The organism is Pseudoalteromonas sp. P1-25 (assembly GCF_001401805.1).
Classification (GTDB): domain Bacteria; phylum Pseudomonadota; class Gammaproteobacteria; order Enterobacterales; family Alteromonadaceae; genus Pseudoalteromonas.
Map to the genome: position 1 here is coordinate 56424 of NZ_LKDW01000008.1, position 90291 is coordinate 146714.

74 protein-coding genes, 1 tRNA gene and 1 riboswitch (1 of these 76 cut by a window edge) are annotated in these 90291 nt (G+C 42.1%); of the genes, 47 read left to right on the plus strand and 28 right to left on the minus strand.

Annotated features, from left to right (window positions below):
• The 3 genes from AN393_RS07265 to AN393_RS07275 all read right to left on the minus strand — a co-directional run.
• A protein-coding gene (locus tag AN393_RS07265) for a CBM9 family sugar-binding protein (protein WP_055017724.1) crosses the window boundary here: on the minus strand, positions 1 to 136 show its start. 596 nt of this gene lie to the left of the window's left edge; 136 of the gene's 732 nt are visible here — the first part of the coding sequence; it begins with the start codon at positions 134 to 136; its stop codon lies off the left edge, out of view.
• Positions 137 to 199: 63 nt separating this feature from the next.
• Complete coding sequence (locus tag AN393_RS07270; RefSeq protein ID WP_055017725.1) at positions 200 to 1291, minus strand: MBL fold metallo-hydrolase; 1092 nt, start codon at positions 1289 to 1291, stop codon at positions 200 to 202.
• A gap of 126 nt (positions 1292 to 1417) precedes the next feature.
• On the minus strand, positions 1418 to 2074 hold the full coding sequence (locus AN393_RS07275) for a DUF2959 domain-containing protein (RefSeq protein WP_055017726.1): 657 nt from the start codon (positions 2072 to 2074) through the stop codon (positions 1418 to 1420).
• A gap of 85 nt (positions 2075 to 2159) precedes the next feature.
• Between AN393_RS07275 and AN393_RS07280 the strand changes: the two genes are divergently transcribed.
• Positions 2160 to 3062: a virulence factor BrkB family protein gene (locus AN393_RS07280; protein ID WP_055015640.1), complete on the plus strand. Its 903-nt coding sequence runs from the start codon at positions 2160 to 2162 to the stop codon at positions 3060 to 3062.
• Complete coding sequence (gene dtd, locus AN393_RS07285; protein ID WP_055017727.1) at positions 3063 to 3500, plus strand: D-aminoacyl-tRNA deacylase; 438 nt, start codon at positions 3063 to 3065, stop codon at positions 3498 to 3500. It begins immediately after the preceding gene.
• Here dtd and AN393_RS07290 read toward each other — a convergent pair.
• On the minus strand, positions 3497 to 4198 hold the full coding sequence (locus AN393_RS07290) for a spermidine synthase (RefSeq protein WP_055017728.1): 702 nt from the start codon (positions 4196 to 4198) through the stop codon (positions 3497 to 3499). The two genes, dtd and AN393_RS07290, sit on opposite strands and share 4 nt — an antisense overlap.
• 431 nt (positions 4199 to 4629) lie before the next feature.
• On the opposite strand from AN393_RS07290, the gene AN393_RS07295 reads away from it, so the two are divergent.
• Positions 4630 to 5523 carry a bifunctional GNAT family N-acetyltransferase/hotdog fold thioesterase gene (locus AN393_RS07295; RefSeq protein WP_024032005.1) on the plus strand — a complete coding sequence of 298 codons (894 nt, stop codon included), beginning with the start codon at positions 4630 to 4632 and terminating at the stop codon, positions 5521 to 5523.
• A 72-nt stretch (positions 5524 to 5595) separates the two neighbouring features.
• Here the strand turns inward: AN393_RS07295 and AN393_RS07300 are convergent, their stop codons facing one another.
• The 5 genes from AN393_RS07300 to dapA form a co-directional block, all read right to left on the minus strand.
• Complete coding sequence (locus AN393_RS07300; RefSeq protein ID WP_055017729.1) at positions 5596 to 6630, minus strand: phospholipase A; 1035 nt, start codon at positions 6628 to 6630, stop codon at positions 5596 to 5598.
• Positions 6631 to 6838: 208 nt separating this feature from the next.
• Positions 6839 to 7960 carry a succinylglutamate desuccinylase/aspartoacylase family protein gene (locus AN393_RS07305; RefSeq protein WP_055015636.1) on the minus strand — a complete coding sequence of 374 codons (1122 nt, stop codon included), beginning with the start codon at positions 7958 to 7960 and terminating at the stop codon, positions 6839 to 6841.
• Between the two features lie 5 nt (positions 7961 to 7965).
• Positions 7966 to 9171, minus strand: coding sequence for a PLP-dependent decarboxylase (locus tag AN393_RS07310; RefSeq protein WP_055017730.1), 1206 nt, complete (start codon positions 9169 to 9171; stop codon positions 7966 to 7968).
• Positions 9171 to 9911 carry a 2,3,4,5-tetrahydropyridine-2,6-dicarboxylate N-succinyltransferase gene (locus AN393_RS07315; RefSeq protein ID WP_055017731.1) on the minus strand — a complete coding sequence of 247 codons (741 nt, stop codon included), beginning with the start codon at positions 9909 to 9911 and terminating at the stop codon, positions 9171 to 9173. Before AN393_RS07315 ends, AN393_RS07310 begins: the two co-directional genes overlap by 1 nt.
• Positions 9912 to 9926: 15 nt before the next feature.
• Positions 9927 to 10811 (minus strand): 4-hydroxy-tetrahydrodipicolinate synthase, encoded by an 885-nt coding sequence (gene dapA, locus AN393_RS07320; RefSeq protein ID WP_055015633.1) that lies wholly within the window; start codon positions 10809 to 10811, stop codon positions 9927 to 9929.
• A 128-nt stretch (positions 10812 to 10939) separates the two neighbouring features.
• A riboswitch (Lysine riboswitch) is annotated at positions 10940 to 11136 on the minus strand.
• Between the two features lie 194 nt (positions 11137 to 11330).
• Between dapA and AN393_RS07325 the strand changes: the two genes are divergently transcribed.
• The 6 genes from AN393_RS07325 (at position 11331) to AN393_RS07350 (ending at position 19819) form a co-directional block, all read left to right on the plus strand.
• Positions 11331 to 12035, plus strand: a complete 705-nt coding sequence (locus tag AN393_RS07325) for a DNA-3-methyladenine glycosylase I (RefSeq protein WP_055015632.1) — start codon at positions 11331 to 11333, stop codon at positions 12033 to 12035.
• Positions 12036 to 12037: 2 nt separating this feature from the next.
• Positions 12038 to 13444 (plus strand): YdiU family protein, encoded by a 1407-nt coding sequence (locus AN393_RS07330; protein ID WP_055017732.1) that lies wholly within the window; start codon positions 12038 to 12040, stop codon positions 13442 to 13444.
• A 334-nt stretch (positions 13445 to 13778) separates the two neighbouring features.
• Positions 13779 to 14837, plus strand: coding sequence for an OmpA family protein (locus AN393_RS07335; RefSeq protein WP_055017733.1), 1059 nt, complete (start codon positions 13779 to 13781; stop codon positions 14835 to 14837).
• 308 nt (positions 14838 to 15145) lie between these two features.
• Positions 15146 to 17743, plus strand: a complete 2598-nt coding sequence (gene acnB / locus AN393_RS07340; protein WP_055017734.1) for a bifunctional aconitate hydratase 2/2-methylisocitrate dehydratase — start codon at positions 15146 to 15148, stop codon at positions 17741 to 17743.
• Positions 17744 to 17941: 198 nt separating this feature from the next.
• On the plus strand, positions 17942 to 18574 hold the full coding sequence (locus AN393_RS07345) for a 2OG-Fe dioxygenase family protein (protein ID WP_055015628.1): 633 nt from the start codon (positions 17942 to 17944) through the stop codon (positions 18572 to 18574).
• Positions 18575 to 18583: 9 nt separating this feature from the next.
• Positions 18584 to 19819 (plus strand): cysteine desulfurase-like protein, encoded by a 1236-nt coding sequence (locus tag AN393_RS07350; RefSeq protein WP_055015627.1) that lies wholly within the window; start codon positions 18584 to 18586, stop codon positions 19817 to 19819.
• 75 nt (positions 19820 to 19894) lie between these two features.
• On the opposite strand, the gene AN393_RS07355 is transcribed toward AN393_RS07350, so the two are convergent.
• Complete coding sequence (locus AN393_RS07355; protein WP_055015626.1) at positions 19895 to 20599, minus strand: 2OG-Fe(II) oxygenase; 705 nt, start codon at positions 20597 to 20599, stop codon at positions 19895 to 19897.
• Between the two features lie 36 nt (positions 20600 to 20635).
• Here AN393_RS07355 and AN393_RS07360 point away from each other — a divergent pair, with 36 nt between their 5' ends.
• The 7 genes from AN393_RS07360 (at position 20636) to AN393_RS07390 (ending at position 31718) form a co-directional block, all read left to right on the plus strand.
• Positions 20636 to 21025, plus strand: coding sequence for a thioesterase family protein (locus AN393_RS07360; protein ID WP_055017735.1), 390 nt, complete (start codon positions 20636 to 20638; stop codon positions 21023 to 21025).
• Positions 21026 to 21207: 182 nt separating this feature from the next.
• On the plus strand, positions 21208 to 22188 hold the full coding sequence (locus AN393_RS07365) for an aldose epimerase family protein (RefSeq protein WP_055017736.1): 981 nt from the start codon (positions 21208 to 21210) through the stop codon (positions 22186 to 22188).
• Between the two features lie 186 nt (positions 22189 to 22374).
• Positions 22375 to 25119 (plus strand): TonB-dependent receptor, encoded by a 2745-nt coding sequence (locus AN393_RS07370; RefSeq protein WP_055015623.1) that lies wholly within the window; start codon positions 22375 to 22377, stop codon positions 25117 to 25119.
• A gap of 173 nt (positions 25120 to 25292) precedes the next feature.
• Positions 25293 to 26819: a tryptophan halogenase family protein gene (locus tag AN393_RS07375; protein WP_055015622.1), complete on the plus strand. Its 1527-nt coding sequence runs from the start codon at positions 25293 to 25295 to the stop codon at positions 26817 to 26819.
• Between the two features lie 12 nt (positions 26820 to 26831).
• On the plus strand, positions 26832 to 27593 hold the full coding sequence (locus AN393_RS07380) for a SapC family protein (protein WP_055017737.1): 762 nt from the start codon (positions 26832 to 26834) through the stop codon (positions 27591 to 27593).
• Positions 27594 to 27674: 81 nt separating this feature from the next.
• A complete protein-coding gene (locus AN393_RS07385) occupies positions 27675 to 29153 on the plus strand; it encodes an SLC5 family protein (RefSeq protein ID WP_055015620.1) in 1479 nt (492 codons plus the stop codon).
• 432 nt (positions 29154 to 29585) lie between these two features.
• Positions 29586 to 31718 (plus strand): alpha-galactosidase, encoded by a 2133-nt coding sequence (locus AN393_RS07390; protein WP_055017738.1) that lies wholly within the window; start codon positions 29586 to 29588, stop codon positions 31716 to 31718.
• A 53-nt stretch (positions 31719 to 31771) separates the two neighbouring features.
• Here the strand turns inward: AN393_RS07390 and AN393_RS07395 are convergent, their stop codons facing one another.
• Positions 31772 to 32473: a FadR/GntR family transcriptional regulator gene (locus AN393_RS07395; protein WP_055015618.1), complete on the minus strand. Its 702-nt coding sequence runs from the start codon at positions 32471 to 32473 to the stop codon at positions 31772 to 31774.
• A gap of 177 nt (positions 32474 to 32650) precedes the next feature.
• Between AN393_RS07395 and AN393_RS07400 the strand changes: the two genes are divergently transcribed.
• Together AN393_RS07400 and AN393_RS07405 are read left to right on the plus strand one after the other, a co-directional pair.
• The gene (locus AN393_RS07400; RefSeq protein ID WP_055015617.1) at positions 32651 to 33409 is read left to right on the plus strand and encodes an SDR family NAD(P)-dependent oxidoreductase; all 759 of its coding nucleotides are present in this window, start codon (positions 32651 to 32653) and stop codon (positions 33407 to 33409) included.
• 1 nt (position 33410) lies between these two features.
• Positions 33411 to 34361 (plus strand): 2-dehydro-3-deoxygalactonokinase, encoded by a 951-nt coding sequence (locus AN393_RS07405; RefSeq protein ID WP_055015616.1) that lies wholly within the window; start codon positions 33411 to 33413, stop codon positions 34359 to 34361.
• An 87-nt stretch (positions 34362 to 34448) separates the two neighbouring features.
• Here AN393_RS07405 and glpD read toward each other — a convergent pair whose 3' ends face one another.
• The 7 genes from glpD to galE form a co-directional block, all read right to left on the minus strand.
• Positions 34449 to 35954, minus strand: a complete 1506-nt coding sequence (glpD, locus tag AN393_RS07410) for a glycerol-3-phosphate dehydrogenase (protein WP_055017739.1) — start codon at positions 35952 to 35954, stop codon at positions 34449 to 34451.
• A 198-nt stretch (positions 35955 to 36152) separates the two neighbouring features.
• A complete protein-coding gene (gene glpK / locus AN393_RS07415; protein WP_055017740.1) occupies positions 36153 to 37655 on the minus strand; it encodes a glycerol kinase GlpK in 1503 nt (500 codons plus the stop codon).
• Positions 37656 to 37861: 206 nt separating this feature from the next.
• Complete coding sequence (locus tag AN393_RS07420) at positions 37862 to 39190, minus strand: dienelactone hydrolase family protein (RefSeq protein ID WP_055017741.1); 1329 nt, start codon at positions 39188 to 39190, stop codon at positions 37862 to 37864.
• A 31-nt stretch (positions 39191 to 39221) separates the two neighbouring features.
• On the minus strand, positions 39222 to 40223 hold the full coding sequence (locus AN393_RS07425; RefSeq protein ID WP_055015612.1) for a Gfo/Idh/MocA family protein: 1002 nt from the start codon (positions 40221 to 40223) through the stop codon (positions 39222 to 39224).
• A gap of 19 nt (positions 40224 to 40242) precedes the next feature.
• Positions 40243 to 41391, minus strand: a complete 1149-nt coding sequence (gene galK, locus AN393_RS07430) for a galactokinase (protein ID WP_055015611.1) — start codon at positions 41389 to 41391, stop codon at positions 40243 to 40245.
• Positions 41381 to 42445 (minus strand): UDP-glucose--hexose-1-phosphate uridylyltransferase, encoded by a 1065-nt coding sequence (locus AN393_RS07435; RefSeq protein ID WP_055015610.1) that lies wholly within the window; start codon positions 42443 to 42445, stop codon positions 41381 to 41383. The genes galK and AN393_RS07435 overlap by 11 nt, the downstream gene beginning before the upstream one ends.
• Position 42446: 1 nt before the next feature.
• Positions 42447 to 43460, minus strand: a complete 1014-nt coding sequence (gene galE / locus AN393_RS07440) for a UDP-glucose 4-epimerase GalE (RefSeq protein WP_055015609.1) — start codon at positions 43458 to 43460, stop codon at positions 42447 to 42449.
• A 303-nt stretch (positions 43461 to 43763) separates the two neighbouring features.
• Here galE and AN393_RS07445 point away from each other — a divergent pair, with 303 nt between their 5' ends.
• Positions 43764 to 44591 (plus strand): SDR family NAD(P)-dependent oxidoreductase, encoded by an 828-nt coding sequence (locus AN393_RS07445; protein ID WP_055015608.1) that lies wholly within the window; start codon positions 43764 to 43766, stop codon positions 44589 to 44591.
• A 142-nt stretch (positions 44592 to 44733) separates the two neighbouring features.
• Here AN393_RS07445 and AN393_RS07450 read toward each other — a convergent pair whose 3' ends face one another.
• Positions 44734 to 44973: a YdcH family protein gene (locus tag AN393_RS07450; RefSeq protein ID WP_055015607.1), complete on the minus strand. Its 240-nt coding sequence runs from the start codon at positions 44971 to 44973 to the stop codon at positions 44734 to 44736.
• A gap of 299 nt (positions 44974 to 45272) precedes the next feature.
• Between AN393_RS07450 and AN393_RS07455 the strand changes: the two genes are divergently transcribed.
• From AN393_RS07455 to speD, 10 genes are all read left to right on the plus strand, one after another.
• Complete coding sequence (locus AN393_RS07455; RefSeq protein WP_055015606.1) at positions 45273 to 46262, plus strand: zinc-dependent alcohol dehydrogenase family protein; 990 nt, start codon at positions 45273 to 45275, stop codon at positions 46260 to 46262.
• A 329-nt stretch (positions 46263 to 46591) separates the two neighbouring features.
• Entirely contained in the window at positions 46592 to 48865 is a 2274-nt protein-coding gene (locus AN393_RS07460) for a bifunctional diguanylate cyclase/phosphodiesterase (protein ID WP_055017742.1), read from the plus strand.
• 128 nt (positions 48866 to 48993) lie between these two features.
• Positions 48994 to 49575: an aminodeoxychorismate/anthranilate synthase component II gene (locus tag AN393_RS07465; protein WP_004588186.1), complete on the plus strand. Its 582-nt coding sequence runs from the start codon at positions 48994 to 48996 to the stop codon at positions 49573 to 49575.
• Positions 49576 to 49620: 45 nt separating this feature from the next.
• Positions 49621 to 50781 carry an HDOD domain-containing protein gene (locus AN393_RS07470; protein ID WP_055015603.1) on the plus strand — a complete coding sequence of 387 codons (1161 nt, stop codon included), beginning with the start codon at positions 49621 to 49623 and terminating at the stop codon, positions 50779 to 50781.
• 444 nt (positions 50782 to 51225) lie between these two features.
• Positions 51226 to 52431: an aspartate aminotransferase family protein gene (locus tag AN393_RS07475; protein ID WP_055017743.1), complete on the plus strand. Its 1206-nt coding sequence runs from the start codon at positions 51226 to 51228 to the stop codon at positions 52429 to 52431.
• A gap of 84 nt (positions 52432 to 52515) precedes the next feature.
• Positions 52516 to 53532, plus strand: coding sequence for an arginine N-succinyltransferase (astA, locus tag AN393_RS07480; RefSeq protein ID WP_055017744.1), 1017 nt, complete (start codon positions 52516 to 52518; stop codon positions 53530 to 53532).
• Positions 53533 to 53548: 16 nt separating this feature from the next.
• Positions 53549 to 55018, plus strand: a complete 1470-nt coding sequence (astD, locus tag AN393_RS07485; protein ID WP_055017745.1) for a succinylglutamate-semialdehyde dehydrogenase — start codon at positions 53549 to 53551, stop codon at positions 55016 to 55018.
• 140 nt (positions 55019 to 55158) lie between these two features.
• Complete coding sequence (locus tag AN393_RS07490) at positions 55159 to 55506, plus strand: DUF3802 family protein (RefSeq protein ID WP_055015599.1); 348 nt, start codon at positions 55159 to 55161, stop codon at positions 55504 to 55506.
• 150 nt (positions 55507 to 55656) lie between these two features.
• Entirely contained in the window at positions 55657 to 56070 is a 414-nt protein-coding gene (locus AN393_RS07495; RefSeq protein ID WP_004588192.1) for an OsmC family protein, read from the plus strand.
• Positions 56071 to 56158: 88 nt separating this feature from the next.
• Positions 56159 to 56971 carry an adenosylmethionine decarboxylase gene (speD, locus tag AN393_RS07500; protein WP_004588193.1) on the plus strand — a complete coding sequence of 271 codons (813 nt, stop codon included), beginning with the start codon at positions 56159 to 56161 and terminating at the stop codon, positions 56969 to 56971.
• An 81-nt stretch (positions 56972 to 57052) separates the two neighbouring features.
• Here the strand turns inward: speD and AN393_RS07505 are convergent, their stop codons facing one another.
• Complete coding sequence (locus tag AN393_RS07505) at positions 57053 to 58324, minus strand: aromatic amino acid transport family protein (RefSeq protein WP_055015598.1); 1272 nt, start codon at positions 58322 to 58324, stop codon at positions 57053 to 57055.
• Between the two features lie 122 nt (positions 58325 to 58446).
• Between AN393_RS07505 and AN393_RS20670 the strand changes: the two genes are divergently transcribed.
• From AN393_RS20670 to AN393_RS07515, 3 genes are all read left to right on the plus strand, one after another.
• The gene (locus AN393_RS20670; RefSeq protein ID WP_268796318.1) at positions 58447 to 58569 is read left to right on the plus strand and encodes a hypothetical protein; all 123 of its coding nucleotides are present in this window, start codon (positions 58447 to 58449) and stop codon (positions 58567 to 58569) included.
• Positions 58570 to 58753: 184 nt separating this feature from the next.
• Positions 58754 to 59551, plus strand: coding sequence for an alpha/beta fold hydrolase (locus AN393_RS07510; RefSeq protein ID WP_055017753.1), 798 nt, complete (start codon positions 58754 to 58756; stop codon positions 59549 to 59551).
• A gap of 90 nt (positions 59552 to 59641) precedes the next feature.
• Entirely contained in the window at positions 59642 to 60124 is a 483-nt protein-coding gene (locus AN393_RS07515; protein ID WP_055017746.1) for a hypothetical protein, read from the plus strand.
• A gap of 114 nt (positions 60125 to 60238) precedes the next feature.
• Here the strand turns inward: AN393_RS07515 and cysQ are convergent, their stop codons facing one another.
• From cysQ to cysG, 6 genes are read right to left on the minus strand one after another with little or no spacing between them, the layout of a single operon-like run.
• The gene (gene cysQ / locus AN393_RS07520; RefSeq protein ID WP_055017747.1) at positions 60239 to 61009 is read right to left on the minus strand and encodes a 3'(2'),5'-bisphosphate nucleotidase CysQ; all 771 of its coding nucleotides are present in this window, start codon (positions 61007 to 61009) and stop codon (positions 60239 to 60241) included.
• 5 nt (positions 61010 to 61014) lie between these two features.
• Positions 61015 to 61611, minus strand: coding sequence for an adenylyl-sulfate kinase (gene cysC / locus AN393_RS07525; protein WP_055015595.1), 597 nt, complete (start codon positions 61609 to 61611; stop codon positions 61015 to 61017).
• Between the two features lie 33 nt (positions 61612 to 61644).
• Entirely contained in the window at positions 61645 to 63369 is a 1725-nt protein-coding gene (locus tag AN393_RS07530) for an SLC13 family permease (protein ID WP_055017748.1), read from the minus strand.
• A 31-nt stretch (positions 63370 to 63400) separates the two neighbouring features.
• Positions 63401 to 64825: a sulfate adenylyltransferase subunit CysN gene (gene cysN / locus AN393_RS07535; protein WP_055017749.1), complete on the minus strand. Its 1425-nt coding sequence runs from the start codon at positions 64823 to 64825 to the stop codon at positions 63401 to 63403.
• Positions 64825 to 65724: a sulfate adenylyltransferase subunit CysD gene (cysD, locus tag AN393_RS07540; RefSeq protein ID WP_055015593.1), complete on the minus strand. Its 900-nt coding sequence runs from the start codon at positions 65722 to 65724 to the stop codon at positions 64825 to 64827. The genes cysN and cysD overlap by 1 nt, the downstream gene beginning before the upstream one ends.
• A 48-nt stretch (positions 65725 to 65772) precedes the next feature.
• Positions 65773 to 67200, minus strand: coding sequence for a siroheme synthase CysG (cysG, locus tag AN393_RS07545; protein WP_055017750.1), 1428 nt, complete (start codon positions 67198 to 67200; stop codon positions 65773 to 65775).
• A gap of 281 nt (positions 67201 to 67481) precedes the next feature.
• Between cysG and deoC the strand changes: the two genes are divergently transcribed.
• Together deoC and AN393_RS07555 are read left to right on the plus strand one after the other, a co-directional pair.
• Positions 67482 to 68225 (plus strand): deoxyribose-phosphate aldolase, encoded by a 744-nt coding sequence (gene deoC, locus AN393_RS07550; RefSeq protein WP_055017751.1) that lies wholly within the window; start codon positions 67482 to 67484, stop codon positions 68223 to 68225.
• A 13-nt stretch (positions 68226 to 68238) separates the two neighbouring features.
• On the plus strand, positions 68239 to 69087 hold the full coding sequence (locus AN393_RS07555) for an SPFH domain-containing protein (protein ID WP_200909028.1): 849 nt from the start codon (positions 68239 to 68241) through the stop codon (positions 69085 to 69087).
• 47 nt (positions 69088 to 69134) lie between these two features.
• On the opposite strand, the gene AN393_RS07560 is transcribed toward AN393_RS07555, so the two are convergent.
• Together AN393_RS07560 and AN393_RS07565 are read right to left on the minus strand one after the other, a co-directional pair.
• Positions 69135 to 70268, minus strand: a complete 1134-nt coding sequence (locus AN393_RS07560) for a CsgG/HfaB family protein (RefSeq protein WP_055015589.1) — start codon at positions 70266 to 70268, stop codon at positions 69135 to 69137.
• A gap of 114 nt (positions 70269 to 70382) precedes the next feature.
• A complete protein-coding gene (locus AN393_RS07565; protein WP_055015588.1) occupies positions 70383 to 74369 on the minus strand; it encodes a hybrid sensor histidine kinase/response regulator transcription factor in 3987 nt (1328 codons plus the stop codon).
• 164 nt (positions 74370 to 74533) lie between these two features.
• On the opposite strand from AN393_RS07565, the gene AN393_RS07570 reads away from it, so the two are divergent.
• The 13 genes from AN393_RS07570 to AN393_RS07630 all read left to right on the plus strand — a co-directional run.
• Positions 74534 to 74610 (plus strand) — tRNA-Trp (locus tag AN393_RS07570).
• Positions 74611 to 74742: 132 nt separating this feature from the next.
• Positions 74743 to 75120 carry a preprotein translocase subunit SecE gene (gene secE / locus AN393_RS07575; protein ID WP_004588203.1) on the plus strand — a complete coding sequence of 126 codons (378 nt, stop codon included), beginning with the start codon at positions 74743 to 74745 and terminating at the stop codon, positions 75118 to 75120.
• Between the two features lie 4 nt (positions 75121 to 75124).
• Entirely contained in the window at positions 75125 to 75682 is a 558-nt protein-coding gene (nusG, locus tag AN393_RS07580) for a transcription termination/antitermination protein NusG (RefSeq protein ID WP_024032045.1), read from the plus strand.
• 213 nt (positions 75683 to 75895) lie between these two features.
• Positions 75896 to 76324, plus strand: coding sequence for a 50S ribosomal protein L11 (rplK, locus tag AN393_RS07585; RefSeq protein ID WP_004588205.1), 429 nt, complete (start codon positions 75896 to 75898; stop codon positions 76322 to 76324).
• A gap of 3 nt (positions 76325 to 76327) precedes the next feature.
• Positions 76328 to 77032, plus strand: a complete 705-nt coding sequence (gene rplA / locus AN393_RS07590; RefSeq protein WP_055015587.1) for a 50S ribosomal protein L1 — start codon at positions 76328 to 76330, stop codon at positions 77030 to 77032.
• A 321-nt stretch (positions 77033 to 77353) separates the two neighbouring features.
• Positions 77354 to 77848, plus strand: coding sequence for a 50S ribosomal protein L10 (gene rplJ, locus AN393_RS07595; protein ID WP_055015586.1), 495 nt, complete (start codon positions 77354 to 77356; stop codon positions 77846 to 77848).
• Between the two features lie 76 nt (positions 77849 to 77924).
• Positions 77925 to 78287: a 50S ribosomal protein L7/L12 gene (gene rplL, locus AN393_RS07600; protein WP_004588208.1), complete on the plus strand. Its 363-nt coding sequence runs from the start codon at positions 77925 to 77927 to the stop codon at positions 78285 to 78287.
• Positions 78288 to 78559: 272 nt separating this feature from the next.
• The gene (rpoB, locus tag AN393_RS07605) at positions 78560 to 82585 is read left to right on the plus strand and encodes a DNA-directed RNA polymerase subunit beta (RefSeq protein WP_055015585.1); all 4026 of its coding nucleotides are present in this window, start codon (positions 78560 to 78562) and stop codon (positions 82583 to 82585) included.
• A gap of 104 nt (positions 82586 to 82689) precedes the next feature.
• A complete protein-coding gene (gene rpoC / locus AN393_RS07610; RefSeq protein ID WP_055015584.1) occupies positions 82690 to 86862 on the plus strand; it encodes a DNA-directed RNA polymerase subunit beta' in 4173 nt (1390 codons plus the stop codon).
• Positions 86863 to 87055: 193 nt separating this feature from the next.
• Positions 87056 to 87430: a 30S ribosomal protein S12 gene (rpsL, locus tag AN393_RS07615; RefSeq protein WP_002958885.1), complete on the plus strand. Its 375-nt coding sequence runs from the start codon at positions 87056 to 87058 to the stop codon at positions 87428 to 87430.
• Between the two features lie 97 nt (positions 87431 to 87527).
• The gene (rpsG, locus tag AN393_RS07620) at positions 87528 to 87998 is read left to right on the plus strand and encodes a 30S ribosomal protein S7 (protein WP_004588211.1); all 471 of its coding nucleotides are present in this window, start codon (positions 87528 to 87530) and stop codon (positions 87996 to 87998) included.
• 27 nt (positions 87999 to 88025) lie between these two features.
• Positions 88026 to 90140 (plus strand): elongation factor G, encoded by a 2115-nt coding sequence (gene fusA / locus AN393_RS07625; RefSeq protein WP_055015583.1) that lies wholly within the window; start codon positions 88026 to 88028, stop codon positions 90138 to 90140.
• A 62-nt stretch (positions 90141 to 90202) separates the two neighbouring features.
• The coding region (locus AN393_RS07630; protein WP_233997923.1) for a GTP-binding protein at positions 90203 to 90291 on the plus strand (89 nt) is incomplete at its 3' end.

The following is a 90291-nucleotide window of genomic DNA, read 5'->3' on the forward strand; positions in this document are numbered from 1 at the left end:
TATCATGCCACGTTGCTTTATCCCATGCGCTTTCAGACACGCCATCAATAGTAATTGGGGTTGATGTGTGTGCTACATCAATGGCCATTACTGGGGCGCTTAATAAACAGCTTAAAGCTAATGCGTGTTTTTTCATTAATTTCTCAATGTTAATATGTATTTAGGTATAACAATCATCCTAAAACAGTTCAGCAATGAGTTACAGTGAAATACTTTCGCCTTCGTTTAAAATATATAAGGGTGTGGTTGAAGCCATTTTATTGTGCATATGTAGCAATCTTAACAATGCTGAATGGCTTGTCCGGTCGCCCATTTTCCAACTTGAGTTACCATAACCCCACGGTATCATTACTTTGCAGTTAAGATCTTGCGACGCGTTCAGTGCATCCTCTGGTGTGGTGTGTACATAACGATACCATTTAGGGTTCTCTTCACTGTAATACGAGGCTATGGGCAATAGGCATATGTCTATATCACCATATTTTTGCTGAATGTCTTTAAAGTGCTTTGAATAACCGGTGTCGCCTGCAAAAAATAAGGTATTGCCGTTTTGCTCAAGCAACCAGCCATTCCATAGGTCTTTATCGTTATCTTCGTAAATAAAGGGCACCAATACGCGGCTACTAAAGTGGTGCGCTGGTAGGGCATGAATCGTTAAATCATCAAGCTGGGTTTTTGCATACCAGGCCATTTCGCTAATGTTATACCCACCAGTAGGGAAGTTGTCGGCCATACCTAATGGCGTTAAGTAGCGAGGTTTATTACCAAGCTCTTCTATATCGGCTTTATTAAAGTGATCGTAATGAATATGCGAGTACATCACTGCACTTAAGTTTTTAAGCTCGTTTTGTGTAAGCCAATCGCCGGGTTGCCTGTAAAACCCTGAGGCTAACCTAAAGGCTAAATCAACAGGTGAGTCGAACTGCTCTTTTACAGGGTCAAATAGCACGTATTGTCCGTTAGGTGTGCGGATCATAAACCCAGCGTGTCCTAGCCAGCGTACGGTAAAGCCCGTATTTAAATTAATTGGCTTTTGCGCAGCAATAAATTGGCAATCTTCAGCGTTTTGTTTGCATTGTAATTTAGGGCTTGGTGGGTAGCAGTCGGTTTCGCAGGTGGTGGGGTAGATTTTTTTGCCAGGGTAGAGGTTATAAAAGCGTCCTTTTCGCTCGCCTGTTTGATGCTGCGGGGTGAGCGTGTTTTCTCCTGCAATCACCTCAATGCGATTGGCGGTTTCGCAAGCGCTAAGTAATCCACAAATAAATACAAGGCTGGTGGTTTTTAGTTTCATTGTTGTTTTCTATTATTATTTTTATAAAAGTATAGCAACATCGGTGAATTGAAGAATGCTTCAAAGGTAACAAAACGTAACAAAAAAGCCTGCATTATGCAGGCTTTGTCAGGCAAATTTAAACACTTAGCCTGCGTTATTCATTTGTTCTATAAACTTGTTTGAATCAGCAATTGATTTATTCATGTCGTTCATCAGCACTTGAATATCACGTTTTAAATTAGTGAACTCGCCTTTAATGGCGGCAACCGCTTGTGCGTTTAAGTTATGCTTTAAGTACAGTACGTTATCTTGTAAAGAGGATAGCACAGGCTCCATTTTGCTCTCTGCACTGCGCATAGAACGCAGTAACTGGCTAAATTGGCGTTGTGTAGCCGCTAGCTTTTTACTGCTTTCGCGTTTAAGCGACGCGCTTTTGTATTGCTCAAGCTCATCGCTCCATTCGTCAAATAAAGCTTCTGCTACATCTTCTACTTTATTAATATTGCTCGACACTTCATTAGCGGCTGCTAAGCTCGACTCATAATCGTCGTTAAGTTGATTGTAGGCATCTTGTAACTCGCCGCCATCAAAATTAATTAAAGTTGTTAGGCGCTCAAGTGCTGATTGAAATTCTTCTTGCGACTCTTCTTGTGAATCTTTGGTTTCTTCTACGCGGTCAATAAGAATGTCGCGCTTATGTACACCTACTTTTTCCATTGCAGAATAATAGGCCGATTGACAGCCCGATAAAGTAAGCGTAATGGCCAGTACCGAGACGCTAAGTAATGTTTGTTTTTTCATTTGGATCCCTATTTACCAGTAAGTGCTGTAAATTATGGTGCTGATTGTTATGATAATCAAAATTAGATTAGCACAAGTCAATTGTATGAATGATAAGCTCTCCCTTTATAAACAGCAAGCTATCTCCTTTTTAAGGCAACAGCCAGGCTGGTGGATGCAGTACGTTAACCGTTGTATAGACGATCAAATTACAGTTAATGCAGGGTACCTTGCCTATGTTACTTTGCTTTCTTTAGTACCGTTAATTGCGGTAGGCGTGGCAATATTTTCGGCCTTTCCGGGATTTGAGTCCACTCGCATAGCCATAGAAAGCTTTTTGTTTACCAATTTTGTACCTACTTCATCTGATGTTATTAAAGAGCACATTAGCTCCTTTGCTGGCAATGCTAACCAAATGACCGCTGTGGGTATTGGCTTTCTAGCGGCGATTGCGCTGCTGCTTATACGTAATGTTGATGCTACGCTGAATCGCATTTGGCGAATTAAGAAAAAGCGCCCCATGATGATCTCTTTTGCTGTTTACTGGATGGTATTAAGCTTAGGCCCGGTACTATTAGGGGCAAGTATTGGTGTTACGTCGTACATTGTATCGTTAGTGTCGTTTGCCGATCAGGGCATTCCTGGATTTAGTGGTTTTTTGTTAAAATTGGTACCTTATGGCTTTTCAATGGTTGGCTTTTTAATGCTATACACCTTAGTGCCAAATACACCTGTATCTATTAGAGCTGCGTTACCTGGGGCGCTTTTTGCCGCTGTATTATTTGAGCTGACTAAAAAGGGATTTGCGCTTTATATAAGTCACTTCCCTTCTTACGAAGTTATTTACGGCGCCGTAGCCACTATTCCTATTTTATTTGTGTGGGTGTATTTGTCGTGGGTGGTGGTGTTATTAGGGGCCGAATTTACCGCCTGTATTAGCCCTAACCATGTACCACAAACACCAGAAATTGATATAGATGATGAGCTAAAAACCGAGGAAACTAATTAAATGCAAGGGTTAATACAGCGTGTAAAACACGCAAAAGTAGAAGTTGATAACCAAGTTATCGGTCAAATAGAGCAAGGTATATTATTGTTACTCGGTGTTGAAAAACCAGATGATGAGCAAACCGCAGATAAGCTATTGCACAAGGTTAGTAACTACCGAATATTTAACGATGAAAACGACAAAATGAATTTAAGCCTAAAAGACATAGGTGGTGAGTTACTCGTGGTGTCGCAATTTACGTTAGCGGCGGATACTAAAAAAGGTATGCGTCCAAGCTTTTCATCAGCAGCCACACCTAGCCAAGCTAACGCGCTTTACGAGTACTTTGTAAAGCAAGCTAAAGCGCAGGGAGTTCGCGTTGCAACGGGAGAGTTTGGTGCCGATATGCAAGTGAGCTCGTGTAACGATGGGCCTGTTACGTTTAACTTATCGGTTTAATTACCAGCTTTAGTAACAATAATAATATGATTCACAAAGCCCGCAATTTTATTCGGGCTTACTTTTACGCCAAACACATTAAATAGTAATTGCTGTAACTGAATTAACTGCGACTCATGTTGCGACAAAAAGTTTATAAATAGCGTGCCACCTGCGTTTAGCGCATCGTATATTTTTTGATAAAAAGCGCGTTCAAACAAAAATCGTGGTGCATCTATTTGGCTAAATAAATCAAGAATAATCCAGTCATAGTTATGTGCTTTGCTAAGTACATTTTGCGCGTCATCACACTGCACGTCACTTTGGCTTTTAAGAGCGAAAAAATCTGTATAGCAGGCAATTATATCTGCATTTTTTTCAACTGATGTTACGTGTGCCTGCGGGTAAGTGTATTGTAAGTAATTACGTATAGCGCCACCGCCAAGGCCAAGTTCTAACATATGATTTGGTGGTGCTAAGGTTTGCCACTGCTTAGCTAAATAGGTTAAATGTGGAAATAGTAAGCGCTGTGGATTGTTAAGCGCTATCACCGATTGCAATGTATCGTTAATTAGCAGCCAGCGAAGCTGCCCGGATTGGCGAACCTGTATGTGATCGCCTGCATATTTATGCCAGTAAACTAGTTGCCCAATATCTTGGCTGTGGCTAATAAAGTGGCTACTCACTACACCCGTTGAAGGGTTTATAAAATCGCTCATAACATTAAGGGCCTGTTGACCTTTCAGGATTAAAGTTTGTTCAATCTAGGGGCGATTTAATCGCGGCGCGAGATTTGTTACCTAGTGGGCTAGGTAACTGCTCCTGCGTTACTCTACTGGCTTACACCCATGTAGGCAACAAAGAGTAAATTTCCCCTAGGCAGAACTCTTCGCTCAGTGCATGTTCAATCTCTAAAGGCCCAGCATAAACTAGTTGATGCGATGGGTAAAACAGTTATTTTTTCGCTTGCTTACCAAAGTCGTATTGGCAGTGTTTAAAAGATGGAGTATGGTATTTGCCATAATAATTCCAACCAACTTAATCTTTAATTTTCTAATGTAAAAACCAATGTGCAGGTTAAAGAGTTATTCAGTTGGATTACATGCCGTAGCCTTTATTTTTTATTTACGGCAAAACAACAGGAGTATATATGTTTCAAGTAACTACACCGCAGAGCAGCGAAGACTGGCAAGCATACTATCAATTACGTTGGGAAGTACTACGTGCGCCTTGGAATGAGCCTCGTGGCTCTGAACAAGATGATATGGAACAAGACTCAGAGCATCGCTTTATAAAAAATAACAACGGTGATGTGCTTGGTGTGGCCCGTTTACACTTTAACAACCATGAGCAAGCGCAAGTACGTTATATGGCCGTAGCCGAAGGTAACCGTAACCAGCATATTGGTAGCCGTTTATTACACGAGCTTGAAAAAATAGCATGGACCCAAAACGCAGGCGAATTAGTGTTATTTGCTCGCGAGCGTGCGCTTGAGTTTTATAAGCGCCACGGCTATGAGCTAAAAGAAAAAGCCCATTTAGCGTATGGCGATGTTCAACATTTCAAAATGATTAAGCAAAAGCCTAGTGAGCCGGGTTGGTTTCGCCACCCTGATTGGACGCAAGTACTGCAAAATATTTGGCGTGAATCAATCCCAATTAGTGATGCAATGGGTATAAAAGTAGAAAGCTACACAGATTGGCAGTTTACAACGCGTGCAGATTTAGACGCTAACTTAAACTTACACAACACTATGTTTGCAGGCTCTATATACAGCTTAGCAACCTTAACAGGTTGGGGCGCAACGTACTTAGCGCTTAAAGAGGCAGGGCTTGAGGGTAATATTGTATTAGCCGATGCCACTATAAAATACTTAAAACCACTTAATACCGACCCACGCGGTTGTGTTGATGTGCAAACCTGTAAAGGTAAGCTAAGTGAGCTGGAAACAACAGGCAAAGCAAGCTACGTAGTACCTGTTACTATATTTGATGGCAGCGATGTTGTTGCAGAGTTTGAAGGGGTGTTTGCCGTTAAAAAATAACGAGTAACGCTTTAATAAAAATGCCAAGCACTTTATAAAAGGGCTTGGCTTTTTTTATGGTGTATTAATAAATTAAAGTAAATCGGTAAGTAATATACCCACGCCAACACGCTCAATATCGGCGTTGTAATCAATCAGGCTTTCGCCGTAACCGTTAAAGTACTGGGCGTAACCACGTAAACGACCCCAAAGCGGGAATGACCAATCTAACTGAATTGCACCACGGTTATCTGAATTTAAATTATTACGTGTCATAAAGCTAAACTCATGATCATGATAGCGGTAGGCACCGCTAAATTCAAAGTAACCCATGTATTTGTAAATATCAGGATTGTCGTCGCCATCGGCTTCTAATATATTGTCTTTTTCATCCTCGGCAATGCGATACCAAGGTTTGAAACTAAATACAAAGCCTTCGTTTTCCCAAATGAAATTGGCATAAACTCGGTTCCATGAACGAGAGTTTGGCTGGCTGCGGCCATTAGATTGGTGCGAAATACCCAGCGCTATGGCCATTTCGTCGCCCCAAAGTACGTTTTCTTGGTCTAGGTAATTTACCCAGAAAATTTCTGGCTCATAGTTGGTTTCACGAAACGGAGAAGAAATCTCTGAGTTATAAATCTGCCAATACGACTGCAAAGTAAAGCCAAAAAAGATGGCTTGGTCGTCATCTGAAAAGTCATCATATAATGGAACCTTTATAGAAAGCTGGTATTTAGCCTCTAGGTTATCAAGTGGCTCGCCATCTTGCTCATCGGTTAGTTCGTCAAAGCCATCAAACGGGCGATCGTTAGGGTGCGATACATACGACAAAGGTAAAATGTAATTACGTTTATGTGGTGTAATTACATTTCGGTTTTTTTTACTTACTTCTTCGCGCGCTTTGCGTTTATCCAGCGCAGTAAGTTGCTTTTCTTCTTCAAGTGATGAGCATTTTTCACGAAGTTCATAGAGCGTTTGTTTTCCATCACCGCCAATTACCTCATTTAAAATACACTGTTTAACCAATTCAATATCGTTATCTTGTTCGTTTTCTTGTACCTCTTCTTGGGCAAAAGAGGGTGTGCTAAGTAAAGCCGTAACTACTATCCAATAACGCCAGCTCATTGTTTTTCCTTTGAGAGTAGGGGAGATTTATAAATTATAACGTGTTTTTACATATGTAACGGTGAACTTTCACTGAATTTACACTTAATTAGTTACTTTACGTTTACAGTGTTATCACAGATCAAAAAAAGCGGCATATAGCCGCTTATAGAGTAAGTTAGTTAACTTACTCTCACGCAATGAGAAGGGGGAGTTATAGCGCGATGCGTTATAACTCAAATACGTTAGTAAAAAACTTATAAAGCTCTGTGCCTTGGTTTACGCTTGCCGAGGCAAAATGCAAAATAGCGACAGCATCGCAATCAAGGCTTAGCGTTTGTAATGGTTGCTCACTCAAGTAGCGCTCCATTCGTAATACATGTGCAATGGGCTCACCTGCTTTAATATGCCCACCTAGAGGGGCTACATATTCAACCATGCCGCCAATAGGGGCATAATAAGCAAAGTAGTCATCTAAATGGCACGCATAACGGGTCATCTGCTTAGGTTGATGCGCTGCATCTACCAATACATTTTTATGGTTCAAATAGCTTAAAATGCTGTTTGCATCGTTGAGTGCTTCTTGTAAATCTATTTTTTCTTGGCTACCAAGTTCTACTGTAAAGGCTTCAACCTGTACATTGAAGTCCCTATCTTGCGCACTCAGTGCATCACTTAGGTGCCACCAGGGGCAAAAACTGGCTTCATCCATTGCACCATCAAAGTCGCTTGGAATAAGCAGCACATGTTCAATATTAAAATAGCGAGCACTGTCGGTTGCATAGGTTGGACAGTACAGGTGCTTACTTGAAATAGGCCCCGTGTGTAAATCAAGGACTATGTCGGCTTGGTGCGCAAGTTTTTGTAGGTTAAGCGCAATGCGTTTACCGGTATTAAGTAAATAAGCTGGGCCGTTGAGTTTTGTGTCTATTTCATCAACCAAAGCCTGTTTAAAATGATTTTTTAAAGCTGCATCGTCGTAGTGGCTATGATCTTTGGCAAACTGAGTCACTAAATCACTATTGTAGTGATACATGCGGTTCCAGTTAGTGCCAGTAATTGGGTCGAATCGCCCAAGGGTAAACTCCCCTGATTTTTGATTACAACCAATAGGATTAGCGTAAGGCACTAAGGTAATGTCGCCTTTTAAATTGAGTTGTTTTAATTGCTCTAACAGCTGAAAAATAACCGCGTTACCTTGTACCTCGGCGCCGTGCATATTTGCTTGAATATACACGCTTGGCCCGCTGCCATCACCTTTTAAGCGATACACAGGAATGGTGAGCGGTAAGCCGTTTGCCACTTCTCCAACTACTATGTTTTCTTGGCTGATGGGGGTTGTTATGCTCATATTTATTACCTTAGGTAGTGGCTAGCATCTTCAGCTTGGCGTACACACGTGAGCTCGCCATTTTGTAATACGTATTCTGCAGCTAGCTCATGGCATAAAAAAAAGGGCATGCTTTCGGTAAAACCATAGGCGCCACATTGGCTAAACACCAGCCAGTCTTGCTCGTTTAAATCGCTTGGTAGGGTATGCTCGCCCAAGCAATCAAGGGCAGTACATAATGGGCCATATAAGCTCATTGCTTGTTCGGGCGCCGTTGATTCGCGTAGTAGCGCTGCAGGAAAGTCTTGGCTTGTAACTGCTGGGCGTAATAAGTGGTTAATACCACCGGTTAAAATAACTTGCTGTTGCCCGTAGTTTTGTTTGCACTCAACAACGGGGTTAGCGTAATGACCGCATTCGCCTACAGCATAGCGGCCAAGCTCCATCCAAAGCTCGTCTACACCTGCGCCTTTTTTAATTTTTGCCAGTGCGGTGATTAATTCATTCCACTCAAGTGTTGCATCGTTTGGTATGTAAGGAATACCTAAACCGCCGCCTAAGTCTAAAATTTTCAGGTTTACATTTAGGTTACTGGCAAGGGCTGTAAGCGGTGCAATCATTTGCGACCACAGCTCGCTTAGCTTTTGCGTGCTAAGCATGTTGCCCCACTGGAAAATATGTAGGCCATCAAAGCTTAGGGCTGGGTAATCGCCAGTATTGAGTGCTTGCCATTCATCGCAGCCAAGCCCAAACGGAGTTAGGCTGTCACCCCCTAGTGGATTTTTTTCACCTTCAGGCCAGCGTAGTTGCACACGCAATAAAACTTGCAACTGCGTATTTTGCAGCTGCGCTTGTTGGTTTAACCAATGTACTTGATTGAGGCTTTCGGCAACAAATATACGTACGCCGCGCTCAATAAAGTGTTTAATTTGTTTAGGGCTCTTTGCAGGCCCTGTGTTGAGCACGCGCTGCGAACTAATACCTTGTGCAAGGACTTGTTCAAGCTCACCTTTACTTGCTACGTCAAAGTTAAATCCGGCGTTGTCTAGGCATTGAATAACCTTAGAGAGCGGGTTCGCTTTTACTGCATACCAAAGCTTTACATCGGTTTGCGCAACTAAACGCGCAAGGTGTGCGTTTAGTTTATCTAAGTCGTAAACGAAAAAAGGGGTATCAAGTTGCTGTGTAAGCGTATTAACAGCGTTTTTGATTGGCGTGCTCAAAAAGCTCATTATCGTAAAACCTCTTCTAGCAATAATGATGCATCGCTTTGCTCGTCGCGGTATTTAACAATTAACGCACACGACATGCTTAGGTCTTGCTCACGAGCCCATTCGTTAGACGCTGGGCGAGAGCCTGGTATTACAATTGCGTATTCTGGAATTGGCTCGCCTTTTTCAAGCTGGCGCTCGTTTACGCAGTCGTATACTGGAATGGTTGCTGATAAGCGCACACCTGGTGCAAGTACCGCGCCTTTTTTAACCACTACACCTTCTACTATCACGCAGCCTGCGCCAATAAACGCATCGTCTTCAACCACGACTGGGCTAGCACCGATTGGCTCTAACACACCACCAAGTTGAACAGCTGCACTTAAATGTACATTTTTACCCACTTGTGCACACGAGCCCACTAATGCGTGGCTATCAACCATAGTGCCTTCGTCGATGTATGCGCCAATATTTACGTACGCTGGTGGCATAATAATCGTGCCTTTAGCTACGTATGCACCACGGCGAACACTGGTGCCACCTGGTACCATACGCACGCCATCTTCAGTGCTAAATTCTTGTGGTGCAAGGTTATGCTTATCTACAAAGCCACCTGCAAACTCAGTGTTAGTGCCATTTTTAAAGGCTTCTAAAATGCCTTGTTTTACTTTTACGTTAGCTTCCCATTGGCCGCTTTCGTTTTGTGATGCTGCGCGTACTGCGCCCGATTCTAAATTATTTAGTAGTTCTAACCAGCTCATTATAAAAACCTGTGTTTAATGCCAAGATAAAATGGTGTCGTTTGCAGTGGTAATGCAATCGGTTTGCGTTAACTCAAGATGCGTTAAAGGTGGACGCAACAGTGGGCTATTTAAACGCCCTTGCTGGTGCATTAGCACTTTAACGGGAATAGGGTTTGCTACAGCAAATAGGCTATTGATAGCCCGGGTCCACTGAGCAAATAAATTGGGGTGTTGACCGCTTAGGCTGCGCCTTACAAACTCGTGTGTTTGCAAGGGCCATGCATTGGCCGCAACCGAAACCAAGCCTTTTGCACCTGCTTGGGCAAAGTAGGGCATAAGTGCATCGTCGCCACTGTATAGCGCTAAATTAGGCGCGGCTTGACGGTATGCTTCGAATTGGGTGATGTTGCCACTGGCTTCTTTTAACGCCCACAAGTTTGGGTGCGCTTTTAAGTTTTCAATGGTTTCGATAGGAATGCTTACACCGCTGCGCCCAGGTACGTTGTACAACATACACGGATGCGCGCTTTCGCTTAATAAGCTTTCGTACCAATGTGTTTGACCTACAGCACCTGGTTTAGCATAAAGCGGCGAGCCTAGTAAGTAACTGTGAATAGGTAGCTGATTACAATAGCTAACCCATTCTTTTTGTTGGGCTAAATTGCTACCGCCTACAGCAACCATAAGCGGTACACTGGGCTTTAATTGGCACACGTGCTCAACAATGCCTTGCTGCTCTTTAAGCGTAAGGGCTAAGCCTTCACCTGTACTACCAAGCAGTAAAATACCGTTTTGTGCCGCTTCTTGTTCGCTAACAAGTGTTGTGAGCGTGTCGTAGTCAACATTACCTTGTTGATCAAACGGCGTAACAAGCGCTGTCCACAGTGCGTAGTCGTCTAAATTGAAGTTGTGAATCATCTCTTACGAACCTATAAGGTGTTCGAGATATTAAGGAGGCTGTATGATGTGAGCCGCATTAACGTCGTTCGAACAGTATTCGAAGAGCGAATGGGCTTAAAATAATAGGGCGCACGGCCTTATTATTTAAGACCAGAAGCTCTCCACCAAACTAATAAGCTGCTTTAAAACAGCTATTGGTGACAGTCGCTAGGATTCAACCTAGTCGCCCGAAGTAATTGCCTCGCAAAAGCGTTTACCTCTCGGCGGTATTCCCCTCACATATGCTCACTGGAGTTTGCGCTCCTAACATACGCTACCTGAATAACGCACCTCTTCTAGCCCTTTGTATTTTGTTTAACCGCAAAAGGTTTAACAAAATACAATTTAAATAGGGTAATTGCGACGATTAAAACATTTTAGCCGTCTAGGTGTCAAGTTGCAGGATACAGATTAGTTCATCGAAAATGTGGGTGGTTACGTATTGGCTGCTTTTCTCGTAAACTAACCCTATGAGCAGTGATGAGGTATTTAATAAGTATGGAAAAATTTAGCGATATTTATAAGCGAGCTGTAGAGCGAAAAGGCTCTGAAAAAATGCTTAAGTTATTAATCGCAAAACCCTTATCTAAAAAAGCATTAAGCGCATTAAGTGACGACGATTGGCTTGAAGAATTTACCCGAAAAGTATTTCAAAGCGGGTTTTACTGGTCGGTAATAAACAGTAAATGGCCGGGTTTTAGAGAGGTTTTTTGGCAGTTTAGTGTTGATAAATTACTTATGATGCCGCCCGATATGCTTGAGCAAAAAGCAACGGATGAGCGCATTATTCGTAATTATAAAAAGGTAAAAACAATTCCTGAAAATGCCTACATGATCCACGAAATAGCTCAGCAACATGGCAGTTTTAGCAAGTTTGTAGCTAACTGGCCAAACGATGACATTATTGGTTTATGGGCATATTTAAAAAAACACGGCGCACGTTTGGGTGGAAATACTGGCCCGTATGCCTTAAGAGCGCTTGGTAAAGATACTTTTTTACTTTCGCGAGATGTAGAAAGCTACCTAAGAGCGCACAAAATTATCGATGGCGGCCTGCAAACTAAAAAATCCCTCACTGCCGCACAAGCGTTTTTTAACGAAATGCAAAAGCAAAGTGGTTTGAGCCTGCAAGAACTTAGCTTAATTGTGGCTTACAGCGTGGGCGACAATCGCGTAGGCATAAGCCAACAAACAGAGGATTAACCATGAAACTAGTGCCAAGATACGCAGACATAGCAGATAACTTCGCAATAGAGGACAGTCCATCAAGCGTTGCAGCCGCGCAATTGCTTTTATGGAATGAAGCGTTAGCACAGCAGTTTAATATAGATGTTGAGCCTGCGCTGCGCGCTAGTACTTTTGCTGGTAACGAGCCACAACCGGTAAGTGCTGTAGCGCTTGGCTATTCTGGGCACCAGTTTGGGCACTTTTCGCCGCGCTTGGGTGATGGGCGAGCGCACTTACTGGGTGCTATCAGCGATGATAAAAGTCAGCTGTGGGATATTCAGCTAAAAGGCTCAGGGGCCACTCCTTTTTCAAGAGGAGGCGATGGACGATGTGCACTAGGTCCCGCTATTCGTGAGTATATCATGAGCGAAGCTATGCATGGGTTAGGAATTAAAACTACGCGGTGTTTGGCTGTTGTTGGCACAGGCGAAGCCGTTTATCGTAATCCACCGCAACCAGGCGCAATTGTGACTCGCTTAGCAAGTAGTCATATTCGCGTTGGCTCGTTTCAGTATTTAGCAACCCAAGGTGATGTAGAGGGATTAAAAAAACTAGCTGATGCAGCCATTGAACGCCATTACCCAAGTATTCAGTCAACAGGCGCACAGCGTTATTTAGACTTTTTAGCAGCCGTTATAAATAGTCAGCTAGCACTGGTTATTAGCTGGATGCGAGTGGGGTTTATTCATGGCGTTATGAACACTGACAACACACTTGTAAGCGGCGAAACTATCGACTACGGCCCGTGCGCAATGATGAATACATTTGATTTTGATACCGTGTTTAGCTCAATTGATAAGCAAGGTCGCTATGCCTATGGTAATCAGCCAAATATTGTAAGTTGGAACTGCGCGCGTTTAGCCGAGAGCCTAATACCGCTGATAGATGAAGATGACGAACAAGCTGTAAGTTTAATGACGCCGCTAATTAATCAGTTTTCTACGTTATTTAACGAGCAATATAATCAAATGTGGGCACAAAAATTAGGCTTAGCAGGTTATCACGAAGACGATGTGGAGCTTGTAAGTAAGTTATTATTGTTATTCCAAGAGCATAAGCTCGATTATACCAATACCTTTGATGCCCTTACCGAGTCACTAAATGGTGGCAAAGTGCCAGATGAATTAACGCAATGGGCCCAGTTATGGCAAAAAAGGTGTGATGAAAACAGCTACAACCTAATGAGAGCGGCCAACCCAAGGGTTATTCCACGTAATCACATCGTCGAAGAAATCCTTGCACAATATAATCAATACGGCGAGAGCGATCTGCTAAGCGACTTCTTAACGGTGATGAGTAAGCCCTATGATAAAACAGCTAATTTAGCCCGCTTTCAAGAGACAGGTAAAGATGACAAGGGCTATCAAACTTTTTGCGGTACTTAAGTATTGTAATTAATTGTAAGTTTTTGATTATAAATAGTCATTTTTAAATAATGCAGTGTACAATGATTGAGCAGTTAGGCGCTCAGTGGTATTGTGCGCATTCACAAACAGTAACTATTAATAAATTACCCTAATTTATTAATTGCAGATTAGGTAAAAATTTTTACTTAACCTACAATTGGTGGTTGGAATGCCTGTAGATCGTTGAAAAAATTTATAAACTTTATTTTTCGTTAAGTATCGATTAACAAAAGCTCGGGTAGTGTGTACAAAACTGGTTGAGCTAGTATTGATTAGCTACAATTTTCTAAGTTGTTAAAATGGGAAGAAAACAATGAAATTAAAATCACTTACAATTGCAATTGCGTTAGCTGCAACTAGCGCGTCTACATTCGCTGCTGATAAAGAAGAAGGTTTCTACATTGGTGCATTTGGTGACTACTATGATGCGTCATGGGAAAACATGCGCGCTCAAGCTGGTCTTGACGTAAACGAGTCAACTGGTTGGGGTGTAGAAGCAGGTTACCGTTTCAGCGATTACTGGAGCGCACGCCTTGAGTATGCAGATATGGACTTTAACGCGTTCGATAAAGCTGCGGGCAATCGTAATAATATCGACGGCGAGCGTTACGGTATTGATGCACTTTACCACCTTGACGGCGGTCCTTTCTACGGTCTATTCGGTATTAAAGAAATGGACGTAGTAGATGACAACACATTCTTAAACGCAGGTGTTGGTTACCAACACTTTATTACTGATGGCTTTTTCGTAAACGCTGAAACTGCGGTATATCAAGGTCTTGATAAAGGTTACACAGATGTAGGCGCTAAAATTGGTATTAACTACTTATTTGGCCAAAACTCTATGCCTGCACAGCCGGTAGAACCAGCACCTACCACAGTGGTAGAGGTTCCTGTTGAACCTAAAGACAGCGATAACGATAACATCTTAGACAAAGATGATAAGTGTCCTAATACGCCAATGACAGACGCTGTTGATGGCGATGGCTGTACTTTATACGAAGACCGTGAAGTAACAACTAGCTTATTAGTTACTTTCCCACATGATTCTGCACAAGTTGGTCAACGTTACTTTGACGACATCGCATCAGTATCTGAGTTTTTAAAAGAGCACGAAGATACAACTGTACTACTTGAAGGCCACGCGTCAGCGGTAGGTAATGCAAACTACAACAAGATGCTTTCTAAAAAGCGTGCTGATGATGTAGCACAAGAGCTAATTAAAGATGGTATTGCTGAAGATCGCATTACAACTGTTGGTCTAGGTGAAGAACGTCTTAAAAATACAGCTAACACGAAAGAAGCCCACGCTGAAAACCGTCGTGTAGAAGCACATGTAAAATCTATTGAACGTGTAAAAGTTAAGCGTTAATAGTTACTTACTTTATTTTAAAAACCCAGCTTAGTGCTGGGTTTTTTTATGCCTTTAAAACAGCATATGCAATATTAATCAGATTAAACAAGAATGATTATTACTTAACAAACATTCACGAAAATAGAATTTGCGCTCACCACTATTCATAATATTTATAGTCGGTATAATCAGTTGCTTAGCTGGATGGATTTTCATCTATACATAAAAGCTTTATAATCCCGCGTTAGAATACTATAAGTATTGGGTTACTTTTTTTGCGCATGAGGCGCTACCGAATACTTTCACGTCACCAAGAGGGCAATATTGTGCTACAAGAATATCGTAAACACGTAGAAGAACGTGCCGCGTTAGGTATCGTACCAGCGCCATTAGATGCTCAGCAAACGGCTGATCTTATTGAACTAATTAAAAACCCGCCAGCGGGCGAAGAAGAGTTCATCTTAGATTTACTCGTCAACCGTGTACCACCAGGTGTTGATGATGCAGCATACATCAAAGCAGGCTTTTTAGCGGCAGTTGCTAAAGGCGAAGCACAATCTCCATTAGTATCTAAAGAAAAAGCAGCAGAACTATTAGGTACAATGCTAGGTGGTTACAACATCGCCCCAATGATTGAGCTACTTGATGACGAAACACTTGCGCCTATCGCTGTAAAAGGTCTATCAAACACATTATTAATGTTTGATGCATTTTATGACGTAGAAGAAAAAGCAAAAGCAGGTAATGAGCATGCTAAAAAGATTATCCAATCTTGGGCAGATGCAGAATGGTTTACTAACAAGCCAGCCGTTGCTGAAAAAATCTCTGTTACAGTATTTAAAGTAACGGGTGAAACAAATACAGATGATTTATCACCTGCACCAGATGCATGGTCACGTCCAGATATTCCGCTTCATGCTTTAGCTATGCTGAAAAATGAGCGCGACGGTATTAACCCTGAAAAACCAGGTGAAGTTGGTCCAATTTCACAGTTAGAAGAGTTAAAAGCGAAAGGTTTACCGCTTGCATACGTAGGTGACGTTGTAGGTACGGGTTCTTCTCGTAAATCGGCAACCAACTCTGTGCTTTGGTTTATGGGCGATGACATCCCATACGTACCTAATAAGCGCGTGGGTGGTGTATGTTTAGGTAACAAAATTGCGCCTATCTTCTTCAACACAATGGAAGATTCGGGTGCGTTACCAATTGAGTTAAATGTTGATGAGTTCAACATGGGTGATCAAATTGATATTTACCCATACGAAGGTGTAGTTAAGCGTCACGGTACTGATGACGTTATCTCTACTTTTGAACTTAAATCAGACGTTATTTTAGATGAAGTACGTGCCGGCGGCCGTATTCCTCTAATCATTGGTCGTGGTCTAACAGACAAAGCACGTACCTCTTTAGGTTTAGGTGCGACTGACGTATTTAAAGTACCAGCAGTAACAGAAGTGTCTGATAAAGGCTTTACACTAGCACAAAAAATGGTTGGTAAAGCATGTAACGTAGCAGGTATTCGCCCTGGCCAATACTGTGAGCCAAAAATGACCACTGTAGGTTCGCAAGATACTACAGGTCCTATGACACGTGATGAGCTTAAAGACTTAGCATGTTTAGGTTTCTCTGCAGATTTAACAATGCAGTCATTCTGTCATACCTCTGCTTACCCTAAACCAATTGACGTAAACACTCACCATACGCTTCCTGATTTCATCATGAACCGTGGCGGTGTTTCACTTCGCCCTGGCGACGGTGTAATTCACTCTTGGTTAAACCGTATGTTATTACCAGATACTGTAGGTACCGGTGGTGACTCACATACACGTTTCCCATTAGGTATTTCGTTCCCAGCGGGTTCAGGCGCAGTAGCGTTCGCAGCAGCAACAGGTGTTATGCCACTTGACATGCCTGAGTCTATTTTGGTTCGCTTTAAAGGTGAAATGCAGCCAGGTATCACTTTACGTGACCTAGTACACGCAATCCCTTACTACGGTATTAAGCAAGGCTTATTAACAGTAGAGAAAAAAGGTAAAATCAACGAATTCTCTGGTCGCGTACTAGAAATTGAAGGTGTTGAGCACTTAACTGTTGAGCAAGCGTTTGAATTATCAGATGCATCAGCAGAGCGTTCAGCTGCAGGTTGTACTGTTAAGCTTTCTAAAGAGTCTATCAGCGAATACCTTGAGTCTAACATTGTTATGCTTAAGTGGATGATCTCTGAAGGTTACGGCGATGTACGTACAATCGAGCGTCGTATTACAGCAATGCAAGAGTGGTTAGCAAACCCAGAACTTATGGAAGCTGATGCTGATGCAGAGTACAAGCACGTTGTAGAAATCGACCTAGCAGAAATTAAAGAGCCAATCCTTTGTGCTCCAAATGACCCAGATGATGCGCGTTTACTTTCTGATGTTACTGGCGAGAAAATCGACGAAGTATTCATCGGTTCTTGTATGACTAACATTGGTCACTTCCGTGCTGCGGGTAAATTACTAGATGGCTTTACTGGTCGTATCCCAACTCAACTTTGGGTAGCTCCACCAACGAAGATGGATAAAGACCAACTCACTGACGAAGGTTACTACGGTATCTTTGGTCGTGTTGGTGCGCGTATCGAAACGCCAGGGTGTTCACTGTGTATGGGTAACCAAGCACGTGTTGCTGATAAAGCAACGGTTGTTTCTACCTCAACACGTAACTTCCCTAACCGTCTAGGTACAGGCGCAAATGTATTCTTAGCATCAGCCGAACTTGCTGCTGTTGCGGCAATCTTAGGTAAATTACCTACACCTGCTGAGTACCAAGAATACGCAGAGAAAATCAATGCAACGGCTGCAGATACATATCGTTACTTGAACTTCCACCGTATGCCTCAGTACACTAAAAAAGCAGACAACGTAATTATTCAGCAAGCTGTATAATTTAAATCTGTTTTAAAAAAACCCGCTTAGGCGGGTTTTTTATTGGTTGAAATAAAATTGAATATTTCATGCTGTAATGAGTTTTAATTGAATTAAATATAACCATTACCCACTTTTTATATAAATAATAAAGCAAACATTCCTTTCTATATGCATTAAAATCTCTTTTAATATTCTCATTATTTTAAGCGAGATTTTATGACTGCATTAAACAACCAGAATTTACTGCAACTACGTTTTATTAACCAAGCAAATATTGATTTGGTTAAGCCTTCTTTTGATAACCTACCTGCGAATCCATATGCAGATGGTGAATTTCGTAAGCGTCGTTACTCGGTAATTAAATTTCAAAATGGTGAGCTAAAACTACAAGCTGCCAAAGCATTTGTTCAAGACGATTCTATCAATACCTTTCAGGGTAATGTTGAGCGTACTTATGAAAACTTAGAGCAAAGCTTACTTGAGTCAGAGGGTATGAAAAGCATTGTAAGTGAGTTTTGTGAGCTTACCGGCATTGATGAAGGCCGTGATATTGAAATACATCAATTTAGAATGCTTGCTATTGATAGCGATACGCCAGCGGCACCTGAAGGCGTGCACCAAGATGGCTTTGACCATGTTTGTGTGTGTGGTGTTTCTCACGAAAACCTAGAAGGCGGTGAGCTGTTAGTATACGAACACAAGCAAGCCGAACCGTGTTTTAAAATGGAAATTAAAGACGGCATGTTTGCACTAATAAACGACCGTCAAGTTTGGCACAATGCAACGCCAATGAACAAAGTAGATGCAAGCAAGCCAGGTTACCTGGATTGTTTTGTACTTACCTCTTAAGGAGTGCTCATGAACATAGCGCAATTACGTGAGCAGTTTCCTGCATTAATACAAACTGTTGATGGTAAATCGCCAATATTTTTAGATGGTCCAGGTGGCTCTCAAGTACCTCAGTCTGTTCTAAATGCAATGACTGCTTATTTAGGGCATTACAACTCAAACTTAGGTGGTGCGTTTTTTTCAAGTGATAAAACCGTTGAGTTAATGGCCAATGCGCGCCAAGCAGCGGCCGACTTACTGAATGCGCCAAGTGCACAAAATATAGTGTTTGGCCCTAACATGACCAGCCTTACCTTTAGCTTTAGTCGCGCTATTTCACGTGATTGGCAAGCCGGTGATGAGATTATTGTGACTAACGCTGATCACTTCTCAAATGTATCGTCTTGGCAGCAAGCAGCGCAAGATAAAGGCGTTAAAGTTCAAACAGCTTTAATTAACGAGACTGATTGCAGCTTAGATATGGCGCAGTTTGCAAGCTTATTAAACAGCAATACTAAACTGGTTGCGGTAACTTACGCTTCAAATACCACAGGTTCTATTAACGATATAAAACGTATTATAGAGCTTGCTCATGCTGTAGGCGCATTAGTGTACGTTGATGCCGTGCATTATGCACCGCATGAGCTTGTTGACGTGCAGGCCCTAGGTTGCGACTTCTTGGCCTGTTCAGCGTATAAGTTTTTTGGCCCTCACTTAGGTATGGTGTACGGTAAAACACAGCATCTTGAAGGTTTTACGCCTTACAAAGTAGAACCAGCTAAAGATGTAGCACCAGGCAGATGGGAAACAGGCACGCAAAGCTTTGAAGCGTTAGCTGGTTTTATTGCCGCTGTTGATTACATTGCTGCAATTAGCGAACTTGACGACAGCCACACACGCCGTGAAAAGTTAACTGCGGCGTTTGCTAAAACAAAGCAGCACGAAATGGCGCTGAGTGAGTACTTTTTAACGCGTTTAGTAAATTACCCGCGTATTAAGCTATTTGGCATTGATGACCTTGAGCGCTTAAACGAACGTACGCCTACATTTGCTTTAACCTTTGAAGGGTTAGAGCCGCGTGAGGTGTCTGAGTTTTTAGGCAAACAGCATATTTGTGTGTGGGATGGTAACTTTTATGCACAAGGCTTATGTCAGCAATTAGGCGTGCTTGATAAAGGCGGTGTAGTGCGCATTGGTTGTATGCATTATAACACTACCGAAGAGCTAGATAAGTTATTTGATTTATTTGATGAGTTATTGGGCTAAAGCCTTATCCAGCAAGTATTTTAAAAGCCATAAGTAAAAACCTTATGGCTTTTTTATTGGTTGATCACTTAGGAGCTAGCTCTTAGGTGTACCGTATATGTACTCTGCACGATTAAATAGCACCCATGACGTTAATATATATTTATCGTTCGAAACCGGCTTATTACCTCGATGGGTGTGCGTAAAGTAGCCAGGGGCAATGACCATAGTGCCTTTTTTAGGCGCAATTTTACGTTTTTGATAATAAAACTCTGTTTCGCCACCTTCCTCTACATCGTTTAAATAAAACATAAATAATAATACACGGTGCAGCGCTTCATTATGTTGTAGTTGTGGATACACTTCACTATGCCAGTAAGGGTAGCCGCCTTTATTTATTTCGTACTTTTGCGCCTGAATGTTTCCAAGTCTAAATATTTGCTGTACCAGAACAGAGAGTTGGGGTTTGCCCACTTCGTCAAAGTTATCCTGTGTTAAATCCACCACATCCCCCGTTTTTGGGTGGTAAACTTTTAAGCCAAATGCGCCAATTAACATAAAAAAGTGGGCTTCTACATAGTTAAAAACATGCTGTGCAGTGGTTTGCTGAATATGCTTTAATTGTTGTGCGTATTCTGGGTAAGCGTTTAGTTGTAGGTCGTGGCTGTCTTTCTTTTTTAAGTCCACACCACCAGAAGTTACACCTTGTTTTACATGCGGGCTGTTAGAAAATGTGGTAATAAAATTATCGCAAAAATCATCGCTTAACGCGTTATCAATAACGTGGATAAAGTCCGTCATGATTTACCTTTTTATTTAGTTATTATTTGGATTTTTATGTTTATTGAAAAAGTGATGCCGCGCTTTAGCGAAACAGATGCACTCGGACATATTAACAATACCGTACTACCAGTATGGTTTGAAGCCGCACGTGTCCCTATTTTTAAATTTTTTACTCCCGATCTAAACCCACACGACTGGAAACTGATCATCGCTAAAATAGAAGCATCGTTTGTAGGGGAGTTATTTTATGGTCACGAAGTCACTGTCAAAACCTCTGTAGAGAATATAGGAAATAGCTCCTTTACCATTAAGCAAGAGGCGTGGCAGCAAGGTAAATGCTGTGTTGTGGGTAAAACGGTATTAGTGCGTTATAACTTTAAAAACAAAGCTAAGCAAAATTTAAGTGAGGCAGAAGTCGCAGCACTTGACGAGCACCTAATTTAACTAGGTGTATGTACTCCACGCAACGAGGAGCGGTTATGTAAACCACAAGCGACAGCTGTAAATTTTTATAGCTGTTTTTTTAACGTAATTTGATTGAGTTACGCTCCTTACTTATATACTATTTATATTATATATTGTTGCACCGCTATAACAGGTACTGTTGAGCAGGTAGTTTATGGAGAATGAATGTGGCATCTACAACTGGCAATAAACCGTTAGAGGTGATAACGCTTAGCGATGGTAAAAGCTTAACTGCAGAAATATTGCCATTTGGCGCTATTATCAAAAGCATAAAGTTTAATAACCAAGAGATGACGCTCGCAGTGAGCGACCCACAGTATTATTTAGAAAACCCATTTTATTTAGGTGCAACAGTCGGGCGCTACGCAAATCGTATTGAAAACGCACATTTTGTATTATCAGGCACAGAGTACCAACTTAAAGCAAATAATGGCCCAAATAGCTTACATGGCGGCGAAAAAGGCTTTAATAAAGTACTGTGGCAAGTCACTAAACAAAACAGTAATGAAGTGGAGCTTTATTATTGCTCGGCAGATGGTGAAGAAGGCTTTCCTGGTCAATTACACGTTTGGCAAACCATAACCGCTTGTAACGGTGAGCTTATACTTTCTTATAAAGCCAAAACCGATAAAGAAACCCTCGTTAACTTTACTAACCACTGCTATTTTAATCTTGAAGGCAGCGAGAGCATTAACGATCACCTGCTGCAAATAAATACCGCAACCTATTTACCTATCGATAGTAACAGTATACCGCTTGCCCATCATGAAGATGGTTCGGGCAGTTGTTTTGATTTTACCAACCCTAAGCGCATTGGCGATGCACTGTGTGCACACCATGCGCAACTTAATGCCGGCAGTGGCTTTGATCATTGCTATATTTTTAGTGATGACAGCCGCTTAAAAACTATGGCTATATTAACCTCGCCACACACGGGCGTTAATTTAACCCTTAAAAGTACCCAACCTGGTATGCAGCTTTATACAGCAAATTTTGTAGGCTCCCCGTTTAAAGCCCGCCAGGCCGTATGCTTAGAGGCACAAAACTGGCCTAACGCCGCAAATAGAAGTGATTTTCCTAAAGCTAATTTATTACCAAATGAAGAATATTCTCAGCAAATAATTTTTTCATTTACACAATAACGTACTAATTCCACTGTTAAATTAAAGAAAACAAAAAGAAAAATACACGTAACAAAAAGATAGCCATAATTAAGGAAAAGGTTGCACTTTTCCTCAATTTAAAGTATTTATATTATAAATAGTATTTGAAGCTATACACACCGCACAACAACAAAATGACTACACACAATCAGGAGTTTTTAAAAAATGATAATTAACAATAAGTTATCGTTCAACAAGAAAACCGCACTCAGTATTGCTATTACAGGCATATTGGCAAGCGGTAACGTTGCAGCTCAAGGCGCTGAAGGCGACACACCGACAGTAGATAAAGATGTTGAGGTTATCGCAGTAACGGGTATTCGCAGCAGCTTACGTTCATCAATGTTAGATAAAAAAGCATCTAATGTTGTAACCGATGGGATTAAAGCAGAAGATCTTGGTAAATTTCCTGATTTAAACGTCGCAGAGTCTTTGCAACGTATCACAGGTGTAGCCATTGACCGTAGTGGTGGTGAAGGGCAAGCAGTAACCATTCGTGGTTTTGGTCCACAATTTAATACGGTCCTTGTAAATGGTCGTCAAATTGCAACAGACAGCGCGGGTCGTGAATTTAACTTTGATGTATTAGCAGCAGATCAAATCACCGGTGCAGATATTTATAAAAGTAACAGTGCAACGCTTCAAGAAGGTGGCATTGGGGGGACGGTTAACGTAACCACAGCCCGTCCATTCGATTTTGGTGGCTTACACGTAATTGGTTCAGTAAAAGGTATGTACGAAAGCCTTTCTGAAGAAGTATCTCCATCGGCTTCATTTTTAGTAAGTAATACGTTTAACGACGACAAGCTTGGTGTGCTTTTTGCCATCACTAACCAACAACGTAAGCTGCAAAACAACCAAATTTTAACGGCGGGTTGGCGTGGTGGACAAACAATTTCAAACCCACAAGATGGCGTGTTATACGACAATGCATACATCCCACGTAACTGGGACCAAGTTGTAGATGAGCAAGACCGCGAACGTACCAATGCAAGCTTAGTATTACAATATGCACCGTCTGATGATATTACTATTACCGTAGATGGTTTAATTTCAAAATTTGAAGTGGACTCATCAGTGCGCGATTTAGCGTCTTGGTTTGAACCAGACCGCGTCGGTAGCGCAACAATCGACCCAGAAACGGGCACCTTACTTACCTTTACGCAAGAAGTAGGTTTAGGTAACGCCAGTGGCAACCCAGCAACCGACTTTGTATCGCACACACGTAACTCGCGTGATGTAACTAACAAAGCGTTTGGCGTTAACGTTGACTGGCAAGTAAACGAGTCATTAAAAGCAAAATTTGACGTGTCTCGCTCAACAGCTGAAAACGACCGTGCAGGTAACGACCGCTTTAACGTAGTGGGTATTATTAACAGCTACAGCTTTGATGGCACCGGTAGCGTTCCTACCGTACAGCATGATGGCTTTGAAAATGGCTCGCTGCCAGATGCAAGCCTTGCGCGTCTTCACTACAACGAAATTGGTAACCAGTTTACTGATGAAGATGAAATTACCGAAATTAAAGCCGATTTTGAGTACGTACCAGATAAAGGCCCAGTTGATCGCATTAACTTTGGTGCATATCGTCAAGAACGTGAAAAATCAAGCTTCCAAATTTTTGGTAGCCAATGTCAATTTTGTGGTTACGGCACTGAAGCACCACTTGATGAAATTGATTTTGAAGCGTATTCAGCAAGTAACTACTTCCCAGGTTTGATCGATACATTTTATAGCTACGACGGCGACAAAATGCTTGATTACCTAGCTGATCAGGGTTTCCCTGTTGAGCCAACACTACAAAATAACCGTTACACAATTAACGAAGATATCACTAGCCTTTACATGGACTTTACCATTGGTTTTGACCTAGCTGATATGCCAGTAACAGTTAACATGGGTGCACGTTACTCAGAAACAGATATTGAAGTAGCTGCTGTACAAAGTTTTATCAGTGATGTTATTCCTACCTCTGATGCCACTTTATTCCAAAATGTATTTGGCCCGGCAACAGACATTAAAGAAGGGACAAGTTACTCAAACTTACTTCCGTCGTTTAACGTTAAGCTTGAACTGCAAGACAACATGATTTTACGCTTTGCAGCGTACGACAGTATTACTCGTCCTACTATGTCACAGTTATCACCTGCGACCACGTTTAACGAGCCTCGTCGTCAAAACTTAACAGCAAGTGGTGGTAACCCAGCTCTTAAGCCGTTCCAGTCTGAAAACTGGGATATCTCTTACGAGTGGTATTACAACGATGCTAACTTATTTAGCTTTGCCGTATTTAGTAAAGAAGTGGATGACTTTATTGTTACCCTAACCGGCGACGAAACATACGACATGACTGACCGTACAGGCCCTGATTTTGCGTGTACAACCTGTACTGACCAAACCGATGCCGAGCTTAACGGTAGCTCAGAAGTTTACACTGTGAGCCGCCCGCAAAATGGTGAGTCTGCAACGGTAACGGGTTACGAAATCGGTGTAACTCATATGTTTGAAAACGGCTTTGGTTTTATTGCTAATGCCACAGTAGTAGATAGCGACATTAGTGTTGGCTCTGATACTTCACAAACATTTGCCCTTGAAGGCTTAGGTGATTCGCAAAACTTAGTATTGTTTTACGAGCAAGATAATTGGCAGGCACGTGTTGCATTTAACAACCGTGAAGGCTTTTTACGCTTAGTTGATAACGGCTTTAACGGCGAACCAGTGAACGTAGAAACGTACGGTCAATGGGATATTAGTGCAAGCTACGACATCAACGAAAACTTCACTATTTTTGCCGAAGGCATCAACATTACTGAAGAAGAGCTAGTGCAAACGGGCCGTTTTGCTAATCAAATCTACTCTGTAGAAGATAATGGCTCACGTTACGCGTTTGGTATTCGCGGTACGTTTTAATTGATAGCAGAGGCAGCGATAGCCTCTTAGTTTTCATTGCAGTGCATAATAAGTACTGTTACTAATAAAGTTAGTAGCTAATTTGCACAAAATGAGACTAATTTAAACAAATGCCCGAAAGGGCATTTGTTGTCTAATCGGTTATCAATAAAGTACTCAAAGAGTAGTCCGTTATGAATAAAGCAATAAAAACAATCGCCGTAATTGGTGGCGGTACAGCAGGATGGCTGAGCGCTGCAATTATCGCTTCGTATCACCAAGGTAATAAGGGTGATGGCTTAAAAGTGATGTTGGTAGAATCATCTGATATTCCAACAATTGGTGTAGGTGAAGGTACCTGGCCCACGATGAAAAACACGCTTCAGCAAATTGGTTTGCGAGAAGTGGACGTATTTAAAGCCTGTAATGCCACCTTTAAACAAGGCGGAAAATTTGTAAACTGGACACATGGCAACAACGATTTTTACTACCATCCCTTTACGGTACCGCTAGGCTACGGCCGTATAGATTTAGCCCCCTATTTAGATAATGTTGAAAACTTTGCCCAGCAAACTAATTTTCAGCACGATATTTGCGAAGCAAACTTAGCGCCAAGAGGCATTGCACAAGGTGAGTATCAAGCTAATTGTAATTATGCATATCATTTAGATGCCGGTGCCTTTGCGGAACTATTAAAGCAACATTGTAAGAGCAAACTAGGCATTGAGCATATTATTGGCACCGTTGAACAGGTAAAGCTTGATGAAAGCGGGGCTATAAACACCCTTACCTTAAAAGATCAAACCCGCACCATAAACGCCGATTTATACATAGATTGCACGGGTTTTTCATCGCTGTTATTAGGCCAAGCCCTTAACGTGCCATTTAAAAAAATGGACCACGTATTATTTAACGACAGCGCCCTAGCTATGCAAGTCCCCTATGAAGAAGGCGATGAGTCACTGGCAAGTCATACCATTGCCACCGCACAAAATGCTGGGTGGATTTGGGATATAGGCCTAACGCATCGCCGTGGTGTAGGGCATGTATATTCAAGCAAGTTTTTATCAGATGAAGAAGCCGAACAAAACTTACGTAACTATTTAGGTGATGCCGCTAAAGGTTTAACCGCCCGAAAAATAAATTTTGAGTCGGGTTACAGAGAAAAGTTTTGGCACAAAAACTGTGTTGCAGTGGGGATGTCGGCAGGGTTTGTAGAGCCGCTTGAGGCAACCGCCATTATGTTAGTTGAAATTTCCTCTCGCTTTGTTGCAGAGCATATGCCAGCCGATACCCAAGTAATGCCCATAGTTGCAAAGCGCTTTAATGAACAAATGGATTATCGCTGGCAGCGTATTATCGACTTTTTAAAACTACATTACATGCTAACTAAGCGCCCAGAGCCTTATTGGCAAGCGCACGTACAACCGCAAAGCATTCCGCAAAGCTTACAAGAAGACTTATTGCTTTGGGGCGCACGTGGCCCACTTATTCAAGATTTTCATGGCGCATTAGAGCTATTTCCTGCCGCCAGTTACCAGTATGTTTTATACGGTATGGGCTTTAAGCCTGACTTTACTAAGCAAGCGTATTTGTACTCAAACGATGCGCAAGCAAACCAAATAATTGAACGTAACAGCCAGCTTACACAGCAGATGTTGCAAACGTTGCCGCCTCACCGTGCTTATATTGAGCAGTGGCTTGCGGCTAACCCAGTTTAAGGATGTGTAACTATGGCAATTAGTGAACTATCAAATACTCAACACCAAGCAATAAAAATTAACCCTAATGCGGGTGTTGAATACGCAAAAACACAGCATTTAGTCAATCTACGTGCAAACGAAGTAGCAAAAGCTGCCTGCGATTTACCTATTTTTTTAGCGCGTAATGCACACAACGGCAGCTACACTATTTCGGGCTTAACCAGCTTTAGGGCTGGGCAAAGTTTATTTGTGAGTAACAATCACTGGCAAGCGCTTTATACGCCTGTGTGCATGCAAGCCCAGCCGCTTTATTTACTCACTCGTGAGGCAAATAGCAGTGATTACTTTATTGCTATTGATGAGCAAAGCTCAGCCGTTAACACGCAGCAAGGCGAGCCGTTATTTGATGCCAAAGGCAACCCAAGCCTGTATTTAAGTGCGCAGCAAAAGCTACTAGAAAACGATTTAAAAAATGATTACCAAACGTATCAATTTACCCAAGAAATTGCCCGTTTAGGGCTTATCAAAAACATAGATATTGTTTTGCAGTTTGAACAAGGCGAGGCGCAAACTATTCAAGGTTTGAGCACTGTTGATGAAGATAAACTGCAAACTTTAGACAGCGATACCATTGCCAATTTACACAAACAAGGTTACCTAAGCGTACTTAACAGCATGCTTATTTCGTTGTTTCAGTTAAATGCGTTAGTAAAGCGTCATAACCAGCATCCTGAACTTATGCCATTAAAACAAATTAAGTTAGAACTAAGTCGAGATGCTCACGCACTGTAAGGTGCAATTTATTATTTAGCCTTCATAGGCTAATACGTTCACATAGACAGACATTGCGTTTAACGCGCTGGAGACACACACATGTCAGACAACATTTTGCAGTTGGTGGTTTTTTTCTTTGTAACCGCCTTAATTGGTGGGCTTACATATTGGAAGTGCCGAGGCCAAAACCGTAATAGTGGTGATAATCAAACAAAAGAGTATTTTTTAGCAGGCGGTGGCCTTACTTGGATGTTTGTTGCAGGTTCAATTACGCTCACAAATTTAAGTACCGACCAGCTGGTGGGCATGAATGGCAATCAAATGGCTTTGCTCGTGTGGTGGGAATTAGCGGCTATTTTAGGGCTTATTATTTTAGCCAAAGTATTTATTCCTGTTTATTACAAGTACAACTGTACAACCACCACAGAGCTGTTAGAAAAACGCTACAACAATAAGCATATTCGTGCTGTTATTGGTGGCTTATTCTTTTTAGGTAACGCGCTAATTTACATGCCTGCGGTTATATATTCTGGTGCGCTATTTATGCAAACCATGTTTAAAGTTGATATTCCGCTAATGTACATAGCGACCGCATTTGCATTGGTAGGCGCTATTTATGCATTTTTTGGAGGCTTACGCGCGGTTGCTGTATCAGATACTTATAATGGTTTATTAGTGTTAGGTATGGCAATACTGGTTGTATTTTTAGCGCTTAATGCGATTGATTACGACTTTAGCGACATTCCACAAGAGCGCTTAACACTTATTGGTGACGCTGACTCGCCAATCCCATGGCCTACGCTTTTAACCGGTATGATCTTTATTCAAATGTATTACTGGGGAACTAACCAAACCATTACCCAGCGTGCGATGGCTGCGCCAAACGTTAAAGAAGCGCAAAAAGGGATATTTGCAGCAGCGGGTATTCGCTTTTTAATTGTTCCGGCAATTGTGGTGTTACCGGGTATTATTTCGTACAAACTGTATGGCGACATTGGCGATGCAGCTTATGGCCGAATTGTAGGAGACGTAATGCCCGCATGGTTAACGGGTGTGTTTGCTGCAGCAATGGCAGCAGCAGTGCTTTCTACTTATAACAGCTTATTAAACTCTGCAACTGCATTATATGTGTGTGATATTCACGAAGCATACTTTAATAAAGAACCAAGTGTAGTAAAGCTAAGTGGCTACGTTACGTTGTTACTTACTAGTTTAACGCTTGTGCTTGTGCCTATTTACCAGCAAGCCGACAGCATTATTAACTTACTACAACAGTTAAACGGCTTATTAAGTATGCCTATATTCTCAATTTTTGTCGTGGGCTTATTGTTTAAAAATGTGGATGCGCGTGCAGGTATTGCCGCGGTTATTTTAGGTGTGGTTATGTATGGCATGCTGACATTTGAAAACTCGCCGCTACATACGGAACTACACTATATTCACTTAATGCCAATTACACTTATTGTTTGTGTAGCCTTTGCACTAACCGTTAATAAAGTGGTATTTGGTTTAAATGCACAGTGGTCAGGTAAATCTCCCGTTATTGAAGATACGCCCCAAGTGCACGCACCAAAATAACCAGCAGTAAAAAGTTAAATTACTTTTTATTAGCCAGTTAACACATTACTAAATCGGCCTAAGGTAACTTAGGCCGATTTTTATTTATTAAATTAACCTACACTACACGTAGAAAATCCACCTATCACTCGTTGCGACTTTGAGCGCTAACTACGTAGAGATATTACAAAATTGCCCTGGCTGAAAGTCTGCTAAATAAATATTGCTGAAGGTGTTGTTAAATTTTTTAACCTCAGTTTAATTTAATTACTGGTACAGCCAGTAATAATATTGGCTAAATTACAGTGTAAACACTATCTAAAAGTAATTTGTATGATATATACTATTATTTTAAAATCACTGACTGCAATTTGATGCAGTAAGCGGCGAGTAAGCACACAAATAATGTACTCGCGTATTAAACTCATCTTCATTAAAGAGGACAGGAGAATCATGGCTGATATTAAACCATTCTTTCGATTAGACAGCGCAAACTGCACCGTTATTTTCGACTGCCAGAGCAAAACCCCAGCGTTACTTTATTTTGGTAAGCGTTTATCTGAGCAAACAACTGAAACAATGCTAACTCAGCTTGCGACTCGTCAGGAAGTAAAATGTGCCGTGGTTGAAGAAGCACCTATTTCTCTTTCTCCGCTATTAGGTGAAGGTTTTACTGGTGCACCCGGTTTAGAGTTGAGCAACGACACAATTGCTTGGTCAGTTGGGCCAAAGCTTCAAGAAGTTCGTCAGCCTTGTGCGTCAACCCTTGAGTTTGTAAGCGTAGATGAGCTTCGCGGTATTGAAGTTGTGCACAGTATAACGCTTGATAGCCACACCGATGTACTAAGTGCGCACACGGTTTTAACTAATTTAAGTGATGCACCGTTAAGCGTTAATTTTTGCGCCGCACCCACGTTCCAATTACCCGATAGCATGAACAAGCTAGTGAGCTTTGAAGGGCGTTGGTCTAACGAATTTCAACGCCAATCGGTTGATTTAGTGCTAGGCAGCTTTGTTCGCGAAAACCGTAAAGGTAAAACCTCGCACGATGTATTCCCTGGTTTACTAGTACACGCTGAAGGCGCAGGCGAGCAACAAGGTGAGTGTTACGGCTTTCATTTAGGTTGGAGCGGTAACAATAAGCTACGTGCAGAGCTACTACCTGAAGGGCGCCGTTATGTGCAAATGGGCGAGTTATTATTACCTGGCGAGCTTACCCTTGCCAAAGGCCAAACGTATCAAAGCCCAAGTATTTATGGCTCGTTTTCGAGCGACGGCTTTACTGCACTGTCGCGTAATTTTCATCGTTTTGTTAAAGCTAACTTACTTAGCCAAGCACAGCGCGAAAAAACACGCCCTGTGCATTACAACACGTGGGAAGGCATTTATTTTGACCACGATGTAGACACGCTAAAGCAATTAGCCGACAAAGTAGCGCCATTAGGTGTGGAGCGTTTTGTACTAGACGACGGTTGGTTTAAAGGCCGCCGTGGTGATTATGCAGGCTTAGGTGATTGGACAGTAGATTACGAAATTTATCCAGACGGCCTATCGCCAGTGATTGATCATGTAAACAGTTTAGGCATGGAGTTTGGTATTTGGTTTGAACCTGAAATGGTAAACCCTGACAGTGACTTATACCGCGCTCATCCTGATTGGGTATTAGGCTCAGAAAATAACGAACAACTTAGCTTTAGAAACCAGCTGGTGCTTGATTTAACGCGTACAGAGGTTGTTGAATACCTATACAAAGCGATTGATGACATTTTAGTTGAATACCCAACAATTAAGTACATTAAATGGGATATGAACCGCGATATTAACCACGCGGGTAACTTCTCAGGCAAGCCTGCAGTGCATCAGCAAACACTGGCACTGTATCGTTTAATTGACCGCATTAAAGCGGCGCACCCAGGCCTTGAAATTGAAAGCTGCTCATCAGGCGGTGCCCGTGTAGATTACGGCGTGCTTGCACACACAGACCGTGTATGGACGTCAGATTCTAACGATGCACTTGACCGTCTTGAAATTCAACGTGGTTGTTCTTTCTTCTTTCCATCGTCGGTTATGGGTGCACACGTAGGACCGCGTGATTGTCATATCACAGGGCGTAATGTCAGTATTGAAATGCGTGCTGCGGTATCACTGTTTGGCCACATGGGTATTGAAATGGACCCACGGGAACTGACCGATCATGAATACAATGCGCTTAAAGCGGCTATTGCGCTACACAAAGAGCACCGTGACTTTATTCATGCAGCCGATTTGTATCGCCTCGATAGCGACGATTTATCAATTAACTTTGGTTTAATCGACGAGCAAAAATCAAAAGCGTTATTTGCATATAACAGTGTACGCGAAACACCGCGCACTGCGCCTAATAAGCTTCGTTTTGTTGGTTTAGATGCAGATACGCAGTACACACTTAATTTAGTGTGGCCTGTTAAATTTGAAGAATACCGACCTTCGTCTATTGCCGCTGTTAACGGACAAACATTTACCGGTGAAGCGCTGATGGAATTTGGCCTACAAATGCCAATTTCATTCCCGCAAACATCGCTTATTTTTGAGCTTACTAAAGTATAGCAAGCAGCAAAAAGGGAGCTCATTAGCTCCCTTTTTAATTACTCGAAAAATTATTAATCGAGTTTAGATTCAATCAGCTCAAGCGCTTCTTCTAAAATGGTTTCTACTGCTTGTTTAGCGCGCTCTGGGTTACGCGATTTAATCGTATCTAAAATGTCAGCGTGTTTTGCAACGTCCGCCCCTGGCACACCTTTAATATGATTGGTATAGCGAATACTTACACGTAGCGCGGTGCTAATAAATTCTGTTAACTGCACAAAAAAACGGTTATTACTGGCCACTAAAATACTAGTATGAAAAGCAATATCTGCCTCTAATGGGTCATCTAAGCCTTGATCTGCATCGGCCATACGGGCAAGTGCGTTGTCTATTTCAGCAAGTTGTTCGGCGTTGGCATTTTCAGCAGCTAAGGCGGCAGCTTGTGGCTCAAGTGCTACACGTACTTGTGTAAACTCTTTTAATAAAGAAAGTGACGGTTTACTGCTTAAAATCCAGCGTAATACGTCGGTGTCAAACATATTCCAGCTGCTTTCTGGCAGTACGCGAATACCTTGCTTAGGGCGAGAAGATATTAAACCCTTAGCAGAGAGCATTTTGACGGCTTCGCGCGTGGCACTGCGACTCACATCGTATTTTACGCATAGGTCAGCTTCTGAGGGCAGGCCTTCGTTAACTGGGTATACGCCACGCACAATTGCAAAGCCTAAATCATGGGTTAATTGTTGTGTTAAGTTTTGACGAGGTTGGCTTTTCATTGAGCGGTATCCGAGTGAGTTATTGCTTTATTATATATCATATATCATATTAATGTACGAAAGGATATGTTATAAACTTTGCTAAAGGCAAGTATTTTAACACAGCTGTAATAGTAATCTCTTTAGCAAATAATTATAAGTACTAAGAGAAGCAGTTTGTATTATGGAGAAACGCATTTGAATAATCACGCTCAGTACCCCAGTATTTCTGGCAAAGTTGTTTTTATTACTGGGGGGGCTTCAGGCATTGGCCGAGCAATGGTAAAAGCATTTGCCGCTCAGTCTGCCAAAATAGCCTTTATAGATATTAATAACGACGCTGCTCAATCTCTTATTGCCTCATTGCCTAACGCTAAATTATGGTTTAGACAGGTTGATGTTACCGACTCAAATGCTTTGCAGCAATCTTTGGTAGATGCATGCGCTGAACTAGGGGCTATCAATGTTCTGGTAAACAATGTAGCCAACGACCGCCGCCAAGCCAGTGAAGATGTTACTGTCCAAGATTGGGACCAATGCCTACAAATTAACTTAAATCCGGCGTTTTTTGCCTCGCAAGTTGCTATGTCTTTTATGAAAAGCGAAGGCGCGGGGAGTATTATTAATTTTAGCTCTATCAATGCCATTATGGGGCAGCCGCAAATGGCGGGTTATGTTACAGCAAAGGCTGGCTTAATCGGCATGACTAAGGCACTTGCTCGCGATTATGGTGAGTTTGGCATAAGAGTAAATGCTATCTTGCCGGGTTGGGTTGCCACCGACCGCCAATTAGCCAGTTGGTTTACTAAAGAAGAGCAAGTGAAGTGGATGGAAGCCATGGCACTTAAAAAGTTAGTAACCCCTGAAGATGTGGCTAACTTGGCACTTTTTTTAGCTGCCGACGAAAGCAGTATGATCACAGGTCAAGGCATTAAAATTGACGGTGGGAGGCTCTAAGTTGCAGCACTTAAACCTTTTTATAGCCGTAGATTGGGGCACGAGTCATTTACGCGCTTATTTATGCAGCGTAAATACCACAGGGCAATTAACGCTAATTGCTCAGCGCGACGGCCCAGGTGTGATTAGAGATAAACAAAATTTTGAACACACTTTAATTGGTGTCGTTGCACCATGGACCAGTGAATACGGCGTTTTACCTATTTATATGGCTGGGCAAATCACCTCAAGTATTGGCTGGAAAGAGACCCCTTATTTGGCGTGCCCTATAAACCCCGAAAGCCTACTCAGTGGCGCAATTAACTTTGATTGCGCAGGTAATAAAGTCAGTGCCTTGCCTGGCACAAAGTGTACATTAAAAAACAATTTATTTGATGTAATGCGCGGCGAAGAACTGCAAATTTTAGGGTTTTTAAAACAAAATCCGACCTATCAGCACGGTGAGGTACTCATTTGTTTACCCGGTACCCATACTAAATGGGTGCTGTTAAAAGATGGCCATATTATCTGTTTTAAAACCGCAATGACGGGCGAATTATACGACTTGCTATGCCATCAAAGTGTACTTATTCCTAACGATTGTGAGGCAGGGGAGTTTGATTGGCATGCCTTTGAGCAAGGTTGTGAACTTACCCTAGGCAGTGACAGCGGTAATTTGGCGCATGGTATTTTTAGTGTCCGTACGCGCCAGCTTTCAAAAGAGCTAACCCCCGTGCAAGCCAAGGCGTATTTGTCGGGCGTGTTAATAGGTAGTGATGTACGCGCAGCACGCCATGCCAGCGAATGGCAATTAGTGAATAACTCTAAAGTGGTGGTTATTGGCACAGAGCAACTAAATACCTGTTTTACCCATGCGTTAAATTGCATTGGTGTGCAATGTTTAGAGTTTGACGTGAAAGAGGCTACGTTAAGTGGTTTTAACTACTTATTTAATAGTAATAAAACCAAGTAAATATAAAAAAGCCCCTAATATTGATTGTGCAATTATTGGGGGCTAGTTCTTAAATTAAGTAAGGGGGAAATTGGCTGTAGCCTGCTGTCAGGCTGTTTTAGCCCCTTGGTTTTGCGCAATATAATGATTAAGCGTGGCCACTTGCGCGTCATTAAAACGCAGGCCTAATTTACTTCTGCGCCATAAAATGTTGTAAGAGTTGCCCGCCCATTCTTCGTTTAGTAAGTAATCGACTTCTGCTGCAAATAAGCCATGGCCAAAGTCTTGGCCTAAATCACTTAGCTGGGTTGCATTGCCTAAAATTAATTTTGCACGAGTCCCGTAGGTACGTACAAAACGTTTAAGAGTGATCTCTGGTAACCAACTATAAGCCGTTTTAAGCTCATTAGTGAGTGCTTCTACCGAGCTAAAATCGCCACCAGGCAGTGCGCTGTGTTTAGTCCATGCTGCACTCATTTGCGGGTAAAACTCTTCAAGTTTATTCACCGCAGCTTCGGCAAGTTTACGGTAGGTAGTAATTTTACCACCAAACACACTTAACAGGGGTGTGTGTTTGCCTTCGCTTGATAGCTCTAACTTGTAATCTCGCGTTACTTTTTGTGCATTAACTGACTCGTCATCAAGCAGTGGGCGCACACCCGAAAAGGTATGTACTATGTCTTCGCGCTTAATGTGGTTTTTAAAGTAGCTGTTAGTAATATTAATTAAGTAGTCGATTTCTTCATTGCTGATTTTCACATCTTGCGCTGCGCCTTTGTGTTCAACATCGGTGGTGCCTACCAGTGAGTAATCATCTTCAAACGGTATAACAAACACAATACGCTGATCTTTATTTTGTAAAATATATGCTTGTTTTTCATCGTGAATTCGCGGCACTACAATGTGGCTGCCTTTTACAAGGCGAATATTTTGAGGTGACTTTTCTATCAGGGCTTCGTCAAATAGTTTAGCAACCCACGGACCTGCGGCATTTACAATGCCTTTGGCTTTAATCGTCTGTTGCGACTTAGTTTGCGGTTGCTCAAGCGTTACCTGCCATTGGTTATCAATGCGTTTTGCACTGACACACTTGGTTTGCGTAGCAATGGTCGCGCCTTTATCTTGAGCGGCTAGGGCGTTTAAAATAACTAAACGAGAGTCATCAACCCAGCCATCTGAGTATTCAAACCCTTTTGTAATTGAAGGTTCTAATACGCTGTTTTCACCAAACGTAATGCCACGCGAACCAGCAAGTGTTTCGCGCTTAGCTAGGTTGTCGTACATAAATAAGCCAATGCGGATCATCCATGCTGGGCGTAGGTGCGATTGGTGCGGTAGCCTAAAGGTGAGCGGCCACATAATGTGCGGGGCATTTTTAAGCAGCACTTCACGCTCTGCAAGTGCTTCTTTTACTAATCTAAATTCGTAATGCTCAAGGTAGCGTAAACCGCCGTGGATCAGCTTAGAACTATTTGAAGACGTTGCACTGGCAAGGTCTGATTGTTCGCACAAAAGCACCTTTAATCCTCTGCCTGCTGCATCAGCTGCTATTCCAGTGCCGTTTACACCGCCACCGACGACAAGTAAGTCGTATTCGTTATCTGCTAATTCCACCGAGCTAACCTTTTTATTTGTAATATAAATAAGACATATAACATCATAAAGCGGCGGTTCTTATTTGACAATAGATAACCGCGCTTTTTGCGTGTTAATTTTTAATCCTGATCTTTTTAAAACATACAGCGTACAACGCGCTATTTAGCTGACTTTGTTTATGTTTGATAAGCCGCCAACTTTATTAGCGGCTAGTTTTTATTGCTGTTGGCAATCGTCACTAGATAAACGCACTTGCGCTACACAGTGCTGCCATTTTGCGTATAAATCATTACGCTCGTCAGCGCTCATTACTGGCTCAAAGCGACGGTCACAGGTCCACATTTTTGCTAATTGCTCCGTTGACTCATACACACCGGTTTGTAGGCCTGCTAAGTATGCTACGCCTAAAGAGGTGGTTTCGGTCACTGTTGGGCGCTCTACGGTTGCGCCTAAAATGTTTGATAAAAAGGCAAGTACCCAGTTATTTTTAACCATACCGCCATCAACCCTTAACACACTTGGGCGTAAGCCATCACGCTCCATTGCTTTTTGTAAGTCTTTGGTTTGATATCCAACCGATTGCAACGCCGCAGCCACAATGGTGCTAATGCCTGAGTCGCGCGTTAAACCTAAAATAGCGCCCCGTGCATTTGGGTCCCAATACGGCGCACCTAAACCTGTAAACGAAGGCACTAAAAATACCCCATGGTCGAGCGGTACATCTTTTACTAACGATTCGCTCTCGCCGGCATGGCTTAATAGTTTTAGGCCTTCAACAATCCACTGCATAGTGGCGCCTGCCATAAAAATACTGCCTTCAATGGCGTAAGTAGGCTTACCATTTAATCTATAAGCAACCGTAGTCAGTAAGCGGTTTTCAGAGGTAAGCGCTTTTTCGCCGGTATTAAGCATTAAAAAACAGCCCGTACCATAGGTGCTTTTCGCCATGCCTTGTTCAAAACATGCGTGGCCCACAAGGGCTGCTTGTTGGTCGCCGGCAATACCACATACACGTATTGGCGCGCCAAAAATATCGTCGCTGGTTGAGCCAAATTCGTCGGCTGAGTCCATTACTTGCGGCAGCATAGATTCAGGAATTTCGAATAAATCGAGTAACTCTTCATCCCATTGCTGAGTATGGATATTAAATAACATAGTGCGTGATGCGTTAGTTGCATCGGTACGGTGCTCTTTGCCACCCGTTAGGTGCCAAAGTAAATAGGTATCAACGGTGCCAAAAGCCAGTTCGCCTGCAAGGGCTTGTTCGCGTGCGCCTTCTACGTTGTCTAAAATCCAGCGTACTTTAGTAGCCGAAAAATACGGGTCTAGCAGTAAGCCGGTTTTATCACTTATGGTTTGGCAAAGCTCGTCAGTGCTTAGGCTTTCGCAGTAATCGCTGGTGCGGCGGTCTTGCCACACAATGGCGTTATAAATTGGTTTGCCGGTTTTTTTGTTCCACACTAAGGTGGTTTCACGTTGGTTGGTGATACCAATGGCAATAATTTCTTCAGGCTTTACGTTTTTATCGGCTAGCACTTTGCGGCTGGTACTTAGCACGGTTTGCCAAATATCGTTAGGGTCGTGTTCTACCCAGCCATTTTGCGGAAAATGCTGCGAAAATTCTTGCTGTGCTGTACCAAAAACGTCTGCATCTTTTGTAAACAAGATGGCCCGAGAGCTTGTGGTTCCTTGATCAATTGAGAGTATGTATTTGGACATGATATTTATGTTATTTATCTTATCTTATATATGACTAGATTGCCTTTAACTAAGATTAATGGCAACGATTTTTTCTTAAAATAGCCGTTTAAAAAACAAACATACTGTTTTTATTTGCTAACTCTTTTAAATAACAGGTGTTTATAGCAGCATTATTTTAAGTCCGAGTGCGGCTATTTATAAAAATAGCCGCTTAAAGCTTAATATTACTTGGTGTGTGGTTTAGCTTGTTGCCAATCCATACCTGTAGAAAAACGATTATCAAACCCGTGCCATTGTGGCAGTGGCTTACCATCAACAATAGCTTGGTCGCCGTTTTGTGGTAAGTCTAGGTATTCACATTGGCTTGCAATGCCTTTTACATGGCAATCCATCATAGCAAGTACAAAGTGTTTGTTGGTCTCGTTTAGGGTGCGCATTGACCACGATGGCTCGTAGTAATGGCCTATATCTAACTCGCTGCTACGTTTGGCAATAGCAGGCGCAGGGTGCGGCGCAATATTATGGCGGGCGTTTTTGTAGGTAAGCATGTACTTATCTTTGCTGCCCGTTTGGTCATAAAGGTGTTTAATACCTTCATAGCCGGATATATCGTCTAAGCTGCCCGCTACATAAAGCGAAGGCACTTTTATGTTTTGCATAGCACTGGCATTAAATAAGTTATGTTGCCCGCCCCAAGGCGCAAAGGCCACCATAGCTTTTATGCGTGTATCTACTTGTGGGTTTTTATATTGCCCACCAGCACAGCTATTGAGTAATTGCTGTACTTGCTTAATTTGTGCAGGGTCTTTTATACCGGTAAACATGGCGGTAGTTTGCTCGTTAAAATCATAACAGCCACCAATCGTATTAACTGCGCCAAAACCACCCATAGAGTAACCAATTACGCCTGCGTTTTTGTTATCTACTTGCTTGCTGGCAAAGTTGTTTTGTTCATTAAAGTAGTTAAGTACAAATTGCTGATCGCGTGAGCGGTTAATAAGGGTACTAAAAAAGCCCGAAAACGGCGCATTTTTAAAATCAACATCGGCATTGGTTGAGTCGGTATGATCTATGGCTGCCACAATGTATCCGTGCGATGCTAAATGTTCGCCCAAGTAATACATAATTGTACGATAGCCGGTATACCCGTGCGAGAGCACAATAACGGGATAGTGCTCTTTGTTATTTATAGCTACATCGCGCATGGCATCAGCTTGTAAGGTAAACCCTTTACCTGTACGGGTTATGTCGCTGTAGCTGGTTAAGGGTGCGTTTGCACTGTTTGCTGCCGGGTACCACACTTCTACCTTTAAGGGGCGATCTTTTTGAGTTTGGGTTGCAGGGTCAAACTGTGCGGGATTTACTAAATCAAGCGTTTGTACGCCAACGCTGTAATTCCCTTTAGCAGCAAGCTCAGGAAGTACTTCGCTGGTTAAAGGTGGGTAGAGTTGCTCAGGCGTTTTTTGAGCTGCAAAAACAGTACTTGCTGTTAAGCAGCCAGTCGCTAGCAGCAAGGCTTTTGAAAGCGCCTTTAAAGTGTGTGTGCTTGTCATTGTGTATCCTTGTTGTGTGTATTTTTTATTATTAACCTAGCTCATGGGTTTCAACGCTATCACTGTATTTAAGCTGCCACTGCGCACGAAGCGTATCCATTATGTGCATTACCCGCAGGCTGGTACTCAGTGGTAATACATTGCTTTGTGTTTGTTGTTGTAAAATACATTCGCTAACGTGAGCAATTTCAAATTTAAAGTTTTCATCGTCATTAAAGCTAAAATCAAAATGCTGCACTTGTTGTGCGTTTAAATGAAGCTCTAACGACTGCGCACCGACAAAGTCAGCAATGCGAATATATCCGTGCTCCCCTAAAACAAAGGCTTCGGTAGGGCCACTTTGTTGTAATGCGCTACTAAGCTGTGCAAATTGCCCTTGGCCGTAATTTATAAGGGTTACACTGCGCTCATCTACGCCAGTTGTGCTTTTATGTACTAATGATTTAATTTGCTCAGGGGCTTTATTAAATACCACATCGGCAATTGATATAGGGTAAATACCTAAATCAAGCAATGCGCCACCTGCGGTCGCTGGGTTCATTAAGCGGTGCGAGTCAGCAAAGTTGCCCGCTAAGCTAAAGTTGGCATTCACACTGTGTACTTTGCCTATTACGCCCTCACTTAATAGCTGCTGCAGTTTTACTATGGCAGGTAAAAAGCGCATCCATACACCTTCCATTAAAAAGCAGTTTTGGTGCTCGGCTAACTGGCTAAGGGTAGTGAGTTGCTGTGCATTAACCGTAATGGGTTTTTCGCTGAGTACATGCTTATTGTGCATTAAGCATTGCGCAATGGTTTTAAAGTGTTGCTCGTGGGTATTGGCAATATAAATGGCGTCAATGTGTGGGCATTGCATAAGAGCTTGGTAGCTCTCATAGCCTTTAATACAATAGTGTGTGGCAAATTCATTTGCGCGCTGCTCGCTTGTAGATGCTGCGCCAATAAGCTGAGCATTGGCGCAATGCGTAATGCTTTTAGCAAAGGTGTGAGCAATATTGCCACACCCAATAATACCCCAATTAACCTTTGCCATGCTTATTCCTTAATGATGTTTAAAAAGACGTAATTTGTAATCCTGAACCTGCTGAACATACGTAAATGTCGGCATTTAAGTTAAAGCGTTCAAAGTAGTGCTGTTCAACCGCTGCTTTAATAAGGGGGACTTCTGCATCACGGCATAAACATACAATCGCACCGCCAAAGCCGCCGCCGGTCATACGTACTGCACCGCGTTCGCCCATGGCTTCTTTACAAATTTCGACTAGGCCGTCGGTCGCTGGCACGGTTACTTCAAAGTAATGTTTAAGCGATTGGTGCGATGCCGCCATTAGCTCGCGCAGCGTATCAATGTCGTTATTTTGCAGCGCTTTAGTTGCTGCAATTACACGCTCATTTTCGCTAATTACGTGGTGTGCACGTTTGTACTCGTTTTCGCTTAATGCATCTTTTGTTGCTTCAAGCGTAGCCATAGTGGCTTTACGAAGTGTAGCTACGTTCATTTTTGCAGCTGCTTGCTCACAGTCAACACGACGTTGGTTGTATTCGCTATCTACTAACTTACGTGGGTAGTTAGAGTTAACAATAACAATGTTTAAATCATCCGGTACTTTTACAGACTCAGTGGCTAGGTTTTCACAGTCAATTAAAAGGGCATGACCGTTTTCGCCTTTTGCCGAAATAAGCTGATCCATAATGCCCGATTGGCAATGCATAAAGTCGTTTTCGGCCTCTTGGCCTAGTAATGCAATTTTTTCTTCGCTTAAACCTAGTTGTGCAATATGGTTAAACATACCACCAATGGCTACTTCTAATGCGGCCGATGACGATAAACCACTGCCTTGTGGTAAGTTACTGTCAATAAGTAAATCGGCGCCACGTAAAGTGTGGCCTGCACGCTTTAATACAAATGCCACGGCACGAATATAGTTGCCCCATTGCGATTGTCCTTCACTGATGTCTTCATCAACACTAAAGCTGTCTTTTTCGCCTGGGTAATTTAACGAATGCACGGTAATTATGTTGTCGTCGCGCTCTTTAAACATAACTTGAGTACGAAACTCTAACGAGCACGGAAATACAAAGCCGTCATTGTAATCGGTAAATTCGCCAATGAGGTTTACACGCCCAGGTGCAGCAGCAATACCTTGAGCAGGCGCACCGTACAGTGATAAAAAGTGTTGTTTAAAATCGTTAAGCGTCATCTGTGTGTCCTGCTGTTTTTTTGTAGTGTGTGGTACTGGCTGCTTGTAAAATAGAGGCAGCTGTTTCTGCGCTTAAATCGCGCTGGCTTTCGCCTAGCATTTCGTAGCCAACCATGTGTTTTTTCACGGTAGCAGAGCGAAGTAGCGGCGGGTAAAAATGAGCATGTAAGCGCCAATGTTGCTCATCAGAGCCTCGATTAGCGGGGGCATTGTGCCACCCCATAGAATACGGGAAGCTACAATTAAATACGTTGTCGTATTTAGTCGTTAATACTTTTAGTGCCTGTGCTAAGGCGTCTGTTTGCGCATCGTTTAGCTGGCTAAAGTTTTGAATGTTATCTTTAGTTACAAGCAGTGTTTCAAACGGCCATGCTGCCCAAAATGGCACTACAACAAGCCAGTGCTCGTTTTCAAATACGACGCGGGTTTTATCTGCTTGCTCTTTTTGCACGTAATCGGCAAGCATTGCGCTGCCATGCTTTTTATAATAAGCAAGCTGTTGGGTATCTTCGGCTTCTATTTCGGTTGATAAGTGCGAGTGAGCCCATACTTGGCCATGGGGGTGAGGTTGCGAGCAACCCATTATCTCGCCTTTATTTTCAAATACCTGAACACATTCATAGTGCTGTGCAAGTTCTGTGTAGTTGTCTTTCCAGGTTTTTACGACTTCGTGTAAGGCATCGTGCTCAAGCTCTGGCAGCGTTTTATTATGTTCTGGCGAAAAACAAATAACACGGCATTCGCCACTTGCTTCATCAGCAATAAATAAATCGCTGTCTGACGCTAAGCTTTGCGTTTGCTCGCTTTCATTAGGTGTCAGAGCGCCAAAGTCATTTTTAAATACATGGGTGTATTTGTAATCTGGATTGCTATCGCCATTTGCACGGGTGTTACCTGGGCAAAGTGGGCAGCTTTCATCGTGTTTTGGCAGTACGCTTTCGTTTACTGCTTCTGTTGCGCCTAACCACGGGCGATTATTACGATGCGGTGATACTAATACCCAACGCCCCGTTAGCGGGTTTTTACGTCTGTGAGTACTTTCTAATAAAGCCATGTTAACTCTCCAACCCACTTGGGTAATTAGTTTGCCAGCGCCATGTATCGTTTGTCATGTCGCTCAGTGTTAGTTCTGCGTGCCAGTTAAGTGTGGTTTGCGCTTTTGTGGCATCGGCGTAATTACAGGCAATATCGCCTGCACGGCGCGGTGCAATTTTATAAGGAATATCTTTATTGGCTGATGCGCTAAAAGCGTTGATCATATCAAGTACTGAATAACCTTGCCCTGTGCCTAGGTTATAGGCATGAAAGGCAGTATCTGTTTTGTGCTGCATAAAGGCTGCTACATGGCCTTTAGCTAAATCTAAAACGTGAATATAGTCGCGCACGCCAGTGCCATCTTTAGTGTCGTAGTCGTCACCAAAAATATTAACCACTTCACGTTTGCCTACCGCAGTTTGGGCAATAAAAGGCATTAAATTATTTGGAATACCATTTGGGCTTTCGCCTAATAAACCGCTTGGGTGAGCACCTACTGGGTTAAAGTAACGAAGCGCTATACCCATAAATTTGCTGTTAGCCTTACATACGTCTTGCATGGCTTGTTCAACCATAACTTTGGTCCAACCGTAAGGGTTAGTAGCGCGTATAGGGTGCTTTTCATCAATAGGGAGGTAATCTGGCTCGCCATACACAGTGGCTGATGAGCTAAATATAATATGGTTTACGCCTACCTCTTGCATGTTTTGTAGCATGCTTAATGTGCCTGACACATTGTTTTGGTAATAACGCAGTGGTTGCTCGGTTGATTCACCTACCGCTTTAAGCGCTGCAAAGTGAAATACAGCCTCTGCCTTGCTGTGTTTAAGGGCAAGTTTAAACTGCTGCTCGTCTTGAATGTCACCTAAAATAAACTCAAAACGAGTACCGGTAATTTTTTCGAGTTGATCAAGCACACGGGGGCTTGCGTTAGATAAGTTGTCGTAAATAACCGGGGTAATGCCTGCCTCATGAAGGGCAATACATGTGTGGCTACCTATATAACCCATACCGCCTGTAACTAAAACTTTCATGTGTTTTCTCGAAAAGTGTATTTATATGATAAATACTACTATTAAGGTAATTTAAAAACAATAGTTATGATTGCTCGTTATTTCAAATAAACGCTTAAAATTCGCCCTAGCAAAGGCACAGTGCTATGCCTACTTAATAAAGGTGCCTAGGTTTATCAATTAATTCTATAAACTGATTCTACTGAGTCACTAATTATTAGTCGTTAAAAGGGGTGCTAATATAAAAAAATAGCAGTGAGTTAATGCCTGTGTAATTTGGCATTAATGCAATGGGCTAGTCTTAATAGAGAAGGATTGATCAACATGAAAAAAACAATTTTATTAACCGGTGCCACCGACGGTATTGGCCTAGAGACCGCTAAAATGTTGTTAGCGCAAGGGCATACTGTATTATTGCACGGGCGCAACCAAGACAAGTTAAAGGCCGTACAAGCAAGCCTAAACGCTGATTACCCGCAAGCAAGCACAGCGACCTACATTGCTGATTTAAGCGATATGGCGCAAGTAAACACATTAGCTCAGTCAGTGTTAGCCGACTTACAAAACGCGAATAAAACACTCGATGTACTTATTAATAACGCCGGTGTATATAAATTGCCTAATATCACCACTGTAGATGGGCTAGATGCACGTTTTGCAGTTAATACGTTAGCGCCTTATTTGCTTACTAAAGCGTTACTGCCTGTAATGAACACGCAATCACGTGTGGTTAACGTGTCATCGGCTGCACAAACCAGCGTTAACTTTGACTCGTTAGTGGGCAAAAAGCCACTGTCAGATAGCGCAGCTTACGCGCAAAGCAAATTGGCTATCACTATGTGGTCGCGTCACTTAGGTTTAGCACTTAAAGGTAACGGGCCATTAGTCGTTGCAGTAAATCCTAAGTCGTTACTAGGTAGTAAAATGGTAAAAGATGCCTACGGGCTTGCTGGTGGCGACTTAAAACTAGGCGCCGATATTTTTTGCCGCGCTGCATTAAGTGACGAATTTAAAGATGCCACTGGCCTTTATTTCGATAACGATGCAGAGCGCTTTGCACCGCCGCATCCAGATGCGCTCAACCCGGATAAAAATCAACAGTTAGTTGATACGTTAGATAGCCTGCTTACTCAGCTAAATGTTGATAGCTAGTGGGCTATTAATGCGAAAAATTTTACTCATGCCTAATAAGACCTAGTCGTTTTTTATAAAGCCCATATGTGCTTTAAATGTTTTACCCTTTGTTGACCGTCAAAGAGTTCACCTAACGGTGAACTCTTTTTTTTGTGCAATATTACTCTTGCTGTAAACGCTCGTATAACCAGTCTTTTAATTCTGAACGCTCATGCTTTAGCTGATTCATTTGCTCGTCGCTAATGGGCGCATCTTTAAGCTCTAAAGTGCGTATTTCTTTATCTAGCTTGTCGTATTTATCTGCCTTTTTGGCAAATTCTGTATCGTTTTTATTTAGCTCTGCAATGGTATTTAGGTACTGTGGAAAGTCATTGGTCAGTGAGTGGTCTTCGCCTAACATAGTCGCTCCTTAGTAGGATAAATGAGTTATTTAAGTGAATTACTACCTTTTCATTTATTACTCTGGGGTTTATACAACCATAAATCAACCACAGCAAACCTAAATGGGTATAGCGCAACGACTGGGTAGGGTTTGCCTTAATCCCTATTTTTAAAAAGGATGGGAGATACCTAAACACTATTATCAATATTATTTTGAAACTGATTGTTTATTTAGCCTTATTATCATTTGTAAAGCGGGTGTCTACAATGAAACTTCACTACATAATGACTTATCAACAGATAACAGAGGCAATACCCATGAAAGCAATGATAATTAATAATTTTGGTGGCACTGAAGAATTTGTAGCAACAGAGGTTGCAAAACCACAAGTAACAGCAGGTAATGTGTTAGTTCGTATAGCGGCAACAAGCGTAAATACAATTGATATGATGATTCGTCAAATGGGTGCTGACTTGCCCTTTGCTCCAGAATTACCGGGCATTTTAGGGATGGACTTTGCAGGCACTGTTGAAGCTGTTGGCGAAGGCGTAACAGACTTTGCAGTAGGTGATGAAGTATATGGTTGTGCTGGTGGCCTAGGCGATTTACCCGGTACACTTGCTGAGTTTATTCTTGCTGATAAGCGCTTAATCGCTCACAAACCTAAAAACCTAAGCATGAAAGAAGCAGCCGCTATTCCACTTGTAGGTATTACAGCACTTGAAGGCTTAACACGTGCAAGTGTAAATGCAGGGCAAAAAGTATTAGTGCACGGCGGCGCAGGTGGCGTAGGCCATTTAGCAGTACAACTAGCTAAGCATTTTGGCGCTGATGTTTACTCAACGGGCGGTAATGCAGAGCAACTAGCACTAATAGAAAGCTTTGGCGCTACAGGCATAAACTTTAAAGACGAAACCGTAGAGCAGTATGTTGAAAAGCACACTAATAATGCGGGTTTTGACATGGTGTTTGACACCGTAGGTGGCGGTAACCTGACTAACTCATTTGCTGCAGCAAAGCTAAATGCTCAGGTATCTACAACGCTCTCTTTATTAGAGGTGGATTTAAGCCCTGTACACTTTAAAGGGTTATCGTTAAACGTAATCTTTATGCTTATTCCAATGATCCACGACTTTAACCGTCAAGACCACGGCGACAAACTTACTAAACTTGCACAAATTGTTGAAGCAGGCGGTATGCGCCCTGTACTTGACGAACAAGACTTTAGTTTAGAAGACGCAGCTAAAGCGCATGACCGCTTAGCAAGTGGCCAAGCCATGGGTAAAGTTGTTATTTCTGTACAATAAATTATACCAATCCGCATAATTAAGTGATCTATTTTGAGGATGGAAAAGCGTGTTGATAGCAAGGCAAGAAATTCGCTATTTAGTTGTTCTAAATGAGAATTTTTTAACGCAGATAGCGACACGTTTAGCCCCTAAAAATGACTAAGTATTATTGCGGATTGGTATCATTAAGGCCGGCATACTCGCCGGCTTTTTCTTTTGCGCCCGCCTGATTAACGTTTGTACACCCTTTTTTATAACTAAATATAAACAATAGTGCTTTTATTAATCGTATATAATTACGTTTTAAAATTAGTTGTTAATATTTTAGGGTCAAAGCAAGCGTTTATATGAAAATATTCACTAATAAATTTGCCAGTAAGGCTAAGCAATTTTATATCGGTATTGTGCTGGTAGGCTGTGTACTGTCTGCGATGGTTTATTATCAGGCAGAAACCATTAAGCGCACCTCATCGACCTTAATGGAACAACAAATTCCGGCGCTGCGCGATATTCGATTAATCGAAACCTACCTAGTAAAGCAAGAGCGCTTATTATATGAGTATTACGCAACGAGCAAGCGTGAACTTTATTTAATCGACTTTTTAGAAAACCATGTACGTATACTTGCGCTAATAAAAAACCTAGATCACAACCACAGCACATTAGCGCTAGAAAGCAGCTTAAGTGATGAGTTTAAAAGTGGTTTAGACTTAGCACTTAAATTACACGAAAACCTATCAAGCAGCAGCACTAGTTGGGATTTAGCCAGAGAACAACTAGAGCAACTCACTGAACTGCAAGCCCAAGTGATGGGGCACTTAACAAATGCAGAAACGATTATTTCAAATGCAGTTGATAGCGGCTACACAGACACCGAAAGCAACCTGCACACCACAGTCAATATTGTGTTTTTGTTTACGTTTGCCATAGTGCTGGTAAGCATTTATACAGGGCGTTACGCATCTAAATTTATAAAACTTAGTACCCGTAACGAACGTTTAGCGCTATTTCCAACGCGCAACCCTAACCCAATTGTGAGTTTAAGCGCCAACCTTGAGCTTAACTACTGTAACCCTGCCGCTATTGCTATGCATAAAGCGTATGTAAGCGATAAACACAGCACGCCCATTGCATTACTAAGCCCTAATATAAAGCAGCAACTAATAGACACTAAGCAGTCGGCTAGTCATGTTGAGCGCTTTTATACACAGCTAGATAACCATTACCTCACTTACCAAATACATTGGCTGCAAGAAATAGATGCCTTTGATATACACATACGCGATGTAACAGAGCAATTTGAGGCAGAGCGCTCATTAGAGTATTTAGCCTTTCACCATCCGTATTCAAAGTTGCCTAACCAAGCCAGTTTAGAAACATACACCAATGAGCTAATTTCGCTTGAGCAACCTTTTAGTTTAATGCTGATTGATGTAAGCCACTTTAAGCTATTGCTTGAGCAATATGGTTTATCGGGGGCTAACGAGTGTATAAATGCCTTTGCTATGCACTTATCGCGCAGCGCTAATAAATTTTCTCAGCAGTTAAAAAGCAAAAACAAACTGACCTTCTACCACATTGCCGATGCTAACTTTGTGGTTATTTATACCGAGCAAGATTGCTCAACAACCCTAGATGACTTACTCAAAGGCGTACAAAGCCGTTTAAGCCAAGCTATTAGCACACCGTACGGTGAAATGCGTATGAGCTTTAACTGTGGTGTAACACGCTACCCAACCAGTAATGACTATGAAACGCTTCTATTGCACGCCAATATTGCCTTAGAAGAAGCGGTAAAACGTAATATTCCCTACGCTTATTTTGATACCGAAAGCGGAGTTAAGCATGCCCAGCAGCTGCATATTGCTCGGCGTCTTGATACCGCCATTGAAAAGCAGCAGTTTGAGCTTTATTTTCAGCCTAAAATGCACCTTAAATCGCAAACCATAAACAGCTGCGAATGTTTAATTAGGTGGTTTGATGATGGGAAGTTTGTCTCTCCGGCGCAGTTTATTCCTATTGCCGAACACAGCGGGTTTATATTGCCATTAGGCGAATGGATACTTGATAGTGCCTTTGCCCAAGCTAAAAAATGGCATCAGCAAAACTTAAATATCCGCTTGGCTATTAATATATCTGCAAGGCAATTTACACAGCAAGGCTTTGTGCAAAGCATAAAACAGCGGTTGGCGCATTTTAACGTGCCCGCGCATTTAATTGAGCTAGAAATTACCGAAACCGCCATTATGGACGATGAAGAGTTTGGTATTTCAGTACTGCAGGCGCTGAGTACACTGGGTATTAGCTTATCAATTGATGACTTTGGAACGGGCTATTCGTCGCTGGGTTACTTACAGCGTTTTCCAGTTAATAAATTAAAAATAGATCAGTCGTTTGTGCGCAATATGGCCACTGACACACGCGATCAGGCTTTAGTGTTGAGTATTTGCCAATTAGCTAAAAACTTAGGGCTCGATATTATCGCCGAAGGCGTAGAAGAGCATGCCCAACTTGAAAAACTAAAAGAGTATAACTGCGACCTAATTCAAGGGTACTTGTTAAGCCGGCCAATACCTGCAAACGAATTTGAAGTGTTTTTAGCTAAAGGCGTAAGTTTTTAAGGTGTTTTGCTAATGTATGTTGGGGAATTATTAGTGATAGAATAGGCATTATAAATGCTTATACTGCTCATTATACAAGCCACACATGTGAGCAAAGGGCACTCCATTTTAAATAAGGTCGTTGTGTAATGCTGTTGATGATCGACAACTACGATTCGTTTACTTATAACCTAGTACAATATTTTCAGCGCTTAAACCAAGAGGTGCTGGTAAAGCGTAATGACGAAATATCGGTTGCGCAAATTAAGCAACTTAACCCCAAGCATATTGTTATTTCTCCGGGGCCTTGTACGCCAAACGAAGCGGGTGTGTCACTCAATGTCGTTGAGCAACTAAAAGGCATTTACCCTATTTTGGGGATCTGCTTAGGGCATCAAACCATAGCGCAAGCGCTAGGAGGCAAGGTTATACGTGCTAAGCAAGTTATGCATGGTAAAACCTCACCTATTGTTCATAATAATAAAGGGGTATTTACCGGTTTAGAAAACCCGCTTACTGTGTGTCGTTATCACTCGCTGGTGGTCGAAAAACACAGTTTACCAAGTGAATTAGCCATTACTGCGTGGAGCCAAACCGAGCAAGGTGAGTTTGACGAAATTATGGGGCTACTTCACACAGAGCTTGCTCTTGAAGGCGTACAATTTCATCCTGAGGCTATTTTAACTACTCAAGGGCTCGAATTGCTTGCTAACTTTTTATCTCGCTTCTAACCTTACAGTAACCACCGAATGGTAACACTTTACTGAATGGACTTTATGACTGAACTTGCGTCGCAAAAGCGAATAGCCTCCATGCTTGACCAGCGTGCTCACGATTTGCTGCTTGGCCATAGCTTTGCACATCAACAAATTGGCTTTATTCATACGCTAGAAATTGATTATGGTGAACCCATAAAGCAGCGCACTTTATTAGAAGTAGAAGTTGCCGCACAGCATAAACGCCAGCAAAGTAGTACTGCGCATCACAAGTACCGAGCACAAGCGAGTAAACAACTTCATAAAGTAATTGAAACAGCCATATTTAAGCAATTAGAAGATATGGATGCTGTTATTCAAAACACCATAGGTATAGAAGATAACGTGGCCACCATGCTAGATATACTAGCGGCTAAGTCGGCAAGTGTGGGGCGTTTAGAGCCATTGGTAAATGATTCTAGCTGGCTTGGCCGTGAATTAGTGTCATTAGTAAACCTGCCTTACTATCGAAAACAACGAAGTAAAAGTACCTCAGTAAAAGTAGACAGCCCCGCACTTGCACTGCGTTATATTGGGCTTGATAACCTGCAATTAGTTATCCCCACTTTTGCTGTGCGCCACTGGATGCCACATAGTACCGAGCCATTTCCATTATTAAAGCGCCGCCTTCGTGATGCTGCCATGGCTAATGCAATAGCGGCACAAAAAATTGCAGAGCTGAATGATGTAAACCCTATACATGCTTTTACACTGGGCATGCTAATAGATGTAGGGCGCATAGCTTTAGTGCGCTTGTACTTAAAAACGTTTGAACAGGTATGGCAACGCAAGGTGCAAATAGCACGCGAGGCACAACAAAAAGACTTACACACGGCCTTGATGGAATTAAAGCCCGATCCGTTATTTTTAACTACGTTGTTAAGCACTAAGTCGCTTGCGTTAAGTGCTAAAGTAATCCGCAAAATGGCTTTTAAGGCTTTACCGTTTAATCACGTGATGGCGCAACTTGCTCATGGTGTTGAGCAAAGTAGTGATGTTTTCCCCATGAGTGAGGTCATGCTAAAAGCGCGATGCTATTCGCAATACTTAAACCTAAAACAACATCAACTTATTGAGCAAGATGAAATACATGCGTGGTTTTCGTATCACGGCTTCACTAAAAATGAGCTAAAAGTCCTCGAAACAAGCAATTTTACCAACCTAGCTATTCAAATTGACTAAAAAGCAGCTTATTGGCTGGTCCTTATATCGGTAATTTGCGACTGGTGGCGGCAAATTTTCATTAACTATTGAATTTTTTGTTAATTTTTTTGCGACTATTCATTCATTAACATCTTCATAAGTACCCCTTACTTTAAGCACTTAATGTAAGGCGCGACTCACTGCACAGGGGCATAACTCTTAAAAAGTGACATTTATTTTCTATGCAAATAGTTATTCACTATCTATGAAATAATATCCCAAGGCCTTTATTTTAAAGGCCTGCATGAAAGTTTTTAACGAGACAGCACCACAAATATCTGAAATAATGAGCGCCTGAAAATTGAACCACAAGGCAGTTTTACGCTCAACCTTTTGCTATTTAGTGCGTAAATATCTTGGTTACATTTATAACCAAACACCTATTTTGATGTTTTGTGTTGCTCACAATTAAGAGGAAAAAAAATGACAGTCAATCGCGAATTATTTGATCACGTAATGGTTCCTAACTACGCGCCTTCAAGCGTTATTCCTGTTCGAGGCGAAGGCTCTCGCGTATGGGATCAACAAGGTAAAGAATTTATCGACTTTGCCGGTGGTATTGCTGTTAACTGTCTGGGCCATTGCCACCCTGCATTAGTAGGTGCGTTAAAAGAGCAAGGCGAAAAAATTTGGCACCTATCAAATGTAATGACTAACGAGCCTGCGCTACGTTTAGCTAAAAAAATGGTCGATGCGACCTTTGCAGAAAAAGTTTACTTTGCAAACTCAGGCGCAGAAGCAAACGAAGCGGCACTTAAATTAGCACGTCGTTTTGCACTGGATAAATTTGGTGCTGAAAAATCACAAATTATCTCATTTAACAAAGGCTTTCACGGTCGTACTTTCTTTACCGTAACCGTAGGCGGCCAAGCTGCATACTCAGATGGTTTTGGTCCTAAGCCTGGCGATATCGTACATTGTGATTACAACGACCTAGCTGCATTTGAAGCGCTAATTAGCGACAAAACATGTGCAGTAATGATGGAGCCACTGCAAGGTGAAGGCGGTATTATTTCGCCAACTAACGAATTTGCACAAGGCGTTCGTGAACTATGTACTAAACACAATGCACTACTTATTTTTGATGAAGTACAAACAGGTGTCGGCCGTACTGGTGAGCTATACGCATACCAAGGTTTAAACGTAGTGCCTGATATTTTAACATCAGCTAAAGCACTTGGCGGCGGTTTCCCAATTGGCGCTATGCTAACTACTACCGAGATTGCACAGCACTTAAAAGTAGGTACTCATGGTTCTACTTACGGTGGTAACCCTTTGGCATGTGCCGTAGCCGAAGCCGCATTTGACACTGTAAATACCCCTGAAGTACTAGCGGGTGTAAAAGAAAAAGCGGCATTATTTAACGAGCTTCTTAACGCGGTAAACGAAAAATACAATGTATTTAGCGAAATTCGTGGCCAAGGTTTATTAATTGGTGCAGCCGTTAACGAGCAATACAAAGGCCGTGCAAAAGAGTTTTTAGTAGCAGCTACCGAGCAAGGGCTTATGTCGCTTGTAGCGGGTGCCGATGTAGTACGCTTTACGCCATCGTTAGTAATCACCGAAGCGGATATTCGCGAAGGTATGGTGCGTTTTGAAAAAGCAGTCGCAAGCGTAGTAAACGCTTAAACGCGTTAAACCACCTTATTAAGGGCAAGCCTGCTTGCCCTGCATATTCTATTTACCGTTATTGATAAGGGAGCAAGCGGACTCATGATGATCCTTCGCCCAATCCAGCAAAATGATTACGCAGCGTTATTAAAAATTGCCCACGAATCGGGCCATGGTTTTACATCTTTGCCGTTAAACGAAGAGTTACTGCAAAAGAAAATTGACCATTCTGTAAGTTCATTTGCTAAACAAACGTCACAACCTGGTGATGAAGGCTACCTGTTTGTTCTTGAAGATACCGAAACCGGTGAAGTAGTGGGTACTTCAGCTATTGAAGCTGCAGTAGGGCTTGATGATGCGTTTTATCATTACCACTTAAGTAAAGTGATTCATTCATCACGCACGCTCGATGTATACAAAGCGGTTGATATTTTAACCCTATGTAACGACTACACCGGCGCAACAGAACTATGTACCTTATTTTTGAAAGATGGATACCGTAAAAACTGTAACGGTAAACTTCTTTCAAAAGCGCGCTTTATGTTTATAAAACAACATGAGCAGCGTTTTGCACAAACAGTAATAGCAGAAATGCGTGGCGTGTCTGACGAAAATGGCAGCAGCCCGTTTTGGCAGTGGCTAGAAGAGCACTTTTTTTCAATGGACTTTCCAACCGCCGATTACCTAACAGGTATAGGCCAAAAAGTGTTTATTGCTGAGCTAATGCCAAAATACCCAATTTACGTAAACTTGCTAAGCAAAGATGCGCAAGCGGTGATTGGTAAAGTACACGACAACACGCGCCCAGCTATCGAGCTATTAAAAAATGAAGGGTTTACCTTCAACGGTTACGTGGATATTTTTGATGCGGGCCCAACAGTAGAAGCAAAAGTAGATAACATTGCCACAATTCGTAATGCGAAAGACTTTAAAGTAGTAATAGGCGAAGCGTCAGGCGATACCATGGTACTGCTCGCTAACGGCGAGTTAGAAAACTACCGTGCAACGGTTGCAGCGCTTAGCTTTGATGAGCGTGCAAGCAGCCTTATTTTATCGCAAGCAATAGCTGATGCCCTACAGCTTCAATCGGGCGACACCGTAAGCGCAACCCCAGTTTAATTAAGGAGAAAGTATAATGACTCATCCTGCACAATTTATTAATGGTCAGTGGTCACCAGGCCAAGGCAATGCATTTAATTCAGTAAACCCTGCAAATAACGACGTTATTTGGCAGGCATCTTCAGCGACTGCAGAGCAAGTAGATAGCGCGGTTAATGCAGCGAGCGAAGCATTTTACAGCTGGGCTGATAAAAGCTTTAATGAGCGCCTAGAGGTAGTAAAAACCTTTGCGGCAACCCTTAAAGAGCACAGCGAAGAGCTTGCTGTGGCGATTGCGCAAGAAACGGGTAAGCCGCTTTGGGAAACGCGTACAGAAGCGGGCGCTATGGTAGGTAAAATTGCCATTTCTGAAAAAGCATTTTTAGAGCGCACCGGCGACGTTGAAAACGCTATGCCAGTAGGGCGTGCGATGATCCGCCATAAACCACACGGTGTAGTGGCTGTATTTGGCCCATATAACTTCCCTGGGCACTTACCAAATGGCCACATTGTGCCAGCGCTTTTAGCCGGTAACACAGTCGTATTTAAGCCATCTGATCTTACGCCAATGGTAGCAGAGCTTACCCTTAAACTTTGGGAAAAAGCGGGTTTACCTGCCGGTGTAATTAACCTTGTTCAAGGTGAAGTAGAAACAGGTAAAGCCCTTGCTGCGCATAAAGGCATAGATGGTTTATTCTTTACCGGTTCTTCGCGCACGGGTCATATTTTACATGAGCAGTTTGCAGGCCAGCCAGGTAAAATTTTAGCGCTTGAAATGGGTGGCAATAACCCACTAATTATTAAAGATGTGGCAGATACTAAAGCCGCGGTACACGATATTATTCAATCGGCGTTTATTTCAAGCGGCCAACGTTGTACTTGTGCACGTAAAGTATTTTTACCTAAAGGCCAACAAGGCGATGACATTTTAGCAAGCCTTATTACGGCTACTAAAGCCATAAAAGTAGGCAACTACGATGATGAAGATCAGCCATTTATGGGTTCTATGATCTCAGCTGCGGCTGCAGCAGGCATGGTTAAAGCACAAAGCGAGTTGGTTGAACTTGGCGGTGAAGTACTAGTAGAGCTTGAGCACACAGCTAATACGGGCTTTGTAACGCCGGGTATTATTGAGTGTTCAGCAATTAGCGACTTCCCCGATGAAGAGCACTTTGGCCCATTATTAAAAGTGTTCCGCTTTGATGACTTTGACCACGCAATTAATAAAGCTAACGACACCAGCTTTGGTTTATCAGCAGGTTTATTAAGCGACAGCGAAGCCGACTACAATCACTTTTTACGTCGTATTCGTGCCGGTATTGTTAACTGGAACCGCCCAATTACAGGTGCATCAAGTGCAGCCCCATTTGGTGGTATTGGCGCATCGGGTAACCACAGAGCCAGCGCATATTATGCAGCTGACTACTGCGCATACCCTGTTGCCTCGGTAGAACTTGAAAAAGTAACGATGCCAGCAACACTAAGCCCAGGCTTAAAAATAGATTAATTACTAGTCTATTTATAGTTATAAAGAATGAGAAAAGCAGCTTAGGCTGCTTTTTTTGTATTGGTATCGTGCAAAGCTAGTAATTAGTGGCGCTTTCTGCTTAAATCTATGCAATTAGTTATTCAAAGGTGAAAATCACAATGGTTTTAGACAGGCAAGGGTACGATGACTTGATCATGTATCTAACTCAAAATTTAGCGTTATTTGAGAAGCCAGGCGAAATCAAACCCGGTGCGCCAACCGTTATGGAACTCATAGAAGACGTTATAGCGCAAAACGTGATGCTAATTTGTGAACAGCATACCAATCTTAATACCGAGCAACGCAGCCAAATAGTGCGCGAGGTAGACGGTATTGTTTACGACTTACAAGAAGTACTAAGCAGCATAACCTCTCAGCCCGTTACGGTTGAACAGCACGCATTTATAGACGAGTTTGCTGGGCTTATTAAAAATCTATTTGATAACGCGGTCACACAAACCGCTTAACGTTACCCGTTAACACAGCGCAGTGTGACCTAATTGCTGCGCTCCTATTACTTCTCGCCTTATTAATAACACCACTAAATTTAATCTCAGCGTTCACGTATCGTTGCAGATTGTTATACAATCAATAAAACTTTTTTTAGAGATAATCACATGCAAGCAAATGTAAAATGGGTTGAAGGCGACACCTTTATTGGCCGTTCTAATTCTAATCACAATGTCGTTTTTGATGCTGGTAGCGATAGCGCTGCACCAAGCCCTATGGAAATGGTACTTATGTCGGTGGGCTGTTGCTCGTCGGTAGATGTTGTAAGTATTTTAAAAAAAGCCAAACAAGATTTTTCTGATGTCCAAGTGCAGCTAAGCTCTGAGCGCGCAGAAACAGCGCCGCGAGTATTTACTAAAATTAACTTACACTTTGTTGTTACAGGCAATAATGTGTCGGAAAAACACCTCGCGAGGGCGGTTTCTCTCTCTGCTGAAAAGTATTGTTCTGTTGCTTTAATGCTTGATAAAACAGTAGAAATTACCCACAGCCACGAAGTTGTGCAAGAACAGGTAAAATAACGCTTTTTCCGTGAGGAAAATTCGTATAAAATCCGCGAACTTTTCATTCTGCAGGTGCAGATTTCACTAATTTATAGGTTGGTTTATCATGAACAAACCCTTCGATAAACTTAAACTTCATGGCTTTAATAATTTAACCAAAAGTTTAAGCTTTAGTATTTACGACATTTGCTACGCAAAGACCGAGCAACAGCGTAAAGAATATATTGAATATATCGACGAGCAGTACAGTGCAGATAGACTAACCGACATACTAGGCGATGTTGTTGATATTATTGGTGCTAACATTTTAAATGTGGCGCGCCAAGATTATGAACCACAAGGCGCAAGTGTGACTATTTTGGTGTCTGAAGAGCCGGTAGAAGAGCAGCAAAATTACGATGCTGACGAAGCGCCAGGCCCATTACCCGATTCTGTTGTTGCGCACCTAGATAAAAGCCACATTTGTGTACATACCTACCCAGAAGCGCACCCTGATGATGGTATTTGTACATTCCGTGCTGATATTGAAGTATCTACCTGTGGCATTATTTCGCCACTTAAAGCGTTAAACTTCTTAATTCATAGCCTAGAGTCAGACGTAGTAACTATTGACTACCGTGTACGTGGTTTTACTCGCGATGTAAACGGCGTTAAGCACTACATTGATCACGCTATTAACTCGATTCAAAACTTCATGACAGAAGATACCAAAGAAGCGTACCAAATGATGGACGTGAACGTGTATCAAGAAAACCTGTTCCACACTAAAATGATGTTAAAAGAAACCGACTTAAACACTTACCTGTTCGGCCTATCGACTGATGAGTTATCGGATGAAGAAGAAGAAGAAATTCGCTCTAAGCTAACCCGCGAAATGCAGGAAATATTCTACGGTCGTAATTTACCAGACGCAGAATAAATTAGTTTAAAAGCAATTAAATTGTATAAAAAATGGCGCTCAATGAGCGCCATTTTTAATGGGGTATTTATAGCAAATCGCTTAATTAAGCATGCTGTAAATAAGCGCACATACGGCCAGAGAGCCCACAGCAAGTACAAACAAGGTACTTAAACGGTTGCGGTATTTACTCAGCGCAGGCACTTTGTACACGGCAATCATAGGCATAATAAATAAAATCATCGCAATGATAGGGCCAGAGAGCTGATCCATCATGTCTAAAATGCTTGGGTTTTTAACCGCGCAAAACCAAATAGCAAAAAACATAATGAGTACGCCAATTTTGTCGGCTACTTTTGCGCTTAAGCTCGTTTGCTTAGTTACCAAACCGGTAAAGCTTTCGCGTGCTCCTAAAAAGTGCCCTAAAAACGATGAGGTAATAGCAATAAAGGCAACCAGCGGTCCAAGGGTCGCGATATACGAATTACTAGTAATATTAGCAAGGTAAGATAAAATCGATACGTTCGCCGCTTTAGCAGTAGCCATTTGCTCGCTAGTAAGCGAAAGCACGCACGAAAACACAAATAGCAGTACAAATACAATAAGTAGTAAACTAGTGCGCTTTAAAATAGCCTCAGCCTTATTAGTGGCCTGATCGCCATAATGCCCACGCTGCACGTTCACAAAGCTTGAAATAGCCGCCGCATGGCTAAACGAAAACACAATGATAGGAATAGATAACCACAGCGTTTTAGTAAAGCTGCCTGCCTCTGGGAGGCTCATATCTGGCATTTGCCAGCTGGGTATTAAATAAAGCGATAAGCAAAATAAAATACCCACAAGCGGATACACCAAAATAGCGAACGCGCGAAGCATTAAGCGCTCGCCGCCCATCATTAGGCTAATCATACCGGCAACTAATACACCCGAAAGCAACACCCGAGAAGGTGACTCAAGGCCCATTTGGTTAACCATAAAGCTGTCAACGGTATTGGTTAAGCCTACGCCGTAAATAAGCAAAATGGGAAATATAGATAAAAAGTATAATAAAGAGATTAACCTACCTGCCGTTACACCAAAGTGCTCCTCAACAACATCAGTAAAATCTGAATCTTTGTTTTTAGACGACAACACAAAGCGGGCTAAGCCACGGTGTGCTAAAAAGGTCATTGGAAAGGCTAAACAGGCTAAAATAATTAGTGGCCAAAAACCCCCAATACCAATATTAATAGGTAAAAATAAAATGCCCGCGCCAACGGCGGTACCAAAAAGGCTTAACGTCCACTGCGTATCGTGCAGGTTCCATTTAGAAGTAGGTGTGTGTTCACCTGTTTGTGATGCATTTGAAAGCGTTGCATCTTGTGATGGTGTCATGTGTGTGCTCATCCATTATTTAAATAATAATCGCGCGCAAGAATATAGTTTTTAGCTAAAAGTTTCATGTTTTGAGGCATTTTGTAGACTAATTAATTAGACGCCGTTGCAGCAAAAGTGTCATGAATACGAAACAGCGCTGTAAAAATAAACAAATACCTCAACCAGCACAGTTTGTAGGTTGGGTAGAGCGAAGCGAAACCCAACACGCCCATAGTGTTATTCAAGCACTAAAGCAAAAATAGGCGGTTGTAATAACGTAAAAATAGGGGAGCCATTTTTTATTGATTGCAACTAATATCAAAGCTTGCTCACAAAACCTGTTAAGTAGCAGCCATTGAGCCGAACTTCATAGGAGGTTTATACTAAACTCCGTTATACTTCCTGCTATTAAATATGCCAAATGAAGTAAACAGGCTGCTAACTGCAATGAGCAAAGACATTCTTTTTCATACTACTTTTGCACACGAAACCAGTAAAACATGGGTTGTATTTGTTCATGGTGCAGGGGGGAGTTCGGCAATTTGGTTTCGCCAACTTAAAGCCTATAAAAAAGAATATAATGTATTGCTGCTCGATCTTCGTGGTCACGGTAAATCAAATAACTTAGTGCAAAACTTTGTAGATAATAATTACTCGTTTAATAAGGTCTCTAAAGACATTATCGATGTGCTAGATCATAACAACATCCCTAACGCACACTTTGTTGGTATTTCACTGGGCACCATTTTGATTCGAAATATTGCTGAAATTGCGCCGCAATATGTTTCTAGCATGGTGCTAGGTGGAGCGGTTACTCGGTTTAATACGCGCAGTAATACCTTGGTTTATTTAGGCAATACGTTTAAACACTTATTGCCTTATATGTGGTTGTATCGCTTATTTGCTTTTATTATGATGCCGAAAAAGCGCCATAAAGAATCTCGACTTTTGTTTGTTCGTGAAGCAAAACGCTTGTGCCAAAAAGAGTTTATAAAATGGTTTAAACTAGCCATGGACGTAAACCCCTTAATGCAGTACTTCAAAGAAAAAGACATTGATATACCCATTCTTTACATTATGGGTAAAGAAGATCACATGTTCCTTGGCCCTGTTAAAGAAATGGTAAAGCGCCATAAAAATAGCGTACTGCAAACTATTCACCATTGCGGCCATGTTTGTAACGTAGAGCGCCCTGACTTATTCAACCAGCACTCGCTTGCTTTTATCGCCCAGCAAAACCGTTAAGGGTTGTAGAAGGAATAGAGATAGGACTTTCTTTTTTGACTTACAAAAGTTAAAAAAGATCTAAATGGGTTAACTTAAAAGGAGTTTAAATTGGAAGCACTAAGTACAGCTAAGCAAATTATTGATATTTTTTCTGCTTTATTGAGCCCTGTAATTGCAATCTCAGTAGGTTTTATTGCATATCAGCAGTGGAAGCTTAATGTTGATAAAGAGAAGCGTGAAAGTAACTCAAATAAGCTGCATATTTATATAGTTGTAAAAAGGTTTTTGCGTAGTGTTGATATAAATCGTGTGGTCGATGATAAGTTATATGAAGAGCTTCAAGAGGCACTTGCCTTAGCTGATTTCTATTTTGATGGTATTGTTACCGATTGGTTATTTCAAGTAGACTTAGATGCATCAGCCTGGCTAAACTTAATGCAAATTAATTCACTACCTGACATGAAAGTATCAAACCCCGAGTTTACTCGTAATCAGAGAGAAATTGAGGAGCTAATTGATAATCTTCAAAACTTCCATTGTGAGTTATTTGATATATTTAAAGGTAGTATGATGTACTTGAAAACTAGTTAGTAATTAATAAGGCTTATTTTTCTTACCGCTTGCTAGATACAGTTTGATGACTCAAGAAGCTAAAGCTATCACTTGTCTTGCTGACAACTGATAGCTAACCACTCAAAACTGCTCTTATCCCTCTATCGCCGAAACAATAAAATACGGATTCAAATACTCATCTTTGGTGTTATATAAAAGCGGGCTGCCATCAAGCTTAGTGACTTTAGCACCGGCTATTTCGGCGATTGCATGGCCTGCGCCCGTATCCCATTCACAGGTTGGGCCTAAGCGTGGGTAAATATCGGCGCTGCCTTCGGCCACTAAACATAATTTTAGTGAGCTGCCTTTTGACACCATTTCAACGTCTTCAAAGCGTTTTACAAACTCGGCTAAATCAGGTGATGGGTGCGAGCGGCTGCCTACAACACGTATTAGGCCTTTATTAGGTTTGGTGGTTACTTTAAGCTCAATGCGCTCATCGCCTTTGTCTTTAAACGCACCAATGGCTTCTGCAGCAAGGTACGATACGCCAAGTGCGGGCGCATCAACTACAGCCAGTACAGGTTTACCGTTTTCGATAAGCGCTATGTTTACGGTAAATTCGCCGTTCTTTTTAATAAACTCTTTAGTGCCATCGATGGGGTCTACTAACCAGTAGCTTTTCCATGTTTGACGAATATCCCAGCTTATATCAGCGCTTTCTTCGCTAAGTATAGGTGTGTCGGGAGTGAGCTGTTTTAACCCTGCCACAATCACTTTATGAGCTGCTAAGTCGGCGTCGGTTACTGGGCTTTCATCGGCTTTGTATTCAACGTTAAAGTCCTTTTCGTAAATCCCCATTATGGCTTGGCCTGCTTTGCGGGCAAGGATGAGGGTTTCTTCTAGTAGCTCGGTTTGGTTCATTGGGGTTAACCTATAATATGCTTTTGTTTTAGATACGTTATCAGTTGTGTAACCGATTGGTCTAGGGTGTTTTTACTGGTATCTAAAATTATTTCTGGGTTGTTGGGTATTTCGTAGCTTGAGTCGATTCCGGTGAAGTGTTTTATCTCTCCTGCGCGGGCTTTTTTGTATAAGCCTTTAGGATCGCGGCTTTCACATACATCAAGTGGAGTATCTATAAATACTTCAATAAACTCGCCGTTGTCTACTAAGTTACGCACCATGTCGCGCTCTGCTCTAAATGGCGATATAAACGCGGTAAGCACTAATAAGCCTGCATCGGTCATTAGTTTTGCGGTTTCGCCAACGCGGCGTATGTTTTCAATACGATCTTCGTCGCTAAAGCCTAAGTCTTTACATAGGCCGTGGCGTACGTTGTCGCCGTCAAGCAGGTAGGTGTGCGCGCCTTGTTGGTTAAGCGCTGCTTCTAGTGCATTCGCTACAGTGCTTTTGCCAGAGCCAGAAAAACCGGTAAACCATAAAATAGCCGGTTTATGCTTTTTTTGCTCACTACGCTGTGACTTGGTGATTGCGTAGTTATGCCAAACAATATTTTCATCCATAGTGGTGAGTCTCTTGTACTTTAAGCGCCCGTATTAAAACGGAAATACGAGCGGGATCAGGGTTAATACCGTGATTGAATAAATAATAGAAAGGGGCAAGCCCATTGTTATGTAATCTTTTAAGCGGTAGTTGCCCGCACTATAAACCATAAGGTTTGTTTGATACCCAAATGGTGATATAAAACTGGCCGATGCGCCAAACGCTACCGCCATAATAAAGGGCAGAGGGTCTACATTAAAACCCACGGCTAGCGAGTAAGCTACAGGGAATGAAAGCGCAGCTGCGGCATTATTAGTAATAAGCTCGGTGAATAATACGGTCATTAAAAATATGGCGATAAACGCGCCATACGGGCCAAAATCGCCTAATACCATAAATAGAGCGCTTGATATTTGCCCGGCAAGTCCGGTTTCTATCATTAATTTAGCAAGCCCTATAGCACTGCCTACGACGGCAAGTAGTTCAATGGGAAAGCGACGTTTTACTTCGCTAAGTTTAACTGTGCCGCTAAGCAGTAAGCCAATAAGTAACACCAGTAGGCCTTTTACTAAGGGGACTATACCTACAATGCTTAACCCTAATACCGCGGCAAAGCCTGCCAATACAATATTAGACTGCTTAGGTTTTAAGTGTGTTTGTAAATCAAACCCCGATATATACACAAATTCGCGGTTTAAATTAGGTAAAGAATAAAAATTTTTACCTGGGGCGAGTATTAAAGAGTCGCCAGCTTGCAATTGCACTTGCCCAAGGCCGCCTTGTAAGCGGTCGTGCCCGCGGCGAATGGCAATAACCGCGGCATGAAACTGCTCTCTAAAACGGGCTTCTTTTACGGTTTTGCCAATAAATTTAGAGGATTGACTTACCACTACTTCCACTAGGTGTTCTATGTCTTTTTCGTGGTTGTCGTGCACTACTTTTAATCCGTCAAAGCGCCTTAATAAGGGAACAGATTTAATGTCGCCAACAAACAGTAGTACGTCGTTTTGTCTAATAATTTGCTGAGGTGTTACTGCGTATATACGCTCATCGCCACGAATAATTTCGGCGAGGAATAAATCTTTTAATTCGCGTAGGCCGTTTTCTTCTACGGTACGGCCAATAAGCTTAGAGTCTGCCTGCACTTTACCCTCTAAATAAAAGGGAATAACCTCTTGCGCGTTTTTGCCGTTGTCGGGCAGGTATTTGAGCATCACTAAAATAGTAACAAGGCCCACACTTAATGCGCCAATGCCTATTAAGGTAAAATCAAAAAAGCCAAGTGGTGCCATGCCAGCATCCACAGCAAAGCCGTTCACTATTAAATTGGTTGATGTACCAATAAGTGTAATGGTGCCGCCTAATATAGCAGTGTACGACAGCGGTAAGAGTAGCTTTGAGGGTGAATGATTTGGGTTGTCTTTTATGGCGGTAATAAGCGATGCAACCACCGCGGTGTTATTAGTAAACGATGACAAAAAGGCGGTAGATAAGCCAAGTTTGGTAACCGATTTTACTAAGCTTCCTTTAGATAGTGATTGCGATAGTTTTTGAATTAAAGTGGTTTTTTCAATCGCAATTGAAACAAGTACTAATAACACTAAGGTAATGAGTGATGGGTTTGCGTAGTTTACTAACATGCTTTCAAGGTCAATCAGGCCTGTTAAATAACCCGTACCAATAGCACTTACAAATAACCATGCTGGATTAATGCGGGTGCCAAAAAGGCACCCAACTAAGGTAAGCATAATGCCTGTTAAAACGAGCTGCTCTACCATGCTTTTATATTCCTAACAGACATTTTTATACTTACAGTTTTGAAATATCAAGCGCTTGCCAATGTGGGAAGTGCTTGCGTACTAAGCTATTAAACTCAATTTCAAAGTCGCTGAAATCGCTGTTTTGTTTTTCGCTTTTTAGTACTTGCTCAATCATACCTGCGGCAACCGTTAAGTTAGATAAACGGTCGATAAGGATAAATGAGCCAGTTTCGTGGTTGTTGTGATACTCATCAGCTAATATTGTTTCGCTTAGTTCAAGCGTAACAATGGCAATTTCGTTTAGCTGAAGTGAATCGGCTGTACCGTGCTCTAAGGTGTTTACATCAATGGTGTGATCAATTTTTTTAACCACGGCTGATGTATTTTTGCTACCTAGTTTAATGTTGTAGCTTTTACCTAGTACCAGCGGCTCTTCGTGCATCCACACAAGTTTAGCTTGTATAAGGTTAGTAACCGTTGCACTTGAACTTTGCGGCACAATAACATCGCCGCGGCTAATATCAATTTCGCTATTGAGGGTAACGGTAATTGCTTGGCCGGCTTCTGCGTGATCTAGGTTGCCATTAAAGGTCACAATTTCTTTTATGCTTGATGTTTTACCCGACGGTAATACTTTTATTGCATCGCCAACTTGTAACTTACCTGATGCCAATGTGCCCTGAAAACCACGGAAGTTTAAGTTAGGGCGCACTACATATTGCACTGGTAAGCGTGCTTCAAAGCCGGTATCGGTTTCGGCCGCTGGTGAGTCTTCTAAAAGCTCAAGCAATGGCTTATCTGTGTAATAAGGCGTATGTGCAGAGCGTATTACTACGTTGTCGCCTTTAAGCGCCGACATAGGTACAAACTTAATGTTTGTTACATTAAGTTGCTCAGCAAATTTAAGGTAGTCGGCTTTAATTTTTTCATAAACGGTTTCGTCAAAATCAACGATATCCATTTTATTAATGGCTACCACAAACTGTTTAATACCGAGCGAGTCACAAATAAAACTATGACGCTTAGTTTGTACTTGCACACCGTAGCGAGCATCAACCAAAATAATGGCTACATCGCTGGTTGATGCGCCTGTTACCATGTTGCGTGTGTATTGCTCGTGCCCTGGGGTGTCGGCAATAATAAACTTACGCTTAGCGGTTGAAAAATAACGATATGCTACGTCAATAGTAATGCCTTGCTCACGCTCAGCTTGTAGGCCATCTACAAGTAGCGCTAAGTCGAGCTCTTCGCCTGCGTTACCCACTTTTTCGTTATCTTTGTGAAGGGCAGCTAGCTGATCTTCATAAATTTGGTGGCTGTCGTGCAAAAGGCGGCCAATCAGTGTTGATTTACCGTCATCTACGCTACCACAGGTAAGCATGCGTAATAAGCTTTTATCTTGTTGGCGTGCTAGGTAGGCGTCTATGCCAATTTCTTTTACTTCGTTAATGGTGTCGTTAGTATTGGTAGACATTAGAAATACCCCTCACGTTTTTTCTTCTCCATTGAGCCTGCTGAGTCGTGATCGATTACACGGCCTTCACGTTCAGATGACGTAGATAGCAGCATTTCTTCAATAATTTCTGTTAGGTTGCTGGCTGTAGATTCAACTGCACCGGTAAGTGGATAACAGCCTAAAGTACGAAAACGTACTGACTTCATTTGTGGTACTTCACCCTCATTAAGTGGCATGCGCTCATCGTCAACCATTATTAGGGTGCCATCGCGCTCTACTACTGGGCGCTCTTTCGCTAAATAAAGCGGAACCATTTCAATGTTTTCTTGGTAAATGTATTGCCAAATATCAAGCTCAGTCCAGTTAGATAGTGGGAACACACGAATGCTCTCACCTGGGTTAACTTGGCTGTTGTAGGTATTCCAAAGTTCAGGACGCTGGTTTTTAGGGTCCCAACGGTGGTGTTTATCGCGGAACGAGTAAACACGCTCTTTAGCGCGAGATTTTTCTTCATCGCGGCGTGCGCCACCAAATGCAGCATCAAAGCCGTATTTATCTAATGCTTGCTTTAAGCCTTGGGTTTTCATTATGTCGGTATGTTTACCTGAGCCATGCTCAAACGGGCTAATATTCATAGCCATGCCTTCTGGGTTTTTGTGTACCAGCAGGTCAAAACCGTATTCTTTTGCAAGGCGATCGCGAAATTCAATCATTTCACGAAACTTCCAGTTGGTGTCTACGTGTAATAACGGAAACGGAATTTTTGCAGGGTAAAATGCTTTACGCGCTAAGTGCAAAAGTACCGACGAGTCTTTACCGATTGAGTAAAGCATTACTGGGTTCTCAAACTCAGCGGCGACTTCGCGCATGATTTTGATACTTTCAGCTTCAAGTTGCTGAAGGTGAGTTAAAGCCATTGTTAGTCGTCCTACTAAAATGATTAAAAGTGATTAAGGTAAATATAATTATGTATTTGATACACCAGTTAGCGGCTGAGCAAAGCTACTGGTTTGCTCGTTTTGGCTAAACCACGCAAGCTGCGAGTGAAGAGCGGCTACTTCGCCAATAATAAGTAAGGCTGGCGATACAACACTGTTGCGCTCTATTAAATCTGCCAGCTCACCCAATTGCCCTGTAATAACACGTTGGTTTTTACGCGTGCCGTTTTCTATTATGGCAACGGGTGTAGTTGCACTGCGGCCATGTTTTAACAGCTGAGCTTGTATATGTGGCGATTTAATAACGCCCATATAAATTGCTAAAGTTTGATGTGCTTTAGCAAGCGATTGCCAATTAAGCTCTTGGCCATCTTTTTTACAGTGCCCCGTTACAAACTGTATAGCTTGTGCGTGGTCGCGATGCGTAAGCGGAATACCTGCATATGCACTACAACCTGCAGCTGCTGTAATACCTGGCACTATTTGATAATTCACGTTATTGGCAGCCAGTGATTGTACTTCTTCACCGCCACGGCCGTAAATAAAGGGGTCACCGCCTTTAATGCGGCACACTTTTTTGCCTTGCTTGGCAAAATCAACCAACATTTGGTTGGTATCTTCTTGGGCTACACTGTGATCGCCTAAACGTTTGCCTACGCAGACTAAATCGGCATCACGGCGTACTAATTCCATAATTTCATCTGACACTAAGTAGTCGTATACAACAACGTCAGCTTGTTGCATTAATTGCAGTGCTTTAAGGGTTAAAAGCTCAGGGTCGCCAGGGCCTGCACCTACTACATACACTTCGCCCTCTGGCTCTGCTTTGGCATCAAGCATTTGCTCTAGCTGCGCTTGTGCTGCACCGGTATTACCGGTTTGTACTTTGCTCACGACTGATGAATCAAACACGCCTTCCCAAAACTGGCGGCGGTCGGCAAAGTGTTTAAAGCGCTGTTTTACTTTATCTCTAAAGCTGCCAACTAAAGTAGCCAGTGGGCCAATGTGTTGTGGGATTAACGTTTCGAGCTTTTCACGTAAACGCCGTGCAAGTACTGGTGCGGTGCCTGCACTTGATATAGCAATGGTGATTGGGTCGCGATCTACTATTGATGGGAATATAAACGTACATTTAGGCTGGTCATCAACCACGTTTACAAACACGTTGCGCGCATTTGCAAGCTCAAATACATTATTGTTTACTTCGTCTAAGTCTGTGGCTGCTATAACCAGCATTTTGCCATCAAGGTGCGACTCATCAAAATAGGCATCAATAAGCGTTACTTCATTGTTGTGTGCATGCTCTTTTAGTTCATCACAAAACCAAGGTGCCACTAAGGTTACATTTGCGCGGGCTTTTAAAAACGCGCGACATTTGCGTAATGCAACCTCTCCACCGCCAACAACCAGCACGGGTTTGTTGTCGAGTTTGGTAAAGATAGGTAAATACTGCACGTGGTTAACACCTCTAAGTTAAATCTAAAATAAAACGCTATTGAGCAGATGGCAGAATATAGCGCGCATTAGTAAGTAAAAAATAATTAAAACCAAGTTTATATAACCAAAAGTTATAATGGGTGGTCGTTTTAGGTTTAAGGCTTAATCTATAGGGGATTAAGGCGAGTTACACGCACAATATTGTGCTTATAGTGTTTGGTTATGAGCTATAGCGAGATTACGTTAATTTGTTACTATGATACTAAACCTAATTTATCGCCTACCTAAAGGGGTTACTGATGACTGAACAACTCAACGACGCACACTTAGCGGTTTCGTTAATGGACCTGACCAGCCTTAATACAGCTGATACTTCAAACGATATTCAGCAGCTTGTAAATAGTATAAACCCACAATTGGGCACACCGGCTGCGGTATGTATTTACAGCGATTTTGTAGATGATGCAAAAATAGCATTAGCTGCGCGCAAGCTTAACCATGTAAAAGTAGCAACGGTTACAAATTTTCCGAGTGGTGATGCGCCACTGAGCGATGTGATAAACGAAACGCTAATTGCTATTGAGCGTGGTGCCGATGAAATAGATTTAGTGATCCCCTACAAAGCGCTTATTGCGGGTGAGCACAGCAAAGTGCTCGAGTATGTAACTCAAAGTAAAAAAGTCTGTGGTACAAAAGCGCAATTAAAAGTAATTATAGAAAGTGGCGAGCTAAAAACTGAAGAGCTAATCGCTAAAGCAACTAACTTAGCGATTCAAGGTGGGGCTGATTTTGTAAAAACCAGCACAGGTAAAGTAGCTGTAAATGCAACGCTTGATGCCACAAACGTGATGCTTAATACTATTAAAAAATCGGGTAAAGTAGTGGGCTTTAAAGCCGCTGGCGGTGTTAAAACTGTAAGTGATGCAAGTGAATACCTAGCACTTACACGCTCAATAATGGGCGAGGATTATTTACAAGCCGCTACATTTAGGTTTGGTGCCTCAAGCTTATTAAGCAATGTATATAAAGTATTAGAAAAATAACTAAGGACATAGAATGAAACCAAGAAATTCAGGGATGCAAACACTGGTTAATAACCTTGCTAAAGGTGCCATTTTGGCCGGGGTTGTTGGGTTTGGCTTAACGGCGTGTACTAACCCAAGCACGCCAGCGGGTGAAGAAGGGTATGTGTACGAAAAACCGCGTATATTCGGTGAGGGGGGCTATCAAGGCACCATGAAAGGCCCTGCAAATTATGGGGTATCGTTGCTTCGCAATGAGGTTGTAAATATTGATATGCGACCAAATACGTATACTGAGGCATTTCAAATACTGGCCAATGATGACTTAAATATTCAGTTTGATTTTCATGCAGTAATAGGTATTCAAAGTGGCTCAGTTAAAACGGTTGTAGAAGAGTACGGCGCAGAGAATTGGTATAAACGCTTTGTGCGTGAAACATTTAGAACCTATGTGCGTGACATCGTGCAAAAGTACGACAGTGGTGAGCTGAAAACCAACCGCGAAAAAATAGCGCAAGAAGTTAGCCTGCGTTTACAAACTTATTTATCATCAACGCCCTTTAAATTAGCAAATGTAGTAGTGGGAGATATTAATTACCCTGCTATTGTGGCTAACGCTGTAGAGAAAAAACTTGCTGCGCAGCAACTACTAGCAGAAAAAGAAACACAAAAAGAAATAGCCCGCAAAGATGCTGAAATAAGAGTGGAAGAAGCAAAAGGTATTGCCCAAGCCCAAAAAATTATTAACGCAACGCTCACAGCAAATTATTTACAACATGAAGCTATAAACGCTCAGGTAAAAATGGCTGAGTCGCCAAACCATACAACCGTTTATATTCCAGTGGGTAACAATGGCGTGCCGCTAGTAAAAGGCGCTAATTAAGCCTAAGGACTTGGGTAGCTAAATTATAGCTACCCAAGTTGCTGTTACTAAAAGGCTTTAAACATACTACCTAAGCTATCAAGACCAGATTTATTGCTTTTAGCTATACATTCAGAATCGTCTAAAGACTTTTTAGTAGCGGCATCAGCAAGCCCTGTTACGTCGAGTTTATTCTCTTGTTGATATTCTCGAAGTGCAATGACTGTTTTACGGTCGTATTCTACGTCTTGCGTTTCAAATTCTTCGTAGTTGGGCTGGTTTCTTAGATAGCCTAAACACACTAAGTTTAAGCGTGACATGGCTAAGTCCATTTTTTCATAATGAGGCATTCTATGATTTGGTACCTTTATATCATCAACAGGTTTGCTTGCTGCTTTTACTTTACTTACTTTTAGTGGCGGTGGGGCTGTGTAACCCGATGCTAATGTGTTATTGCTGTTGTAACGGTAGTAAGTATCAGGAATTTTTGTTTCCAGAAACTCTACTGCTTTGATGATAACTTCACGAAGTGCTTTTTCTTTAGGTGTGTCAGACCAGCCGCTTATATTGCCACCTACCAATGAACCACCAAAGTTTGTTGCGGCGCCTGTAAAATCGAAATCGGTACTGCCGCCCTCTACACTTGTGGCTGCTAAAATACGTGATGTGCGAGTATCTATCAGGCGTAAATCTATTGCCATATGTGTGCCTGAAAACCCTGCTGATACAGAGCTAAATACATCACCAATAAAGCCGCCTGAACCAACACTGCCACCGGAACTACCATCATCAAACTCTGTTACGGCCGCAACAACAACAATTTCAGCCCCTTCAATTTCACCATATGCTGCACCTGTTGTAGCGCTTACTCTACCTGAGGTTGCTAGATCTTGTTCAGACAATACGGCATCTAAAGCTTGGCGCTCCAATACTATAAAACGGTTAGTTGTAACAAGCGCCGTTGTAAGCTGATCAGCCATTCCTTCGCCAATTTCTTTTCTCCACCACCTTGAGTCGTTCGATTTATCGGTAAAGCGTGCAACAGCTATTCGTGCTTTGGGCCCATTATATTGCTCTTTAGCTACTGTGTTTATGTTGGGGGAATTTTGACCTGAAGTGACATTTGTTGATGTACTTTGACAAGCGCAAAGTGCGCCTGTTAATAGCGTAGTTAGCAGTAATTTTTTAGGCATTTTTAACATATGACTGTCCTTAATTAATATGCTTAAGGGAGAATGTGTTACTCCCTTAATGTTTATATATTAATGTTAATGTATTTAAATCAATAGGTTAAAAATAGTACTGAAACGAAAATCTTAGTCACACACACGAACTTTTGTATGTTTATCGCGAAATTGTTTAGGTGAGACTTGGTACTTTGCCTTAAAGCACCTAGCAAAATAACTTTGTGAACTAAACCCCACTTTTTGTGCTACCAATCCAATGGCAAGGTCGCTCTCGCTCAATAGTGATTGAGCGAGCTCTAGGCGTGTATTTCGAATGTAATCACTCGGGGTTAAATTGTAGAGTGCTTTCATTTTTAATTGTAAAGCCCTTGGGCTTAAACATAGCGAATCGGCAAAGTCTTCAACACTAAACTCTTCGTTATAGTAATTTTCTTTTACGACTGTTTTAACTCGTTCGGTAAACTCATAATCTTTACTTTGTACCATTTGTGGGTCGAGTTTAACTGATGCTGATAAGGCCGGTAGCTGCTTTTGTAAGTGTTGGTTAAGAACTTCTCTGATTGTTAAAAGCCCTTGAACGCGACTAAGTAAAAGTTCAGGTTCAAAAGGTTTGCTTAGATAGTCATCTGCGAGTAAATCTAAACCTTTTAACTTGCTGTTTGTATCGGCTTTTGCTGAAAGCAATAGAGTAGGAATATGGCTTATAGCTATATCGTTGCGCAGTGCTGAAATAAATTGATAGCCGTCCATAACAGGCATCATGACATCACTAATTATTAAATCAGGCATTTCTTTTTTGCATAAGACTAGGCCGTCTTCACCATTATGTGCGCTCATACACTTATAGCGCTCAAAGAAAATAGAGGTAAGCAAACTTCGCATTTCCTCATTATCTTCAATAATTAGGATCTTATGCTTATTTAAAGGCTTTATGGACTCTTTCATAGGAATATAGCGCGTTACAGAAGGGCACGCAGTAGGTAATGAAATTGTAAAACAACTGCCTTGGTCAATTTCGCTTGTTACAGCGACTGTACCCCCATATTGCTGCGTTAATTGTTTTACGAGCGCTAAGCCAATACCATTGCCATGTTGTTTTATAGGACTGACACGGGTAAATCGTTCAAAAATACGCGCCTTATCTTGTGGCTTTATACCTACGCCAGTATCAGATACAGAGATAACAACTTCCTTATTCTCTTGCGAAAGTGTTAACGATACGTGCCCATTATTTAACGTGTACTTTTGTGCATTACTTAAAAGATTAGTAATAATTGAAATTACATGCTCATGTTCCATGGTTATATAGCACTCTTGCGAGGTTAAATCTTTATATTTAAATTCAATTGCCTTTTGCTCAAATAAAGGCGAAAAGTCTTCAATTATTTGAACAATAAGTGGCTTTAATGGGTAAGGTGAAACATGCTGGATCATTGTGCTTGGGCGCTGACTTAATTGTAAAAGCTGATTTATTTGATTTAATAACTTTTGAGTGTTGCGGTGAATCATTGCCAGTTTTTGTTGGGTATCGTCATCAGTATGACGCTTTTTAAGAGTTGCTAGAGGCGCCATTATTAAGCTTAAAGGGGTTTTTAGTTCGTGACTTACGTTATCTAATAATTGTGTTTTTAAATGGCTAAGCTCTTGCTCTTTTTTTCGTTCTTGTTCTGCTACCTTTGCTCTATATTTTAAAGCGATAATTAACCAAGTTAATGCAAGTACAATTAAAATGTAACTTGCATAAGCTACTTTGCTTTTCCACCATGGCGGAACCACCGTAATGTTAAGCACGGTTTTATCGTTGCTCCAGTGACCGTATTGACTTTTCGCTTTTAAAATTAATTTGTAATTTCCTGCAGGAAGTAAGGAGTAATTCACTTGCCTTTGGCTTTGGTCTGCATATATGAATTGTTTGTTAAGCCCTTTTAATTTATAGGCATACTGATACTGTGAGGGGGCTGCGGCACTTTTCAGTGCAGAAAACTTAAAACCAACCACATCTTCTTTTTCTTTTAGAAAAAGCTCACTGGTATAGTTTATCAGTTTAGGAGTTAACTCTTTACTTTTACTGTATTGCGCGGATGATGTTGGCTGGTTATAAATAAGTAAATCGGTAATAACAGGCTGTGGTGGTGATGATGAGAGAGAAAGTGATAACGGATCAAACTGATTAAAACCATTAATGCCACCAAAGAAAAGTTCGCCATTGGCTGCTTTGAAAGCGGCTCCTAAAATAAAGGAATTATGCTGCACCCCATTAGCGGGTAAAAAATGCAGCATCTGTTTCGTCCCATCAGAGTAGCGAGTTAAGCCTTGATTGCTACTTAGCCATAAGTTGCCACTATTATCTTGTTTTATTGCAAAAATATTTTCATTAATTAAACCGTCAAATTGAGTTATTTTTATTATCTTATTCGTCGCTATGTCTAATTTGTTTAACCCGTTAAATGTGCCTACCCATAGAGTGTTTTTGTCCTCTAAATATAAAGAAGTAACCATATTATGGGTAATACTATTAGGCTCATTTAAATGGCTTTTATAGTGTGTAAATGTTTCGTCATTTATAGAGAGCTTATTTAAACCTTCTCGCGTTCCTACCCATACAACATTATTGTGAGTGTCATATGTAATACTAAAAATAGTGTTATTTGAAATGCTATTAGTTTGTTTATCGTACTTAAAATGCGTTACTTCAAGCGTATCAGGGTTAAATCGAGTTAAACCATTATTGCCGCCAAGCCATAAATTGCCACTGTCGTCTTCAGTAATGGCATATATGCGATTGCTGCTAAGTTTATGGCTTTGCACAGTAAATGAAGAGAAACTGTCATCAATTGGATTATACAGCAACAACCCCCCGCCATATGTACCTATCCAAACACGCTGCTTGTTATCTTCATAAAGGCTGAAAATATTACTATTAGTAAAACCTTTGTCCTGTGCGTTATCAACTTTATAACGGTTAAAGCCTTTTGGTGTCTGTTTATTTAGCCCATCGCGTGTACCTATCCACAGAGTATTGCGGCTGTCTTTGAGTATGGCCCTTACGAAATCATGTGATATAGACGTTGGGTCATTGGGCAAATGTTTTTGGTGGCCAAACTGGGATTGTTTTTTGTCATACCGATGCAGTCCATAACCATCTGTGCCTATCCAAATGATTCCTGTTGGGTCTTGATAAAGTGATAAAAGATGGTCATTGGCTAAACCATGTTTTTCTGATGGCGAGTAGGATACTTGTTCAAATTTGTTGTTTGATAAAGAGGTAAATGATTGGCTGAATAGGCCCTGTCCATAAGTGCTAACTAATAAGGTGTATTCATCATCCAATAGTATATCTGTTACCCAATGATCTTTTAATTGTTCAATATGATGAAATTCAGCGGTCGTGGGGTTAAACGAGGCAAGGCCCATTTTACTTCCTAATAATATTTGGTTATCAGGGGCGTTTTTCAAACGCCAAAGTTGTTTAGGACTGTTGGCTATGAGTGTAAACTTCTCAGTTATAGTATCGAACTTAATAAGCCCTATATTACTTGCCAACCAAAGAGTATTTTGTTGACCAAACATTATGTCTTTAAATTCGATATTTGCCTGCTGTAAGTTTGGATAGGTAAATAGCTTTATTTTATTTGTTTTTGTGTTTAATTGACTAAGCTGGCCTTTATCATGACCAATCCAAAGTGTTGTTTTGTCTTGTGAGGTGATTGAAAAAATAGCTGAGTTGCTTAGGAGAGGTGCAGAAAACTGATTATATACTTTGAATTTACCTGTTTCAGTATCCAATAAATTTAACCCATTTGCAGCTGTAGAAAACCATATGTACTTGTTTGAAAAGTTAAAACAATCAGTAATCCAGTTGCCTGAAATACTATTTTGGGATGGGTCAAATTTATAATGCTTAAATTCGTAGCCATCAAATTTGTTTAATCCCCCTTGGGTGGCAAACCAATAAAACCCCGCGTTATCTGTTGTGCTGCAGGTGATGGAGTTTTGCGATAACCCTTGTTCGCTTGTGTAAGTATCGAGATAGATAGGTTTTGCAAAAACACCACAATGGCAGAGTAAAAGAGTGCAAATAATTTGATATTTAATAACTGTTAGAAGTGTGTTCACGGATATCCTATCGTGGTGTATTTCCCTAAAATTAGTACAATCATAAACGGCTTTTTAATCAATGTTAAGATGGATTTATTAGTGCATTAAAGAGATTTTGCTAAGTGGGTATCTTTTAGGCTTGTGTTAATGATTTGCGTAAGTATAATAGGCATCCACTTTGCAGGGGCGTAGTTCCAATTGGTAGAACAGCGGTCTCCAAAACCGACGGTTGGGAGTTCGAATCTCTCCGCCCCTGCCATTTTTACTCATAAGTTGAGTAAGTCTGGGGTTAAAAATCGGTTTAAATAAGTCTGTTTTTAAGTTTAGATTTTAATGGATTAACCCTGCCGTTGTGTAGGGTTGTTGTGTCTGTAGTTAAGGTAATAATATTATGAGCACGAATGTAGAAACACCATCAAGTGCGATGGAGTCGGTAAAGTGGTTAGTAGCAATCGCGCTACTTGCAGGCGCAGTTGTTGGTAATCACATGTTTGCAGATCAGTCTGTATTACTACGTGCAATTGGCGTTGTGGTTGCTATAGCAGCAGGTTTAGGTATTGCCTCGCAAACCGCTAAAGGCCGTGACTTTTTAGCATTTGCTAAAGAAGCACGCATTGAAGTACGCAAAGTTGTTTGGCCAACGCGTCAAGAAACTACCCACACGACATTAATCGTAATGGTTGCAACAGTGATTATGGCGCTTATCCTTTGGGGATTAGATGGCATTTTATTCCGCGCTGTAGGCTTTTTAACTGGATTGGAGATCTGATCCCATGTCGGATGAGAACAAAGAAATTAAATTACGCTGGTACGTTGTACAAGCATTCTCTGGTTACGAAAAGCGTGTAGCGCAAACGTTATCAGAGCACATTAAAATTGAAGGTCTTGAAGAGAGCTTTGGTGAAATATTAGTACCAACAGAAGAAGTTGTTGAGATGCGCGCCGGTCAAAAGCGTAAATCTGAGCGTAAATTCTTCCCAGGTTACGTACTAGTACAAATGGATATGAACGATGCAAGCTGGCACTTAGTGAACAGCACTGAACGTGTAATGGGCTTTATTGGTGGTACGTCTGACCGTCCAGCGCCTATTAGTTCTAAAGAAGCAGAACGCATTCTTAACCGCTTACAAGAGAACGCTGAAGCACCTAAACCAGCTACATTATTTGAGCCAGGTGAAGTTGTTCGTGTAACTGATGGTCCATTTGCTGACTTTAGCGGTGTGGTTGAAGAAGTTGACTACGAAAAGAGCCGCGTAAAAGTGTCGGTACTTATTTTTGGTCGTTCTACACCGGTTGAACTTGAATTTGGTCAAGTTGAACAAGATAAGTAATTGATTAAAAAAGCTTCGCCATTATTTACTTAAATTTTGGCACGAAGCTTGAAAAAGGCCGCTGATTAACTTATAATCAGCGGCCTTTTTGTATTACGGCAAAAATTTATTTTTGCTCGCAAAAAGTACGAAACCAATTTTTAAACTGGGAAGCCGTTAGAGTACGCGTCCTCGCGCGCACAAGGCTAAGACCCACCAAATGAGGTATTTATAATGGCTAAAAAAGTTGAAGCTTTAATCAAGCTACAAGTTGCCGCTGGTATGGCTAATCCTAGTCCTCCAGTAGGTCCTGCACTAGGTCAACACGGTGTAAACATCATGGAATTCTGTAAAGCGTTTAACGCGCGTACAGAGTCTATCGAAAAAGGCGCTCCAGTTCCTGTAGTGATCTCTGTTTACGGTGACCGTTCATTTACGTTCGATATGAAAACGCCACCTGCTGCTTACTTACTTAAGAAAGCTGCTGGTATCAAATCAGGCTCAGGCCGTCCTAACACTGAAAAAGTAGGCACAGTAACTCGTGCTCAACTTGAAGAGATCGTTGAGACAAAACGAGCTGACCTTACAGCGGCTGATATGGACGCTGCGGTTCGCACTATCGCAGGTTCTGCGCGTGCGATGGGCTTGAACGTAGAGGACTAAGAAATGGCTAAATTAACTAAACGTATGCGTACTATCCGCGAAAAAGTGGAAGTAACTAAAGATTACGAAATCAATGAAGCAGTTGCTCTTTTAAAAGAATTAGCAACAGCTAAATTCGTAGAAAGTGTTGACGTTGCTGTTAACCTTGGTATTGACGCTCGTAAATCTGACCAGAACGTTCGTGGTGCAACTGTACTACCTCACGGTACTGGCCGTGATGTTCGTGTTGCTGTATTCACTCAAGGCGCTAATGCAGAAGCTGCAAAAGAAGCCGGTGCTGAATTAGTAGGCATGGAAGATCTTGCTGAGCTAGTTAAGAAAGGCGAGATGGATTTTGACGTTGTTGTTGCATCACCAGACGCGATGCGTGTTGTTGGTCAACTAGGTCAAATCTTAGGTCCACGTGGTCTTATGCCTAACCCTAAAACTGGTACTGTAACGCCTAACGTTGCAGAAGCAGTTAAAAACGCGAAAGCAGGTCAAGTACGTTACCGTAATGACAAAAATGGTATCATCCATACTACTATCGGTAAGGTTGATTTCACTGCTGAGCAAATTCAACAAAACCTTGAAGCTCTAATCGTTGCGCTTAAGAAGGCTAAACCTTCTCAAGCTAAAGGTGTTTACGTTAAGAAAGTAACCATCTCTACAACAATGGGCGCAGGTGTTGCTGTTGACCAAAACACGTTAAGCACTTCTGTAGCTTAATAGGTGTTTACATGGCGTGAAATTTGTACTATAATTTTGCGCCATTTTGTTGAATAATTTATTGTTTAACAAGTAAAGAATTCGGGTTGAAGTCCATAATTTCGCTAAGCTCTTGAGTGATGCGATAAATTGGGCTTCCGTCCAAGACCGTAGGCGGCTTCGGCCTTAATATTACCTACGTAGACGGTGTGAATCCCCAGATAGATTTTCCTAATCTCTTCTGGCTCTCGCCGTAAAAAGCATCTCTATCAGTTTTTTGGTAGGGAAGAGTAAAACAGGGAAGCCGAGTGTCGGCGACCCATTAAACCAGGAGTAACACCCATGGCTTTAAATCTTCAAGGCAAAAAAGCAATTGTTGCTGAAGTCAACGAAGCAGCCAATGGTGCTCTTTCTGCAGTTGTTGCAGATTCTCGTGGTGTAACAGTAGGCGCAATTACAGCCCTTCGTAAAGAAGCGCGTGAAGCTGGTGTATGGATGAAAGTTGTTCGTAACACTCTAGCAAAACGTGCTGTTGAAGGTACTGAGTTTGAATGTCTATCTGATTCGTTAGTTGGTCCAAGCTTAATCGCTTTCTCATCAGAGCACCCAGGTGCTGCTGCGCGTATCTTCTCAGATTTCGCGAAAAAGAATGAGAAATTCGAAGTTAAAACGGCCGCTTTTGAAGGAAATGTTGTAGATGCAGCAATGCTTGCTACATTACCTACATACGATGAAGCTGTTGCACGCTTAATGAGCGCTATGAAAGAAGCGTCTGCTGGCAAATTGTGTAAAACAATTGAAGCAGTACGTGTACAGAAAGAAGAGCAAGCTGCTTAATTTTAAGCTGTTTAACCTCCCTTTCGGTGTAAAATTTATTTGGACCTAGAGTCCGTTAATTATTAGGAAATTTGTAATGTCTGTAACTAAAGACCAAATCCTTGACGCGATTGCTGAAATGTCAGTAATGGACGTTGTTGCTCTTGTTGAAGCAATGGAAGAAAAATTCGGCGTAACTGCTGCAGCTGCTATGGTAGCAGGTCCTGCTGCTGAAGCTGCTGAAGAGAAAACTGAATTTGACGTAATCCTTACTGGCGCTGGCGCTAACAAGGTTGCGGCAATCAAAGCTGTACGTAGCGCAACTGGCCTAGGCCTTAAAGAAGCGAAAGCGCTTGTTGAAGCTGCTCCTGCACCTATCAAAGAAGGTGTATCTAAAGAAGAAGCTGAAGCACTTCAAAAAGACCTTACTGAAGCTGGTGCTGAAGTTGAGGTTAAGTAATCTAGCTCACGCTAGGTTCGCTGCCTGAGTAATCAGGCAAGGGCTGGTGATTATTTAATCACCGGCCTTTTTGCGCTATAGAGTTATGTATTCCTGTAGCTCAAATAAAATCTGATTTTCTCTTTACTTTCAACGCTTTATAGTTTGCTAGTGTTGCAGGGGCGGAGTTAATTAGAACAACAATTAAATGTTGTAAATCTTGGCATAGATGCCAGTTAAGTCTGTTCTTACAAGAACAGGTCGGGTCAAAGATCAGCAAGCTGAGGAACCCCATGGCTTACTCTTATTCTGAAAAGAAACGTATCCGTAAGGATTTTGGTAAACGTCCACAAGTTTTGGATATACCTTTCTTACTGTCGACACAGTTAGAATCGTTTAAAAAATTCTTAGTCCCAGACGCTGATGGCGATCATGGTTTGGAAGCAGCCTTCCGTTCTGTGTTCCCTATTAAAAGCTACTCGGGAAATTCTGAGCTTCAATACGTAAGTTATCGTATTGGTGAGCCAGTATTCGATGTAAAAGAATGTCAAATTCGCGGTGTGACTTATTCTGCTCCACTTCGCGTGAAACTGCGTCTTGTAGTTATGGACAAAGAAGCTCCAGGCACAGTTAAAGACATTAAAGAGCAAGAAGTTTACATGGGCGAAATTCCGCTCATGACTGATACCGGTACTTTTGTAATCAATGGTACAGAGCGTGTTATCGTTTCTCAGCTACACCGTAGCCCTGGTGTATTCTTTGATAACGACCGCGGTAAAACCCATTCATCGGGTAAAGTATTATATAACGCACGCGTTATTCCTTACCGTGGTTCATGGTTAGACTTCGAATTTGATGCAAAAGATAACTTATATGTACGTATAGACCGTCGTCGTAAATTACCGGCGTCTATTATTTTACGTGCACTTGAGTACTCTAGCGAAGAAATCCTAGATATGTTCTTCGACACCACTGCGTTTGAAGTAACTGACGGTAAAGTTCTTATGGAACTTGTGCCTTCACGTTTACGTGGTGAAACTGCCGCTTTTGATATCAAAGGCGAAGACGGTGAAGTACTTGTTGAAAGCGGTCGTCGTATTACGGCACGCCACATCAAGAGCATCGAGAAAAAAGGCATTAATCAATTAGAAGTACCACATGAGTACATCATTGGCCGTATTGTAGCTAAAAACTATGTTGATGAATCAACAGGTGAAGTTATTGCAAACGCTAATGACGAGCTATCACTAGAGTTGATGGCTGAATTGGTTAAAGCAGGTCACACTAAAATTGATACGTTATACATCAATGAAGTGGACAGCGGCGCTTACATGTCAAATACATTAAATATTGACTCATCAAGCAACCGTTTAGAAGCATTAGTAGAAATTTACCGCATGATGCGCCCAGGCGAGCCACCGACGAAAGACGCGGCTGAAGCCTTATTTGAGAACCTATTCTTCTCAGAAGAACGTTATGACTTATCTACTGTAGGTCGTATGAAGTTCAATAGCCGTGTTGGTTATGATACAGACACAGGCCCTGGCACATTAAGCAAAGAAGACATTGTAGCTGTTATGAAAGTATTAATTGCTATTCGTAACGGTCAAGGCGATGTTGATGATATTGACCACTTAGGCAACCGTCGTATCCGTAGTGTTGGCGAAATGGCTGAGAACCAATTCCGTGTTGGTCTAGTACGTGTAGAACGTGCTGTACGTGAGCGTTTAAGCTTAGGTGACCTTGACGCGATCATGCCACAAGACCTTATTAACGCTAAGCCTATTTCGGCAGCGGTGAAAGAGTTCTTCGGTTCGTCTCAGTTATCACAGTTTATGGACCAAAATAACCCGCTATCAGAAGTAACGCACAAGCGTCGTATTTCTGCATTAGGTCCGGGCGGTCTAACACGTGAGCGCGCTGGCTTTGAAGTACGTGACGTTCACGTAACTCACTACGGTCGCGTATGTCCAATCGAGACTCCTGAGGGTCCAAACATCGGTCTAATTAACTCGTTATCTACGTACGCACGTACAAATGATTACGGTTTCTTAGAAACACCTTACCGTAAAGTGGTAGATGGTGTAGTAACTGATGAAGTTGATTATTTATCAGCCATTGAAGAAGGTCAGTTTGTTATCGCACAGGCGAACTCAAACTTAACCGAAACCAATGAGTTTGTTGATGAACTTATCCCGTGTCGTCACAAAGGTGAATCAACCTTTATGGGCCGCATGGATCAGCAATATATGGATGTATCACCACAACAGGTGATCTCTGTAGCGGCAGCACTTATCCCGTTCCTAGAACACGATGATGCTAACCGTGCATTGATGGGTTCAAACATGCAACGTCAAGCAGTACCAACATTGAAAGCGGATAAGCCGTTAGTAGGTACTGGTATTGAGTTAACACTAGCGAAAGACTCTGGTGTAACGATTGTTGCTAAACGTGGTGGTGAGGTAATGTACGCCGATGCTAGCCGCATCGTTGTAAATGTAAATGATGATGAGCGTATTCCTGGTGAAGCGGGCATCGACATTTATAACCTTACTAAATACACACGTTCTAACCAAAATACATGTATTAACCAAAAACCAACGTGCATGGTTGGTGAACCGGTTACTCGTGGTGACGTGTTAGCAGATGGTCCTTCGACTGACTTAGGTGACTTAGCCCTTGGTCAAAACCTTCGCGTGGCATTCATGCCATGGAACGGTTATAACTTCGAGGATTCAATCTTACTATCAGAGCGCGTAGTTGAAGAAGATCGTCTAACGACTATCCACATTCAAGAACTACAGTGTGTTGCCCGTGATACTAAATTAGGTCCTGAAGAGATCACTGCAGATATCCCGAATGTGGGTGAGTCTGCGCTAGGCAAGCTTGATGAATCAGGCGTTGTTTATATTGGTGCTGAAGTTAAAGGCGGCGATATCCTAGTAGGTAAAGTGACTCCGAAAGGCGAGACGCAATTAACACCTGAAGAAAAGCTACTACGTGCTATCTTCGGCGAAAAAGCGTCTGACGTTAAAGACAGCTCTTTACGTGTACCAAACTCTGTAACTGGTACTGTAATTGACGTACAAGTTTTCACCCGTGATGGTGTTGAAAAAGATAAGCGTGCGTTAGAAGTTGAAGACATGCAGCTTCGCGAAGCGAAGAAAGACTTCAACGAAGAGTTCCGTATTCTAGAAGCCGGTGTTTTAGACCGTGCTCGCAAGCTACTAGCTTCAGCAGGCTTCGATGAAGACAACTTAGCGTCACTAAATGCTGAAAAGCTACTTACTCAAAGTCTTGCACAAGAAGACAAGCAAGCTGAACTTGAGCAACTAGCTGCACAGTACGATGAGCTTAAAGCTGAATACGATAAGAAGTTTGAAAACAAACGTCGTAAAATTACTCAAGGTGATGACTTAGCACCAGGCGTACTTAAGATTGTTAAAGTATACCTAGCTGTTAAACGTCGTATCCAACCGGGTGATAAAATGGCGGGTCGTCACGGTAACAAAGGTGTTATCTCGACTATCGTACCAGTAGAAGATATGCCATACGATGATAAAGGTCGTACGGTAGATATCGTACTAAATCCACTAGGTGTACCATCACGAATGAACATCGGTCAGATCCTTGAAACACATATGGGTCTAGCTGCACGTGGTATTGGTGAGCGCTTAGAGGAAATGATGAAGGAACAACGTGAGCTACATGAGCTACGTGAATTCATCAAGCAAGCTTACGAAATCGGTGAATCTCGTCAAGAAGTAGATATTGCTAGCTTCTCTGATGATGAAATTCGTCGTTTAGCTGATAACTTAAAAGGTGGTTTACCAATCGCTACTCCTGCATTTGATGGCGCTAAAGAAGACGAAATCAAAGACATGCTAGAGCTTGGTGGATACCCAAGAAGTGGTCAGGTTACACTCTATGATGGCCGTACTGGCGATCAGTTTGAACGTCAAGTAACTGTAGGTTACATGTACATGCTTAAACTTAACCACTTGGTTGACGATAAGATGCACGCACGTTCAACTGGTTCTTACAGCCTTGTTACTCAGCAGCCGCTGGGTGGTAAAGCACAGTTCGGTGGCCAGCGTTTTGGTGAGATGGAAGTATGGGCACTTGAAGCTTACGGTGCTGCTTACACGCTACAAGAAATGCTAACAGTGAAATCGGATGACGTGAACGGTCGTACTAAGATGTATAAAAACATCGTTGATGGTAACCATAAGATGGAACCAGGTATGCCAGAATCGTTCAACGTATTGTTGAAAGAAATCCGCTCACTGGGTATCAACATCGAGTTGGAAGAAAATTAAGCCAATTAGATGCTGCAGTTAACCCTGCAGCATCTGTTACGGCTGAATAGAATGTAGGGGCGAGGTTATCCGCCCTCAAGATTAACTCCGACAGGAGAGCTAAGGTGAAAGACTTACTTAAGTTTCTGAAGCAACAAAATAAGACCGAAGAATTCGATGCAATTCGCATTGGTCTTGCTTCACCAGACATGGTTCGTTCATGGTCATACGGTGAAGTAAAGAAACCTGAGACTATTAACTACCGTACTTTCAAGCCTGAGCGCGATGGCTTATTCTGTGCCCGTATTTTCGGCCCAGTGAAAGATTATGAGTGTTTATGTGGTAAATATAAACGCCTTAAACACCGTGGTGTGATCTGTGAGAAGTGTGGCGTTGAAGTTACACTTACAAAAGTGCGTCGTGATCGTATGGGTCATATCGACCTTGCGAGCCCAGTAGCACATATATGGTTTTTAAAATCATTACCGTCTCGTATTGGCTTAATGCTTGATATGACACTTCGTGATATTGAACGTGTTCTTTACTTCGAATCATTCGTAGTAACTGAGCCTGGTATGACAACGCTTGAGCGTGGTCAACTATTAGGTGAAGAAGAATACTTAGATGCGCTTGAAGAGCACGGTGATGAGTTTGAAGCGAAGATGGGTGCAGAAGCAGTATTAGACTTGCTTCGTGAACTTGATCTTGGCCAACTAATTGCAGAAATGCGTGAAGAGTTACCAACAATTAACTCTGAAACTAAGCGTAAAAAGATCACTAAGCGTCTTAAGTTAATGGAATCGTTCCACCAATCAGGTAATAACCCTGAGTGGATGATCATGACAGTACTTCCAGTATTGCCACCTGACTTACGTCCATTAGTACCACTAGACGGTGGTCGTTTTGCGACATCTGATCTAAATGACCTTTACCGTCGTGTTATTAACCGTAATAACCGTCTTAAGCGTCTATTAGATTTAGCTGCACCAGATATTATCGTACGCAACGAAAAACGTATGTTACAAGAAGCGGTAGATGCGCTACTTGATAACGGTCGTCGTGGTCGTGCAATTACAGGTTCTAACAAGCGTCCGCTTAAATCTCTTGCTGATATGATCAAGGGTAAGCAAGGTCGTTTCCGTCAGAACTTACTTGGTAAGCGTGTAGATTACTCTGGCCGTTCTGTAATCACGGTTGGTCCTACACTTAAGCTTCACCAATGTGGTCTTCCTAAGAAGATGGCACTTGAGCTATTCAAACCATTCATCTATGGCAAATTAGAGCGTCGCGGCATGGCTACGACAATCAAAGCTGCTAAGAAAATGGTAGAGCGCGAAGTAGCGGAAGTATGGGATGTACTAGACGAAGTAATTCGTGAACATCCAGTACTACTTAACCGTGCACCTACACTTCACCGTTTAGGTATCCAAGCGTTCGAACCTGTACTAATTGAAGGTAAAGCAATCCATTTACACCCATTAGTTTGTGCGGCTTACAACGCCGACTTCGATGGTGACCAAATGGCGGTACACGTACCGTTAACGCTTGAAGCTCAGTTAGAAGCTCGTGCACTAATGATGTCTACTAACAACATTCTATCTCCAGCGAATGGTGAGCCAATCATCGTTCCTTCACAGGATGTTGTATTAGGTCTTTACTACATGACGCGCGATCGCATTAATGCGAAAGGCGAAGGCATTGTATTTAAAGATCCTAAAGAAGCAGAAAAAGCATACCGTAGTGGTAACGCAGAACTTCACGCACGCGTTAAAGTGCGTATTAGTCAGTCAATCACTAACGAAGCAGGTGTTGTTGAAGACACTGTAACGCTTATCGACACTACTGTTGGTCGTGCAATTCTGTCTCTAATTTTACCTAAAGGTATGCCGTTTGAGTCAATCAACCAAGCATTAGGTAAAAAGCAGATTTCTGGCTTATTAAACGAGTGTTACCGTCGTCTAGGTCTTAAAGACACTGTTGTGTTTGCTGACCAAGTTATGTACACCGGTTTCCACTACGCAATGAAGTCAGGTGTTTCAATTGGTATCGATGACTTAGTTATCCCACCAGTTAAAGCATCAATCATTGAATCAGCTGAAGCTGAAGTAACTGAAATCAACCAACAATTCCAATCAGGTCTTGTAACGGCTGGTGAAAAGTACAACAAAGTTATCGATATCTGGTCACGTGTAAATGAAAACTTATCACGTGAAATGATGGCCAACTTGTCAAAAGACACGGTTATCAATGCTAAAGGTGAAGAAGAAGAGCAACCGTCATTTAACTCAGTGTTTATGATGGCCGACTCAGGTGCTCGTGGTAGTGCCGCTCAGATCCGTCAGCTAGCAGGTATGCGTGGTCTAATGGCACGTCCAGATGGTTCAATCATCGAGACGCCAATCACGGCTAACTTCCGTGAAGGTCTAAACGTACTACAGTACTTCATCTCAACGCACGGTGCGCGTAAAGGTCTTGCCGATACAGCACTTAAAACAGCTAACTCAGGTTACCTAACGCGTCGTCTAGTAGACGTTGCACAAGATTTGGTAATCAACGAAGATGACTGTGGCACAGAAGATGGCTTAACAATGAAACCGCTTATTGAAGGTGGTGACGTTGTAGAAGCACTTCGTGAACGTGTACTAGGTCGTGTTGTTGCTGAGCCTGTGCTTATTCCTAATACAGACACTGTATTAGTAGAGCGTAATGTAATGCTTGATGAAAAACTGTGTGACCTTTTAGAAGAGCACTCAGTAGATGAAGTTCGCGTACGTTCTGTTATCACATGTGATAACGACTTTGGTGTATGTGCTAAGTGTTATGGTCGTGACCTTGCACGTGGTCATATCATCAACGCAGGTGAATCAGTAGGTGTTATCGCGGCACAATCAATCGGTGAGCCGGGTACACAGCTTACGATGCGTACATTCCACATCGGTGGTGCGGCATCAAGAGCATCAGCTGAAAACAATGTACAAGTTAAAACTGACGGTACGTTAAAACTACATAACGCTAAGTATGTACTTAATACCGACGGTAAGATTGTAATTACTTCACGTTCAACTGAAATCACTATCATTGATAGCTTCGGTCGTGAAAAAGAGCGTTATAAAGTACCTTACGGTGCGGTACTAACAGTACAAGACAATGCAGAAGTTCAAGGTAACGACATCGTTGCTACTTGGGACCCGCATAGTCACCCAATCGTTCTTGAGCATAAGTCAAAAATCTCGTTCAGCGATGTTGATGACTCAAATACGGAAGCACAAACTGATGAACTAACCGGCTTAACCCGTGTAGTTGTTAAAGACCTTGCTAAAGTAAATGCGAAAGAGCCTAAGCTTATCATCGAAAGTGAAGAGCGCGGCTTGCAGGAAACACGTCTACCTTCATTCACTACGATTGAAGTGACAGATGGCGTTACAGCAAACCCAGGTGACGTACTTGCACGTATTCCGCAAGAAGGTTCGAAAACTCGTGATATCACGGGTGGTCTACCACGCGTAGCCGACTTATTTGAAGCACGTAAGCCAAAAGATCCAGCTATCTTAGCTGAAATCACAGGTACAATTAGCTTCGGTAAAGAGACTAAAGGTAAGAAACGTTTAGTTATTACACCTGCTGAAGGCGATCATTACGAAGAAATGATTCCTAAGTGGCGTCAACTTAACGTGTTTGAAGGTGAGCAAGTGTCTAAAGGTGAAGTTATCGCCGATGGTCCTGAATCACCACATGACATCTTACGCCTACGTGGTGTGACTCATGTTGCTAACTACATTGTTAACGAAGTGCAAGAGGTTTACCGTTTGCAGGGCGTTAAGATCAATGATAAGCACATTGAAACAATTATTCGTCAGATGCTACGTAAATGTACCATCCTTGACGGCGGTGATACTGAGTTCTTAGCGGGTGAGCAAATTGAAGTAGCTCGCGTTAATATCGCTAATCGTGACCTTGAAAAACAAGGTAAGATCCCAGCGAAGTTTGAAATACAGCTAATGGGTATTACGAAAGCATCACTTGCAACAGAATCTTTCATCTCAGCAGCGTCTTTCCAAGAAACAACACGTGTTCTTACAGATGCCGCCGTGAATGGTAAGAGCGATGAGCTTCGTGGTCTGAAAGAAAACGTAATTGTGGGTCGTCTGATCCCAGCCGGTACTGGCTTTGCGTATCACCAAGACCGTATGGCTCGCCGCAAGCAGGGTGAAGTTGTTGAAGAGCAAACAGTAAGTGCAGAAGAGGCAACTCAAGCACTAACAGATGCTCTGAACGCAGACTTATCTGGAAATCAATAAACTCTTATTAATCAACAGATTAATAAATCGTAAGGCAGTTATCTACTGTCTTACGATGAGTTTAGGTTGACAGGTTAAACTTTGCTCATTAAAATTCCGCCACCCATTTACTTGCATGTATGTTACAAGCTTGTAAAAAGGGCGGATTTTTTTATTTTTTTCAGTAGTAATTTTAATTTCAGGAGCTATTTAAATGGCAACTATTAACCAGCTAGTGCGTAAGCCACGTCGTAGCAAGGTTACTAAAAGTAACTCAGCTGCGCTTAAAGCGTGTCCGCAAAAGCGTGGTGTATGTACTCGCGTATATACAACTACACCTAAGAAACCAAACTCAGCGTTACGTAAAGTAGCTCGTGTACGTTTAACTAACGGTTTCGAAGTAACATCATACATCGGTGGTGAAGGTCATAACCTTCAAGAGCACAGTGTAATCCTAATCCGTGGTGGTCGTGTTAAAGATTTACCAGGTGTGCGTTTTCACACTGTACGTGGTGCACTTGACTGTGCAGGCGTTAGCGACCGTCGTCAAGCTCGTTCTAAATACGGTGCAAAACGCCCTAAAGGCTAATTGTTTTCCGTTAGTAAGGCCAAGCACTAAATATTATTAATTATTGTTTTGGGTGATTGTTCCAAAAGGACAAACCTGAATAAACCGGAGATACAAAATGCCTAGAAGACGCGTAATAGGTCAACGTAAAATTCTTCCAGATCCTAAGTTCGGATCGGAACTTCTTGCTAAATTCGTTAACATCGTAATGTTAGACGGCAAGAAATCTACTGCTGAAAAAATTGTTTATGGTGCGCTAGACGTGGCTGCTGAGAAATCAGGCAAGTCGCACCTAGAAATCTTTGAATCTGCACTTGATAACATCCGTCCACAGGTAGAGGTTAAATCTCGCCGTGTTGGTGGTTCAACTTATCAAGTTCCAGTTGAAGTACGTCCAGTACGTCGCAACGCATTAGGTATGCGTTGGTTAGTAGACGCTGCACGTAAGCGTGGCGAAAAATCTATGGGCTTACGTTTAGCTCAAGAAATCGTTGACGCTGCTGACAACAAAGGCACTGCGGTTAAGAAACGTGAAGACGTTCACCGTATGGCTGAAGCGAATAAAGCATTCGCACATTACCGTTGGTAATCTGTCCTTAACCTTTAAGAGGATCATATGGCACGTACAACTCCACTTGAGCGCTACCGTAATATCGGCATAGTAGCTCACGTAGATGCAGGCAAAACCACCACAACAGAACGTGTTCTGTTCTACACGGGTCTTTCTCATAAGATCGGTGAAGTACATGATGGCGCCGCAACTATGGATTGGATGGAGCAGGAACAAGAGCGTGGTATCACAATCACTTCTGCTGCAACAACGTGTTTCTGGAAAGGGATGGACGCGCAATTTGACGACCATCGAATCAATATTATTGATACGCCAGGACACGTAGATTTCACTATCGAAGTAGAGCGTTCTTTACGTGTACTTGATGGTGCGGTAGTTGTTCTTTGTGCTTCATCAGGTGTACAGCCGCAAACTGAGACAGTTTGGCGCCAAGCGAACAAATACGAAGTTCCGAGAATGATCTTCGTAAATAAAATGGATCGCACTGGCGCTGACTTCTTAACGGTTGTTGACCAGGTGAAATCTCGTCTTGGAGCAACGCCTGTTCCAATCCAGTTGCCTATTGGCGCTGAAGACGACTTTAAAGGTGTTATTGACCTTATAAAAATGAAAGCCATTAACTGGAACGAAGCGGACCAGGGTATGACTTTCTCTTATGAGGCAATACCGGCAGAACTTCAAGAGCTCGCTCAAGAGTGGCACTCTCATTTAGTTGAAAGTGCAGCTGAAGCCTCTGAAGAACTAATGGATAAGTACTTAGAAGGTGAAGAGTTAAGTGAAGCAGAAATTAAATCTGCCTTACGTCAACGCACATTAGCGAACGAAATTGTTCCCATTACGTGTGGTAGTGCATTTAAAAACAAAGGCGTTCAAGCTGTGCTTGATGGCGTTGTTGAATACATGCCTGCACCAACACAAGTGAAACAAATCCAAGGTATCCTAGAAAATGGAACTGAGGAAGAACGTCCAGCTGATGATAAAGCGCCGTTTGCTGCACTTGCATTTAAAATTGCAACAGACCCGTTTGTTGGCACTTTAACCTTTTTCCGTGTTTACTCTGGTACTGTTAAACAGGGTGACGCGGTTTATAACCCAGTTAAAGGTAAGCGTGAGCGATTTGGTCGTATCGTACAGATGCATTCAAACTCACGTGAAGAGATCAAAGAAGTTCACGCAGGCGATATTGCGGCAGCTATTGGTCTCAAAGACGTAACAACAGGTGAGACACTGTGTGATCCGAACTCTATTATTACGCTAGAGCGTATGGAGTTCCCAGAGCCAGTTATCTCTGTTGCGGTTGAGCCTCGCACAATCGCTGACCAAGATAAGATGGGTATAGCACTAGGTAAACTAGCCGCAGAAGATCCGTCTTTTCGTGTACAAACTGACGAAGAATCAGGCCAGACTATAATCTCTGGCATGGGTGAACTTCACCTTGATATCATTGTCGACCGTATGAAACGTGAATTCAGTGTTGAATGTAACGTTGGTAAGCCGCAGGTTGCATACCGAGAAGCTATCCGTTCAACTGTTGAAGTTGAAGGGAAGTTTGTACGTCAATCAGGTGGTCGTGGTCAGTATGGTCACGTCTGGGTTAAACTTGAACCGATGGATATTTCGGAAGATGAAGCGCCGACGTATGAGTTCGTTAACGAAACAGTAGGTGGTTCGGTTCCTAAAGAATTTATCCCTGCGGTAGACAAAGGTATCCAAGAGCAAATGTCTCAGGGTGTACTGGCTGGCTACCCATTACTTGGCGTTAAAGCGACTCTATATGATGGTTCATTCCATGATGTAGACTCGAATGAAATGGCATTTAAGATTGCAGGTTCAATGGCAATGAAAGCGGGGGCGCTTAAAGCTGACCCTGTACTTTTAGAGCCAATGATGAAGGTTGAAGTAATCACTCCTGACTCAAACATGGGTGATGTAGTTGGCGACCTTAACCGTCGTCGCGGCATAATCGAAGGCATGGAAGATGCAATAGGTGGACTTAAGCAAGTTAATGCCCAAGTTCCTCTTTCTGAAATGTTTGGTTATGCAACTGCTTTACGATCTGCAACACAGGGCCGTGCTTCTTACTCTATGGAGTTTTTGAAGTATGCTGAAGCCTCTAAACAGGTTGCAGATACAATAATTTCAGCTCGCGCTGTTATATGATTTTAGCTCGTCTGGCTCAATAGTGAGTCAGGCTTTAATTTCTTAATTAGGAATTTTTTAAGATGGCAAAAGAAAAGTTTGAACGCGTAAAACCGCACGTAAACGTTGGTACAATCGGCCACGTTGACCACGGTAAAACTACACTAACTGC

Coding starts and splice junctions, on each gene's coding strand:
- AN393_RS07270 (WP_055017725.1), bottom strand. CDS start 1,291: ATGAAACTAAAAACCACCAGCCTTGTATTTATTTGTGGATTACTTAGC.
- AN393_RS07275 (WP_055017726.1), bottom strand. CDS start 2,074: ATGAAAAAACAAACATTACTTAGCGTCTCGGTACTGGCCATTACGCTT.
- AN393_RS07280 (WP_055015640.1), top strand. CDS start 2,160: ATGAATGATAAGCTCTCCCTTTATAAACAGCAAGCTATCTCCTTTTTA.
- dtd (WP_055017727.1), top strand. CDS start 3,063: ATGCAAGGGTTAATACAGCGTGTAAAACACGCAAAAGTAGAAGTTGAT.
- AN393_RS07290 (WP_055017728.1), bottom strand. CDS start 4,198: ATGAGCGATTTTATAAACCCTTCAACGGGTGTAGTGAGTAGCCACTTT.
- AN393_RS07295 (WP_024032005.1), top strand. CDS start 4,630: ATGTTTCAAGTAACTACACCGCAGAGCAGCGAAGACTGGCAAGCATAC.
- AN393_RS07300 (WP_055017729.1), bottom strand. CDS start 6,630: ATGAGCTGGCGTTATTGGATAGTAGTTACGGCTTTACTTAGCACACCC.
- AN393_RS07305 (WP_055015636.1), bottom strand. CDS start 7,960: ATGAGCATAACAACCCCCATCAGCCAAGAAAACATAGTAGTTGGAGAA.
- AN393_RS07310 (WP_055017730.1), bottom strand. CDS start 9,171: ATGAGCTTTTTGAGCACGCCAATCAAAAACGCTGTTAATACGCTTACA.
- AN393_RS07315 (WP_055017731.1), bottom strand. CDS start 9,911: ATGAGCTGGTTAGAACTACTAAATAATTTAGAATCGGGCGCAGTACGC.
- dapA (WP_055015633.1), bottom strand. CDS start 10,811: ATGATTCACAACTTCAATTTAGACGACTACGCACTGTGGACAGCGCTT.
- AN393_RS07325 (WP_055015632.1), top strand. CDS start 11,331: ATGGAAAAATTTAGCGATATTTATAAGCGAGCTGTAGAGCGAAAAGGC.
- AN393_RS07330 (WP_055017732.1), top strand. CDS start 12,038: ATGAAACTAGTGCCAAGATACGCAGACATAGCAGATAACTTCGCAATA.
- AN393_RS07335 (WP_055017733.1), top strand. CDS start 13,779: ATGAAATTAAAATCACTTACAATTGCAATTGCGTTAGCTGCAACTAGC.
- AN393_RS07345 (WP_055015628.1), top strand. CDS start 17,942: ATGACTGCATTAAACAACCAGAATTTACTGCAACTACGTTTTATTAAC.
- AN393_RS07350 (WP_055015627.1), top strand. CDS start 18,584: ATGAACATAGCGCAATTACGTGAGCAGTTTCCTGCATTAATACAAACT.
- AN393_RS07355 (WP_055015626.1), bottom strand. CDS start 20,599: ATGACGGACTTTATCCACGTTATTGATAACGCGTTAAGCGATGATTTT.
- AN393_RS07360 (WP_055017735.1), top strand. CDS start 20,636: ATGTTTATTGAAAAAGTGATGCCGCGCTTTAGCGAAACAGATGCACTC.
- AN393_RS07365 (WP_055017736.1), top strand. CDS start 21,208: ATGAATGTGGCATCTACAACTGGCAATAAACCGTTAGAGGTGATAACG.
- AN393_RS07370 (WP_055015623.1), top strand. CDS start 22,375: ATGATAATTAACAATAAGTTATCGTTCAACAAGAAAACCGCACTCAGT.
- AN393_RS07375 (WP_055015622.1), top strand. CDS start 25,293: ATGAATAAAGCAATAAAAACAATCGCCGTAATTGGTGGCGGTACAGCA.
- AN393_RS07380 (WP_055017737.1), top strand. CDS start 26,832: ATGGCAATTAGTGAACTATCAAATACTCAACACCAAGCAATAAAAATT.
- AN393_RS07385 (WP_055015620.1), top strand. CDS start 27,675: ATGTCAGACAACATTTTGCAGTTGGTGGTTTTTTTCTTTGTAACCGCC.
- AN393_RS07390 (WP_055017738.1), top strand. CDS start 29,586: ATGGCTGATATTAAACCATTCTTTCGATTAGACAGCGCAAACTGCACC.
- AN393_RS07395 (WP_055015618.1), bottom strand. CDS start 32,473: ATGAAAAGCCAACCTCGTCAAAACTTAACACAACAATTAACCCATGAT.
- glpK (WP_055017740.1), bottom strand. CDS start 37,655: ATGTCCAAATACATACTCTCAATTGATCAAGGAACCACAAGCTCTCGG.
- AN393_RS07420 (WP_055017741.1), bottom strand. CDS start 39,190: ATGACAAGCACACACACTTTAAAGGCGCTTTCAAAAGCCTTGCTGCTA.
- AN393_RS07425 (WP_055015612.1), bottom strand. CDS start 40,223: ATGGCAAAGGTTAATTGGGGTATTATTGGGTGTGGCAATATTGCTCAC.
- galK (WP_055015611.1), bottom strand. CDS start 41,391: ATGACGCTTAACGATTTTAAACAACACTTTTTATCACTGTACGGTGCG.
- AN393_RS07435 (WP_055015610.1), bottom strand. CDS start 42,445: ATGGCTTTATTAGAAAGTACTCACAGACGTAAAAACCCGCTAACGGGG.
- galE (WP_055015609.1), bottom strand. CDS start 43,460: ATGAAAGTTTTAGTTACAGGCGGTATGGGTTATATAGGTAGCCACACA.
- AN393_RS07445 (WP_055015608.1), top strand. CDS start 43,764: ATGAAAAAAACAATTTTATTAACCGGTGCCACCGACGGTATTGGCCTA.
- AN393_RS07450 (WP_055015607.1), bottom strand. CDS start 44,973: ATGTTAGGCGAAGACCACTCACTGACCAATGACTTTCCACAGTACCTA.
- AN393_RS07455 (WP_055015606.1), top strand. CDS start 45,273: ATGAAAGCAATGATAATTAATAATTTTGGTGGCACTGAAGAATTTGTA.
- AN393_RS07460 (WP_055017742.1), top strand. CDS start 46,592: ATGAAAATATTCACTAATAAATTTGCCAGTAAGGCTAAGCAATTTTAT.
- AN393_RS07465 (WP_004588186.1), top strand. CDS start 48,994: ATGCTGTTGATGATCGACAACTACGATTCGTTTACTTATAACCTAGTA.
- AN393_RS07470 (WP_055015603.1), top strand. CDS start 49,621: ATGACTGAACTTGCGTCGCAAAAGCGAATAGCCTCCATGCTTGACCAG.
- AN393_RS07475 (WP_055017743.1), top strand. CDS start 51,226: ATGACAGTCAATCGCGAATTATTTGATCACGTAATGGTTCCTAACTAC.
- astA (WP_055017744.1), top strand. CDS start 52,516: ATGATGATCCTTCGCCCAATCCAGCAAAATGATTACGCAGCGTTATTA.
- astD (WP_055017745.1), top strand. CDS start 53,549: ATGACTCATCCTGCACAATTTATTAATGGTCAGTGGTCACCAGGCCAA.
- AN393_RS07490 (WP_055015599.1), top strand. CDS start 55,159: ATGGTTTTAGACAGGCAAGGGTACGATGACTTGATCATGTATCTAACT.
- AN393_RS07495 (WP_004588192.1), top strand. CDS start 55,657: ATGCAAGCAAATGTAAAATGGGTTGAAGGCGACACCTTTATTGGCCGT.
- speD (WP_004588193.1), top strand. CDS start 56,159: ATGAACAAACCCTTCGATAAACTTAAACTTCATGGCTTTAATAATTTA.
- AN393_RS07505 (WP_055015598.1), bottom strand. CDS start 58,324: ATGACACCATCACAAGATGCAACGCTTTCAAATGCATCACAAACAGGT.
- AN393_RS20670 (WP_268796318.1), top strand. CDS start 58,447: ATGAATACGAAACAGCGCTGTAAAAATAAACAAATACCTCAACCAGCA.
- AN393_RS07510 (WP_055017753.1), top strand. CDS start 58,754: ATGAGCAAAGACATTCTTTTTCATACTACTTTTGCACACGAAACCAGT.
- cysQ (WP_055017747.1), bottom strand. CDS start 61,009: ATGAACCAAACCGAGCTACTAGAAGAAACCCTCATCCTTGCCCGCAAA.
- cysC (WP_055015595.1), bottom strand. CDS start 61,611: ATGGATGAAAATATTGTTTGGCATAACTACGCAATCACCAAGTCACAG.
- AN393_RS07530 (WP_055017748.1), bottom strand. CDS start 63,369: ATGGTAGAGCAGCTCGTTTTAACAGGCATTATGCTTACCTTAGTTGGG.
- cysN (WP_055017749.1), bottom strand. CDS start 64,825: ATGTCTACCAATACTAACGACACCATTAACGAAGTAAAAGAAATTGGC.
- cysD (WP_055015593.1), bottom strand. CDS start 65,724: ATGGCTTTAACTCACCTTCAGCAACTTGAAGCTGAAAGTATCAAAATC.
- deoC (WP_055017751.1), top strand. CDS start 67,482: ATGACTGAACAACTCAACGACGCACACTTAGCGGTTTCGTTAATGGAC.
- AN393_RS07555 (WP_200909028.1), top strand. CDS start 68,239: ATGAAACCAAGAAATTCAGGGATGCAAACACTGGTTAATAACCTTGCT.
- AN393_RS07560 (WP_055015589.1), bottom strand. CDS start 70,268: ATGTTAAAAATGCCTAAAAAATTACTGCTAACTACGCTATTAACAGGC.
- secE (WP_004588203.1), top strand. CDS start 74,743: ATGAGCACGAATGTAGAAACACCATCAAGTGCGATGGAGTCGGTAAAG.
- nusG (WP_024032045.1), top strand. CDS start 75,125: ATGTCGGATGAGAACAAAGAAATTAAATTACGCTGGTACGTTGTACAA.
- rplK (WP_004588205.1), top strand. CDS start 75,896: ATGGCTAAAAAAGTTGAAGCTTTAATCAAGCTACAAGTTGCCGCTGGT.
- rplA (WP_055015587.1), top strand. CDS start 76,328: ATGGCTAAATTAACTAAACGTATGCGTACTATCCGCGAAAAAGTGGAA.
- rplJ (WP_055015586.1), top strand. CDS start 77,354: ATGGCTTTAAATCTTCAAGGCAAAAAAGCAATTGTTGCTGAAGTCAAC.
- rplL (WP_004588208.1), top strand. CDS start 77,925: ATGTCTGTAACTAAAGACCAAATCCTTGACGCGATTGCTGAAATGTCA.
- rpoB (WP_055015585.1), top strand. CDS start 78,560: ATGGCTTACTCTTATTCTGAAAAGAAACGTATCCGTAAGGATTTTGGT.
- rpsL (WP_002958885.1), top strand. CDS start 87,056: ATGGCAACTATTAACCAGCTAGTGCGTAAGCCACGTCGTAGCAAGGTT.
- rpsG (WP_004588211.1), top strand. CDS start 87,528: ATGCCTAGAAGACGCGTAATAGGTCAACGTAAAATTCTTCCAGATCCT.
- fusA (WP_055015583.1), top strand. CDS start 88,026: ATGGCACGTACAACTCCACTTGAGCGCTACCGTAATATCGGCATAGTA.